The 111,750-nt window shown below is 67.8% G+C and carries 113 protein-coding genes and 4 pseudogenes (1 of these 117 running past the window's edge); 56 read left to right on the forward strand and 61 right to left on the reverse strand.

The genetic code is table 11. From position 1 onward, the window contains the following. The 7 genes from BN4348_RS40020 to BN4348_RS40050 form a co-directional block, all read right to left on the reverse strand. Nucleotides 1-454 (reverse strand): alpha/beta hydrolase (locus BN4348_RS40020; RefSeq protein ID WP_142308797.1); only part of this gene is annotated, 454 nt, incomplete at its 3' end. Nucleotide 455: 1 nt separating this feature from the next. Next, on the reverse strand, nt 456-1,328 hold the full coding sequence (locus BN4348_RS40025) for an SDR family NAD(P)-dependent oxidoreductase (protein ID WP_066912129.1): 873 nt from the start codon (nt 1,326-1,328) through the stop codon (nt 456-458). Further along, entirely contained in the window at nt 1,325-1,804 is a 480-nt protein-coding gene (locus BN4348_RS40030) for a nuclear transport factor 2 family protein (RefSeq protein WP_066912132.1), read from the reverse strand. Before BN4348_RS40030 ends, BN4348_RS40025 begins: the two co-directional genes overlap by 4 nt. A 71-nt stretch (nt 1,805-1,875) precedes the next feature. Then, the gene (locus tag BN4348_RS40035) at nt 1,876-2,901 is read right to left on the reverse strand and encodes an acyl-CoA dehydrogenase family protein (RefSeq protein ID WP_066912135.1); all 1,026 of its coding nucleotides are present in this window, start codon (nt 2,899-2,901) and stop codon (nt 1,876-1,878) included. After that, nucleotides 2,898-4,037 carry an acyl-CoA dehydrogenase family protein gene (locus tag BN4348_RS40040; protein WP_066912606.1) on the reverse strand — a complete coding sequence of 380 codons (1,140 nt, stop codon included), beginning with the start codon at nt 4,035-4,037 and terminating at the stop codon, nt 2,898-2,900. Before BN4348_RS40040 ends, BN4348_RS40035 begins: the two co-directional genes overlap by 4 nt. Then, nucleotides 4,034-4,183, reverse strand: coding sequence for a hypothetical protein (locus BN4348_RS40045; protein WP_167670449.1), 150 nt, complete (start codon nt 4,181-4,183; stop codon nt 4,034-4,036). The genes BN4348_RS40040 and BN4348_RS40045 overlap by 4 nt, the downstream gene beginning before the upstream one ends. 120 nt (nt 4,184-4,303) lie before the next feature. Further along, nucleotides 4,304-5,893, reverse strand: coding sequence for an acyl-CoA synthetase (locus tag BN4348_RS40050; RefSeq protein WP_066912608.1), 1,590 nt, complete (start codon nt 5,891-5,893; stop codon nt 4,304-4,306). A gap of 102 nt (nt 5,894-5,995) precedes the next feature. Between BN4348_RS40050 and BN4348_RS40055 the strand changes: the two genes are divergently transcribed. Together BN4348_RS40055 and BN4348_RS40060 are read left to right on the forward strand one after the other, a co-directional pair. Next, entirely contained in the window at nt 5,996-7,927 is a 1,932-nt protein-coding gene (locus tag BN4348_RS40055) for a flavin-containing monooxygenase (RefSeq protein WP_066912141.1), read from the forward strand. Further along, nucleotides 7,924-8,811: an SDR family NAD(P)-dependent oxidoreductase gene (locus BN4348_RS40060; protein WP_066912144.1), complete on the forward strand. Its 888-nt coding sequence runs from the start codon at nt 7,924-7,926 to the stop codon at nt 8,809-8,811. Before BN4348_RS40055 ends, BN4348_RS40060 begins: the two co-directional genes overlap by 4 nt. Before the next feature lie 27 nt (nt 8,812-8,838). Here the strand turns inward: BN4348_RS40060 and BN4348_RS40065 are convergent, their stop codons facing one another. The 8 genes from BN4348_RS40065 to BN4348_RS62775 all read right to left on the reverse strand — a co-directional run bounded on the left by BN4348_RS40065 (nt 8,839) and on the right by BN4348_RS62775 (nt 15,903). After that, a complete protein-coding gene (locus BN4348_RS40065) occupies nt 8,839-9,507 on the reverse strand; it encodes a Dabb family protein (protein ID WP_066912147.1) in 669 nt (222 codons plus the stop codon). Continuing rightward, nucleotides 9,500-9,856, reverse strand: coding sequence for a hypothetical protein (locus tag BN4348_RS40070; RefSeq protein WP_066912610.1), 357 nt, complete (start codon nt 9,854-9,856; stop codon nt 9,500-9,502). The genes BN4348_RS40065 and BN4348_RS40070 overlap by 8 nt, the downstream gene beginning before the upstream one ends. 125 nt (nt 9,857-9,981) lie before the next feature. Then, nucleotides 9,982-10,905: an alpha/beta hydrolase gene (locus BN4348_RS40075; RefSeq protein ID WP_066912150.1), complete on the reverse strand. Its 924-nt coding sequence runs from the start codon at nt 10,903-10,905 to the stop codon at nt 9,982-9,984. Beyond that, on the reverse strand, nt 10,902-11,768 hold the full coding sequence (locus BN4348_RS40080) for an IclR family transcriptional regulator (protein WP_066912153.1): 867 nt from the start codon (nt 11,766-11,768) through the stop codon (nt 10,902-10,904). The genes BN4348_RS40075 and BN4348_RS40080 overlap by 4 nt, the downstream gene beginning before the upstream one ends. 162 nt (nt 11,769-11,930) lie before the next feature. Then, complete coding sequence (locus BN4348_RS40085) at nt 11,931-13,397, reverse strand: FAD-dependent oxidoreductase (RefSeq protein WP_066912158.1); 1,467 nt, start codon at nt 13,395-13,397, stop codon at nt 11,931-11,933. After that, a complete protein-coding gene (bphC, locus tag BN4348_RS40090) occupies nt 13,394-14,302 on the reverse strand; it encodes a biphenyl-2,3-diol 1,2-dioxygenase (RefSeq protein ID WP_066912159.1) in 909 nt (302 codons plus the stop codon). Before bphC ends, BN4348_RS40085 begins: the two co-directional genes overlap by 4 nt. A gap of 8 nt (nt 14,303-14,310) precedes the next feature. Beyond that, entirely contained in the window at nt 14,311-15,495 is a 1,185-nt protein-coding gene (locus BN4348_RS40095) for an acyl-CoA dehydrogenase family protein (RefSeq protein WP_066912160.1), read from the reverse strand. Nucleotides 15,496-15,531: 36 nt separating this feature from the next. Then, nucleotides 15,532-15,903, reverse strand: a complete 372-nt coding sequence (locus tag BN4348_RS62775) for a 2Fe-2S iron-sulfur cluster-binding protein (RefSeq protein ID WP_372514170.1) — start codon at nt 15,901-15,903, stop codon at nt 15,532-15,534. A gap of 30 nt (nt 15,904-15,933) precedes the next feature. Here BN4348_RS62775 and BN4348_RS40105 point away from each other — a divergent pair, with 30 nt between their 5' ends. Genes BN4348_RS40105 through BN4348_RS40125 form a run of 5 tightly spaced genes read left to right on the forward strand, consistent with a single transcriptional unit; the run spans nt 15,934 to nt 20,347 of the window. Beyond that, nucleotides 15,934-17,550, forward strand: coding sequence for a flavin-containing monooxygenase (locus BN4348_RS40105; protein WP_066912163.1), 1,617 nt, complete (start codon nt 15,934-15,936; stop codon nt 17,548-17,550). Continuing rightward, complete coding sequence (locus BN4348_RS40110; protein ID WP_066912167.1) at nt 17,547-18,350, forward strand: mycofactocin-coupled SDR family oxidoreductase; 804 nt, start codon at nt 17,547-17,549, stop codon at nt 18,348-18,350. Before BN4348_RS40105 ends, BN4348_RS40110 begins: the two co-directional genes overlap by 4 nt. Next, complete coding sequence (locus tag BN4348_RS40115; protein WP_066912169.1) at nt 18,347-19,180, forward strand: mycofactocin-coupled SDR family oxidoreductase; 834 nt, start codon at nt 18,347-18,349, stop codon at nt 19,178-19,180. Before BN4348_RS40110 ends, BN4348_RS40115 begins: the two co-directional genes overlap by 4 nt. Before the next feature lie 40 nt (nt 19,181-19,220). Then, nucleotides 19,221-19,817 (forward strand): PaaI family thioesterase, encoded by a 597-nt coding sequence (locus BN4348_RS40120; protein WP_066912173.1) that lies wholly within the window; start codon nt 19,221-19,223, stop codon nt 19,815-19,817. A gap of 44 nt (nt 19,818-19,861) precedes the next feature. Next, a complete protein-coding gene (locus tag BN4348_RS40125; protein WP_066912176.1) occupies nt 19,862-20,347 on the forward strand; it encodes a nuclear transport factor 2 family protein in 486 nt (161 codons plus the stop codon). Here the strand turns inward: BN4348_RS40125 and BN4348_RS40130 are convergent. After that, nucleotides 20,344-21,213 carry an alpha/beta fold hydrolase gene (locus BN4348_RS40130; protein ID WP_066912612.1) on the reverse strand — a complete coding sequence of 290 codons (870 nt, stop codon included), beginning with the start codon at nt 21,211-21,213 and terminating at the stop codon, nt 20,344-20,346. The two genes, BN4348_RS40125 and BN4348_RS40130, sit on opposite strands and share 4 nt — an antisense overlap. 85 nt (nt 21,214-21,298) lie before the next feature. On the opposite strand from BN4348_RS40130, the gene BN4348_RS40135 reads away from it, so the two are divergent. Further along, nucleotides 21,299-21,739, forward strand: coding sequence for a cupin domain-containing protein (locus BN4348_RS40135; protein WP_066912179.1), 441 nt, complete (start codon nt 21,299-21,301; stop codon nt 21,737-21,739). On the opposite strand, the gene BN4348_RS40140 is transcribed toward BN4348_RS40135, so the two are convergent. From BN4348_RS40140 to BN4348_RS40150, 3 genes are all read right to left on the reverse strand, one after another. After that, the gene (locus BN4348_RS40140) at nt 21,731-22,174 is read right to left on the reverse strand and encodes a nuclear transport factor 2 family protein (protein ID WP_066912182.1); all 444 of its coding nucleotides are present in this window, start codon (nt 22,172-22,174) and stop codon (nt 21,731-21,733) included. The two genes, BN4348_RS40135 and BN4348_RS40140, sit on opposite strands and share 9 nt — an antisense overlap. Before the next feature lie 14 nt (nt 22,175-22,188). Next, nucleotides 22,189-23,256: an IS110 family RNA-guided transposase gene (locus BN4348_RS40145; protein ID WP_211145681.1), complete on the reverse strand. Its 1,068-nt coding sequence runs from the start codon at nt 23,254-23,256 to the stop codon at nt 22,189-22,191. A gap of 231 nt (nt 23,257-23,487) precedes the next feature. Next, a complete protein-coding gene (locus BN4348_RS40150; RefSeq protein ID WP_066912185.1) occupies nt 23,488-23,673 on the reverse strand; it encodes a hypothetical protein in 186 nt (61 codons plus the stop codon). Nucleotides 23,674-23,779: 106 nt separating this feature from the next. Between BN4348_RS40150 and BN4348_RS40155 the strand changes: the two genes are divergently transcribed. The 4 genes from BN4348_RS40155 to BN4348_RS40170 all read left to right on the forward strand — a co-directional run bounded on the left by BN4348_RS40155 (nt 23,780) and on the right by BN4348_RS40170 (nt 28,208). Then, nucleotides 23,780-24,205 (forward strand): PPOX class F420-dependent oxidoreductase, encoded by a 426-nt coding sequence (locus BN4348_RS40155; protein ID WP_066912188.1) that lies wholly within the window; start codon nt 23,780-23,782, stop codon nt 24,203-24,205. A gap of 52 nt (nt 24,206-24,257) precedes the next feature. Beyond that, entirely contained in the window at nt 24,258-26,501 is a 2,244-nt protein-coding gene (locus tag BN4348_RS40160) for a molybdopterin-dependent oxidoreductase (protein ID WP_084454123.1), read from the forward strand. Nucleotides 26,502-26,586: 85 nt separating this feature from the next. Then, a complete protein-coding gene (locus tag BN4348_RS40165; protein ID WP_084454124.1) occupies nt 26,587-27,693 on the forward strand; it encodes a type III polyketide synthase in 1,107 nt (368 codons plus the stop codon). 11 nt (nt 27,694-27,704) lie between these two features. Further along, on the forward strand, nt 27,705-28,208 hold the full coding sequence (locus BN4348_RS40170; protein ID WP_066912194.1) for an isoprenylcysteine carboxyl methyltransferase family protein: 504 nt from the start codon (nt 27,705-27,707) through the stop codon (nt 28,206-28,208). A gap of 3 nt (nt 28,209-28,211) precedes the next feature. Here BN4348_RS40170 and BN4348_RS40175 read toward each other — a convergent pair whose 3' ends face one another. Further along, a complete protein-coding gene (locus BN4348_RS40175) occupies nt 28,212-29,057 on the reverse strand; it encodes an SDR family NAD(P)-dependent oxidoreductase (protein WP_066912200.1) in 846 nt (281 codons plus the stop codon). Between the two features lie 159 nt (nt 29,058-29,216). Here BN4348_RS40175 and BN4348_RS40180 point away from each other — a divergent pair, with 159 nt between their 5' ends. Then, a complete protein-coding gene (locus tag BN4348_RS40180; RefSeq protein ID WP_096866269.1) occupies nt 29,217-30,278 on the forward strand; it encodes an alpha/beta hydrolase in 1,062 nt (353 codons plus the stop codon). Nucleotides 30,279-30,441: 163 nt separating this feature from the next. After that, the gene (locus tag BN4348_RS40185) at nt 30,442-33,150 is read left to right on the forward strand and encodes an FHA domain-containing protein (protein WP_167670466.1); all 2,709 of its coding nucleotides are present in this window, start codon (nt 30,442-30,444) and stop codon (nt 33,148-33,150) included. A gap of 140 nt (nt 33,151-33,290) precedes the next feature. Here the strand turns inward: BN4348_RS40185 and BN4348_RS60415 are convergent, their stop codons facing one another. The 4 genes from BN4348_RS60415 to BN4348_RS40200 form a co-directional block, all read right to left on the reverse strand. Continuing rightward, complete coding sequence (locus BN4348_RS60415) at nt 33,291-33,455, reverse strand: hypothetical protein (RefSeq protein WP_167670467.1); 165 nt, start codon at nt 33,453-33,455, stop codon at nt 33,291-33,293. Nucleotides 33,456-33,582: 127 nt separating this feature from the next. Then, nucleotides 33,583-34,374 carry an alpha/beta fold hydrolase gene (locus BN4348_RS40190; protein ID WP_084454125.1) on the reverse strand — a complete coding sequence of 264 codons (792 nt, stop codon included), beginning with the start codon at nt 34,372-34,374 and terminating at the stop codon, nt 33,583-33,585. Continuing rightward, a complete protein-coding gene (locus tag BN4348_RS40195; protein WP_066912209.1) occupies nt 34,371-35,357 on the reverse strand; it encodes an SMP-30/gluconolactonase/LRE family protein in 987 nt (328 codons plus the stop codon). The genes BN4348_RS40190 and BN4348_RS40195 overlap by 4 nt, the downstream gene beginning before the upstream one ends. 2 nt (nt 35,358-35,359) lie before the next feature. After that, nucleotides 35,360-35,929, reverse strand: a complete 570-nt coding sequence (locus tag BN4348_RS40200) for a carboxymuconolactone decarboxylase family protein (protein ID WP_066912215.1) — start codon at nt 35,927-35,929, stop codon at nt 35,360-35,362. A 96-nt stretch (nt 35,930-36,025) separates the two neighbouring features. Between BN4348_RS40200 and BN4348_RS40205 the strand changes: the two genes are divergently transcribed. Continuing rightward, nucleotides 36,026-36,925 carry a LysR family transcriptional regulator gene (locus BN4348_RS40205; RefSeq protein ID WP_066912618.1) on the forward strand — a complete coding sequence of 300 codons (900 nt, stop codon included), beginning with the start codon at nt 36,026-36,028 and terminating at the stop codon, nt 36,923-36,925. Here BN4348_RS40205 and BN4348_RS40210 read toward each other — a convergent pair whose 3' ends face one another. Continuing rightward, nucleotides 36,926-37,750 (reverse strand): hypothetical protein, encoded by an 825-nt coding sequence (locus tag BN4348_RS40210; RefSeq protein ID WP_066912218.1) that lies wholly within the window; start codon nt 37,748-37,750, stop codon nt 36,926-36,928. Next, entirely contained in the window at nt 37,747-38,349 is a 603-nt protein-coding gene (locus BN4348_RS40215) for a TetR/AcrR family transcriptional regulator (protein ID WP_066912221.1), read from the reverse strand. The genes BN4348_RS40210 and BN4348_RS40215 overlap by 4 nt, the downstream gene beginning before the upstream one ends. A gap of 169 nt (nt 38,350-38,518) precedes the next feature. On the opposite strand from BN4348_RS40215, the gene BN4348_RS40220 reads away from it, so the two are divergent. The 11 genes and pseudogenes from BN4348_RS40220 to fadD1 all read left to right on the forward strand — a co-directional run bounded on the left by BN4348_RS40220 (nt 38,519) and on the right by fadD1 (nt 47,323). After that, nucleotides 38,519-39,697, forward strand: coding sequence for an acyl-CoA dehydrogenase family protein (locus BN4348_RS40220; protein WP_066912224.1), 1,179 nt, complete (start codon nt 38,519-38,521; stop codon nt 39,695-39,697). Further along, the gene (locus BN4348_RS62780) at nt 39,687-39,974 is read left to right on the forward strand and encodes an acyl-CoA dehydrogenase family protein (RefSeq protein WP_407937902.1); all 288 of its coding nucleotides are present in this window, start codon (nt 39,687-39,689) and stop codon (nt 39,972-39,974) included. The genes BN4348_RS40220 and BN4348_RS62780 overlap by 11 nt, the downstream gene beginning before the upstream one ends. Nucleotides 39,975-40,049: 75 nt before the next feature. Continuing rightward, nucleotides 40,050-40,478 carry an acyl-CoA dehydrogenase family protein gene (locus BN4348_RS62785; protein WP_407937903.1) on the forward strand — a complete coding sequence of 143 codons (429 nt, stop codon included), beginning with the start codon at nt 40,050-40,052 and terminating at the stop codon, nt 40,476-40,478. Beyond that, nucleotides 40,471-40,971: a MaoC family dehydratase gene (locus BN4348_RS40230; RefSeq protein ID WP_066912227.1), complete on the forward strand. Its 501-nt coding sequence runs from the start codon at nt 40,471-40,473 to the stop codon at nt 40,969-40,971. Before BN4348_RS62785 ends, BN4348_RS40230 begins: the two co-directional genes overlap by 8 nt. 7 nt (nt 40,972-40,978) lie before the next feature. Continuing rightward, nucleotides 40,979-41,425 carry a MaoC family dehydratase gene (locus BN4348_RS40235; RefSeq protein ID WP_066912230.1) on the forward strand — a complete coding sequence of 149 codons (447 nt, stop codon included), beginning with the start codon at nt 40,979-40,981 and terminating at the stop codon, nt 41,423-41,425. Beyond that, nucleotides 41,422-42,624, forward strand: coding sequence for a thiolase family protein (locus tag BN4348_RS40240; protein ID WP_066912233.1), 1,203 nt, complete (start codon nt 41,422-41,424; stop codon nt 42,622-42,624). Before BN4348_RS40235 ends, BN4348_RS40240 begins: the two co-directional genes overlap by 4 nt. Nucleotides 42,625-42,626: 2 nt before the next feature. After that, nucleotides 42,627-42,698 (forward strand): annotated as a pseudogene (locus BN4348_RS62790) (hypothetical protein); the annotation flags it as partial. A 29-nt stretch (nt 42,699-42,727) separates the two neighbouring features. Further along, on the forward strand, nt 42,728-43,132 hold the full coding sequence (locus BN4348_RS40245) for a Zn-ribbon domain-containing OB-fold protein (RefSeq protein ID WP_066912236.1): 405 nt from the start codon (nt 42,728-42,730) through the stop codon (nt 43,130-43,132). A 29-nt stretch (nt 43,133-43,161) separates the two neighbouring features. Continuing rightward, nucleotides 43,162-44,127 carry an alpha/beta hydrolase gene (locus BN4348_RS40250; RefSeq protein WP_066912620.1) on the forward strand — a complete coding sequence of 322 codons (966 nt, stop codon included), beginning with the start codon at nt 43,162-43,164 and terminating at the stop codon, nt 44,125-44,127. Next, nucleotides 44,124-45,734, forward strand: a complete 1,611-nt coding sequence (locus BN4348_RS40255; protein WP_066912240.1) for a flavin-containing monooxygenase — start codon at nt 44,124-44,126, stop codon at nt 45,732-45,734. Before BN4348_RS40250 ends, BN4348_RS40255 begins: the two co-directional genes overlap by 4 nt. Next, nucleotides 45,731-47,323, forward strand: coding sequence for a fatty-acid--CoA ligase FadD1 (fadD1, locus tag BN4348_RS40260; RefSeq protein WP_066912243.1), 1,593 nt, complete (start codon nt 45,731-45,733; stop codon nt 47,321-47,323). Before BN4348_RS40255 ends, fadD1 begins: the two co-directional genes overlap by 4 nt. On the opposite strand, the gene BN4348_RS40265 is transcribed toward fadD1, so the two are convergent. Further along, nucleotides 47,320-48,183, reverse strand: a complete 864-nt coding sequence (locus tag BN4348_RS40265; protein WP_096866270.1) for a DMT family transporter — start codon at nt 48,181-48,183, stop codon at nt 47,320-47,322. The genes fadD1 and BN4348_RS40265 overlap by 4 nt on opposite strands. Nucleotides 48,184-48,236: 53 nt before the next feature. Here BN4348_RS40265 and BN4348_RS40270 point away from each other — a divergent pair. Beyond that, nucleotides 48,237-48,902, forward strand: a pseudogene (locus BN4348_RS40270) (SDR family oxidoreductase). On the opposite strand, the gene BN4348_RS40275 reads toward BN4348_RS40270, so the two are convergent. Both BN4348_RS40275 and BN4348_RS40280 read right to left on the reverse strand, forming a co-directional pair. Continuing rightward, on the reverse strand, nt 48,886-49,275 hold the full coding sequence (locus BN4348_RS40275; RefSeq protein WP_066912249.1) for a hypothetical protein: 390 nt from the start codon (nt 49,273-49,275) through the stop codon (nt 48,886-48,888). The pseudogene BN4348_RS40270 and the gene BN4348_RS40275 overlap by 17 nt on opposite strands. A 59-nt stretch (nt 49,276-49,334) precedes the next feature. Then, on the reverse strand, nt 49,335-49,832 hold the full coding sequence (locus BN4348_RS40280; RefSeq protein WP_066912251.1) for a hypothetical protein: 498 nt from the start codon (nt 49,830-49,832) through the stop codon (nt 49,335-49,337). Nucleotides 49,833-49,930: 98 nt separating this feature from the next. Here BN4348_RS40280 and BN4348_RS40285 point away from each other — a divergent pair, with 98 nt between their 5' ends. The 4 genes from BN4348_RS40285 to BN4348_RS40300 all read left to right on the forward strand — a co-directional run bounded on the left by BN4348_RS40285 (nt 49,931) and on the right by BN4348_RS40300 (nt 54,078). Then, nucleotides 49,931-50,245 (forward strand): hypothetical protein, encoded by a 315-nt coding sequence (locus BN4348_RS40285; protein ID WP_142308693.1) that lies wholly within the window; start codon nt 49,931-49,933, stop codon nt 50,243-50,245. Between the two features lie 49 nt (nt 50,246-50,294). Next, complete coding sequence (locus tag BN4348_RS40290) at nt 50,295-51,917, forward strand: class I adenylate-forming enzyme family protein (protein WP_066912256.1); 1,623 nt, start codon at nt 50,295-50,297, stop codon at nt 51,915-51,917. Beyond that, nucleotides 51,904-52,677 (forward strand): class II aldolase/adducin family protein, encoded by a 774-nt coding sequence (locus BN4348_RS40295; RefSeq protein WP_066912258.1) that lies wholly within the window; start codon nt 51,904-51,906, stop codon nt 52,675-52,677. The genes BN4348_RS40290 and BN4348_RS40295 overlap by 14 nt, the downstream gene beginning before the upstream one ends. A 132-nt stretch (nt 52,678-52,809) precedes the next feature. After that, a complete protein-coding gene (locus tag BN4348_RS40300) occupies nt 52,810-54,078 on the forward strand; it encodes an amidohydrolase family protein (protein ID WP_066912261.1) in 1,269 nt (422 codons plus the stop codon). 77 nt (nt 54,079-54,155) lie between these two features. Here the strand turns inward: BN4348_RS40300 and BN4348_RS40305 are convergent, their stop codons facing one another. The 3 genes from BN4348_RS40305 to BN4348_RS40315 form a co-directional block, all read right to left on the reverse strand. Then, nucleotides 54,156-54,977, reverse strand: a complete 822-nt coding sequence (locus BN4348_RS40305) for a class I SAM-dependent methyltransferase (protein WP_066912264.1) — start codon at nt 54,975-54,977, stop codon at nt 54,156-54,158. After that, complete coding sequence (locus BN4348_RS40310) at nt 54,974-55,444, reverse strand: GbsR/MarR family transcriptional regulator (RefSeq protein WP_066912267.1); 471 nt, start codon at nt 55,442-55,444, stop codon at nt 54,974-54,976. Before BN4348_RS40310 ends, BN4348_RS40305 begins: the two co-directional genes overlap by 4 nt. A gap of 90 nt (nt 55,445-55,534) precedes the next feature. Continuing rightward, a complete protein-coding gene (locus tag BN4348_RS40315) occupies nt 55,535-56,554 on the reverse strand; it encodes an NAD(P)H-dependent flavin oxidoreductase (RefSeq protein ID WP_066912270.1) in 1,020 nt (339 codons plus the stop codon). 66 nt (nt 56,555-56,620) lie between these two features. On the opposite strand from BN4348_RS40315, the gene BN4348_RS40320 reads away from it, so the two are divergent. From BN4348_RS40320 to BN4348_RS40335, 4 genes are all read left to right on the forward strand, one after another. Next, on the forward strand, nt 56,621-58,222 hold the full coding sequence (locus tag BN4348_RS40320; RefSeq protein ID WP_066912273.1) for an arylsulfatase: 1,602 nt from the start codon (nt 56,621-56,623) through the stop codon (nt 58,220-58,222). A 75-nt stretch (nt 58,223-58,297) separates the two neighbouring features. Beyond that, nucleotides 58,298-59,965: a purine-cytosine permease family protein gene (locus tag BN4348_RS40325; RefSeq protein ID WP_066912276.1), complete on the forward strand. Its 1,668-nt coding sequence runs from the start codon at nt 58,298-58,300 to the stop codon at nt 59,963-59,965. A 24-nt stretch (nt 59,966-59,989) separates the two neighbouring features. Beyond that, nucleotides 59,990-61,213: an FAD-dependent oxidoreductase gene (locus BN4348_RS40330; protein WP_084454126.1), complete on the forward strand. Its 1,224-nt coding sequence runs from the start codon at nt 59,990-59,992 to the stop codon at nt 61,211-61,213. 39 nt (nt 61,214-61,252) lie between these two features. Then, nucleotides 61,253-62,251 carry a Gfo/Idh/MocA family protein gene (locus tag BN4348_RS40335; protein ID WP_066912279.1) on the forward strand — a complete coding sequence of 333 codons (999 nt, stop codon included), beginning with the start codon at nt 61,253-61,255 and terminating at the stop codon, nt 62,249-62,251. A gap of 4 nt (nt 62,252-62,255) precedes the next feature. Here the strand turns inward: BN4348_RS40335 and BN4348_RS40340 are convergent, their stop codons facing one another. Both BN4348_RS40340 and BN4348_RS40345 read right to left on the reverse strand, forming a co-directional pair. Further along, complete coding sequence (locus BN4348_RS40340; protein WP_066912282.1) at nt 62,256-63,083, reverse strand: sugar phosphate isomerase/epimerase family protein; 828 nt, start codon at nt 63,081-63,083, stop codon at nt 62,256-62,258. A 1-nt stretch (nt 63,084) separates the two neighbouring features. After that, complete coding sequence (locus BN4348_RS40345) at nt 63,085-63,654, reverse strand: SecDF P1 head subdomain-containing protein (protein WP_066912285.1); 570 nt, start codon at nt 63,652-63,654, stop codon at nt 63,085-63,087. A 134-nt stretch (nt 63,655-63,788) separates the two neighbouring features. On the opposite strand from BN4348_RS40345, the gene BN4348_RS40350 reads away from it, so the two are divergent. The 8 genes and pseudogenes from BN4348_RS40350 (at nt 63,789) to BN4348_RS40385 (ending at nt 73,664) form a co-directional block, all read left to right on the forward strand. Further along, nucleotides 63,789-64,472 (forward strand): TetR/AcrR family transcriptional regulator, encoded by a 684-nt coding sequence (locus BN4348_RS40350; RefSeq protein WP_066912288.1) that lies wholly within the window; start codon nt 63,789-63,791, stop codon nt 64,470-64,472. Between the two features lie 178 nt (nt 64,473-64,650). Further along, nucleotides 64,651-65,856 carry a cytochrome P450 gene (locus BN4348_RS40355; RefSeq protein WP_066912290.1) on the forward strand — a complete coding sequence of 402 codons (1,206 nt, stop codon included), beginning with the start codon at nt 64,651-64,653 and terminating at the stop codon, nt 65,854-65,856. After that, nucleotides 65,853-66,689 (forward strand): mycofactocin-coupled SDR family oxidoreductase, encoded by an 837-nt coding sequence (locus BN4348_RS40360; protein ID WP_066912292.1) that lies wholly within the window; start codon nt 65,853-65,855, stop codon nt 66,687-66,689. The genes BN4348_RS40355 and BN4348_RS40360 overlap by 4 nt, the downstream gene beginning before the upstream one ends. A 20-nt stretch (nt 66,690-66,709) precedes the next feature. After that, nucleotides 66,710-67,678, forward strand: coding sequence for an enoyl-CoA hydratase/isomerase family protein (locus BN4348_RS40365; RefSeq protein ID WP_066912294.1), 969 nt, complete (start codon nt 66,710-66,712; stop codon nt 67,676-67,678). Between the two features lie 19 nt (nt 67,679-67,697). Next, on the forward strand, nt 67,698-70,040 hold the full coding sequence (locus tag BN4348_RS40370) for a CaiB/BaiF CoA transferase family protein (RefSeq protein WP_066912297.1): 2,343 nt from the start codon (nt 67,698-67,700) through the stop codon (nt 70,038-70,040). Further along, a complete protein-coding gene (locus tag BN4348_RS40375; protein ID WP_066912299.1) occupies nt 70,037-70,801 on the forward strand; it encodes an SDR family NAD(P)-dependent oxidoreductase in 765 nt (254 codons plus the stop codon). Before BN4348_RS40370 ends, BN4348_RS40375 begins: the two co-directional genes overlap by 4 nt. Beyond that, nucleotides 70,798-72,093 carry a hypothetical protein gene (locus tag BN4348_RS40380; RefSeq protein ID WP_084454133.1) on the forward strand — a complete coding sequence of 432 codons (1,296 nt, stop codon included), beginning with the start codon at nt 70,798-70,800 and terminating at the stop codon, nt 72,091-72,093. The genes BN4348_RS40375 and BN4348_RS40380 overlap by 4 nt, the downstream gene beginning before the upstream one ends. Before the next feature lie 186 nt (nt 72,094-72,279). Further along, nucleotides 72,280-73,664, forward strand: a pseudogene (locus BN4348_RS40385) (HNH endonuclease signature motif containing protein). A 2-nt stretch (nt 73,665-73,666) separates the two neighbouring features. Here BN4348_RS40385 and BN4348_RS40390 read toward each other — a convergent pair. From BN4348_RS40390 to BN4348_RS40415, 6 genes are read right to left on the reverse strand one after another with little or no spacing between them, the layout of a single operon-like run. Then, a complete protein-coding gene (locus BN4348_RS40390) occupies nt 73,667-74,776 on the reverse strand; it encodes a M24 family metallopeptidase (protein ID WP_066912303.1) in 1,110 nt (369 codons plus the stop codon). Beyond that, nucleotides 74,766-76,022 (reverse strand): M24 family metallopeptidase, encoded by a 1,257-nt coding sequence (locus tag BN4348_RS40395; protein ID WP_066912305.1) that lies wholly within the window; start codon nt 76,020-76,022, stop codon nt 74,766-74,768. Before BN4348_RS40395 ends, BN4348_RS40390 begins: the two co-directional genes overlap by 11 nt. 1 nt (nt 76,023) lies before the next feature. Then, nucleotides 76,024-77,190 (reverse strand): amidohydrolase family protein, encoded by a 1,167-nt coding sequence (locus BN4348_RS40400; protein ID WP_066912624.1) that lies wholly within the window; start codon nt 77,188-77,190, stop codon nt 76,024-76,026. Between the two features lie 10 nt (nt 77,191-77,200). Then, on the reverse strand, nt 77,201-78,148 hold the full coding sequence (locus BN4348_RS40405) for an SDR family oxidoreductase (protein WP_066912307.1): 948 nt from the start codon (nt 78,146-78,148) through the stop codon (nt 77,201-77,203). After that, a complete protein-coding gene (locus BN4348_RS40410; protein WP_066912310.1) occupies nt 78,142-79,365 on the reverse strand; it encodes a cytochrome P450 in 1,224 nt (407 codons plus the stop codon). The genes BN4348_RS40405 and BN4348_RS40410 overlap by 7 nt, the downstream gene beginning before the upstream one ends. Then, complete coding sequence (locus BN4348_RS40415; protein WP_066912313.1) at nt 79,362-80,054, reverse strand: TetR family transcriptional regulator; 693 nt, start codon at nt 80,052-80,054, stop codon at nt 79,362-79,364. Before BN4348_RS40415 ends, BN4348_RS40410 begins: the two co-directional genes overlap by 4 nt. Before the next feature lie 157 nt (nt 80,055-80,211). On the opposite strand from BN4348_RS40415, the gene BN4348_RS40420 reads away from it, so the two are divergent. After that, complete coding sequence (locus BN4348_RS40420; RefSeq protein ID WP_066912316.1) at nt 80,212-80,688, forward strand: nitroreductase family deazaflavin-dependent oxidoreductase; 477 nt, start codon at nt 80,212-80,214, stop codon at nt 80,686-80,688. 71 nt (nt 80,689-80,759) lie between these two features. On the opposite strand, the gene BN4348_RS40425 is transcribed toward BN4348_RS40420, so the two are convergent. Together BN4348_RS40425 and BN4348_RS40430 are read right to left on the reverse strand one after the other, a co-directional pair. Continuing rightward, nucleotides 80,760-81,905 carry a serine hydrolase domain-containing protein gene (locus tag BN4348_RS40425; RefSeq protein WP_066912319.1) on the reverse strand — a complete coding sequence of 382 codons (1,146 nt, stop codon included), beginning with the start codon at nt 81,903-81,905 and terminating at the stop codon, nt 80,760-80,762. Between the two features lie 90 nt (nt 81,906-81,995). Next, nucleotides 81,996-82,896 (reverse strand): annotated as a pseudogene (locus BN4348_RS40430) (LysR family transcriptional regulator). A gap of 147 nt (nt 82,897-83,043) precedes the next feature. On the opposite strand from BN4348_RS40430, the gene BN4348_RS40435 reads away from it, so the two are divergent. Continuing rightward, a complete protein-coding gene (locus tag BN4348_RS40435; protein WP_066912323.1) occupies nt 83,044-84,147 on the forward strand; it encodes a sulfite oxidase in 1,104 nt (367 codons plus the stop codon). 10 nt (nt 84,148-84,157) lie between these two features. Here BN4348_RS40435 and BN4348_RS40440 read toward each other — a convergent pair whose 3' ends face one another. The 3 genes from BN4348_RS40440 to BN4348_RS40450 form a co-directional block, all read right to left on the reverse strand. Continuing rightward, the gene (locus BN4348_RS40440; protein ID WP_066912326.1) at nt 84,158-84,649 is read right to left on the reverse strand and encodes a DUF2231 domain-containing protein; all 492 of its coding nucleotides are present in this window, start codon (nt 84,647-84,649) and stop codon (nt 84,158-84,160) included. A gap of 34 nt (nt 84,650-84,683) precedes the next feature. Then, nucleotides 84,684-85,310 (reverse strand): hypothetical protein, encoded by a 627-nt coding sequence (locus tag BN4348_RS40445; protein WP_066912626.1) that lies wholly within the window; start codon nt 85,308-85,310, stop codon nt 84,684-84,686. A 300-nt stretch (nt 85,311-85,610) separates the two neighbouring features. Further along, on the reverse strand, nt 85,611-86,420 hold the full coding sequence (locus BN4348_RS40450) for a SigB/SigF/SigG family RNA polymerase sigma factor (protein ID WP_066912329.1): 810 nt from the start codon (nt 86,418-86,420) through the stop codon (nt 85,611-85,613). 432 nt (nt 86,421-86,852) lie between these two features. Between BN4348_RS40450 and BN4348_RS40455 the strand changes: the two genes are divergently transcribed. The 4 genes from BN4348_RS40455 (at nt 86,853) to BN4348_RS40470 (ending at nt 90,739) form a co-directional block, all read left to right on the forward strand. Continuing rightward, nucleotides 86,853-87,737: an SDR family NAD(P)-dependent oxidoreductase gene (locus tag BN4348_RS40455; protein WP_167670503.1), complete on the forward strand. Its 885-nt coding sequence runs from the start codon at nt 86,853-86,855 to the stop codon at nt 87,735-87,737. A gap of 357 nt (nt 87,738-88,094) precedes the next feature. After that, a complete protein-coding gene (locus BN4348_RS40460; RefSeq protein ID WP_066912335.1) occupies nt 88,095-89,495 on the forward strand; it encodes a WS/DGAT/MGAT family O-acyltransferase in 1,401 nt (466 codons plus the stop codon). Nucleotides 89,496-89,576: 81 nt separating this feature from the next. Next, nucleotides 89,577-90,362 carry a heavy metal-binding domain-containing protein gene (locus BN4348_RS40465; protein WP_066912338.1) on the forward strand — a complete coding sequence of 262 codons (786 nt, stop codon included), beginning with the start codon at nt 89,577-89,579 and terminating at the stop codon, nt 90,360-90,362. After that, a complete protein-coding gene (locus BN4348_RS40470; RefSeq protein ID WP_066912341.1) occupies nt 90,362-90,739 on the forward strand; it encodes a DUF5073 family protein in 378 nt (125 codons plus the stop codon). The genes BN4348_RS40465 and BN4348_RS40470 overlap by 1 nt, the downstream gene beginning before the upstream one ends. Before the next feature lie 11 nt (nt 90,740-90,750). Here the strand turns inward: BN4348_RS40470 and BN4348_RS40475 are convergent, their stop codons facing one another. The 4 genes from BN4348_RS40475 to BN4348_RS40490 all read right to left on the reverse strand — a co-directional run bounded on the left by BN4348_RS40475 (nt 90,751) and on the right by BN4348_RS40490 (nt 93,232). Then, nucleotides 90,751-91,212, reverse strand: coding sequence for a nuclear transport factor 2 family protein (locus BN4348_RS40475; RefSeq protein WP_066912344.1), 462 nt, complete (start codon nt 91,210-91,212; stop codon nt 90,751-90,753). 41 nt (nt 91,213-91,253) lie between these two features. Beyond that, complete coding sequence (locus BN4348_RS40480) at nt 91,254-91,895, reverse strand: cutinase family protein (RefSeq protein WP_372514203.1); 642 nt, start codon at nt 91,893-91,895, stop codon at nt 91,254-91,256. A 138-nt stretch (nt 91,896-92,033) separates the two neighbouring features. Further along, the gene (locus BN4348_RS40485; protein ID WP_211145803.1) at nt 92,034-92,498 is read right to left on the reverse strand and encodes a hypothetical protein; all 465 of its coding nucleotides are present in this window, start codon (nt 92,496-92,498) and stop codon (nt 92,034-92,036) included. 149 nt (nt 92,499-92,647) lie between these two features. Then, nucleotides 92,648-93,232, reverse strand: a complete 585-nt coding sequence (locus BN4348_RS40490; RefSeq protein ID WP_066912347.1) for a TetR/AcrR family transcriptional regulator — start codon at nt 93,230-93,232, stop codon at nt 92,648-92,650. Between the two features lie 97 nt (nt 93,233-93,329). Here BN4348_RS40490 and BN4348_RS40495 point away from each other — a divergent pair, with 97 nt between their 5' ends. Beyond that, on the forward strand, nt 93,330-94,439 hold the full coding sequence (locus tag BN4348_RS40495) for an enoyl-CoA hydratase-related protein (RefSeq protein ID WP_142308694.1): 1,110 nt from the start codon (nt 93,330-93,332) through the stop codon (nt 94,437-94,439). A 64-nt stretch (nt 94,440-94,503) separates the two neighbouring features. Here BN4348_RS40495 and BN4348_RS40500 read toward each other — a convergent pair whose 3' ends face one another. The 10 genes from BN4348_RS40500 to BN4348_RS40545 form a co-directional block, all read right to left on the reverse strand. Then, on the reverse strand, nt 94,504-96,204 hold the full coding sequence (locus BN4348_RS40500; protein WP_066912350.1) for an FAD-binding protein: 1,701 nt from the start codon (nt 96,202-96,204) through the stop codon (nt 94,504-94,506). Then, the gene (locus BN4348_RS40505; RefSeq protein ID WP_066912353.1) at nt 96,201-97,583 is read right to left on the reverse strand and encodes an aromatic ring-hydroxylating oxygenase subunit alpha; all 1,383 of its coding nucleotides are present in this window, start codon (nt 97,581-97,583) and stop codon (nt 96,201-96,203) included. The genes BN4348_RS40500 and BN4348_RS40505 overlap by 4 nt, the downstream gene beginning before the upstream one ends. 19 nt (nt 97,584-97,602) lie before the next feature. Then, entirely contained in the window at nt 97,603-99,144 is a 1,542-nt protein-coding gene (locus tag BN4348_RS40510; protein WP_066912356.1) for an acyl-CoA synthetase, read from the reverse strand. Nucleotides 99,145-99,228: 84 nt separating this feature from the next. After that, the gene (locus BN4348_RS40515; RefSeq protein WP_066912359.1) at nt 99,229-100,422 is read right to left on the reverse strand and encodes a PPE family protein; all 1,194 of its coding nucleotides are present in this window, start codon (nt 100,420-100,422) and stop codon (nt 99,229-99,231) included. 78 nt (nt 100,423-100,500) lie between these two features. Then, the gene (locus tag BN4348_RS40520; RefSeq protein ID WP_066912361.1) at nt 100,501-101,673 is read right to left on the reverse strand and encodes a PPE family protein; all 1,173 of its coding nucleotides are present in this window, start codon (nt 101,671-101,673) and stop codon (nt 100,501-100,503) included. 254 nt (nt 101,674-101,927) lie between these two features. Beyond that, nucleotides 101,928-102,800, reverse strand: coding sequence for an enoyl-CoA hydratase-related protein (locus tag BN4348_RS40525; RefSeq protein ID WP_066912364.1), 873 nt, complete (start codon nt 102,798-102,800; stop codon nt 101,928-101,930). A 26-nt stretch (nt 102,801-102,826) separates the two neighbouring features. Then, complete coding sequence (locus tag BN4348_RS40530) at nt 102,827-103,063, reverse strand: lipoyl domain-containing protein (RefSeq protein WP_066912367.1); 237 nt, start codon at nt 103,061-103,063, stop codon at nt 102,827-102,829. After that, a complete protein-coding gene (locus BN4348_RS40535) occupies nt 103,056-104,066 on the reverse strand; it encodes an alpha-ketoacid dehydrogenase subunit beta (protein WP_066912370.1) in 1,011 nt (336 codons plus the stop codon). Before BN4348_RS40535 ends, BN4348_RS40530 begins: the two co-directional genes overlap by 8 nt. After that, nucleotides 104,063-105,001, reverse strand: coding sequence for a thiamine pyrophosphate-dependent dehydrogenase E1 component subunit alpha (locus BN4348_RS40540; protein ID WP_084454136.1), 939 nt, complete (start codon nt 104,999-105,001; stop codon nt 104,063-104,065). Before BN4348_RS40540 ends, BN4348_RS40535 begins: the two co-directional genes overlap by 4 nt. A 100-nt stretch (nt 105,002-105,101) precedes the next feature. Continuing rightward, nucleotides 105,102-105,974, reverse strand: a complete 873-nt coding sequence (locus BN4348_RS40545; RefSeq protein ID WP_066912376.1) for a mycofactocin-coupled SDR family oxidoreductase — start codon at nt 105,972-105,974, stop codon at nt 105,102-105,104. 235 nt (nt 105,975-106,209) lie between these two features. On the opposite strand from BN4348_RS40545, the gene BN4348_RS40550 reads away from it, so the two are divergent. Beyond that, nucleotides 106,210-107,430 carry a CaiB/BaiF CoA transferase family protein gene (locus BN4348_RS40550; protein WP_066912378.1) on the forward strand — a complete coding sequence of 407 codons (1,221 nt, stop codon included), beginning with the start codon at nt 106,210-106,212 and terminating at the stop codon, nt 107,428-107,430. A 28-nt stretch (nt 107,431-107,458) separates the two neighbouring features. On the opposite strand, the gene BN4348_RS40555 is transcribed toward BN4348_RS40550, so the two are convergent. After that, on the reverse strand, nt 107,459-107,833 hold the full coding sequence (locus tag BN4348_RS40555; RefSeq protein ID WP_066912380.1) for a thioredoxin family protein: 375 nt from the start codon (nt 107,831-107,833) through the stop codon (nt 107,459-107,461). Nucleotides 107,834-107,956: 123 nt separating this feature from the next. On the opposite strand from BN4348_RS40555, the gene BN4348_RS40560 reads away from it, so the two are divergent. From BN4348_RS40560 to BN4348_RS40580, 5 genes are all read left to right on the forward strand, one after another. After that, a complete protein-coding gene (locus tag BN4348_RS40560) occupies nt 107,957-108,226 on the forward strand; it encodes a metal-sensitive transcriptional regulator (RefSeq protein ID WP_066912633.1) in 270 nt (89 codons plus the stop codon). A gap of 34 nt (nt 108,227-108,260) precedes the next feature. After that, nucleotides 108,261-108,671 (forward strand): DUF302 domain-containing protein, encoded by a 411-nt coding sequence (locus BN4348_RS40565; RefSeq protein WP_066912383.1) that lies wholly within the window; start codon nt 108,261-108,263, stop codon nt 108,669-108,671. Between the two features lie 15 nt (nt 108,672-108,686). Then, nucleotides 108,687-109,055, forward strand: a complete 369-nt coding sequence (locus BN4348_RS40570; protein ID WP_066912387.1) for a carboxymuconolactone decarboxylase family protein — start codon at nt 108,687-108,689, stop codon at nt 109,053-109,055. A gap of 110 nt (nt 109,056-109,165) precedes the next feature. Next, nucleotides 109,166-110,530, forward strand: coding sequence for a wax ester/triacylglycerol synthase domain-containing protein (locus tag BN4348_RS40575; RefSeq protein WP_066912390.1), 1,365 nt, complete (start codon nt 109,166-109,168; stop codon nt 110,528-110,530). A 177-nt stretch (nt 110,531-110,707) separates the two neighbouring features. Next, nucleotides 110,708-110,998, forward strand: a complete 291-nt coding sequence (locus BN4348_RS40580; RefSeq protein WP_066912393.1) for an ANTAR domain-containing protein — start codon at nt 110,708-110,710, stop codon at nt 110,996-110,998. Between the two features lie 76 nt (nt 110,999-111,074). On the opposite strand, the gene BN4348_RS40585 is transcribed toward BN4348_RS40580, so the two are convergent. Next, nucleotides 111,075-111,750, reverse strand: the 3' portion of a protein-coding gene (locus BN4348_RS40585; RefSeq protein ID WP_066912635.1) for an IclR family transcriptional regulator. The gene runs 71 nt beyond the window's last position; only the last 676 of its 747 coding nucleotides appear in the window; its start codon lies off the right edge, out of view; it ends in the stop codon at nt 111,075-111,077.

The raw sequence follows: 111,750 nt of genomic DNA on the forward strand, positions 1-111,750 counted from the left end.
CCGCGAGCCGGTCGCCGTCGACGCCGAGATCCGCGGCGTTTCGCGTGACCCATTCGGTCGCTGCGTACGCGTCGTCGAACTGGGCGGGCGGCGCAGCCTCCGGGGCCAGCCGGTATTCGACCGCCACGACGGTGGCATCGGCCGCCAACGCCAGTTCGCGTGCCAACGGCTCGAACGAATGGTTGGAACCCATCACCAGTCCGCCCCCGTGGAAGTACACCAGTGCGGGGCCGCCAAAGGCGTTGGTGGGATTGTAAATCCGGGCGGGGAGGTCTGTGGCAGGCCCGGGGATCGCGGTGTCGGTGACGGCCGCCATCTCGGGCATTGCCTCGGGCAGCGGGGCGGATTCGAGTCCGGCGCGCACCGTGGCAAGGCCGCGCTCACGCATCGAAGGGACGCTGCCGAAGGAGGCGATCCGCGCGGCCGCGTCGGGATCCAGAGCGGGAGTCATCATGTCATCGCTTGGTGGGGCCGAAACGGCTTTCAGCGCGCAGCATCGGTCGGCTTTGTGCGGCAAGCGCATTCGCGCGCTCGGCCATCGCCGCGCCAACCGCCTCCGGTTGGGTAAGCAGATAGAAGCGACCCTCGGCGGCCTGCGCGAACAACACCTCGGCGGCCATCAGCGGATCCATGGCGGCGGCTTTGACGTCCAACATCGCCGACCGCTGCGACTCGGCGGCACCAGCGTCGGTGGCCCCCGCAGGGTCGACGCCACCGGCCGATTCGAAGATGTCGGACACCACCGCACCGGGCAGTACCACCTGCACATGGATGTGGTCGTCGTGCCGGGCCGCCTGGACCTCGAGATAGAGGCACTCGGTCAACGCGAGCACCGCATGCTTGCTCATGATGTAGGGCGCCTGCAAGGGGATCGCCATCACACCGCCGACCGACGACAGGTTCCACACCCACGCCTGCTCGTCGGTGGCCATCATCTTGGGCAGGAACGCCTTGATGCCGTAGAAGACACCGCTGACGTTGATATCGACGACGCGCTGCCAGTTGAGCACCGGCGTGTCCCATAGGTAGCCGAACTGCTCGACCCCGGCGTTGTTGACCAGCAGACGCGCTGGGCCGAGGTCCCGGTAGACCCGCTCGGCCAGTTCTTGCATGGCATCGGGGTCGCGCACGTCGCACACGATGTCCGTCGCCGCACCCCCGGCGGCACACAGTTCGTCACGCACCGCGGCGATCGCGTCGGCGTCGATGTCGGCCAGCGCCACTGTCATGCCCAACCGGCTGGCATACCGGGCCAACCCGGCCCCGATTCCGGCGCCGGCGCCGGTGATGACGGCGACGCCGTGCGAGAAGGTGTCCCGGACGCTCACGAACCGGCTGCGCTGCCGGCGCTCAGCTCCGACAACAGGACCGAGTTGGTGGTGTCGAGGATGACGTTCATCTCGGCGAATTCCAATCCGTTGGCGCCGCGCCGGACGCCGACGTCGACCACCCCGCTGGACACCGCGAACGGCACGAAGTTCGCGATCTGGTTGACGAAGATGTAGAACCGGGCGCGCGTGACATCGCCGTCGACGCCGGTGCGGTGCAGGTTGGTGGCGTGGTGCCGCAACGGGTAGGGGCTCTGTTTGCGGTGCTCGGACATCCATTCCATCACCGCGTCGCGGCCGCGCAGTTCGGGTGACATCAACTCCTCGAACGGGCTGGCGCCGGAATCGCTTCGGGTCAGGTAGTGCACGTCTTCGGCGTAGCTGACCGCGAGTTCGTCGTAATGCGCCTCGTCGTAGTCATGCCAGAACCGGGCGATGAACTCCTGAAGTTCGGGCAGGCTGATGTCGGTCGTCATGGCGCCAGTCAACTCCGGGTGTGGTCTCGCTGACACCGCGAATGCCCGGTCAGTGGAACATGGTCTGGGCCTCAGCCGGTGATCAGGCTCCACAGTCCGCCGGCGCTCGCGTACAGCGCCGCGTCGGTGACCTGTTCGTCCCAGTACTGCACCGAGCCGAACTCCGAACGCCATGCGAGTGCGGCCCGGGTGAATTCGTGCAACCGGTGCTCACGGGTGGTGCCGATGGCCCCGTGCACCTGGTGGGCGTTACGCACCACCACCGAAGTCGCGTGGCCGGCGCACGACCGCGCGACGGCGACCAGGAAACCGACATCCGGTCCCGTCCATTGACTGGACATCCCGGCGGTGAGCGCGGCCTCGGTGGTGGCCCGGGCGAGCGCGGCCTCGGTTGCGATGTCGGACACCAGGTTTTGCACAGCCTGGAATTTCGCCAGCGGGCGGCCGAACTGGGCACGTGAGGTCGCGTGGTCGACGCACAGCTGCAGGATCCGGTCCAGGGCGGCGCACACCTGGATCGACCGCACCAGCGCCGACTTCAGCCGTAGCTGGGTGATGAGGGTAAGGCTAACCGCGGTCCCTTCCAGCCCGGCCGGATCGGCGGCCACGGTGTCTCGTGGTTCGCCGATCAGGTTGACATCCGGTGTGATGGTGAGCATCTCGGGCGCGACGTCCGCGACGCGGTATTGGCCGTCGGCTCGCCACGCGACCACCACCCGGTCGGCCGACGCGGCCCACGGCACCTTTGTCGCGACGCCCCGTTTGTCGAGCACGCACACGGTCCGAACCGCGCCGTCCGCGGGTGCCCCGGCCGCGTCCAGTAACCAGCATGCCAATAAATCGTGCTCGGCCAACGGGATTCGAACGCCGTGGCGGACCGCGGCGGCCAACAATTCCGCGGCTTCGGTCCATGCGGCACCGCTGCCGCCCTGCTGCTCGTCGCCGGTCAGCCGGACCAGGCCGAGTTCGTCCAGCTGCCGCCACAAATCCGGATCCCGCCGGACCGCCGCGGCGGGCGGATGATTTTCGCGGTAACCGGCGAAAACGGCACCCATCATGTCGACGAGGGCGCCGTCAACGGAAGGCCCGGTGGTCATCGCAGGCCCAATCCCCGCGCAACCACGCCACGCAATACCTCGTTGGTACCGCCGCGCAGCGTAAAGCCGGGCCGCTGATCTAGGGCCGCACGTACCAGGCCGGCGAACACCGAATCGGGGGAGTCCTGCAGGTCGGCGAATTCGGCGATGTCGCCCTCGGTAGTGGTGCCCAACACCTTGACCACCGCCGCGGGGAGGTCCGCGGGGTCATGTCGTTCCAGCGCGCCGGCCACGGCGGTGGACATCTGATGCACGCCGGCGACGCGCGCCACCAGCCGCCCCAGATTCGGGTCGCGAGGGACGGCGTTTGACGCCATGCGATCGGCGCAAGCCGCCAACAGCACAAACGTAGACAGGAACCGTTCGGGCCCGCTGCGTTCGAAGGCGAGCTCGGAGGTCACCTGCTGCCAGCCGTTGCCAATCTCACCGAACACCATGGCGTCGGGAACGAAGGCCTTATCCAGGACCACCTCGTTGAAGTGGTGCGCGCCGTTCATCGAGACGATCGGCCGGATCTCGACGCCGGGCCCGCGCAAATGCACGATGAACTGGCTCAGCCCGGCGTGCCGATGCGCCGTGTCCACCGCCGCGGTGCGGGCCAAGACGATGAACGCGTGCGCCCGGTGGGCACCCGACGTCCAGACCTTGGTGCCGGACAGCGACCAGCCACCGTCGACGCGCTCGGCTCTGGTGCGCACGCTGGCCAGGTCGGAGCCGGAGTCGGGCTCACTCATGCCGATGCCGAAGAAGCGCTCCCCTCGCACGATCTGCGGCAGGAACTTCGACTTCTGCTGCTCCGTGCCGTACTTGAGCAACGACGGGGCAATCTGGCGGTCGGCGATCCAGTGCGCGGCGACGGGTGCACCGGCGGCCAGCAACTCCTCGGTGACGACGAAGCGTTCCAGGAACGACCGCCCGTGCCCGCCGTATTCGGACGGCACAGTCATGCCCAGCCAGCCGCGCGCGGCGAGCGCCGCGGTGAATTTCTCGTCCCAACCCGTCAGCCAGGCATCGACCGAGGGGGTGAACGCCCCGGCGGCCAGTTGGTCGGCGAGGAACTCGCGCACCTCGATGCGCAAGCCCTCGGTCGCCGCGGCGTCGACGCCGGCTGACGGCACCAGGCGGGGGAGCATCAGCGCGTCCTCCACTTCTCGATGCGCCGCCCGTGCTCGGCGGAGCGGTGGGCCGGCGGTTGCACTGCCGCGTCCACGCGGTTGACGGTGCACGTCGTCTCGGCAGCGCGCTCGTAGCCCACCTTGATCGGGATCTCGCCGGGACTCACGCGGGGCAGGCTGACTGTTTCGATTTCGAAGGGCTTTCCCGGCCTGTCGAATCGGGCGATGCGGCCTTTGTACACGGAGGTTGAATCCTATCGAGCGAGCGGGGCTTGGCGAGGCGCCGGTTAGCTGAATACGTGCTGTTCGAAACTGAAACGCTCCCGGAGTTGGCGTTTGAGCAGTTTGCCGCTGGGGTTCTTCGGAAGGGAATCGACGAGAAAGACCCGTTTGGGCGTTTTGAAGCCCGCCAGGTGTTGCCGGCAGTGGGCGACGATCTCCTCCTCGGTCGCGGTTTGGTCGTCGCGTAGCACGATCGCCGCCACCACCGCCTCGACCCAGACCGGGTGCGCCAGGCCGAACACCGCGGCCTCTTCGATTCCGCTGTGCCGGTAGAGAACCTCTTCTACCTCCCGGCTCGCGACATTTTCACCGCCGGTCTTGATGATGTCCTTCTTGCGGTCCACGACGTGCAGCAGGCCATGCTCGTCGTAGTAGCCCAGGTCACCGGAATGAAACCAGCCTCCCCTGAACGCGGCGGCGGTGCGCTCCCGGTCGTCCAGGTAGCCCAGCATCAAATGCGGGCTGCGGTGCGCGATTTCGCCGGCGACGCCGGCGGCTACGGGATTGTCTTCCTCGTCGAGGATGACCGTTTCCACGTTGGCCGCGGGGCGACCTGCCGAACCGGCGTGCGCGTCTTGTTCATCCGGCCCCAGTACCGAGGCCAGCGGCGCCATCTCGGTCTGGCCGTAGAAATTCCACAACCGCAGATTAGGCAGCCGCCGCCGCATTTCGGCGAGGATCTCGATGGGCATCGGCGAGGCACCGTAGTAACCCTTGCGCAGGCTCGACAGGTCCACTTCGTCGAACACCGGAGACCGCAGCAGGGAGATCCATACCGTCGGGGGAGCGAAGTAGCTGGTAACGCCGTGCCGGTCGATCGTGCGCAGCACCGCTTCGGGGTCGGGGCGCGGCAGGATGATGCTGGTGGCGCCGAGGTAGATGTCGGTGGCCAGAAAGTTGTCCAGCTGAGCGCAGTGATACAGCGGTAGCGAATGGATCTCGACGTCGTCGTGCGACATCTCCCCGGCGACGATCGTGCTCATGTACTGCCACATGAGGCTGCGGCTGGTGTGCATGGCCGCCTTCGGGCGGGATTCGGTTCCGCTGGTGTACATCAGGCGCACCAGCTGGTCATCCTCGATGTGCGGGCTCGGGGCTGCCGTGGCGGTGCTCAGCCACCGCGCGAAGTCGTCCCAGCCGGGCACGGGCCGGTGCCCGGCCGGAAGCAGGGCGATTTTGGTGCGGACCGCCCCGCCGCGCCGCATCGCTTCTTCGGCCGTCGGCGTCAAGGCCCCTTCGACGATGAAGCCGCTAACCCGACTGTGACCGAGGATGTAGGAGATCTCCTCTGCGGTCAGCATGAAGTTGATCGGCACCAGCACCACCCCAGCGCGCGCGGTGGCGAACGCCAGCACCGCGTACTGCCAGCAGTTGTGCGCCAACAGCGCAAGGCGCTCACCAACCCCAAAGCCGTTGTCGTACAACGCGGCCGTTGCGCGGTCCACTAGGTTTTCGAACTCGCCGAAGGTCAGCGCCACGTCGCCGTCGATGACCGCGATCTTGTCCGGCCGGCGCCGTGCCGACCGGCGGGGAATATCCCCGAGTCCATGACCGCGCGCTCGCGCGATCGCGGCGTCCAGGTCGTGAGACTGCATGTCCGCCACGGTAGGCGCGATCGCCCTGGACCGGGCCGCCGGCGTCCCGCTGAGTAGACAAGGCCCTGCCCGCGGCAACAGGTCGCCCCGATACTCGGTGACATGAGCGCTGGCGTCCCCGTGACGACTGAAGGCACCGGACGGGCGGAACTGGATCCCGACCAGTTGCGGGCCAACCTGCGGCAGGCCGACCCCGGGGTGCTGGTCGCCGTACTCGCGCAACTGCTCGGCGATCCGGCGGTGGCCGACCGGTTCGGGCCGAAGATCAGTTACGTGCCCGACCCGCCGGAGCAGGCCGGCGTGACCGACCCCGCGACCGCCGCCGAGCTGGTCGAGGCAGTGGTGGCGGCCCTGCAATCACCGCGCCCGGCCGACGCCCTGCCGGCCGACGACGCCGGCCTGTTCGCCCGGATCGCCCCGGCGGCACTCGGGGGACCCGTCGGCCCCGAGTACCTTCAGCTGCTGTTGGAACAGGGCGGATTTCAGCCCTCGCAGCCCGTTCTGCCGCGCACCGCCAAGCTGTCCCCCGATTTCCGGGTCGTCATCGTCGGCGCGGGAATCGCCGGCATGACCGCCGCACTGGCATGCGCGGACGCCGGCATCGACTACCAGATCTTCGATCGCAACGCCGAGGTCGGCGGCACTTGGTACACCACCACCTACCCGGGCATCGGTGTGGACACCCCGTCGGCGTACTACTCGCTGTCGCGCGACGTCAACGGTGACTGGTCGAGCTACTACCCCCAGGGCGCGGAATACCAGGCCTACCTGGTGTCCGTGGCGGAGAAGAACAAGCTAAGAGAGCGCACCCGGTTCGGCACCGAGGTGGAAGCGCTGTGGTGGGACGAGCAGCGGCACCGGTGGCAAATCCACGCGGCGGGTCCCGACGGCAGCCGTGACGTCAGTTACGCCAACGTGGTGATCCCCGCCGCCGGTTATCTCAACCGGCCGCGCTGGCCCGATCTGGCGGGGCGAGAGACGTTCTCGGGGGTGTCGATTCACTCTGCAGAATGGGATCCGGATCTGGACCTCACCGGCAAGCGGGTCGCCGTGATCGGCGCTGGGTGCACCGCGGTCCAGATCGTCGATGCGTGCGTGGACGAGGTGGCCCATCTCACGGTCTTCCAGCGTCAGCCGCACTGGGTGGCGCCGCGGCGGCGCCTGTCGGACGACGTGCCCGCCCACCAGCGGTGGCTGAGCACCCGGGTGCCGTTCTACGCCAATTGGGTTCGGCTGAAGTCCTATTGGGGCACCGCGGACAACAACTACCCGGTGATCCTGCACGATCCCGATTGGGCGGCCGAGCACCTGTCCATCTCACCCGCCAACGACGCCCTGTTGCGGATGTGCATGGACTACATCGACCGGGTCTTCGGTGCCGGCAGTGAACTCGCCCGCAAGGTCACGCCGGACTTCGCGCCCTACGGCAAGCGGATCATCCGCGATCCCGGCGGGTACTACGCGGCGCTGGCGCGCGAGCATGTCGACGTCGAGGCGAGCGAACCGGCCCAGGTCAACGAGGCGGGCATGGTGACGGCCGACGGCCGGCAGATCGACCTCGATGTCATCGTCTATGCGACCGGGTACTACCTGGATTTCCTCTCCAACGTGGACATTCGCGGCCGCGACGGCAAGCGGCTGGCCGACGAGTGGGGTGACATTCCACGCGCCTACCGCGGCGGTATGGTGCCGGGTTTCCCCAACCTGTTCATCTCTTCGGCGCCCAATTACAGCCCCGGACACGGTGCCGGCCATAACTTCGGCGTCGAGGTGATGGTGCACTACGTCATGGAATGCCTGCAGTTGATGGCGCTTCGCAAAGCATCCGTGATGGAGGTCAAGCGACGTGCCTACGAAGGCTACGTCGCCGACATCGACAAGACCATGGCCGGCACGGTCTGGTGCCATACCCCGTCGGCACACACCTACTACCGCTCCGGCGGGGGGCGAATCGTGACCGCGTTCCCGTACCGGCTGGTCGATTTCTGGCGTGACCATCGCGCTCCAGCCGAGCAGGATCTTGAGCTGCGATGAACCAATTGCTCTCCGGTAAAACGGCTTTGGTCACCGGTAGCAGCCGGGGGATCGGCCGCGCGATCGCCCAGCGGTTGGCCGCCGAGGGTGCCATTGTGGCGATCACCGCCCGTTCGCAGACGCCGTCCCTGTCTGCGCGCGCCGGCGCGGCCGCGACTCTGCCCGGCACGATCGCCGAGACGGTTGATTTGATCGAGTCCGGAGGTGGGCAGGCATTCGGCGTCGTGGCCGAGCTGGAGGACGCCGAGCAGCGTGACGGCCTGGTCGACGCGGTGCTCGCCCGCACCGGCCGCATCGACATCCTGGTCAACAACGCGGGGTTCGCCGACTACTCGCTGGTCGAGAACATGAGCCTGGAAACGTTCGACCGTACCGTCGAGCATTACCTGCGCGTGCCGTTCGTCCTGACGAAATCCGTTGTGCCGCATATGCGCAAGCAGGGTGGCGGCTGGATCGTCAACATCGGCTCGGTCACCGGCGTCGCCCCCGTCCGCCCGTATCGGGAATACAACAAGACCGCGGGCGACGTGATCTACGCGTCCATGAAGGCCGCGCTGCACCGGTTCACGCAAGGGGTGGCCGCCGAACTGCTCGACGCGAATATCGCGGTCAATTGCGTTGGGCCGTCGACTGCTGTCCGCACGCCCGGCGCGGCGCAACTGATCCCTGATTCGTTTCCGACCGAGCCGGTCGAGTACCTGGCCGAGACGGTGCTGGCGATGTGCCACCTGCCCGCCGCGGAGCGCACCGGCTTGGTCGCGTTCAGCCTGCACTATCCCTGGTCGCAGCAGTTGCCGGTGCACAGCCTCGACGGGAGCGAGGTGCTGCGACCCCAGGAACCGCCGCCGACTGCCAATCCGAACATCGCGCCCGCCGGATTCTGACTGAACGTCCGAGTCGCGATCGGCCGGTCACGAACCATGCGGCACCCGTTCCGGCTCTCCGCTCCCCCGGAGGACTGCCGTAGCGCTTCGACAAAAGCTGTGGCAAACGCGATCGCGCACGACGACATCGGGACACTCGGGGTCGAACCAACGGTCCACGTGGGCCCAATGAATCGGATGCATCAGATAGGGACCCATCAGCCCGTCCACGTCGGTAAAGAGCTGTTCGAACACGTGGGTCCACGCCGACGCGCCACAGGTTTGCTCCACCCGGCTCAGCTGCCAGTCAGTGATGGTACGCACGTACCGCGGCATCAGCCGCAGGTCGGCCTCGAAGCGGGCGACGGCGGCCTCGTCGGTGCCGGGAACCACAGAAAACAACAGGGTGCGGTAAACGGAGCCAGGACTGTCCGACCGATCGCTGCTGGCGGGGCTGCCCACATAGGTGGCGCCGTTGATGCGAACAACTGCCGGATCGCGCAGCAAATCGTCGAATCCCGATGCGACCGCGGCCCATTCGCCCGGATGGCCGAACCGCAGGTGCATCAGGATGTCGCCGCCGTTGCGCGATTCGGGCAGCGTCGGTGCCACCACCCAGCGCATCGGGGCGGCTGCGGCCGCGGCAGCGCGCAGCCCGGCGAGGATCCGGCCGCGTTCGGGCTCGGCGACGTCGATCAGCCTCGTGACGCTATACATCGCACAGACCGTCGACATCGTCGGCGGCCGCGGCGAAGGACCGGGACCGCTCCTGCACCAATTCGCCGATGCGAGCCCACCATTCACCCAGCGTCGCGTCCGGGCGGCCTTTCCACGTCATCGCCCACCACGCGTGCGGACTGGGCAGCGTCCAGATCGCGGTGACGGTGTTGACCTGATCGTCGGAGTCGGCGAACCAGATCGGCGGGCTGACCAGGATGTCACGCAACGCCATCCCCCGTTCGCGCGCGCCGGGAGCGTATTCGGCGAGGTAGGTGTCGACGAACCGCCGCGCGCATCCGGGTCGGGTCACCACCCGGTCGATCACGAAGACTTCGCCGTGGGGCATGAGCTGACCGTATGACATCGGCTCGGCCCACCGCGGGAGACTCCCGACCACCGGGAATCTGCCGTTGACCGCCGCCGGATCCGGGGCAGCGCTACGGCGCGACGGAGCCGTTGCGGCCCAAGGCCTTACCCTCGCAGCAGATCGGCTAGCGCCGACGATGCCTCGCTGCGGGCCCGGTGTGCGAGGTCGAGCATCGGCATCGTCATGAAGCCATGGATGCCGCCCTCGTAACGCAGGCACACTGCCGGTACGCCGGCCTGCTCCAGCGCCGCGCCGAAGGCCAATCCTTCGTCGCGCAAAGGATCGTGTCCGGCGACCACCAGGACGGCGCGCGGCAGGCCGCGTAGGTCCGCCCGCAGCGGTGAGGCATAGGGATGTCTGCGGTCGTCGTGCGACGGCACGTAGCAGTCCCAGTACCACTGCAAGGCCGGCTTCGGGTTGTAGTAGCCCCGGCCGAACAACTCATACGACTCGGTGTCGAAGTCCGCGGCGATCACCGGATAAAGCAGCAGCTGGCCGGCCAGTGCCGGGCCGCCGCGGTCCCGGGCCATGATCGAGGTCACCGCGGCCAGGTTGCCCCCGGCGCTGTCGCCGCCGACGGCAAGCCGGTGCGGGTCGCCACCGAGTGCGGCGGCGTTGTCGGCCGCCCAGCGTGTCGCGGCGAACACGTCCTCGGCGGCGGTCGGCCACGGATTCTCCGGCGCCAGCCGGTAGCCGACCGAAACGACCACGGCGGGAACGAGATTCGCCAAGGCGCGGCAAAGACCGTCGTGGCTGTCCAGGTCGCAGAACACGAATCCGCCGCCGTGGGCGTAGACCACGATGGGGAGCGGACCGGCGGCGTGGGGCCGGTAGACGCGCACCGGGATCGGGCCGCTGCGGCCGTCGAGCGAGTGCTCGGCGATCGCACCGATCGGCTCGGGCCGGGCCGGCGGCACGAACCGGGACCTGATCAGCGCCCTGGCCTCGGCGCCGGTCATCTCATGGACGGGCGGGAACCCGGCGTCGAGTTGCTCGAGGACCGGGGCGATCTGCGGGTCGAGGCTCACGCGTATTGCAGGGCCGGCCGCGGTGCCGGATGTTGGGGCCGCTGGGGGAGCAGTGGCCGCAGCGGCTGCAGGGTGGGTGCGACTCGTTGCGGACCGTCTTCGACGTTGCGCCAGATGCCCATCGCGGTCATGCGCACCGGAGCGGCGAGCCGTTGATCGAACCTCATGCGATTCATCGGGCCGCACACCGAGACTGCGGCCACCGCTTCCATGGCTTCACCGGGACTCCCGATGGGCGCCGCCACGCAGCCAAAGCCGAGCAGCGCCTCTTCGCGTTCGTACGCCACGCCGTGGGCCCGGACCTTGGCCAACTCCGCCGTCAGCTGCGGGTTGCTGGATATCGAATACCTGGTCAGGCGGGACTGCGGGTCGACGTGTATATCCCGGCGCGCCGCGTCGCCGCCATAGGCCAGGATCGCCTTGCCGACCGCGGTGCAGTGCGCGGGCTGACGGCCGCCGACCCGGGTCGGGATCGCGCTGATCATTCGGTCGCCGGTCTTTTCGAGATACACGACATCGGCGCCGTCCAGAACCGCGAGGTGGACGACGAGGCCGGTGGCGCGGTGCAATTCCGCCAGCAGCGGCCTGGCCGCCCGCACCAGGCGGTCCTGGTGCACTGCTAACGAGCCCAACTCGACGAGCCGCATTCCGAGCTCGTAGTCGCGGCCGCTGCGCCGCAGCCACCGCAGTTGGACCAGGCGCTCGAGCATCCGATGGGCCGATGAGCGCGGCAGTCCGGTGCGCCGCACGATTTGGGCCAGCGTCAGGCGACCCGGACCGTCGAACGCGTCGAGCACCAGCGAGATCCGGTCGATGACGGCGCTGGGCGTTGCTGATTCCGCGGGTACAGCGGTCGTGGCCATCGGGCGGTCCTCCAAAAACGTCGGTGTATCTGGCTGGTATATTCCTATTAGGAATATCTGTTTTTACCATATGGTGTGGCTGCTGTCACATGACACGCAACGATCGCCGCCGGACACCGTCGCGGCCCCGCGGCGGGCGTCGAACCAGTGCAGGTGGTGGGTTCAGCTGCGGGCTGCGGACAAGCCCGCGCGGCGGCCATAGAAGCTGCCGTCGCCGAGCGAGATGCCGCTGGCATATCCCCAGGCGGCCAGCCCGGCGGTCGATCGGCCGGCGGCGAAGAGCCCCGGAATGGGGTCGCCGTTGACGTGCAGCACCTGGGCCTCCAGGCTGGTGCGCAACCCGCCGAGGGTGAAACCGCCGGTGCTCTCGCGCAAGTCGATCGCGCCGAGGGGCGAGCCGATCGGTTTGAGCCACTCTGGCTTCTTGTGCAGGAGCGGGTCCTCGCCGCGAGTGGCGGCCTCGTTGTAGGCGGCGACGGTGGCCTGCAGCGAACCCGGGGCCAGGCCCATCTCGCGCTCCAGCTCGGCCACGGTGTCGGCCACCCAGGTCGCCGGCCGGAGCATGAACTTCGGCGACCACGAGGCCATCGCCTCCTGTTGCGCGTCGTCGTCGATGATCAGGTAGGCGACGTTGTCCTGCTGGTATAGCGTGAGCTGCCCGACCCGGCCCGGGTAGGTGTCCTCGGGGACGTAGCGCTGGCCGCGGCCGTTGACCAGGATGCCGCGCACCAATTGCTGGGGGTCGACGAAGATCGCGACCTCGGTGGCGTCCATGTGGGCCAGGTCGGCACCGAGCGCCTGCGCCATCCGGATCGCCTGACCGTCGTGCTGCTCGATGGACGCGGCCGGGCGTCCGGCGATCCGCGGCGCGTAGCGCGCCACCATCGCGTCGTTGTAGGCGAAGCTGCCCGTCGCGAGAACGACCCCGCGGCGCGCGCGAATGGACATGTCGGTGCCGTACCGCCGTGCGTGAATGCCGACCACCCTGCCGTCGGATTCGACGATCAGGCGCTGCACTCGCACGTCGTAGAGCGCCCGCGCGCCGGCCGCGGTGGCCGTCTCAACCAGCGGCTTCATCAGCATGTAGCCCGCGCTGGCCTCGCCCTGCTTCTTGTTCGACATCTGCGGGACGTGGCCGCGCGGGGCCGGCGTGGCAATCGTGTTGAACGGGTACGCGTTCTCGCCGCCGCTGTACATCAGGCCCTGGTCGCCCATCGGTTCCCACCCCGGTTCGGCGAAGAATTCCGCCTTGAACGGCACGCCGCAGCCGACGAGCCAGTCGAAATGCGCGACGCTGCCGTCGCAGTAGTCGGCGATCCGGTCCACGTCGGCGCCCGGTCCCATCGCGACGTTGAGGAAGGCGGCCATGTTCTCGACGGAATCGGTGAAGCCGCAAGCCTTTTGCAGCGGTGTGCCGCCGCCGAGGTAGATGAAGCCGCCGGCCATCGCCGCGGCGCCGCCCCAGGATCCGGTGCGTTCGAGCACCAGGACGTCGGCCCCGGCGCGCGCGGCTTCCACGGCCGCGGCGGCGCCGGCGACCCCGTAGCCGGCGATGACGACGTCGGCCTCGTCATCCCACGAGGCGATCGACGAGGCCGCCAGAGGCGTGACGTCAGTGTCAGGTGTCATGGCCGCATGGCCGCGGGCATCTCGCCGACCCACTGATGACCCCAGTAGCTGTCGGCGGTGATTTCCTCGGCGCTGTAATAGGTTTCGTCGACCCGCATGCCGTCGGTGCCGAACTCGATATCCCAATCCCCGGGGGTGCGGACGTAGAACGAGATCATTTTGTCGTTGGTGTGCCGACCCAGGGTGGACGACAGTTGGAAGCCCTCGGCGTTGACGCGGTCCAGTGCCTGACCCACCGCGTCGAGGGTGTCGACCTCCACCATGATATGGACGAGTCGGGGATCGCGCTGATGCATGGCGGGGACGATCGCCATGCTGTGGTGGCGTTCGTTGATGCCGAGGAAGCGGACCCGGATCGGGCCGAACTCTTTGGGCAACGGCACCCGGAACGCGCCGCGGGAACGGAAACCCAGCACCTCGGTGTAGAAGTCGAACAGGCCGTTCGGATCCATCGCGGGCACCACGACATGGCCCAGTCCCTGGTCGCCGGTGACGAACCTCGCGCCGAACGGCGTGATCACCGGGCTGTGGTCGAGCACGGCGCCGTGGAACACCTCGATCGTCGTGCCGGCCGGGTCGTCGAAGGTGATGACATCTTCCACCCTGCGGGTCTCGGCGTCCTCGGTGGACAGCTGTTTGAACGGGACCCCGGCTCCGTCGAGTGTCGCTTTGACCCGTTGCAGGGCCGGGCGGTCGCGCACCTCCCAGCCGATGGTGAGTACCCGGTCGGTATCGCCGGGAACGACGATGAGCCGTGCCGCGCGCTCGTCCATCCGCAGGTACAGCGCCGACGGGTCGGGCCCCTTGCCTTCCGCGAAACCGAGGACGCCGAAGGCGAACTGCCGCCACCGTTCGATGTGACGGGTCGAAATGGTGATGTAGCCAAGGCTTTTCAGGTCGGTCATGGCTACTCCTAAATCAGGGCCCGCAGCGGACCCTCGGGCGGATCGATTCCCAGCGAACTCAGCGCCGACGCGTGGTAGGTGGTGCCAGGAACGTGAATGGCGTGCAGATGGCCGACGTGCACGTCGCGCCAGTAGCGCTGCAGTGGCTTGTCCATTCGCGCCGCGTTGCCGCCCGAGCGGGCGAAGATCTCGTCGACCGCCGCAACCGCGCGCCACACCGCGCGAACCTGCGTGCGGCGGCCCGCCGCCCGGTCGGCGAAGGACACCTCCTTGCCCGCGGCCACCATGTCGTAGATGCGATCGGCGTTGGCCAGCAGCTCCTGGCGGGCGGCGTTGATGTCGGCCGCGGCCTCGCCGATGGCGTGCATGACGTAGGGGTCGTCCTTGATCGCGGTTCCGGTGGCGCCGACGCGCTCGCGCTGGTAGTCCAGGTGCGCGGCCAGCGCCCCCTCGGCGATGCCGATCGTGGCCGCCGAGATGCCAAGGGGGAACATCGTCGACCACGGCATCAAATACAGCGGCTCCGTCATGCCGGCCTCGCGCTGGGCGGTGCCGTCCATCACCTTCGTCGCATCCATGGTGCGGTAGGCCGGGACGAACGCGTCTTTGACGATGACGTCCTTGGAGCCGGTGCCGCGCAGCCCCACCACGTTCCACGAATCCTCGACGATCTCGTAGTCCTTGCGGGGCAGGATCATGTGCAACATCTGCGGCGGCATCAACGGGATGCCCTTGTCGTCGCCGAGCATCGCGCCCAGGATGATCCAGTCGCAATGGTCGGTGCCCGAGCTGAATTGCCAGCGGCCGTTGAAGATGTAGCCGCCATCGACGGGCCTGGCCACCCCCTGCGGCGCGTAGGGGGAGGCCATCCAGGTGTCGACGTCGTCGGCCCAGATTTCGGCGGCCACTTTCGGGTCCGCGTAGGCCAATTGGTAGGGGTGCACGCCCACCACCCCCACGATCCAGCCGGCCGCCGGGTCCAGCGCCGCGGTAGCCATGGTCGTCTCGGCGAACTCACGAGGGTGAACCTCGAACCCGTGGTATTGCTTGGTCTGCAGCATCCGGATCAGGCCCGCACCCTTCATCAGTTTGACCGTGTCGTCGGTGAGCCGGCCGATCCGTTCGGCTTCGGCGGCCTGGTCGCGCAACTGGTCGGCCATGGCCATTACCTGGTCGAGTACCCGCTCGGTCATCTCGTCGTCCTTACGTGTGGGGGGCGTAGTAATGGTCTACCGCAGTTCGTGCCTGACCCAAAGCCGTTCCCGATGAGCGGACGAAAAAGCCGTCAGAATTCGACGCGCAGGTCGGCGCTGCCCGGCCGGGACTGGCACGACAGGATCAGACCGGCGCGCACACGAACCGCGGCGCCCTTCGCGGCACGCGTGAGGCACGTCAATGCCGGCGTCGAGCATCGCGTCTACTAGGGACTGCCCGCGCGGGCCAGCGCAATTGGTATCGCCGACCGTCCAGGTCGACGTCGGCGTGTGCAACTTTCGACATCTGTCGATGGTCCTGCATCGAAACGTTGCGGCGAGTTCGCGCGCGCGATGACCGGGAACACGCGATTCGAGCGTCCGGTGACCGGGAAGGGGAGCGGGCAACCGCGACCGCGCGCCCTACCGTCTGCGGTTGTGAACGGTGTCGACGCGCAGCCCCTGGACGTCATCGTGGTCGGCGCCGGGTTCGCGGGCCTGTACGCCCTGCATAAGCTGCGGGCCCAAGGCCTGTCGGTGCGGGTCGTCGAGGCCGCACCCGACCTGGGCGGCACGTGGTACTGCAACCGGTACCCCGGCGCGCGCTGTGACGTCGAAAGCGTCGACTACTGCTACTCGTTCTCCGACGAACTCCAGCAAGAGTGGACCTGGACCGAGAAGTACGCCACCCAAGCGGAAATCCTCGCGTACCTGAACTGGGTGGCCGACAAACTCGACCTGCGCCGCGACATCGCGTTCAGCACCCGCGTCGTGTCCGCGGCGCTCGACGAAACGACGCTGCGCTGGACGGTCACCACCGACGGCGGGGCGCCGCTGTCCGCGCGATTCTGCGTGATGGCGACCGGCCCGTTGTCGGCCGCGCTGACCCCGAACTTCAGCGGCCTGGATTCGTTCGCCGGCGAGGTGTACCACACCGCCGAGTGGCCGCACGAGCCTGTGGACTTCGCCGGGAAGCGGGTGGCGGTGATCGGCACCGGATCGTCTGGCATCCAATCGATTCCGATCATCGCCGAACAAGCCCGGCATCTGTACGTCTTCCAACGCACCCCCAACTACAGCGTCCCGGCCGGCAACGAACCGCTGTCGAGCGCCGAACTGGACGGCATCAGGGCCGGCTACCGCGAACGGCGCCGCTTGTCGTGGCGCAGTGGCGGCGGATCACCACACATCACCGCTCCCAAGCCCACGATGGACTGCACGCCCGAGGAGCGCCGCGCGGCGTTTGAAAAGCGCTGGCAGCTGGGCGGCGTGCTGTTCTCGAAGACGTTCCCGGACCAGTTGACCGATCCGATGGCCAATGACGAGGCCCGCAAGTTCTACGAGGAAAAGGTTCGGGCGGTCATCGACGATCCGGCGGTGGCCGACCTGCTCATCCCCACCGACCACCCGATCGGCACGAAGCGAATCTGCACCGACAGCAACTACTTTCAGACGTTCAACAAGCCCAACGTGTCGCTGATCAGCGTGCGCGCCACCCCGATCGAATCGGTCGACCCCACTGGAATCAATACGACCGATGCACACTACGACCTCGACACGATCGTCTTCGCAACGGGCTTCGACGCGATGACCGGAGCGCTGGCAAACATCGACATCGCCGGCCGCGATGGCACCAGGCTGCGCGACGACTGGGCGCACGGGCCGCGCACCTATCTGGGGCTGGGCGTCAACGGATTCCCGAATCTGTTCTTGATCTCGGGACCGGGAGCGCCGGCGGTGCTGGCCAACATGGTGTTGCACGCCGAGGCCCAGGTGAACTGGATCGCCGACGCCGTCGCCTACCTCGACTACCACGGTTACGCCGCAATAGAAGCCACCCCCGATGCCGTGGACCAGTGGGGTGCGGAGTGCGCCCGGCGCGCCGACGCCACCCTGTTCACCAAGGCGAACTCTTGGTACATGGGCGCCAATGTGCCCGGAAAGCCAAGAGGATTCCTGCTATTCGTCGGGGGGTTCGCGACGTACAACGATATCTGCGCCGAGGTTGCCGAGGCCGGGTACAAGGGCTTCGATCTGGTTAAAATGCCGCGATGACGGGATTGGTCGGCAAGGCCGTGCTGGTGACCGGCGCCGCCCGGGGCACCGGACGCGTGCACTGTCAGCGCTTCGCCGACGAGGGCGCCGATGTGATCGCGGTCGACGGACCGGCGGCCACCGACGAGTTATGCGACACCGCAAGGGAAGTCGAGAACCGCGGCCGCCGCTGCGCAACCGGCGTGGCCGAGGTGAGCGACCTGAAGGCCGTTACCGCCGCGGTCGACGCCGGCGTCGCCGAACTGGGGCGCCTCGACGTCGTCATCGCCAATGCCGGGATCCATATCGGGGGCGCGCCGGCATGGGAACTCGACCCCCGGGACTGGCAACGCACGCTCGATGTGAACCTCACCGGCGTCTGGCACACCGTCAGGGCGGGCGTGCCGCACCTCGGGGAGCCGGGCGGCTCCATCGTCATCATCAGCTCCACCAACGGATTTCGCGGTACACCCAACACCGCGCACTACACCGCGAGCAAGCATGCGGTGGTGGGCCTGGCGCGCACGCTCGCCAACGAACTGGGGCCGCGCAGCATTCGGGTCAACACCGTGCACCCCGGACCGGTCGCCACCCCGATGGTGCTCAACGAGCAGACTTTCCGGCGCCTGCGCCCCGACCTGGACAACCCCACGGCTGCCGACGCCGCCGAGGTGCTGCAGGCGCGCAACCTGCTGCCGGTGCCGTGGGTGGAACCCGTCGACGTGGCCAACGCCGTGGTGTTCCTGGCCTCCGATCAGGCGCGCTACATCACCGGGACCCAGCTCGTCATCGACGCTGGCCTGACCCAGAAGACGACGTGAGTGGGCGGCTGCAGGGCAAAGTCGCATTGATCACGGGTGCGGCACGCGGGATCGGGCGTGCGCAGGCCGTCCGGTTCGCGCAGGAGGGCGCGGACATCGTGGCGCTGGACGTCTGCGGTCCGGTGGAGACGGTGATCATCCCGCCCAGTAGCCCCGCCGACCTCGACCAGACGGCCGCGTTGGTCACGGAGGCCGGCACTCGCGCGCACATCGAAATCGTAGACGTGCGTGACCTCGCCGGCGTGCAGGCCGCCACCGACAGGGGGGTCGAGCGGTTCGGCGGGCTGGACGTGGTGTGCGCGACCGCGGGGATCACCTCGCGCGGGGCGGCGCTCGAGCTCGACGAAGACGCCTGGCGCACCATGCTGGAGGTGAACCTCACCGGGGTGTGGCACACCTGCCGGGCGGGCGCGCCGCACCTGATAGCGCGTGGCGGTGGTGCGATGGTGCTGACGAACTCCATCGCGGGATTGCGCGGGCTGGTCGGCGTTGCGCATTACGCCGCCGCCAAACACGGCGTGGTCGGCCTGATGCGCAGCCTTGCCAATGAGCTTGCGCCGCATAATGTCCGCGTGAATTGCGTTCACCCCACCAACGTCGACACCCCGATGATCCAGAACGACGCCGTCAGGTGCGCGTTCCGTCCCGACCTGAACCGGGCGCCGACCCGTACCGAATTCGCCGAGGCGGCGCGCAACATGAACATGCTTGCGGTGCCGTGGATCGACGCGGTGGACGTGGCCAACGCCGCGCTATTCCTGGCCTCTGACGAAGCGCGGTACATCACCGCGGCGACCCTCCCGATCGACGCGGGCGCCACCCAACTGTGAGCAGCAGGACGGCGACGGCGAGTGGGAGGAATGGTGCAGGGTGACTGAGAACGCCGACGAAGATGGACCGAAATACGGACAACTCGCCGAATCCGTGCGCCGTCTCATCGACGTCACCATCCGAACGGAAGCGGGGGCGAGCTCCGTCGCGGCGGCCAAAGCCAACGTAGATCGCGCGGTCGAGCAGCTGAGCGAAGTCCTGATGCCGAGCTCGTTCGGTGTCCGTCCGGTTGTCGACGGACAACCCGTCGCGTCCGGCAACGTGCTGATCGGCGTCCGCAATCCCGTCGCGCCGCCGCTCACCGTGCACCGGAACCCGGCTGGTGCAGTGTGGACCGATGTCACGCTGGGCGCTGCCTACGAGGGGCCTCCCGGTCATGTCCACGGCGGCGTGTGCGCCATGATCCTCGACCACGTCCTGGGCGCGACCGCCCATCAGCCCGGACGCCCGGCGTACACCGGCACCCTCACGGTGCGCTATGTGCGGGGAACGCCTCTTGGCCCGGTGCGCGCAGAGGCACGGGTTGTTCGGATCGACGGAGTAAAGACCTTCGCCACGGGACACATCGCCGACAGCCGGGGAGTCACAGTGGAGGCAGAAGGCGTCTTCATCACGCCCGCCAAGGCACCGAGGTGAATCCAGTCGACTCGGGCACCAACCACCGACAAGGAGCACCACCGATGACCGATATTGACGACTTGGCGGCGCGGCTGCGCCGACTCGAGGACGACCGCGACATCCGGCAGTTGATCGCCTCCTACGGCCCGGCGGTGGACGCCGGGGATGCGGATGCGGCGGCGCGGCTGTGGGCGGCCGACGGCGTCTATGACGTCGACGGTTGGCGCATGAACAGCCGGGCGGAAGTCCACGCGATGATCAGCTCGCAGGCCCATCAGAAGCTGGTGGCCAACGGGTGCTGTCACTTCCTCGGGCCGTGCGTCGTCACGCTCGCCGGCGACGTGGCGGTGGCGGTTTGCGAATCGCTGGTGCTCGTCCGCGAGGGCCCTGAAAAGGGGGCTTATCGCGTGTGGCGGGCGACCGCCCACCATTTCGTGTTGAAAAGGATCGACGACCGCTGGCAGATCACCACCCGCACCAGCCGGGTCCTCGACGGCAATCCGGACGCGCACGCGCTCTTGACGAAGGGCCTCGCCGGGTCGGTTTAGCGGGTCAGAAAGGCCAGCACGGTGCTTTCGAACGCCTCCTTGGCCTCGATCATGGCCCAGTGCCCGGAGTTGGGGAAGATGTGCAGTTCGGCGTTCGGGATGGTGCGCATCGGGATGAGCGCCATGTCGGGCGGGCTCACCCGGTCGTCGCGGCCCCAGGTCAGCAGGGTCGGCGCCGCCAGCTTGTGCATGACCGCCCACGGCTGCGGCCGGTCGGAGGCGGCCATCGCGGCGTTCATCCCGGCGAAGGCGGCCTTGCCGTACATGCGGCGCGCGGCGGCCAGGGTCTCCGGGTCGGTCGCCAGCTGCCAGCGTTCCTCGATGAGTTCGTCGGTGACCAAAGACTGGTCGTACACCATCGACTTGAGCCAGTCGACGAGGCGCTGGCGCGTCGGGTCTTCGACGAACTCCTGCAGCAGCCGGATGCCCTCGCTGGGGCTGGGGCTGAAGATGTTGGTGCCGATGCCGCCGATCGTCACCAGCCGGCCCACGCGGTCCGGATTGCGGATGGCGAAGTTGATGCCGACGCCGCCGCCCATCGAGTTGCCGACGATGTGCGCCTTGTCGACGCCCAGCGCCTCCAACAACGGCGACACGGCGCCGAACGCGTCGACCATCGGGTGGCCCCCGAAGTCGTCGCTGACCCCGAAGCCCGGAAATTCCAGGACCAGGCAGCGGAAGTGCTCGGCGAACGTCGGCAGGAGCCCGCGAAAGTTGCGCCAACCGGTGACCCCGGGACCGGAGCCGTGCAGAAAGAGCAACACCGGCCCGGAATTCGGGCCGCAGTCGTAGTAGCGCAACGCGCCCTTCGGGGTGCTGATTTCGCGCAGGTCTTGCTCGACGGTCGTCTGAGAGGTGTTGGCCACGAATGCCACCCTGCCATGCCGCCGAGTCGAACGGGAGCGGTGTTCCGCCTACCGGCCGGCCGGCCCTCGTCTACAGTCTTGCTGCATGCGCTTGCTGGTCACCGGCGTCGACGAATCCGGGCGGTCGTGCGCGGCGCAGGACGGGCCCGTCGAGATGCACGGCGACGCCGGTCTCGGCGGCGTCCTTTTTTCGGTGCTCTACGCGGCGCCGGCCCTGCCGTCGATTTCGACCGGGGGCGGGCGGGTCTCGGACCTTCTCGACCTCGTCGTGGCGCCCGGCGCGCTGCGCTGGACGGCGATCGAGTACGCGCCGGGTGCCGAGGTTTCCATGCATCACACGGACACCGTCGATTTCGACGTGGTGCTTTCGGGCGCGGTGGACTTGATCCTGGACGACGGGGCCCACCCGTTGGCGGTCGGCGACAGCGTCGTGGTCACTGGCGTCGACCACGCCTGGCTCGCCGGTCCGCAGGGCTGCCGGCTCAGCGTCCTGACGATCGGGGCGTCGCCGCCCGATTCACTCTGAGGGACGGGCCATCGTCGAGTTCGGAGCCACCCAGTCGGTGGACACCTTGCGATGCCTGATCCGCCAGGCGCCACCGTCGGGCACCAGGATGTCGCGATAGCGGCCGAAATGGTCGAGCCCGATCTGGGTGACCACGGTGAAGTAGGACGACACCTCGGCCCGGTCGGGCGTGAGGCCGGCGAACAGCACGTTGGCGACGTTGTGCCGGACGACGGGCCTCGCGCCGGCGTGGGCGGCGACGTTCCCGGTGATACCGCTGAGGAACGACGCGATCTCGGTGCGCCCGCGCAGCCGCTCCGCGCCGCGGATCTCGAGCACGCCGTCCGCGCAGAACGTTTCGGCAAGGCCGTCGGGCCGGCCCGAATCGCCCGACCAGTTGTACCGCGCCAGGGTGTCGCGGATCTGCTCGCGGGCGACCAATTCCCACATCTCCACGGGTTTCTCCTATGTCAAGCCGCTGCCGTTTGGCAAGGCTTTGTTCGGTTGTTGTGGTCGGTGTTTAGGTGGCCGAAGACGACGCGGGCCAGGCGTCGTTTGAGGCAGCGCAGGGCTTCGGGGTTGGAGTCACCGCAGCCTTGGCGGTGGCGGTAGTAGATCTGTCCGGCTCCTTGCAGGCGGATTTGGGTGACGGCGATGCGATGCAGGGCAGCGTTGAGTTGGCGATTGCCTGAGCGCGTCATGCGCACCCGGCCTGCGGTGTTGCCCGACCACACCGGGATGGGCGCCACTCCGGCGTGACGGGCAAAAGCCGCCTCGCTTTTGAACCGGGGGACCCCGGCGGCCTCGCCGACGAGTTTGGCCGCGGTCAGCTCCCCGCACCCGGGCATCGCCAGCAAGGCCGGGGCCACCACACGCACGCGTTCGCCGATCCGCTTGGCCAACGTGTCGATCGCGTCTGTCAGCCGGGTGATGTCGGCCAGTTCATCGCGGGCCAACTCAGCGACCAGACCGGGCAGGGTCGCCAGCCAGGCGCCCAACAACTCGCAATGTTTGGCACGATCCAGCGACGCTGGGACAGGGGCACGCTCGGGGTCGAGTTCATGGACCCGCCAACGCAACCGGTTGATCGTTGCAGTCCGTTGTGCCACAAGAACTTCCCGGCGATCCACCAACAGCTTGAGCTCGCGCGACACCTCGTCATGCGAGGCCACGGGCAAGTCAGGTTCTCGCAAGTACCCTCGCGCCACGGCCAGTGCGTCGATCGGGTCGGACTTGCCCTTAGTACGTGCTGAGGCACGAGCCTGAGCCATCAGCTTCGGCGGCACCCGCACCACCTTCTGGCCAAAACCCATCAGGTCGCGTTCCAACCTTGCCGACAGATGCCGGCAATCCTCGATCGCCCACACCACCTGGGCCCCGAACCGTTCCCGCACCCACATCACCGCCTCGGCATGCCCAGCGGTAATGGCTTTGACGGTCTTCTCCCCGAGCTTGCGACCCGCTTCGTCGACGGCGACGAAGGTATGCGTGCGCTTGTGCACATCGGCTCCAACAACAACCATGGTGGTTGCCTCCATTCACTGTGAGGTGACGGTTGGGCCGGTCGGCGGACAAACCTCAGTGGGGGCGGTGCCACGCTCCTATCAAGTCACGCCGGCCGGTCCTTCACACCTGATGCCGACAAAACCCATGGACGCCAACCCAACGGCGGCACACAGCCTAAGAGCCAGACACCAGGTGATCAGGATCCAACCACCGCAACATGCGGCATCTCACCCTGACACTGACGCGAGCCTAACCGCGGCGCGTCACCTGACGAGGTAAGGGCGGAAACCGCGCTGTGCCGGCGCCGGCGTGACCCCGTTCAGGTCGAAGACGGCGATGAGGGCCCGCAAGAGGGCGGGGGACCAGTCGTCGAACGGTTGGGCGTCCATCCGATCGAGCACTTCACTGCGGAGGTATTCGATGCCGGTCGGCGGCCGATGCTCGGTCATGTCGGATACGACGCTAGGAGCGGACGGCCGAAGCCGTACAGCCAACTGGTCATATTCAAATCTAATTCCAGGGAATGAATCGCGGCGTGCGGCGGTAGAACAACGCATGAAGCTCAACGACGTCGCGCGGGAACTCATCGGCAAGGGGGCCGACGCCACCCTGGTAACCGTCAACCCCGACGGCAGCCCCCAGGTGAGCCTGGTCTGGGTCGCGCTGCAGGCAACGCCCGAGGGAGACGAACTCGTCACCGCACACCTCGCCGAACACAAGAAGGTGCGCAACATCCGCAAGGATCCGCGCGTCGCCGTCACCATCGTGTCGCTGAACGGGCCCAGCCCGGGGATGCGCCCGTACCTCTCGATCACGGGAACGGCACGAATCGTCGAGGGCGGGGCCCCCGAGCTGCTGAGGGAGCTCAACCCGATCCTGGGCGACCCGAACATGAAGTTCCCCCCGGACGACGCCCCGCCGGGGCTGCTCACCCGCATCCGCATCGACAAGGTCGGCGGCATCGGCCCCTGGGCCTCCTGACCACAGACATTTGCCACTTCCGCTACTTGGCGTAGCGGAATACAGTGGGTGGGTGGCGACCGGCGAGGACGGCAGGCATCTGCGCACCTGCCCATTGTGTGAAGCCATGTGCGGCTTGGAGATTCAGGTCGAGGGCGGCAAAGTCACCAGCATCCGCGGCAACCGCGACGACGTCTGGAGCAGGGGACACCTGTGCCCCAAGGGCGTATCGCTGGCCCAGGTGCACGACGACCCGGACCGCATCCGCCGCCCGCTGATCAAGGTGGACGGGCAATGGCACGAGGTCAGCTGGGACGCGGCATTTCGCCGCTGCACCGAGCTGCTGACGCCGGTGATCGAGAAGTACGGGATCGGCGCGGTCACCGCCTACACCGGTAACCCACTGGCGCACTCGTTTTCGCTTGCCCGGTACGCGGGTGTGCTGATGGGCATGTCCGGGATGCCGATCACCTATTCGCCGGGCACGGTCGACCAGTGGCCGAAGAACCTGTCGTCGCACCTGATGTACGGCCTGTGGTGGAACTTTCCCGTGCCCGATATCGAACGCACCGACCTGCTGGTCATCATGGGCGCCAACCCCGCCGCTTCGCAGGGTTCATTGCTGGCCGCGCCCGACGTGATGGGGTTGATCGCCAAGATTCGCAAGCGCGGCAAGGTGATCGTGATCGACCCGGTGCGCACGCAGACCGCCGCCCAGGCCGACGAGTGGCTTCCGATCGTGCCGGGCACCGACGCGGCGCTGCTGCTGGCCGTGGCCCACACCCTCTTTGACGAGGGGCTGGTCAACGCGGGGCCGCACGTCGAGGGCCTGGAGACGATGCGCCGCGTCGCCGCGGAGTGGCCGCCGGAGCGGGTGAGCACCGTGACCGGCATCGACGAGGACCGCGTCCGCGAGCTGGCGCGCGAACTCGCCGGCACCGAGAAGTCGGTGGTATACGGCCGAATTGGCCTGTGCAATCAGGAGTTTGGCAGCTTGGCGAGTTGGCTGGTCGACGTGATCAACATTTTGACCGGCCATTTCGACACCCCCGGCGGCGCCATGTTCCCCAAGCCGGCTGCCTGGTCGATCACGACGCAGCCGTTGCCGGGTCTGGAGGGCGGCCTTGCCGAGTTCGGCCGCTGGCATACTCGGGTGCGCGGCGCGAAGGAGGTCCTCGGGCAGGCGCCGGTGTCGTGCATGGCCGAGGAGATCGCCACACCCGGTGAGGGACAACTCAAGGCGTTGATCACGGTCGCCGGCAACCCGGTGCTTTCCACCCCCGGGGGCGACAAGCTCGACGAGGTGCTCCCGATGCTGGAAGCGATGATCTCCGTTGACCTTTGGCTCAACGAGACGACGCGGCACGCCGATGTGATCCTGCCCGGGCTGTCCCCGCTCGAGCAGCCGCACCACGACGACCTGATCCTGCTGTTCGCGATCCGCAGCATCGCGAATTACTCCGCGCCCGTTTTCGATCCGGGTGACCGCCCGCACGAATGGGAGATCTTGATCCGGTTGACCGGCCTGTGCACCGGCACGCCGGCCGAAGAGGTGGACGTCGCCGCGATCGACGACGGGTTCTTCGATTACCTGGCCTTCACCCGCGGCGTCGACGGTGCGGAGATCCGCAAGCTCTACGAGCACGGCGGCCCGGAGCGGATGCTCGACCTGACCCTGCGCACCGGGCCCTTTGGCGACCAGTACGGCAAGAACCCGGGCGGGCTCACCCTGGACATGTTGAAGGCAAACCCGAACGGAATCGACTTCGGGCCGATGGTGCCGCAGCTGCCCGACATCCTGGGCACCCTCGACAAGAAGATCCACCTCGCGCCGCAATACCTGCTCGACGACCTGCCGCGGCTGGCGGCGCGAATGGAGCGGCCGGCCGAGCCGCTGGTCCTGGTCAGCCGCAGGCACCTGCGATCGAACAACACCTGGCTGCACAACGTGCCGGCGCTGATGAAGGGCAAGGACCGGTGCACGCTGCTGATGCACCCCGAGGACGCCGCCCGCTGGGGCGTCGCGGACGCCGACGTCGTCACCGTGAAGTCGGAGGCCGGCGAGATCAGGGTGCCCGTCGAGGTCACCGACGCGATCAAGCCCGGCGTGGTATCGATGCCGCACGGCTGGGGACATGGCAAGCCGGGCACCCGCATGTCGGTGGCCAACGGCTCGCCGGGGGCTAACACCAACGCGCTGTCGCCGCCGACGTTCCTCGACGAGCCATCCGGCAACGGCGCCCTCAACGGCATCCCGGTGACGATCATCGACGAGCAGGCGCGGTTCGGGGCCACCGGCCCGGCCCAGTACGCATAAGTTCACTGCTGGGCCAACATGTAATTTAGTTCACCTTCCGCGCGATCCGATGAACCCACGGCGGGGCCGTACTCGTCGGCTGTGCATGACTGCAACAACGTATTCACCTTCCACACACCGGCCTGACGGCCATGCCGGGCGGGCCCCGCGCATCGCCGGCACGGCGGTGGCCTTCACCCCGCACCGCTACGACCAGGACGAGGTGGCGCGCGAGCTCACCGAATTCGCGGAACCGGGCTTCATGCGCTTCGCGCACACCGCGGGCGTCGACCAGCGCAGCCTCGCACTGCCGCTGTCGCGCTACCCGACGCTGTCCGGATTCACCGAAGCGAACGACGCCTACCTCGAGGTCGCCGTCGACCTGGGCGAGCGGGCGGTGCGCTCGGCGCTGGAGGCCGCGAATATCCAACCCGATGAGGTCGACACCATCGTGATGGTCTCCAGCACCGGAATCGCGGTGCCGACCATCGACGCGCGATTGATGTCGCGAGTCGGGCTGCGGCCCAACATCAAACGCGTCCCGCTGTTCGGGCTCGGCTGCGTGGCGGGGGCCGCGGGCATGGCACGGGTCTACGACTACCTGCACGGCTACCCGGGGGATGTGGCCGTGCTGCTGTCGGTCGAGCTGTGCTCGCTCACGCTGCAGCGCACCGACACCTCGATACCGGCCCTGATCGGAGTGTCGCTGTTCGGAGACGGTGCCGCGGCGGTGGTGGCCACCGGCGCCGACCGAATCGTGCAGGGAGGCAGCCTAAGTCGCGCTCCGCAAGTCATGGCGACGCGCAGCCGCGTCGTCGCCGAGACCGTCGACGTCATGGGCTGGAACGTCAGCTCCAGCGGGTTCCAGCTGGTGATGTCGCGGGACGTGCCGAAGATGGCCGATGATTATCTGCGCGACGAGGTCGACGAATTCCTGGCCGAGCACGGCTTGTCGATCGCCGATATCTCGACCTGGGTCTGCCATCCCGGCGGTCCGAAGGTGCTCGACGCGATCGAGAACGCGCTGGCGCTGCCGGCCCAAGCGCTGGCGCATAGCCGAGACTCCATGCGCGAGAACGGAAACATCTCCTCGGCGTCGGTGCTGGACGTGCTGCGCCGAACGGTGGCAAACCCGCTGCCGGCGGGGTCCTTCGGCGTGATGCTCGCGATGGGGCCGGGGTTCAGCTTCGAGCTGTTACTCCTGCAGTTTTGAGGTACGAGGCCATGTATTACTACCTGTTCATCCTCGCCATCGGTGCGGAGCGGCTGGTCGAACTTGCGGTTGCCCAGCGAAACGCCAAGTGGTCATTTGCGCACGGGGCCAAGGAGTTCGGTCGCGATCATTACCCCGCGATGGTCAGCATGCATGCGCTGCTGCTGGTCTCGTGCATCGTGGAAGTGTGGTCGCTCGGTCGGCCGTTCATCGGTTGGCTCGGCTGGCCGATGCTTGCCGTGGTGGCGCTCAGCACCGTCGTCCGGTGGCGATGTGTCGCCGTACTCGGAAAGCGCTGGAACCCGCGGCTCATCGTGATTCCGGGTGCGCCGGTGGTGCGCAACGGTTTGTACCGATGGGTGCGTCACCCCAACTACACAGCGGTGGCCGCGGAGGTGGCGGCGCTGCCGCTCGTGCACTCGGCGTGGCTGACGGCGCTTGTGTTCAGCGTGGCCAACGCCGCGGTGCTGGGTGTGCGAATCCGCGCGGAGAACGCCGCGTTGGGTTACGCCTAGCGATCAGGGTGCGAGGGGGCGATTGGTCCACTCCCGACCGGGCCGGCGCGACGAGCGGAACCATCCGCCCGCCGCGCCGGTGCCGCCGTCGGTGGGGATGGTGTGCCCGGTGACGAACGCCGACAGGTCCGAGGCCAGGAACAGGATCACGCGGGCCTGGTCCTCGGGTAGCCCCATCCGTCCGACCGGGACCCAGTTCGGCCATTGCGTCTGCTCCTCGGCCGACAGCCACTGCGAGTAGGGCACCTGAAGCGATTCGGTGACGTCGGGGCCGATCGCATTGACCCGCACCCCGTCGCGGCCCACTTGCACGGCCAGGCTGCGGGTGAAATGGATGACGGCGGCTTTGAAGGCGGCGTAGACGGGATCCTCGGGGTAACCGCGTAGCCCCTCGACCGACGAGACGTTGACGATCGCGCCGGCCCCACGTTCGATCATCGCGGGCAGGAACGCGTGGCTGACCAGGAAAACGTGGTGCAGGTTGATGCGGTACAGCTCGTCCCACAGCTGGGGGTCGGTGTCGACGAAGTTGCCCGGATGGCGCAGCCAGTGGCCCACGTTGTTGACCAGCACGTCGATCCGGCCGTAGCGATTCAGCACCGATCGCGCGAGGTCGGCGACCTGGTCCGCGTCGCGGACGTCGGTCGTGACCGCCAGGGCGGAGCCAGCCGACGCGGTGATCCCGTCGGCGGTGCGTCGGGCCAGCTCGTCGTCGATATCGGCGATCACCACCTGCGCGCCATGCCGGGCGAACAGCCGCGCGGTTGCCGCGCCGATGCCCCCACCGCCTCCGGTCACCACGGCGACCCGATCGGCCAGCAGCGCGGCCCCGGGCGTTGCCTCGTCCATGCCCAATATCTTGGGCCACCGGCGGGATCGATCCCGTTACCCACGCTGTTAGCGCCTCAAACAGTGATAAAGCCGACATTTGCCAGGGATTAACCCGCCGTTTTTCCCAGACGGCGGCGGGTATCCGATCGACCGCTACGGAGGTGAATGCGAATGGCGATGCGGCCGAACCCTTGTCACATATTGCCAAGCCAGGCAATGAACCGGCGCGTTCACCATCGGCACAGCCCGCAGTCTTTTGCTGTGTCGCTGGCGAGCCGGTTGCTGGTGAAAAATGTGGTGCGGGCTTGGGCCATTCAGCCGAATCTGCACTGGCCCTTCCAATATGTGGACGGTTTGGCGGGCTTGATGCCGCATTTCACCCACTCGGCACGGATCGAACCGGTCCGGCTGGAGAATTGCGCCGCCGAATGGGTGCAAGCGCATGGTGTGTCTGCCAAGCGCGCAATCCTTTACCTGCATGGCGGCGCGTTCCTTACCTGCGGCCTCAACACACACCGGTCCCTGGTGACTCGGCTGTCGAAGGCGGCCGACGCCGGCGTGCTGACCGTCGGATACCGAAAGTTGCCGACACATCAGATCGCCGACGCGATCGAAGACGGAATGAACGGCCTGCGCTGGCTGGCAGAGCGCGGCTACGACGGGGACCAGGTCGTCGTGGCGGGCGACTCGGCCGGGGGATACCTGGCTTTCATGATCACGCTGGCGGCCATGCGCACCGGTGTCATGCGGCCCGCCGGCATCGCGACGATCTCGCCCTTCACCGACGCCGACCCGGCCCGCAAACTGCGCCACCGCAACGCACGCAGGTGCTCCATGTTCACCCGGGCGGCGTTGTCAATGTTTGCCCAGTATCTCGGCGAGGTGCGGCTTCCGCACGACGGGGGAATGGCCGCGCGCGTCGAATCACCGGTGGACGCGGATCTCTCCTCGCTGCCCCCGGTGGCCATCCACGCAAGTTCCGACGAGTTGCTACTCCCGGACGCCGAGCTCATGGCTGAACGGTTGCAATTCAGCGGAGTTCGCTGCGATTTGCACCTGTGGGACCGCCAAATTCACGACTTCCCGATAGCAGCCGACATCCTGCCGGAGGGAAGGCGGGCCATTCGCTACATCGGCGACTTCATCAAAGAGGTCACCGGCGCAGCGGACGGTTTGCCCAACGGCCGCCAACACTGGGTCGGTCGGCAACAGGCCGATTTCGCCGCGGCAGCGGGATAACGGATCTCCGACGCGAATTCCATCCGGGGTCATTCGTGTTGCTCGGGCTACCCCACGTCGGGGTCGGTGAAAACGGCCCGCATCGTGCGCGCCTTGCGGGTGGGCCGACGGCCGCGAACCGCGTCGACGACTTGGGGCGCAATCGGCGCCGCTGCCGATACAGTTGGTCCTCGTGAGCCCACCAGTCCCACCTGTGCTGACCGTGCGGTACGAGGGATCCGAGCGCACCTTCGCAGCAGGCACCGACGTCGTCATCGGGCGTGATCTCCGCGCCGACGTCCGCGTCGCACACCCGCTGATCTCCCGGACGCACCTCATCGTGCGATTCGACCAGGGCAGATGGATTGCCATCGACAACGGCAGCCTCAACGGGCTCTACGTCCAGAATCGTCGGGTGCCCGTCGTCGACATTCAGGACGGCACGCGGGTCAACATCGGCAACCCCGACGGCCCGGCGCTGACGTTCGAGGTCGGCCGCCACCAGGGTTCGGCCGGGCGGCCGCCCTTGACGACGTCGATACCGATCTTCAACCCCGCCGGCGGACCGAGCGCCGGGGCGCCGCACGGCCAGCCGCAGCAGGCCGGCCAGCACTGGCCCGGTCAGCCGCCGCAGCCGTCGGGACCGGTCCGCCAGCAACCGCATCCACCCGGGCTGAGGCCGATCCATCCGCCCAGCGGGCCTGAGCCGATTCACCCGCCCTCCGGGCCGCAACCGGTTCATCCGCCCAGCGGACTGAAGCCCATCCAACCCGGCAGCGGACCCCAGCCGGCGCCGAAGATCTTCCGCCCACAAACCGGGCAGGTGCCGCAGGCCCCCACGGGGGAGCCGGAAACCGGCCGCGTCGCGGAGCCGGCGGCCTACGAGACGGGCCGCGTCGGCGATGCCACCAACATCGCGACGTCGATGATGAAGATCCTGCGGCCCGGCCGCACGTCGGTGGAATCCATGCCCGGCGCGATCAAGATCGGCCGCGCCAACGACAACGACATCGTCATTCCCGAGGTGTTGGCCTCTCGCCACCACGCCACGCTCGTTCCCACGCCGCACGGCACCGAAATCCGCGACAACCGCAGCATCAACGGCACGTTCGTCAACGGCGCCCGCGTCGAATCCGCCGTGCTGCACGACGGCGACGTCGTCACGATCGGCAACATCGACCTCGTCTTCGCCGGCGGCACGCTGGCCCGCCGCGACGAGACCGCGACCGCGACCCGCACCGGCGGCCTCGATGTGCGCGGCGTGACGTGGACGATCGAGAACAACAAGGTCCTGCTGGACGACATCTCGCTGGGCGCACAGCCCGGGACGCTGACGGCCGTCATCGGCCCGTCGGGTGCGGGGAAGTCGACATTCGCCAGGCTGGTGGCCGGCTACACGCACCCGAGCAAGGGCACGGTTTCCTTCGAGGGGCACAACGTTCACGCCGAATACGCCTCCCTGCGCAGCAGGATCGGGATGGTGCCGCAGGACGACGTGGTGCACGGTCAGCTGACCGTGCAGCAGGCGCTGATGTACGCCGCCGAACTGCGGCTGCCGCCCGACACCACCAAGGACGACCGCGCCCAGGTGGTGGCCCGGGTCCTCGAGGAACTCGAGATGACCCAGCACCTGCACACCCGGGTCGACAAGCTGTCGGGCGGCCAGCGCAAGCGGGCCTCGGTGGCGCTGGAGCTGCTGACCGGGCCGTCGCTGCTGATCCTGGACGAGCCGACGTCGGGCCTGGACCCGGCGCTGGACCGGCAGGTCATGACCATGCTGCGGCAGTTGGCCGACGCCGGCCGTGTGGTGCTCGTCGTCACCCACTCGCTGACCTACCTGGACGTGTGCGATCAGGTGCTGTTGCTGGCGCCCGGCGGCAAGACCGCGTTCTGCGGGCCGCCCAACCAGATCGGTTCGGCGATGGGCACGACGAACTGGGCCGACATCTTCAGTACGGTCGCGGGCGACCCCGACGGCGCCAAGGCGCGCTACCTGGCGCGCACCGGCCCGCCCCCACCGCCACCGCCCGCCGAGCAACCCGCCGAAATCGGCGATCCGTCGCACACCAGCCTGCTTCGGCAGTTCTCCACGATCGCGCGGCGCCAGGTGCGGTTGATCGTCTCCGACCGCGGCTACTTCGTCTTTTTGGCGCTGCTGCCGTTCATCATGGGGTCGCTGTCGATGTCGGTGCCCGGCGACGTCGGCTTCGGCAAGCCCAACCCGATGGGCGCCGCGCCCACCGAGCCCGGACAGATCCTGGTGCTGCTCAACGTCGGTGCGGTCTTCATGGGGACCGCGCTGACGATTCGGGATCTGATCGGTGAGCGCGCGATCTTCCTGCGCGAGCAGGCGGTCGGCCTGTCCACGTCGGCCTACCTGCTGGCGAAGGTGTTCGTCTACACGGTGTTCGCGGTCATTCAGTCCGCGATCGTCACCGTCATCGCGATCATCGGCAAGGGCGGCCCGACGCAGGGTGCCGTGGCGTTGGGAATTCCGAACTTGGAGCTGTTCGTCGACGTCGCGATGACCACCGTCGCCTCGGCGATGCTCGGGTTGGTCTTGTCGTCGATCGCCAAGTCCAACGAGCAGATCATGCCGTTGCTCGTCGTCGCGGTCATGTCGCAGCTGGTGTTCTCCGGTGGCATGATTCCGGTCACCGATCGCCTCGGGCTGGACCAAATGTCTTGGGCCACACCGGCCAGGTGGGGCTTCGCGGCGTCGGCCTCCACCGTCGACCTGCTCACACTGCAGCAGGCGGTGCCGTCGGTGCCGCACGACTCGCATTGGCGTCACACGCTCGGCGCGTGGTGGTTCGACATGGGCATGCTGGTGCTGCTCAGCGTCGTCTACCTGGGCTTCGTGCGCTGGAAGATTCGGCTCAGGGCCGGCTGAGGGCTCCGCCGCGCGGCGGGTGCGCCCGCGGCTTTCGGTGTGCGGTGACGGCTTTCGGTGTGCGGTGACGGCGCCCGGCGCGCACACTCGCCACCCTGGGCTCACACCCGAGGCGCTGGGGCTCACACTCGCCCGCCGCGCTAGGCTCCCTTTCGGACCGCCTGCTCGGCGGCGGCCCGCATCCGGTCCGAGAGCTGCAGCAGGGCGTGTTCGCCGACCCCGTTAGGCACCGTGTAGGCAAGCTGCCGTAACTCAAGGGCGCAGTCGCGCAACTCCTGGCGGAGGCGTGTCTCAAGGGTGGGCATGAGTTCTTCCTGTAACGACGGGCCGGGCGAAACTCCGTGCAAGAGAATTTTTGCAGCCAGAGACCTCATCCGCGACGGTGGCGAAGCGTGTTTACGGGAGTTTGACAGGGTTTTTACAGACGGGGAGCTATCTGATGGCGCCGCCGTGAACCCGCAGATAGCCCTCGATCGCCCTGGCGACCCGCTCGGGCTGTTCGGGGAACAGGGCGTGGCTGGCGTCCTCGATCACGGTCGAGGTGATGCGCTCGCCGTAGCGGGTGCGCAGGTCGGCCCATTCCGCCCGCTGGTGGAAGGGGTCCAGGGCGGCGATGATCTCGAGCACGGGCGCGTCGCCCGCACCCCGGTAACGATCCACGTCGGCCTCGCGGGCGCACTCGACCTGCATGGCGAGGGTTTCGGGGTACCAGCCGTCGAGCCAGATCGACGGGTCGTGGCCGGGCGCGAAGAACGCCAGGCGCAGCGCGGCCAGCCGCTCGGCCTCGGGCAGGGACAGGTCACCGGCGCGCATCGGGGCCGAGTTGACCTCCGGTGCAACGGTTTTCCCGGCCGCCGCGGCGAGGACCACCGCGGCGACCTTGTCGCGATGGTGCACCGCGGTGGCGCGGGCGACGAAGTTCCCGAAGGCGTGGCCGACAACGACCGCGGGTTGCTCGGCGAGGGTCTCGATCACCGCCGCGATGTCGTCGGCCATGTCGTCGAAGCCCACGTCGCTCATCGGGCCAACCGAGCGCCCGATGCCGCGCGGTTGTGGGCGCAGCACACGGTAGCCGGCATTGACGAGTGTCGCTGTGAGCGAGTCGAAGTCCTTGGCGCCGTCCCGGCCGTAGGACGGGATGATGACCACCGCCGGACCGCGTCCATCGACATAGGTCTCGATCGATGCAGCGCCGGCGGTGACCATCTCGCTGCGACGCCTCATGGCCGGTCCGCGTAACGCAGCTCGACGCGCAGCAGCGCGGCTTGACGGACGATGCCTTCCGGGGGAGCCGTGGTCCCGCCGTCGGTCGTGACGTAGGCGACGCGGCCATGGTCGCCGGGGCCGCGGCCCCAGGCGGCGCTGGACGGTCCGACCAGCGTTGCGTCGAACGGGTGGCCGGCGATGTGGCGCACCTCGCTGCCGTGCCGGGGCGCCAGCGGCACCCGGTCGAGGGTGTTGGCGCGATGCCTGGTGACATAGGCGAATCCGGCATCCTCGTCGAGGCAGAAGTCGTCGGCGTTGTCGATGGCGGCGACGAACTGCGCCGGCCCGGCCGGGTCGAGGGTGGCCGGATCCACGGGGACGCGCATGAACACCCGCTGCGCGGTCGAGGTGTAGTACAGGTGACCGGTGCGCGCGCCGTACCGGACGCCGTTCACGCCGGGCTGCGGCGGGGGAGGCACGCCGCTGTCGGGGTCGTCGCCCATGGTGTCGTCGGCCAGCCACACCCGGGCCGTGGCGCTGCGCGCGTCGTCGGCGAGGTCGACGCGCCAGATGAGCCCGGCGAAGCAGTCGGCGATCGCCAACACGTCCGGACCCAGCACGCAGCTGCCGTTAGGGGCGCGGACACGGTCGTCGAAGGTGTAGATCAGCTCCGGCGACACCGCCGCGCCCGGTGCCCAGCCGGTGAAATCGATTCTCGCCAAGTGCGATTCATGCGTGGTGTAGCCCTCGGTGAGACAGACGATGAACACGTCGGGCGCCACCTCCGCGATCCCGGTGACCGGGTGATCGAAGGTGTGCACCAGGACCGGTTCGACTACCGCCGCATGATCTGCCCGCGGCACCCACCACAGCTCTTTGTGCATGACGTCGGTGACGAGGATCGACTGATCGGCGCGCACCGCGAGGTTTTCCGGGAAATACCACTGCGGGAAGAATGCGACGGGTGTCAGCGTGACGGTGGGCAACGGGGACAGGGCCATGGCTACTGCTCCAACCCGTCGGCGTCGGCCGGAACGTCGAACGCGCCCAGCGTCATACACACCATGGTGAACCAGCCCAGCAGCACCGCGACGTCCACGATGCCGGCGTCACCGAGCAACTCCTTGGCGCGCCGGTACATCCCCAGAGGTACGACGCGCGGGGCGACCAGCGCCGACGCGAGCTCATAGACGACTTGTTGGCGCGGGTCCTCGAACGACGTGGGTAGCCCGGCGATCAGGGCCTCGACCCGGCGCGGGTCGAGGTGTCCGGCGCGCTCTCCGATGATCTCGTGCTCATAGTTGGCGTAGGGCGAACGCCAGCGGCCGTTGACGATGTTGGTGGCGATCTCGATCTCCGCCTTCGTCAACGTGGATTGGCGTTGGAAGTAGGCGCCGGTCGGCACGATCGTCCTGGCCAGGGCGGGGTTGGCGAGCCAGATCTTGTGCGGGCCGGGCACCAGTCCGCGCAGTTCGCGGGTGAAGTCGTAGGCCGCCTTCATTTCCGGCGGCATCTCGGCCACCGGCGTCTCGACGAACCGGCCGAATGTGCCGAAATCGGATGTGTCACTCATGGATCCGCCCCTCCCTTTTCCGCGTGCTTCCAGTCAACGACGCCGAGGCGATATCGTCCAATACGTTCTTATCCCGGACTCCATATGCTGTCGGATATGGAATTGAGCCAACGGCTTCTCGAGCAGTTCCTCGCGGTGGCCGACGAGCGCAACATCGGCCGCGCGGCGCGGCGCCTGTCGATGACCCAGCCGCCGCTGACCCAGGCGATCCAGCGACTCGAACGGGCAATGGGCGTCACGTTGTTCGACCGCACCCCGCGAGGTGTCGAGCTGACCGCCGCCGGACGGTCGTTTCGTGAGGATGCGGAGCGCCTGAGCGCCGCGCACGAAGCGGCCATCAGGCGCACCCGGCGGGTCGCGACCGGCCTGGAGGGCGTCGTCCACATCGGCTTCGCGGTCAGCCTGGCCTACCGGTTCGTGCCCGGGCTGCTCCGCGCGAGCGCGGACGCGCTGCCCGAGCTGACGTTGCACCTGGTTCTGGCGCGAACCGCGCACATGTCCGACGCGGTTCGGTCCGGCCAACTCGATGTGGCCTTCACTCGCGGTCCTGTCGAGGGCGGCGATGGACTGGTCGTCGGCGAAATCGGCCGCGAGAGAACGGTGGTCGTCCTGCCGAAGCAGCACCGGCTGGCCGGGAAACGCGCGGTGGCGCTGGCCGACCTGCGCGACGAGCCGGTGGTGCTGCCGTCGCGGCAGTCGCTCCCCGGAGTCGCCACCCAGCTGCTCAGCGCATTTCGCGAGGCCGGCGTCAGTCCCCACGTCGCGGCGTACACCGACGAATTGTCGGCAATGATGGCGTACCCCATCGCCGGGCTTGCCGCCTGCCTCGTGCCCGAGCAGATGCTGGCGATGCGGCACCCCCAGATCGTGTATCGAAGGCTTTGCGACGACCTGCCTAGCCTCGTCACCCGGATCGTCGCCGTGCGCCGGACACGGGCCGACGACGCGGTCGTCCGGCTGCTGGAGCTGGCCGCCGGCAGCTGGCGGGGCCGGTAGTCAGGGCCGCGCGGCGACGAACGTTTCGTTCGACACCCCGGCGGCCAGGCCTTCGACGTCGAATGGCGCATCGAGGCGCGCGTGCAGCGTGCCGGGATCGGTGAGCAGCCGGATCTCGGCGGTCTGGCGGGCAAAGAGCCGCCCGAAAAGCGGGTAGAGCCGACGCATCAACGCGCGCTCGGCGGGCGAGCAACGCGCCGCGCAGTAGCCGACGTGGCCCAACTCGTCGGTGAGGATCTCGGCGTAGAGCCGGTCGATCCGTGCGGCCACCTCCGGTTCGTCGGCAAACAGTTCGACGCCGACGCGGCGCAACTCGTCGAACATGATGCAGCCCGCCATTTCCGCGGCGCCCACGAACGGGAACCCGAAGCGCTCGGGCAGGAACACTTCCATCTTCACGAACTGGCGCATCACAAAGGGCGGCACCACCACGTGGAACGGCAGGCCGAACACGTCGAGCACGTAAGCCAACAGGCGGGTGTGATAGTGCTCCTCGAGCGCGAGGTAGACGCCCTCGGGCGGCTTGTCCTCACCGCCGATGCGCCCGTACGTATCGCCCAGGTCCACGCCGAATCGCTCCGCCTGGTTGAGTTTCGCGGTGGCGAGGAGGAACAGCATCTCGCGCGGGAGCGCGGGCTCGGGCCGGCGGCGCCGCAGGTTGCGCAGGAACACCTGCCGATCGATCGGCCGGTGAGAGCGAACCGGGTCGGCCTCCAGCGATGCGAAAAAGTCCTCGCGGTTGGCGAGCCGGCGATGCAGCAGATCGGCGTCGCCGTCCCGATGCGCGAGGTACTCCCGGTAGCCCTCGATACCTGTGCCGGTCATGCTGCCTCCATTCCGTGGACGATGGTCTTCACGTAGCGGTCCAAGAGCGCCGCGCGATCCCCGGGCGCCGTTCCGCCGGTGGCCAGCAACGCGAACAGCCCGGTCAGGAAAATCACGCCGAGCTCGCGCGCGTCCGCATCCCGGGGCAGCCGCCGCGCGCCTTGGGCTTGGGTGAGGGCGGCGATGACGAACTCGGCCAGTGGATGCTCGTCGAGCTGATCGCCGACCGGGCGGGTGGCGGAGAAGTGCAGCGCCAGCATGTCCCTGAAGACGACGGGGCCCAGCCGCTGCTCGGCGGCGAGCACCTGGCGCACCAGCGAGGTGAGCATCGACATCAGGTCGCCGTGGTGGTCCGTCCGGTCGGCGAGCTGCGCCACGATCTTGGCTTCCTCGCTGCGCTCCAGCTCGACCAGGACGTGCTCCTTGGTCGGGAAATGGAAATAGAACGTGCCCCGCGCGACGCCCACGGCCGCGGCGATGGCGGCGACGTCCGTGCCCGCCAGCCCGGTCCGGCCGATCTCGGCGACCGCGGCGTCGAAGAGGCGGGCCCGGGGTTGCAACCGCTGCGCCTCCCGGGCATTGAGAACCTGCGAGCCCACGACGGCGAACCTATCGCGACTCGCTGGCGCCTGTCAATGACGGGTGTCAACGAAGTGGGTCTGCCGATACGAAAGGCACGCCGGGCGTAACGTCAGGCCGAAATGGCGCACGGAATTTCGCCGTGGCGTTAGGCTGACGCCGCCTGAGGGAAGGGTGAGGTGGGCCGGCATGGATTTCGAACTCGACGCCGGGCAACGCGCTTGGCTGGCCGAGGTTCGGGATTTCCTCCGCGAGAACGTCACCGCCGGATTGCGCGCCGAACTCGGGCAGCATGATCTGGAGCTGCCCGACGGCGAGGTGGCACGGTTTCGGCGCAAGATCGGCGAGAAGGGTTGGTTCGGGCTGAACTGGCCGCGCGAGTACGGGGGGCTCGGGTTGGGCGCCGTTCATCAGCACCTGCTGATGAGCGAGTTCGAGTATTGGGGTGTGCCCGGACCCGACCTCACGGTCACCTCGGTGGCGCCGATGATCATGCGCCACGGCACCGAGCGAAACAAGAACGACTGGCTGCCGTTGATCGCCAAAGGCGAAATGATCTGCGCCGTGGGCTATTCCGAACCCGACGCGGGAACCGATTTGGCGAACCTGCGCACCCGGGCGACGCTCGACGGCCAGGAATGGGTGATCAACGGCACCAAGATCTGGAACAGCGGGGCGCAGCGCGCCACCCACGAATGGCTTTGTGTGCGAACCGATCCCGATGCGGTGCGGCACAGGGGGATTTCGGTCATCATCGTGCCGATCGGCAGCCCGGGTGTCCAGATCCGTCCGCTCTACGCCTGGTCGGGCTATCGCACCAACGAGGTGCACTTCCGCGACGTGCGGGTCCCGGTCACCAATCTGATCGGCGAAGTCAATCGGGGGTGGACATACATCACCGGCGCGCTCGATCTGGAGCGCGGCGCGCTGACCAACGCAGGCGACCTGCGCCGCGCCGTCGACGACTTGCATCGGCTGGCGCGAAGCCCACGGCGTGACGGCACGGTGCCCGCGCACGACCCGGCGCTGCGGCGTCGCCTGGCGCTCGCCGAGGCCGACGTGGAGGTGGCCACGCTGATGGGCTACGAGGCCGCATCGATCCTGGACGGCGGCGTCATCCCCACCGTGGAGGTCAGCGTGGAGAAGGTCTTCACCAGCGAACTCCGCCAGCGCATCGCCGACCTGGCGCTCGACCTGCTGGGGCCCGACGGCCTGCTCACGCATCGCGGCCAGGACGCGCCGCTGTCCGGCAAGTTCGAACGGCTGTACCGCGCCGCCCCGTTGATGCGTTTCGGTGGCGGCACCAACGAGGTCCTGCGCGACATCATCGCCCAGCGCGGCCACGGAATGCCCTCGTATGGACGTTAGGCCCAGCGCCGAGCGGCGCGAGTTCGCCTCGATGTTGCGCGCGCTGCTGGCCGCGGAGAGCACCGTCGGGCTGGTGCGCGGGCTGCACGAACCCGACGCCGACCGAACCACGCCGGCATTGTGGAAGGCGTTGTCCGACGCGGGAATTTTCGGGTTGGCCATTGCCGAGCAATACGGCGGTTTCGGTGGGTCGCTGGAGGGGCTGGCCGTCTTCTTTACGGAGGCCTGTGGCGCGCTCGGTCTCTCCCGTGTCTTTTTCTCCACTAGATCTGTATAAGATGCATGGANCGACGCCGGCGCGCTGCTCGGACACGCCGACCGGCCGCTGCTGCGCCGCGTCGCGAACACCTCGGTGGCGCTGGGCTCGGTCGACCTGGTGGGCGTCGGAGAGGCGGTGCTGGACCGCACCGTCGACTACACCAAGCTGCGTCACCAGTTCGGCCGCCCGATCGCGTCCTTCCAGGCGGCGCAGCACCTGATCGCCAACATGCGCATCGCCCTGGCCGCCGCGCGACTGACCGCGCATTCGGCGGTCTTCTGGCTGGGACGCGGTCACCTTGCGAGCAGGGCAACCGCGATCGCACGCATGCGCGCCGCCGCCGCCGCGCGGCTGATCACCCAGGACGCCCACCAACTGCACGGCGGGATGGGCTACGTCACCGAGACCGACCTGCACCTGTGGAGCGAACGGGCGCGGCTGGGTGCGACGCTCGGCGGCGGAGCCGACGTCGCCGCGGCATGGCTGGAAGAGACGATCGACGAAGGGAGCGCCGGTGAGTGAGGACACCCTGATCGACGCCGAATCGGCGTCGCGGGTGGGCACCGTCGCCGCATCGGCCACGGGGGAGGTGAACCGGCGCGATTGGCAGCGCTGGGCGGCGGCCGTCGGTGACCACAACCCGCTCTGGTTCGACCCGGAATATGCCTGTGCCAACGGGTTTCGCGACATCATCTGTCCCCCTTTGTTCCTGCAATACGCCGTACTGGGCGTCACGCACCTCGAGGCGCTGCGGCCCGACGGATCCTCCGGCGCGGTCTCCGGCGGCCTCGCGTTTCCCCGCGCCCCCAAGCGGATGGCCGGTGGTGAGAGCTTCGCCTTCCACCTGCCGGCCTACCACCGCGACGAGATCGAGATGACCCGCACCATCGAGTCCATCGTCGAAAAGCAGGGCCGCTCGGGCAGATTCGTCCTGGTCACCTGGCACACGGTGTACCGCAACCAGCACCGCGAACTGCTCGCCGAAGCCTCGACCTCGATGATCGCCCGTCCCTAGGAGCACGATGACCGACCCACAGGTGTTCTATGACGACATCGCCGTCGGCGACCACATGCCAACGCTGACCGTCACCGTCGACGAGACGCAGCTCTTTTTCTTCAGCGCCGCCACCTACAACGGCCACCGCATCCACTACGACAAGGAATGGGCCCGCATGGTGGAAGGCTACGACGACGTGTTGGTCCAGGGCCCGCTGCAGGCGGCGCTGCTGGCCCGCGCGATCGGCGACTGGATCGGTGGGCGCGGCCGCCTGGTGTCCTTCTCGGTGCAGAACCGGGCGGTCGCGTATCCCGGCCAGCCGCTCAGCTTCGGTGGCGAGGTCACCGGCAAGCGCCTCGGCGAAAGCGGCGCGGGGCTGGTCGATCTCGAGATCTCCGGCCGCCGCGACACCACCGTGCTGATGCCCGGAACCGCGACGGTCGAGCTGCCCCGGCGCGGAACGCCGTCATGACGGGACTGCGTGGCGAGGCGGCCGTCATCGGCATCGCCGAGCTGCCCGCCGAACGGCGCCCCACCGGCCCCCCGCGGTTCACCCTCGACCAGTACGCGCTCCTTTCGAAGCTGGTCATCGAGGACGCCGGCGTCGACGCCGCGTGTGTCAACGGCCTGCTCACCCACGGCGTCGCCGAATCCGCGATGTTCGCGCCCGCCACCCTGTGCGAATACCTGGGCCTGGCCCTGGATTTCGGGGAACGCGTCGACCTGGGCGGGGCGACCTCGGCGGGAATGGTCTGGCGGGCGGCGGCCGCCGTGGAGCTCGGCATCTGCGACGCGGTGCTGGCGGTGGTCCCCGGTTCGGCCGCGCAGCCGCAATCCGAAAGGAGGCCGCCACCGGCCCCGAATTGGTATGGGGCATCGTCGAACAACTATGGGTCACCCCAGGCCGAATTCGAGATCCCGTACGGCAACGTGGGCCAAAACGCGCCGTACGCCCAAATCGCCCAGCGCTATGCCGCCGAGTTCGGCTACGATCCCGCCGCCGTCGCCAAGATCGCGGTCGACCAGCGCACCAACGCATGTGCGCATCCCGGCGCGGTTTTCCACGGCTCCCCGATCACGGTCGACCACGTTCTCGCCAGCCCCATGATCGCCGATCCGATCCACATGCTCGAGACGGTGATGCGGGTGCACGGGGGAGCCGGGGTGTTGATCGCCAGCGCCGACATCGCGCGGCGAAGCCGCCATCGCCCGGTGTGGATCAAGGGCTTCGGTGAGCACATCGCGTTCAAGACCCCCACCTACGCGGCGGACCTGTTACGCACGCCGATCGCCCGCGCCGCCGACAGGGCGTTCGCGATGGCCGGGCTGAGCCGCACCGACGTCGATGTCGCGTCGATCTACGACTGCTACACCATCACGGTGTTGATGAGCCTGGAAGACGCCGGCTTCTGCGCCAAAGGCGATGGCATGTCCTGGGTTACCGAACACGACCTGACCCACCGCGGCGACTTCCCGCTCAACACCGCAGGCGGCCAACTGTCCTTCGGGCAGGCCGGGATGGCCGGCGGCATGCACCACGTGGTCGACGCGGCGCGCCAGATCATGGGGCGCGCCGGCGACGCGCAGGTGCGCGACTGCCACACCGGGTTCGTCACCGGCAACGGCGGGATCATGAGCGAGCAGGTCGCGCTGCTGATGCGGGGGGATTAGCGGTGACCCGCGCCGGCGACGATGCAGAGGGGGTACCTCCCGCTTGCGGGGGACGAAGCGATGTGGGGGTACCTCCCGCTCGCGGGGGAGAGGAGCGGCGCAAGTGACCGCCGAATATCCCGTTCCCGAGCCCACCCCGGTCTCCCGGCCCTTTTGGGACGGCCTGGCGCGGCACCGCATCGTCGTGCAGTATTCGCCTTCGCTGGGGCGCTACGTCTTCTATCCCCGGACCCTCGCGCCGGGTTCGCTCGCCGACGACCTTCAGTGGCGCGAAATCGACGGCGCGGGAACGTTGTACACCTACACCGTGGCCCGCAGACCCACCGGCCCGCCCTGGGCGGACGCGGTGCCGCAGCTGCTCGCGGTGGTGCAGTGGGATGCCGGGCCACGGATCAGCACCGAATTGGTGGAGGTCGACACGGCCGACATTCGAATCGGAATGCGGGTACGGCCGGTGTTCTACGATCTTGACAGCGGAATCACCTTGCTGAAGTACCGGCCGGCTTGACCGGCGCAACCGTGCGGGCGGAGGCGCACATGGACCATGGCAACGATGCCATCGACGACACGGTGCAGGCGATGTTGCGCGAGTTGAACGCCGGATTCCCCCGTGTCGAGTCGATGACCGGTGCGCAGGCGCGGGCCGCCGTCGCCGCGCGGCGGGTGCCGGCCAACAACATCGACGACGTCCGCAACACCATCGACCACTCCGCCCCGGGCCCCGCGGGCGCCATCCCCGTGCGGATCTACCACCCGCACGGCGAACTCGGACACCGCCCCGGCATCGTGTTCTACCACGGCGGCGGATTCGTCTTCTGCGACATCGAATCCCACGACGGCTTCTGCCGATCCCTGGCGCGCGGCAGCCAAGCCGTCGTCGTCTCCGTCGGGTATCGGCTGGCGCCGGAGCACCCCGCACCCGCGGCGGCGCTGGACGCTTTCGCCGCGTTCCGCTGGGTGATCGAACACGCGGACGGCCTCGGCATCGACGCGACGCGGACCGCGGTCGCCGGCGACAGCGCCGGCGGAAACCTGGCCGCGGTCACCGCGATCCTGTGTCGCGAACGAGGCGTCGCCCGGCCCGCCGCCCAGCTGTTGCTCTACCCGGCCGTCGATCCGTCGTTCGACACGGACAGCTACCACCGCTACGGCGCGGGGTGTTTCAACACGCGGGCCACGATGCAGTGGTATTGGCGTCAATACCTGGGCGATGAGCGGCTTTTCGACCCGCCCTGGCTGGTTGCGCCGGCGCGCGCGGATAGTTTCGCGGACCTGCCGCCCGCGGTGGTCGTGACCGCCGGCCTGGATCCGTTGCACAGCGAGGGATGCGATTACGCGCGCCGCCTGCGCAACGCGGGCGTGCGAGTCGTGCACCGTGATTTCCCCGGATTGTTCCACGGCTTCATGACGATTCAGTCCTTCCCGCCGGCCACCGCGGCGCGCGAGCTGGTGTGCGGCGACCTGCGGGAGTTGCTGGACCGAGCTCGATGCGGATCGAAATGACCGAGACCGACGTCATCGTCATCGGCGCGGGATTCGCCGGACTTTACGCCGTGCGCCGGGCCGTCTCGGCGGGCCTGTCGGTGATCGGCATCGAGGCGGCACCCGACGTGGGTGGCACCTGGTATTGGAACCGGTACCCGGGCGCGCGGTGCGACGTCGAAAGCGTCGACTACTCCTACTCATTCGACGATGCGCTGCAGCAGAGCTGGACGTGGAGCGAGCGTTTCGCCGCGCAGCCGGAGATCCTGGCCTATCTGCGCCACGTGGCCGACCGCTTCGACCTACGCCGCCACTACCGGTTCGGCGTCGATGTGATCGGGGCGGAATTCGACGGGGAGGCGGGAGGCTGGCGCGTCCGCACCCGTGATGTTTCGGAGGGCGGCGAGACGCACGCGGCGCAGTTTCTCGTGTGCGCGACGGGCTGTCTGTCGGCGGTGAACCGCCCCGATATCCCCGGCGTCGACGATTTCGCCGGCGAGGTGTACTTCACGGCCGCGTGGCCCCGCGAGGATCCCGACCTGCGCGGCAAGCGGGTCGGGCTGATCGGCACGGGTTCGTCCGGCATTCAAGCGGTTCCGGTCATCGCCGGCCAGGCCGAGCGGCTGGTGGTGTTCCAGCGATCGGCGAATTACAGCATCCCGATGCCCAACCGTCCGTGGTCGGCGGAAGAACAGCTACGGATCCGGGAGGAGTACCCCGAGCGGCGCCGGATGTCGGCCTACGCGTCGGCGGGCACGCCGCATGGCACCTACCACAAAAAGGCGCTCGAAGCCGAACCGCACGAGCGGATCGAAGCCCTGTGGCGTCGCTGGCGCGAGGGTGGCGTGCTGTTCGCCAAGACCTTCCCAGACCAGAATTCCGACCCGGCCGCCAACGACATCGCGCGGGAGTTCGCGGAGGAGCGCATCCGCGAGATCGTCAACGATCCCGTCGTCGCCGCGGACTTGATCCCGGACGATCACCCGATCGGGACGAAGCGGATCTGCACCGACGCCGGCTATTACGCGACCTTCAACCGCGACAACGTCCGGCTGGTGAACCTGCGCCGCGAGCCCATCGACGCGATCGTCCCTGAGGGAGTGCGAACCGGTGCAGCGACCTATCCCTGCGACGTCTTGGTCTTTGCGACCGGATTCGACGCGCTGACCGGCGCGCTGACCCGCATCGACCCGAGTGGGCCCAGGGGCGACCGGTTGCGCGACATCTGGGCCGACGGCCCCGTGACTTTTCTCGGCCTCATGGTCCCCGGCCTGCCGAACCTGTTCACTATCAGCGGGCCCGGCAGCCCGTCCGTGCTGGCCAACATGGTGCTGCACGCGGAGGTTCAGGTCGACTGGGTCATCGAGCTGATGTTGGCGGCCCGCCGCCTCGGCGTGCACGAGGTCGAACCCCGCCGCGACGCCGCCGACGCCTGGACCGACCATGTCGCGAAAGCCGCCGAGCAGACGCTGTTTCCGAAAGCGTCGTCCTCGTGGTACCTGGGCGCCAATATCGAGGGCAAGAAGCGGATCTTCATGCCCTACGCCGGGGGATTCGGCACCTACCGCCGGCACTGCGAAGCGGTGGCCGATCAGAACTACGCCGGATTGGTCCTGACCACCCGATGAGCCAACCGGGACCCGAGACGGTTCAGCAGCTGCTGCGGCGGCGGCGAAACGACGACACCGCCGCGATCGCACACGGCGACCGGACCTGGACGTGGCGGCAACACCTGACCGAGGCCGAGGCCGAGGCCGCCGCCCTGATCCGCCTCGCCGACCCCGCCCGTCCGCTGCACGTCGGGGCCCTGCTCACCAACTCGCCGGCGATGCTGCGCGCCATGGCGGCCGCCGCGCTGGGCGGCTACGTGTTGTGCGGCATCAACACCACCCGCCGCGGCGCCGCACTGCTCGCCGACATCCGGCGATCCGACTGCCAGATCCTCCTCGCCGACGCCGAACACCTGCCGCTGCTGGATGGCCTGGATCTCAACGGAATTCAGGTCATCGACGTCGGGGCGCAGCGCTACGCGGACATGGTGGCCGCGGCGCCGCCGCTGGTGGCCCACCGCGAGGTCACCGCCGCCGACACCCTGATGATGATCTTCACCTCCGGCACCAGCGGCGACCCCAAGGCCGTCCGGTTCGCGCACGGGATGGCGATCATGTGCGGGGCCAGCCTGATCTTCCAGTACGACGTCACTCCCGACGACGTCTGCTACCTGGCGATGCCGCTGTTTCACTCCAACGGCATCGCCGCCGGGTGGGCCGTCGCCATCGGCAGTGGCGCCACCATGGTGCCGGCCAAGTTCTCGCCGTCGCGCTTCATCGACGACGTGCGCCGCCACAACGTGACCTACCTGAACTACGTCGGCAAGCCTCTCGCGTTGATCCTCGCCACCCCCGAACGTCCTGACGACGCCGACACGACGCTGCGTATCGCGTTCGGCAACGAGGCCACCGATCGCGACATCGACGAATTCGCAAGGCGTTTCGGATGCCGGGTCATCGACAGCTTCGGCTCCAGCGAATTCGCGGTGATCGTCGTCCGCGAGGACGGCGCCCCGCCGGGGTCGATCGGCAAGCCATACCCCGGGGTCGGCATTTACAACCCGCGCACCCTGACCGAGTGCGGGGTCGCGAAGTTCGACGAACACGGCGCCCTGACCAACTTCGACGACGCGGTCGGCGAACTCGTCAACACCCAGGGCGCGGGCCCGTTCACCGGCTACTACAACGATCCGTCCGCGACGGCGCAGCGCATGCGGCACGGCATGTACTGGTCGGGCGACCTGGCCTACCGCGACGCCGACGGCTGGATCTATCTGGCCGGTCGCACGGCGGATTGGATGCGAGTCGACGGCGAAAACCTGGCCGCGGCGCCCATCGAGCGGATCCTGGAGCGGTTGCCGCAAATCAGCCAGGTCGTGGTCTACGCCGTGCCCGACGAGCGTGTCGGCGATCAGGTGATGGCGGCCTTCGTGCTGCGCGACGGGACAGACTTCCAGCCCGAGGATTTGGAGAAATTCCTTGCCGCACAACCCGATCTGTCGCCGAAGGCGTGGCCGCGCTATGTGCGGATCAACGACGACCTGCCGGCGACGGCCACCAACAAAATCCTCAAACGGGAGTTGATCGCCGCCGGCATCGACGCGCAGGGCGGCGTGCTGTGGACGCGCAGGCCGCGCGGCACCACCTATGCCGCCGAGGCGCCCTAATCGGCTTCGGCGGGAGTGGGGGCTTCGCCGAATCGGGCCAGCACCAGCGTTGCCGACACCGCCACCACGAATCCGAGGACGACCAACCAGCCGAGACCGTCGCGGGCACTGTCGCCCAGCCACACCACTCCCACGAGCGCGGGGGCGATCGTTTCGCCGACAACCATGGCGGCCACCGTCGTGGTTACCGATCCGCGATGCAAGGCGGAGGTGAGCAAAAGGAACCCCGCGGCACCGCCTCCGGCCGCCGCGTACAGGGCCGGATTGGTGTAGAAGGCGGCCTTGGTCGGATCGATCACGTCGATGAGGCGCACGCCGACCTCGACGACACCGAAGCCGCTTCCGGCGCCGAACCCAAGGGCAAGCGCGCGCTCGCGATCGTGTAACCGGCCCGCGGCGGCACCGGCGACGAAAATCGCGGCGACCACGCCGATGAGCGCCCAGCCGAGCCCGGCCGGCGCATGACGAAAGTGTCCCGGCCCCGCCGCGCAGGCGAGCGCGGCCAGGCTCATGCAGACCACCCCGACGGCCGTCCACTCGGCCCGTGACAGCCGCGCCGACAGCACCCACGCCGACACGATGCCGGTGACCGCGATGGAGGCGGCCAGCGCCGCGGCGACGACATAGATTGGCACCAAACGCAACGCCAACACCTGGAGCAGGAACCCGAGGCCGTCGAGACCGATGCCGGCGACGTAGCGCCATTGCCGGACGGCGCGCATCAGCAGCACGGCGTCGACGCCCGATTTGCTTGAGGCTTCCACCGACCGCGTCGCGACAGCCTGCAGAACGGAGGCCGTGCCGTAACACACCGAGCAACCCAGCGCGAGCAGGAACCCGATCAGCACAGAGGAGACAATACGAGACATCAACGGATTTGCCCCGCCGTTGGGGTGTACGAGGGGATTCTCCGGTGAACAACGTCGAGGGGAAGGTCGTCGCGATCACCGGCGCGACCAGCGGGATCGGCGAGGCGACCGCGCGGCTGCTGGCCGCGCGGGGCGGCAGCGTGGGCCTTGGCCTGTATCTTGTACACCTCTAGCTGNTCGAGCGGCTGATCGCGGCCGCCACCGAGCAATTCGGTTGCGTCGACGTCCTGGTCAGCAACGCCGGGATCAGCAAGATCGGTCCCATGGCGGACCTGGACGCCGAAGGCTGGTCGGCGATGATCGACGTGAATCTGCGCGGGGTGCTGCACGGCATCGCCGCGGCCCTACCGGTTTTCCGCAGCCAGGGACGCGGCCACTTCGTGACGACCGTGTCGACGGCCGGGCTGAAGATCGTGCCCACCATGGCGGTGTACGCGGCCACGAAGAATGCCGTCCGGACCGTCATGGAAGGCCTGCGTCAAGAGTCGACCGACGGCGTTATCCGAACGACTTCTATATCGCCGGGATTCGTTGACACGGAACTCGACAGGTCGATCGACGACACCGCGCTGCGTGACCAAATCCGACGCAGCATGAGCGCCGTCGGGCTGCCACCGGCGGCGGTCGCGCGGGCGATCGCTTTCGCGATCGAGCAACCCGACGATGTCGAGATCGGCGAGATCGTCATCCGCCCTACGGTTCAGGGTTAGGGGCCATCTTCGCCGGCGGGCCCGTCACAGCTCGCCCATGATGCGCAGCCGCCGCGCGGAGTACTCGGCCTCGGAGATGGCGGCGGCTTTCGCGCAGCGCCTCGAGTTCCCTGAAGCGCTCGGAAACCGGCACCGGCGGTTCCGGATACGAAAGCGGTATCGGACGCGCGGGGTGCCTCATGTTCCCGGCGTCCCATCCCGCGCCGAGGTTGATGAGCCGCAGCGCGAACAGCACGCCGGCCGCGGTGATCGGCAGCCCGAGATAAAGCATCCAACCCAGCGGCAGGCCGGCTCGACTCAACGCGACATAGCGCGACAGCAGCAACAGAGCGACCAGCGCCCCGGACAGCAGGACTGCGGCCTTGGTCTTCATTCGCGGGTTCCTCCTTGCGATCGCAGAGTTCCTATCGCAAGTGGACGACGCGCGTGGCGCTACCGATCCCAATTCCGGTAGAAGTAGTGCAGCACCAGCGCGGTGACCAACCCGTATCCCAGGTGCGGGATCAGATCGCTGATCCACCCGACGACTCCCCAGGTGCGCGGATCGGTCACCCCGAGCACGGTCATCGGCCCGTTGGTGCCGATCAGGGCGATCACGGTCGCGACCAGCGTGGCCACCAGCAGGCCCGGGCGCCACCCCAGTGCATACGCCAGCCCGAGAATCAAGCCGATCCCGATGCCCGCGGCATATCCGGTCAACGCGCCGAGGCCGAGGAGCCGGTTGGCCAACACATCACCGGTCCCGGGCACCGTCAGGCCAAACAGCCTCGACATCGCTTCGACGGTTCGTTCGGGCGTCGTGCTCGTCGGCCGGCCCCGCACCGCGATGTCCAGGTAGGTGATCACGTCGAGCGCGGTGGTGCCGGCCGCCGCGGCGGCGGCGCCGCAAAGCAGCCCCGGCCAAAGCCGGTCAATCCGGGTGGTCCTCACCGGCCACCGCCTCCTATGCTGGCAGCTTGCGTCGGGTTTGACTAAAGCATCCTGTGTCGCTGTACGCATCCGGCGACCGCCAACTACAGTTGGTAACCATGACGAATCGCAAAGCCAGGGCGGCCGCGGTGTGCAGCGGCGCCGCAGTGTTCTTTGCGGTCGGGTTGGGCCTCGCCGGCGTGCAGGGCGGTGCCGGTGAGCCGCTGACCAGCGCACCGAGCTCTTCGTCCGGCGTGGCGCCCACCGGCGGCGACGGGGGCGGCGCCATCACCGTGCAGCCGGTCGGCGGGGGCGCCTGCATCATCGGCCTCAACTGTGGCTGCCTTCCGCGCCGCACCTGTCCGACGCCGCACCCTCGTCCGGGCACCGCCGGCGCCGAGCAGCACAACGCTCCGGCCCCGCAGAATCCTTAGCGGCCGGACTTCCTGACTAAACGGCGAGCGGTTTCCCTATCATTTGGGGATGAGCGCCGGTGGGCTGGATACCGTTGGCTCGCCGGCATTCGCCGACGAGGATGCGGGCCTGTTTCGCGCCGCCGGCTGGTGGTCGGACTCGACCCTGTCGGACGCGGTGCGTCGCAACGCCGAATCCGCACCGGATCGCCGCGCCTATGTCGACGATCTCGGCGCATCGCTGAGTTGGCGTGAATTCGGCCATGCGGCAAGCAAACTGGCGGAGGAACTGGCCGGAATCGGTGTGCGCCGCGGCGATCGGATCGCGGTGTGGCACGGCGATTCCACCGCCATCCACGTGCTTTTCGTCGCGATCGAACGGTGCGGCGCCGTCGTGGTCGGCATCGGCGCGCGCGCCGGGACCCGCGAGGTGGCTGCGATACTACGGAATTCGCAACCAAAGATCCTGATCAGCGACCCGGAGCGCGGCGCGGCCGCTGCGCAGGCGGCCGGGAAGGCCTCGGTGTCCACCCTGGTCATGGACGGTGGTCCCGGTGCGCTGCGGTTCGACGCGTGCGCGCAGCCCAGGGCGTTGGAGGTGGACGCACAACTGGGACCCGATGACGTCTTCCTCATCAATTCCACGTCCGGGACGACCGGCCTGCCCAAATGCGTGGTGCACACACAAAACCGTTGGCACTACTTCCACCAGAAGGCCGTCGCCAACGGATTGCTGACGCCGGATGACGTCTTCTTGCCGGTCATACCCACGCCGTTCGGCTTCGGCGTCTGGACCAGCCACACCACCCCGATCTATCTCGGTGCCACCGCGGTGATCCTGCAGCGGTTCACCGCGCGTGCGGCGTGTGAGGCGATCGCGCGCCACGGGGTGACCGTGTTGTGTTGTGTCAGCACGCAATTGACGATGCTGATGGCGGACCCGGCGTGCCGCGAGCATGACCTGAGTTCACTGCGCGTCGTTTTCGCCGGCGGCGAGGCGTTGCCGTACCGGCCGGCCGCCGAATTCGAGGAACTCACCGGCGCGAAGATCCTGCAATTCTACGGCTCCAACGAGACCGGGTTGCTCAGCGCCACCACGGTCGATGACCCACGCGAACGCCGACTCCGCACGGGCGGCCGGATCGTTCCCGAAATGGCGGTCCGGCTCTTCGACGGAGATCGGGACGTCACCGCGACCGGGCGCGGCCAGCCCGCCTGCCGGGGCCCGGCGACCAGCCTCGGGTACCTCGGCGGCGCCGACCACGACAAGCTGTTCACCGCCGACGGGTGGATGCGCATGGGCGACCTCTGCGAGATCGACGCGGAGGGCTACCTGACCGTGACCGGACGCACCTCCGACTTCATCCTGCGCGGCGGCAAAAACATCAGCGCGACCCAGGTCGAGGACGCCGTGACGACCCACCCCGCGGTCGCCGTGGCGGCGGCCGTCGCGATGCCCGATCCGGTGTTCGGCGAAAAGGTCTGTGTCTACACCGAACTCGTCAACGCTCAGACCATCGACCTGCCCTGCCTCGTCGACCATTTGTTGGCCCTGGGCGTCTCCAAGGAGCTGTTGCCCGAGCGGCTCATCGTGGTCGACGAACTTCCCCGATCGTCCGGAGGCAAGGTCGCCAAAGGTCTGCTCCGCGAGGATATTCGAACCAGGATGGAGGCCGATCATGAACGCTCCTGACGCACGGCGGGGTGGCCTCGAGGTCTGGGCACCATCGGTGGTGCCTCCGATCGGCGTCGAGCTGTCCCATGAACAGGCCCTCGCCATCGCGTTCCGCCACCTGGCCGCCATCGGATTCGCGGAGAACATGGCCGGGCACATCACCTGGCAGCTCGACGGCCAAACGGACATGTTGGTCAACCCGTGGGGGCTGTGGTGGCAGGAGCTCACCGCCTCGGACATCTGCGTGGTGGACAGTGACGCGCGGGTGGTTCGCGGTCGCTGGGATGTCACCCCGGCCATCCACATTCACACGGAACTGCACCGAGTCCGCGGCGACGCCCGGGTGGTCATTCACAACCACCCCTATTACGCGTGCGTGCTGGCCGCGCTGGGCAGGCTCCCCGAACTGGTGCACCAGACCGGCTCGCTGTACCTCGACGACCTGTGCCTCGTCGACACGTACGACGGCGAAATCGACAGCCCCGCCCGAGCCGCGGACCTCGCCGCGCGCATCGGCGGTGCCAACCTCACGATCCTGGCCAACCACGGCGTGATCGCGACGGGCCGCAACCTGCCGGAAGCCGTGTACCGGGCGGCGTCGATCGAGCGGGTATGCAAGCTGGCTTACGACGTCATGCTCACCGGCAAGGACCCGGTGAAGATGAATTGGTCCGACATGGCGGGCATGCAGCGGTCGCTGATCGAACGCGCCGCCGACGTGTATTGGGCGGGGGCTGCTCGGATGACCATCAGGGCGGACACCGATGTGCTCACGTGAGGAGGTGCCGATTGTGCAGCCACGGCGTCGAGTGTGCGCACAGGGTGCAATTCGGCCGTGGTTCCCGCCCTGGCCGCACAGTCAGAACCACCATCGCACATTCAAGCGCCTGCCCCGCAAGGAGATTGACAAGTGAAATCGATCGATGAGCTGGCCGGTGACCTGAACTTCACCACGGCCAAGACGGGCGAGCAACGCTCCGTCACGTTCCTGCCGGATCCGCCCCGGGCGTCCCGCCGCTACACGGTGATCTCGGTCGACGACCACATCGTCGAACCGCCGGACACCTTCGCGGGGCGGTTGCCGCGAAAGTTTGCCGATCGCGCCCCCAGGGTCGTTGAGACCGGTGACGGGGGACAGACGTGGGTCTACGACGGCCGGGAATTGCCCAACGTCGGATTCAACGCCGTGGTCGGGCGGCCGGTCGCAGAGTACGGATTCGAGCCGGTCCGCTTCGACGAGATGCGCAGGGGCGCATGGGATATTCACGAGCGCGTCAAGGACATGGATCTGAATGGCATCTATGCGTCGCTGAACTTCCCCTCCTTTCTTCCGGGGTTCGCCGGCCAGCGGCTGCAGCAGGTGACCACGGATCGGGACCTGGCGCTGGCCGCCGTGCGCGCCTGGAACGACTGGCACCTCGAGGTCTGGGCGGGGTCATACCCCGACCGCATCATCGCCTGCCAGTTGCCCTGGCTGCTGGACCCCGAACTCGGCGCGAAGATGATCTACGAAAACGCCGAACGCGGCTTTCGCGCCGTCACTTTCAGCGAAAACCCGGCGATGCTCGGTCTGCCGAGCATCCACTCCGGCCACTGGGACCCGCTGATCGCGGCGTGCGCCGAGACGGGCACCGTCGTGAACCTGCACATCGGCTCCTCGGGGTCGTCGCCGTCCACCACCGACGATGCCCCACCGGATGTGCAGGGCGTGCTGTTCTTCGCCTATGCCATCTCGGCCGCGGTCGACTGGTTGTACTCCGGCCTGCCCAGCAGATTCCCGGACCTGAAAATCTGCTTGTCGGAAGGCGGGATCGGTTGGGTGGCCGGGTTGCTCGACCGTCTCGATCACATGCTCAGCTATCACGCGATGTACGGCACCTGGCAGGCGCTGGGCGAAAGCCTCACTCCCGCGGAGGTGTTCACCCGGAACTTCTGGTTCTGCGCGGTGGAGGACAAGTCGTCGTTCGTGCAGCGTGACCGGATCGGGGTGGACAACATCATGTTGGAGGCCGACTATCCGCATTGCGACTCCACCTGGCCGCACACCCAGCAGACCATTCACGAACAAATCGGTGACTTACCGCCGGACGTGATCCGGAAATTCAGCTGGGAGAACGCTTCTCGCCTGTATCGCCACCCGGTGCCGGTCGAGGTTCAACGGGATCCCGAGGCATTCTGACGTCGTCGTCGCGGCCCGGGGCCGCAGGATGGCGCACCCACCCAGTCCGTGAACTGCCATACGGCCGGTGCCGGGCGTCAGAATGCGAAGCGATTGAGCACGTCGTAGTTCCGCATCGGGGTGGCGTTCACCACCCGCCAGATCAGCCGCACCGGCGCCGAAGGGATGCGGTCGCAGAGCGCGCCCACGGAGGACTGCTCGAGGAGGCGCAGCCGCGGGTTCCATTGCTCGAGTTCGCGCGCGTCGCGGATGCCCCACCTGGTGATGCCCTTGGTGAAGATCTTGGACAGCCGCGGCCCCGTCGGCGACACCGTGTCGAAGGCGAACTCGCCGCCGCCGAATCGATCCGTGATGGAGTGCAGGAGCGCCCGCACCTGGGGTCCGGTGAGATACATGACGAGCCCTTCGGCGACCATCAGCGTCGGGCGATCGGTGGGTACCTCATCCAGCCACGTTTCATCGGTCACCGACGAGCCGATCATCCGGTAGCCGTCGCGGTCCTCGTAGAGCTTGCGGCGCAACGCGATCACGTCCGGCTGGTCGACGTCGAACCACTGCACGGTTTTCGGCGGAGCCAGGCGCATGGCCCTGGTGTCCATGCCGCACCCGAGGTGCAGCACGGTGGCGTTCGGATGGCGGCGCAGGAAGCCGGCGGTCCAGTCGTCGAGCTGTTTGGCGCGCATCGCCACCAGGTATTGGTTGGATCCGGGCCGCATGGCGCGTCGCATGCGGGCCCAGTCGTAATCGATGCGGTCCACCGCCTCGGCGGCCGCCGCGTCGCCCAGAATCGGTGCCGGCGAACCGCTTTCGTACGCCCGCAGGTACAGCGTGCACAGATTCGTCCATTCCACCGATCCCCACGCCACGCCGCTGAAGTCGACTTTGTCCGTCGTCGTCATGGTTGTCTTCTTCCCTCCCGATATTCGGTCCACATCCGCATCAGCTGGTCGCGATAGTCCCGGGTACAGAACTCGCAGAAATCGCGGAAGTCCTCGACGCGCTGCCGCTGCTCGGCGCGGTCCTCGCCCAGCACGGACAGGGCGAACTCGGCGGGCTCGATGCCCAGCCGCATCAGCGACAGCTGCGTTTCCAGGACGCTGGTGAACCCGCCCGGCGTGACCCGGTAGAGGTGTTGACGGTTCGGGCTCGGCAGGCGCTCCACCATGCCGCCCTCGAGCAGCTGGCGCGCGACGGTGCTGATCGACGCCTTGCTCACCGACAGTGCGTCGGCCAGCTGGGTCAACGACTGCTGCGGCGGATCGCAGATCAGCAGCCACCCGTATACCCGGCCCATGGTGCGGGTGGCGCCGAGGAGCTCGAAGAACAGCCCGAGGCGGTCGACGAACTCAGTCTCGTCCGGTGACATGGCCCTCGATTAGTTCGTTCAGTACATACTAAACGAAGGCTACAACAAGGGCCGCGTCATGGGAAGCCAACCCGGAATGAGAGCGACCTATCAGAGTTTGGATGCCAGCCGCCGCAGGATGTCGGTCGCGGGCTCGGCGGTGGCGTGCCGGTACCCGGTGCCCGCCCACAGGTGGATGTAGTCGGGCTTGCCCGCCGCGGCGGCCGCTTTGCGCATCCCGGTGGTCAGGTGGTGAATCGCCGGATAGCCCAGCGGCGCCTGCGCTTCGTGGGCGTCGATGAACGCGTTGCGCAGGCCGCGCGCCGGGCGGCCGGTGAAGGCCCGGGTGATCACCGTCTCGGTGTACGCGGGATCGGTCAGGGCCGCCCGGTGGGTGGCCGACGCACCGCTCTCGGTGGCGCGCAGCAGCACGGTTCCGACGACCGCCGCCATGGCGCCCGCGCGGATCACCTCGGCCACGGCGGCGGGGGTGGCGAGCCCGCCGGCGGCCATGATCGGCAACGGAACCCTCGCCGCGACTTGCTTGACGAGGTCGACGATCGGCACCGGCGTTAACGGCCGGTGGGGCGACAGCGTGCCCGAATGCCCGCCGGCGGCGGCCGCTTGCACGGCGAGCATGTCGACCCCGGCTTCGTGGGCCAGCGCCGCCTCGTCGGGAGTTGTCACCGTCTGGACCACGATGGTGTCGGCGCGTCGCAAGGCCGCGATGACATCGCGCGACGGTATCCCGAAGGTGAACGACACCATCGGGACCGGCTTGTCGAGCAACAGCGCGATTTTCTCGTCGAACCTGTCGGTGTCCTCGATCGGCTCCATCGGCAGGGTCAGGCCAAACTGGTCGGCGTCCTGCTGCACGATTGCCGCGTAGGCCCGGTAGCTGTCGGGATCGACCGGCAGCGGATTCGGCGCAAACAGGTTGATGCCGAACGGGATCCCCGCGGCGCGGACCTTCTCGAGCTCCGCTTCGACGGCCGCCACGGTTTTGTAGCCCGCCGCCAGCATGCCCAGGGCACCGGCCCGGGTCGCGGCCGACACCATGGCTGGGGTGGTGGGACCGCCCGACATCGGGGCGGCGACCAGCGGAATGGACATCCCGAACTGTGCCAGCATCCAACGACAATATCCGTGCCACCGCAGCGTTCCCTCCGGGCGCCGGACCTGACAGGATGCTTCAGCGTGAAGCGACCCAACTTTTTAGTGATCGTGGCGGACGACCTCGGATTTTCCGATATCGGCGCATTCGGCGGCGAGATCAACACGCCCAACCTGGACCGGCTGGCTTACGCCGGCGTGCGGTTCACCGATTTTCACTCCGCGCCGGCGTGCTCGCCCACCCGGGCGATGCTGTTGACCGGCACCGACCATCACATCGCCGGCATCGGCACGATGCTCGAGGTCGCGATGCCCGGGTTTGAGGGCGCGCCCGGCTACGAGGGCTACCTGAACGACCGGGTCGTGGCCTTGCCCGAGCTGCTGCGTGACGCCGGGTATCTGACGCTGATGTCGGGCAAGTGGCACCTCGGTGGCACCATCGAGACCTCCCCGTGGGCCCGCGGCTTCGAGCGGTCGTTTGCGTTGCTGCCTGCCGGCGCCAGCCACTACGGCCCGGGCGCCGGCGGCGGGTTCTCGCCGGTGGCAACGCTTTACACCGAGGACGACCGGTTCGTCACCGTTGGCGACGACTTCTACTCCTCCGACTCCTACGCCGACACCCTGCTGCGCTACCTTCGCGAGCGTCCCCCGGAGGACGACCGGCCGTTTTTCGCCTACCTGCCCTTTCAGGCGCCGCACTGGCCCTTGCAAGCGCCGGACGAATCCATTGCGCCGTATCACGGCGGCTACGACGACGGCCCGGACGCATTGCGCGAGGCCCGCCTCGAGGCGCTCAAGAAGCTCGGCCTGTGCCCGCCCGACGTGGTGGCGCATCCCGTCGTGGCCGACGGCGCTCCCGAGTGGGACGCCATGACCGACGACGAGCGCGCGCGTTCGGCCCGCAGCATGGAGGTCTACGCCGCGATGGTCGACCGGATGGATCACAACATCGGGCGGGTGATCGACTACCTGGCCGGCACGGGCGAGCTGGACGACACCGTGGTGATCTTCTTGTCCGACAACGGCGCGGAGGGCGCGATGGTCGAGGCGATGCCGCTTCGCGGCGCCGAGATCGTCGCGCAGATCGAAAAGTATTGCGACAACAGCCTCGACAACCTCGGCGGACCCACCTCGTTCATCTGGTACGGCCCGCGCTGGGCGCAGGCCGCAACGGCGCCGTCGCGCCTGCACAAGGCGTTCACCACCGAGGGCGGGATTCGGGTGGTGGGCTTTATCACGTGGCCCGGCTTTGCGAGGCAGGCCGAGATCGGCACGGCGTTCAGCACGGTCATGGACATCGCCCCGACCGTGCTCGAGCTCGCGGGTGTCACACATCCCGGCACCGCCTACCGGGGCCGTGAGATCGAACCCATGCGGGGCCGCTCGCTGCTGCCATATCTGTCGGGGGACAGCGAGAAGGTCCATGGCGACGAAACCGGCACCGGCTGGGAGTTGTTCGGCCGCCGCGCGATTCGACAGGGCGATTGGAAGGCCGTGTATCTGCCCGCGCCGTACGGTCCGGGAGCCTGGCAGCTCTACGATCTCTCCGGCGACCCCGGCGAGATCGACGACCTCGCCGCCGCGCGGCCCGACAAGCTGGCCGAGCTGCTGGCGCTGTGGGACCGCTACGTTGAGGAGACGGGCGTGCTACTCGGCCCCGTCTCGGTGTTCGACGCCGACTTGTAGGCGTAAGACCGCTCCCAGGAAACCGCAAGATACGTCGGCTATGTTCTGCTCGTATTTGCGACGCGGAGGGGTGGGATGACGCCGGAGATCGAGACTGACGTCGAGAATCAAACATCGACGCCGGCCGCCGACCTCGATACCCTGACCGCGGCCAGGGAGACGCTCGAGGACTACACACTGCGGTTCGCGCCGCGCAGCTACCGGCGGTGGTCCACGGCGGTGGTGGGTATCTCGGCGCTTGGCGGTATCGCCTATCTCGCCGACTTCGCGATCGGCGCGAACATCGGCATCTCCTATGGCACCGCAAACGCCTTGTGCGGCATCGGAATCTTCGCCGTCGTGATCTTCCTGACGGGATTGCCGCTGGCCTATTACGCCGCGCGCTACAACGTCGACCTGGATCTCATCACCCGCGGTAGCGGCTTCGGCTACTACGGCTCGGTGGTCACCAACGTCATCTTCGCGACGTTTACGTTCATCTTCTTCGCGCTCGAGGGTTCCATCATGGCCCAGGGCCTCCAGCTGGGCCTGCACCTGCCGCTGTGGTTGGGCTATGCCTGCTCAACGCTGCTCATCTTCCCGCTCGTGATCTACGGCATGAAAGTCCTCTCCCAGCTGCAGGTTTGGACCACCCCGCTCTGGCTGATCCTGATGGTGGTGCCATTCGTCTACCTCCTGGTCGGGCACCCGGACTCGATCGGCCAGTTCTTCGCCTACGGCGGCCGCGTGGGTAACGGCCAAATGAACATCGGCTCAACATTGTTGGCCGCCGGCGTCTGTCTGTCGCTGATCGCCCAGATCGCCGAACAGATCGATTACCTTCGCTTCATGCCGCCCCGGACGCCGGCCAACGCCCGGAGCTGGTGGACCTGGATGCTGCTGGCCGGCCCCGGCTGGGTGGTGTTCGGGGCGATCAAGCAAGTCATCGGCCTGTTTCTCGCCGTCTATCTGATCTCCAACGTCGCCGGCTCCACGCCGATCGCCAACCAGCCGGTCCACCAGTTCCTGCTGATCTACCGCAATTTCATGCCCGACTGGCTGGCGCTGACGCTCGCCGTGGTTCTGGTGGTGATCAGCCAGATAAAGATCAACGTGACGAACGCCTATTCGGGCTCACTGGCGTGGACCAATTCGTTCACCCGCGTCACGAAGCACTACCCGGGACGTGTGGTGTTCCTCGGCGTGAACCTCGTCATCGCGTTGATCCTGATGGAAGCCAACATGTTCGACTTTCTCAACACCATCCTGGGTTTCTACGCCAACTGCGGCATGGCGTGGGTGGTGGCGGTCGCCTCCGACATCGTCTTCAACAAATACCTGTTGAAGCTGTCACCCAAGGCACCCGAGTTCCGCCGCGGGATGTTGTATGCCATCAACCCCGTTGGTTTCGGTTCGCTGCTCGTGGCGGCGGGGCTGTCAATCATCGCGTTCTTCGGTGGCCTGGGCGCGGCGCTTCGGCCCTTCTCGCCGCTGGTCGCGATCGTCCTGGCGCTGGTGATGCCCCCCATCCTCGCTGCCGCGACGAAGGGCAAGTACTACCTGCGGCGCAGCCACGACGGCATCGACTTGTCCATGTACGACGACCACGGCAACCCCTCGGCCGAACAGTTGAAGTGCCATGTCTGCCATCACGACTACGAGCGGCCCGACATGCTGACGTGTCACACGCACGGCGCGTACGTCTGCTCGCTGTGTTTGTCCACCGACCGGGTGGGCGACCACGTGCTGCCCGCGCTTGGTTGAACGCCGCCGTATGCTTGAGCGCTGATGGTTGAGACAACCACGTGCGCCGTCGTCGGCGGCGGCCCCGCCGGAATGGTGCTCGGGCTGCTCCTGGCGCGGGCCGGTGTGGAGGTCACCCTGCTCGAGAAGCACGGTGATTTCCTGCGCGACTTTCGGGGCGACACGGTGCATCCGACCACCATGCGGTTGCTCGACGAGCTGGGCCTGTGGGAGCGCTTCACGAGGTTGCACTACAGCGAGGTTCGCAAGGCGAAATTCGAAGCGAATGGGCACTCGGTCACCTACATCGACTTCGAGCGGCTCGGGCGTCTCGGGCAGCCCCACCCTTACATCGCGATGGTGCCGCAGTGGGATCTGCTGAACCTGCTCGCCGAGGCCGCCAAAGTCGAGCCCAGCTTCACCCTGCGGATGCGGACCGAGGCCACCGGGCTGCTGCGCGAGGGCGGCCGGGTCACTGGAGTGCGTTTCCTGGCACCCGACGGGCCCGGTGAATTGCGGGCCGAGTTGACGATTGCCTGCGACGGCCGTTGGTCGATCGCCCGAAGCGAGGCCGGACTGAAGACGCGCGAGTTCCCGGTGAACTTCGACGTGTGGTGGTTCAGGTTGCCGCGCGAAGGCGATGAGGAATTCTCCTTCCTGCCCCGCTTCGCGCCGGGCAAGGGTCTCGGCGTGATCCCGCGCGAGGGCTACAACCAGATCGCGTATCTCGGACCCAAAGGCACGGACGCCCAGCTGCGCGCGCGAGGCATCGAGGAGTTCCGTCGCGACGTGAGCGCGCTGATACCGGAAGCGGGCGCGTCCGTGGCGACGCTGAATTCCATGGACGACGTCAAGCATCTCGACGTCCACGTGAATCGGTTGCGCCGCTGGCACGTTGACGGGCTGCTGTGCATCGGCGATGCGGCGCACGCGATGTCCCCGCTGGGCGGCGTCGGCATCAACCTGGCGGTCCAAGACGCCGTGGCGGCCGCGACCATCTTGGCTGAGCCGCTCCGGCGGCACCGCGTCACCGATCGCGACCTGGCGGCCGTCCGCCGACGCCGTGTGGTTCCCACCGCGGTGACCCAGGCGGTGCAACGGGTATTGGCCAACAGGCTGCTCGGGCCGCTCCTTCGCGGCGCCGACCCCACCCCGCCGGCGGCGGTGTTCGGCCTGGTGGAGCGGCTCCCGTGGCTGTCGGTGGTGCCCGCGTATTTCATCGGCGTCGGGGTTCGTCCCGAGCACGCACCGGCTTTCGCCCGTCGCTGAGCGCCGAAGCGGGCGCGACCGGATGCTAGCGTCAGCTCCGTGTCTGGCCACGGAAAGCCCATCCGGTTCGGGATCCTGGGTGCAGCCAACATCGCGCCCCAGGCGCTCGTCAACCCGGCGAAGCACCACGGCGAGGTCGAGGTGGCCGCCGTCGCGGCGCGGGATGCCGCGCGTGGGCAGGCCTTCGCCAACAAACACGGCATCGCCCGCGTGCACGACAGCTACGACGCACTGATCGCCGACCCCAACCTCGACGCGATCTACATTCCGCTGCCGAACGGGCTGCATGGCAGGTGGACCCGGGCCGCGGTGGCCGCCGGCAAGCATGTCTTGTGCGAAAAGCCCTTCACCGCCAACGCCGCCGAGGCGCGCGAAATCGCCGAACTGGCCGCGAATTCCGATCGGGTGGTGATGGAGGCATTTCACTATCGCTATCACCCGCTGAGCCGGCGCGTCGAGGAGATCATCGCCTCCGGCGAGCTCGGCGAGCTCAAGCGGGTCCAGGCCGCGTTGTGCTTCCCGCTGCCGAAATTCTCCGACATCCGCTACAACTACTCGTTGGCCGGCGGGGCGACGATGGACGCCGGGTGCTACGCCGTCCACATGGTCCGCACTTTTGGCGGTTCCACCCCGGAAGTCGTGTCGGCACAGGCGAAATTGCGAGACCCGCGGGTCGACCGGGCCATGACGGCCGAGGTGAAGTTCGCGGGCGGGCACACCGGCCGGGTGCGCTGCTCGATGTGGTCGTCGCGGTTGCTGCAGATCAGCGCCCGCGTGGTCGGCGAACACGGCGAGGTGCGGGTGTTGAACCCAGTGCTGCCCCACCTCATCAATCGGCTGAGCGTCCGAACGCCCGCCGGCAAACGCGTGGAGCGGTTCCCGCGCCGCACCTCCTACGCCTATCAGCTGGACGCTTTCGCCGCGGCGGTGCTACGCGGCGTACCGTTCGAGACGACCCCCGAGGACGCGATCGAGAACATGACCGTCATCGACGCGATCTATGGCGCCGCCGGCCTTCCCCTGCGCGAACCGAGCTGAGGCGCTAACCCGTTGGCCCGGATCCCGATTCGGACAACAAGCGCCGCGCCGCCTCGACACACGGCCGGAGGCGATCAATCGGGCTGACCCCCTCCAGCGCCAGCGACCGTCGTGGCACTTCGATCTCGATCACGATGTCGTGCGGAAGCGCGACAAGGATGTCGCGCAGCGGCAATTCGCCTTCGCCGGGAACCATCCGCTCGAACATGGCCTCCTCCATGTAGTTGTCGGCACGCGGCCGCAGCGTCGTGTCGTTCAGCTGGGCATATCCGATGTGGCCGGGATCGATGGCCGCGACCTCAACTGCACCGGAACCGGATCGCACCAGGTGCATGGTGTCGATCAACAAACGGAAGTCGGGCCGGCCAACGTGCTGCCGCGCGGCCAGCGCGGTCGGCACGTCGCCGACGGTCAGGCCCGGTACCGGTTCGACGACGGTCTGGATGCCGCGTTGTGCGGCCAGTTCGGTCAGCATCGCGAACCGGTCGAAGGTGCGGCCGAGGTCGGGGTCGAGGCTGACGACGTTGATCCGGGGAACGGCGAGTTCGGCAAGCGCGTCGAGATCGGTTGCGAACGTGTGCATCTGCGTGTCGGGCATGATCAGGAATCCGTCGCCGAGCGAGATCGCCACGCCGCGGTGATCCATGGCGGCGAGCACCTCTCGCCGCAGGCTCGCGTCCTTCAAAGAGAAGGGCGGGTATCCGAGCTGCACCAACGGCAGCCCCCGCACCACCGCCGACATGTACCGGCAGCCGAGGTCCGCGGTGAGGTCGACGAATTCCACTGGCGGAAGGCCGAATCCGCACAGGAAGCCGATGCCGAGCCGGTCCACGTCAGGCACCCCGACCCGCCAGCCGGGCCAACTGGTCGGCGGCCTGGGCGGTTTGGGTGGTCAGCGCGACCTTGCCGGACGTCACCTGTTCTTCGATGATCGGCGCTTCCAAAACGATGTCATCGCGAATGAAGGCCACATGGTCTTTCAGGTGCGCGGCGGTGTATGCGGCCCACGCCGCCGCCGACGGAGGGTCCATCGTCAGACTCACCTCATAGAAACCCGACGTCAGCGACGTGGGCTGGTCGACGCGGGTAAGCGTAAGACGCATCGTCTCCGGACCCAACGTATACACGGTGGTTTTGGCGAGGTCGCAGGCGACCAGAATGCTGGCCGGCGCGGCGGGCGCGACCGGATCCGTCGCGGGGCACTTGGTGGGCGATGCCGGCTGGGACTTCTGCACCGGTCGAACCGGTAACGGCTGGATGTTCACCGCGGGCGCCGCCGACGGGGTCGTCGTGGGCGACGCGCTGGTGGTCGACGTGCTGGGCGGGGGCCGATGTTGCGTTGAGTGGCAGCCACACATCACCGCGCCGAGCAAAAGGACGCTCGAGAGCCTGCGGGTGCCCATCTGGCCATTCCACCACACATTTACCGCAGAAAAGGTTGACCCCAGCGCGATTCGCGGCCAGTGCCGGGTCACACGCGGTCACCCCTTTACGGGCACTACAAATATAGAGTACCCTCACCGTCCGAGAAGACGCGATGGACAAACGACGAAAGCCTAATCCCACCGAGCGCCGCCGCGACCTGTGTGATGCGGCGATTCACCTGTTGGCCCAAGACGGCGCCAAGGGGCTGAGCCATCTCAAGGTCGATCGCCGGGCCGGTGTTCCGGACGGCACCACCTCGTTCTACTTCCGGACCCGCTCGGCGCTGCTGCGTGCGGCGGCCGAGCGGCTGGCCGAGCTGGACCTGGCGACCCTCCAATCGGTCGCCGACGACGGCTCCACCGCCCGCCCACACCCATCGCCGTCGCGGTTGTCGCAGGTGGTGATCCAAGCCGGCACCGAGCCGCAATTGTCGCGGACGAAGGCCCGCTACGAGCTGACGATGCAGGCCACCCGCGATCCAGCGCTGGCCGCGATCCTGCAGCAGGCCACGGACGCCTTCACCAAGCTGCACCGGGAGATCCTGGTGCAGCTCATGCCGCGCGGTGGGGAACTGGAGCCGGCCGTGGTCGAGGACCTGAGCAACATCACGCTCACCCTCATCAACGGCCTGCTGCTGCGGTTCGCCCACGGCGACCGCATCATCGACAGTCCCGAGCAACTCGACGGGATCCTGACGGCAATCGCAACCGGCGTTCTGAAGAGTTCGGGCAAGGGGCGGCTCACCCGGACCGGCGACGCCCCGGCGGGCCGCCGGCGGGCGGTCGCCTCGGGTTGAGCGCGCCAACGATGTTTCGCCCCGCCGGCTCTTGCCAGGGCACCCGCCGTATGGTTCTCTACGAGAATAGAGAGGGTTTAGGGCCAATCGCTCGCGAACCTGTTAGAGCGACGCAATTAAGCGGAATGTACAAATCGTCCGGACCGATTTCGGAAATGGCAGCGGCAGGAGAGATTTCGTGACGACGAGCACCGACAGCGATGTTCACTTCGACCCGTACGACGTCGACCTGATCGCCGACCCGTACCCGATGTTCGCCCGCCTGCGGGATGAGGCGCCGCTGTACTACAACGCCGAGTACGACTTCTTCGCGTTGAGTCGATACGCGGATATCACCAAGGCGCTGGTCGACCACGCCACCTTCAGCTCGGCCCGGGGCGTGATCCTCGAATTGATCAAGGCGAACCTCGAGATCCCTTCGGGCATGCTGATTTTCGAAGACCCCCCGATCCACGACGTGCATCGCAAGCTGTTGTCACGCATGTTCACCCCCCGCAAGATCAACGCGCTGGAACCGATGATCCGGGATTTCTGCGCTCAACTCCTTGATCCACTGGTGGGGTCGGGGCGGTTCGACTTCGTCACCGACCTGGGCGCAATCATGCCGATGAAGGTCATCAGCATGCTGCTCGGGATTCCCGAAGAAGACCAGGAGTACATCCGCGATCGCGGCAACGCCCAACTACGCACCGAGCCCGGCAAGCCGATGAGCGCCGCCGAGCACGGCCTGTCGGTGGGCGAGCAGTTCGCGGCCTACATCGACTGGCGTGCGGATAATCCGTCCGACGACATCATGACCGAACTGCTCAATGTCGAGTTCGTCGACGAGAAGGGCTCCAACCGGCGCCTCACCCGCGAGGAAATCCTCGTGTACCTCAACGTCGTCGCCGGGGCGGGGAACGAAACCACGACGCGGCTGATCGGTTGGGCGGGCAAGGTGCTCGCGGAGCACCCCGATCAGCGTCGTGAGCTTGTCGAGAACCCCGCACTCATCCCGCAGGCGATCGAGGAGCTGCTGCGCTACGAGCCGCCCGCCCCGCACATGGCGCGGTACGTGACCCGCGACGTCAGCCTGTATGACCGGACGGTGCCCGAGGGGAGCGTGATGATGATGCTCCTCGGGTCGGCGTGCCGCGATGAACGCCATTTCGGGCCCGACGCCGGCCAATTCGACATTTACCGCGACCCCCGGCCGCACCTCACGTTCAGTGTGGGCACCCACTTCTGCCTGGGCTCGGCGCTGGCGCGGCTGGAAGGCCGGGTCGCCCTGGAAGAAATCCTCAAGCGATTCCCGGAGTGGGAGCCCGATCTGGCGAACGCCACGCTCAGCCCGACGTCGTCGGTGCGGGGCTGGGAAACCCTGCCCACCGCGGTGCCCGGATGACCGGCCGGGTCGCGGGCAAGGTCGCCTTCATCAGCGGCGCGGCCCGGGGGCAGGGCCGCAGTCACGCGGTGCACCTGGCGCAGGAGGGCGCCGACATCATCGCGATCGACGTCTGCGGGCCGATCGACAACCTGGCCTACCCGCATTCGACCCCCGAGGATCTCGCCGAAACCGCCGACCTGGTGAAGGGTCACAACCGGCGCATCGTGACCGCGCAAGTCGACGTGCGTGACTACGAAGCGCTCAAAGCCGCGGTGGACGGCGGCGTCGACCAACTCGGTCGCCTCGACATCATCGTCGCGAACGCGGGTATCGGCACGTTCGGCAACAAGCTGCACAAGATTCGCGAGAACGTCTGGCAGGACATGATCGACGTCAACCTCTCCGGCGTCTGGCATACCGTGAAAGCCGGTGTGCCGCACATCATCGCGGGCGGGCGCGGCGGTTCCATCGTCCTGACCGGATCAGTCGGGTCGCACAAGGCGATGGCTTACACCGGCCACTACATCGCCGCCAAGCACGGGGTGATCGGGCTGATGCGCGCCTTCGCCGTCGAACTGGGGCAGCACATGATCCGGGTGAACTCGGTCCATCCCAGCCAGGTCAACACGCCGATGACCATGAACGACGTGACGTTCCGGCTGTTTCGGCCGGACCTGGAGAATCCCGGACCCGACGACTTCGCCCCGTTCTCACAGATGACGCACACGCTGCCGGTGCCCTGGGTGGAAGCCGCCGACATCAGCAACGCCGTCCTGTTCCTCGCCTCTGACGAATCCCGTTATGTCACCGGCGTTTCCTTGCCCGTCGATGCGGGTGCTTTGCTCAAATAACAGAAGTGGAGAAAGACCCTATGCCTGAATACGACTACGAAGAATTGAAGAAGGAAGCCGAGCAGTACATCAGATTCGAGAAGGACAAGAAAAACCGGATTGCCTACATCACCTTCGACCGTCCCGATGCGCAGAACGCCACCACGTTGGGGATGCGGCAGAACTACGCCGACCTGATCCATAAATGCAACGTCGACGACGACGTCAAGGTCGTGGTGATCCGGGGCGAGGGCGAGGATTTCGGTAGCGGCGGGGACCTGCCCGAACAGCGGCCGATGCTGGAGAACCCGGGCCTGCCGCTGCTGCACGAGCTCGCGATCAACGACGACGACGTCAAGTACCCGCCGGGCGGCTCCTACCGCTACCTGTCGACGGTTACGGACTTCTACGCCAAGGCCCGCGCGGGAAACCGCCCCCTGCAGGAGCTTCGGAAGATCAGCATCATCGAGGCCAAGGGCTACTGCTACGGGTGGCACTTTTATCAGGCCGGCGACGCGGACCTGGTGGTGTCCTCCGACGACGCTCTGTTCGGGCATCCGGCCTTCCGCTACGTGGGCTGGGGACCGCGGCTGTGGTGGTGGGCCGAGACGATGGGCCTGCGGAAGTTCTCCGAAATGCTTTTCACCGGGCGGCCGTTCAGCGCCAAGGAGATGTACGAGTGCGGCTTCGTCAACAGTGTGGTGCCCCGCGAAAAGTTGGAGGAAGAGACGCTGAAGTATGCGATGGCCTGTTCACGCTCCCGCCCAACGGATACGGTCGCGGTCCAGAAGACCTTCCTCGAGCTGTACAAACAGCACAAGGGCGAATACTTCGGCAGCCTGCTCACCGGCATGGTCGAGGGCATGCTGCCGCTGATCCAGAACGACGCGCAAGAGGTCGACCTCACCGAGGGCACCTTCGAGAAGGGGCTCAACAACGTGGTCAAGGACAACGACCTGAACTTCCCGCCGGAGTGGCGCCTTAGCCGCTCGGGCCGAAAGAAGCCCTGACCGTTTTGAGAGGGCGCCCATGCCGGCACTGACGGGCATCCGGGTCCTCGAGTTGGCCGAGACCGTCGCGGGGGAGTACTGCGGCAAGCTGCTGGCAGATTTCGGCGCCGAGGTGATCAAGGTCGAGGCGCCGGAAAACGGAAGCCCCACCCGCGCCATGGCGCCCGTCCTCGCCGCGGGACGCGAAGGCAGCGCGCTGTTCGCCTACCTCAACACGAACAAGCGCTCCGTCGTGCTGGACGATGCCGATCGCCTGCAGAACCTGATCGGCACCGCGGACGCGGTGATTGAGGACCGTGCGACCGGATGGTCCGAACGGCACCCGGGCGTGGTGTTCTGCTCGATCACGCCTTTCGGCCAGGGCGCGCCGGCGGATTTCGACAATGCGAAGAGCATCAACGTCTTCCAGGCCAGCGGCTGGGGGTATCACACGCCCAGTCACGCCGATCCCGACAGACCCCCGCTGCAGGGGCCGGGCAGGTTCCTGGTCGATTACGAGGCGGGGCTCGACGCGGCCCTGTGTGTCGCGTCATCGCTGTTCCGGCGCCTGCACACCGGCGAGGGCGAATTCATCGACGTGTCGCAGCACGCCGTGCTGGTATCCCGCGCCGACTGCATCCTGGGCCGATTCCTCGCCGGCGAGGTTCCCGCCGAGGGCCTCCGCGGCGACTACGACCAGGCCGGCCCCGCGGCGTTTTTCGCCTGCGCCGACGGGTTCGTCTATCTCTACATGACCAGCCGCGCCCACTGGGTCGGCGTGCGGGAACTCATGGGCCGTCCGGAGTGGCTGACCGCCTTCGAGGACGACTGGCTGGAGTTCTCCGTCACGGCGGAGAAGGTCGCCACGTTTCAGCGGGGATTCGCCGCATGGGTTCGGAACTTGGACAAGCAGTCCGCCGCCGACCGGGCCCAGCGGCTGGGGGTGCCGCTGGTCCCCGTCAACGATGCCGCCGATCTGCACCACTCGCCGCAGTACCGCCACCGCGGCTTCTTCCAGCGCGTGAGCCACCCCGTGCTGGGGGACGCGGCGTACGCCACCGTGCCGTATGCGCTTAGCGCGTCGCCGGCCCGAATCCACTGCGCCGCGCCCGCTCTCGGCCAGCACACCGCCTTGATCCTGGACCGGGCCGAGGGGCCGCGCACGCCACCGTCGGTCAAGACGCCGCAACTCAGGCCGCCCAAAAGACCGCGGGGCGGCCCGCTGGAAGGCGTGCGCGTCGTCGAACTCACCAAGGTATGGGCCGGGCCGTACGCGGGCAAGCTGCTGGCGATGTTGGGCGCCGAAGTGATCAAGATCGAGACGGCAACCGCCCCGGAGGAGATGCGGGCCTACGGCGGCACCGACATCAACCACGCTCCCTACTTCCTCAGCATCAACCCCGAAATCCTCAGCGTGGACCTCGATATCAAGTCGGCCGAAGGCATGGCGCGGCTGCGCGAGCTGATCGCCCGCAGCGACATCGTCGTCAACAATTTGCGTCCGGGCGCCATGGAGCGCCAGGGCTTGGGCTATGAACAACTGGCGGCCATCAAGCCGGACATCATTTCGGTGTCGATCAAGATGTGGGGCAATGACGGACCGCTCGGCCATCAGACCGGCTATGCGCCATGCTTCGCCGCGCTGGCGGGGCTCGCCTCGCTGGTCGGCTACCCGGGCGGCCCGCCACTCGGGACGAGCATGCGCTATGGGGATTCCACGGTCGGCGCGGCAGCCGCCTACGCGGCCGTGGTGGCGTTGCTGCACCGGGAGCTCAGCGGCGAGGGACAATTCGTCGACGTGTCGGCGGTGGAGACCCTCTCGTCGATGATCGGGGATTGCCTGCTGGAGCAAAGCCTCACCGGGAAGCGCCTGGGCCCCAACGGCAACCGGCACCCCGACCTGTGCCCGCACGGCTGCTACCCCTGCTTGAACGATTGCTGGGTCACGGTGGCCGTGGCCAACGACGCCGAATGGCGGGGTTTGTGCGGCGCGCTGGGCGCCGCGGCGCTGTCTGACGACGCACGGTACGCGACCATGGACCAGCGACACCGTCACGCCGCCGCGCTCGACGCCGAGCTCGCGCGGCTCACCCGCAACCACGATGCCGAGGAGCTCGCGTACCGGCTGCGCGCGGCGGGAGTGCCATCGAGCAAGAGCGCCACCGCACCCGATGTGATTGCCGATCAACGATTGTGGGAGCGCGAGTTGTATCGCTTCGTCTCCGATCACCGGGAGGGCCAGCGCCCGATACTGGGGCCGTCCTGGCGGATGTTGCGCGTTCCAGCGCGGATCGAGCGCGGCGCACCGGATCTGGGTGAGGACACCGAGTACGTTCTGCGGGAGATCCTGGGCACCGGAACACTGGCGGGAGGCCAACCATGACGGAGACACTGGCGGGCGCGGTGGCGCTGGTGACCGGTGCCAGCAGCGGCATCGGAGCCGCAACGGCGAAAGCGCTGGCCGCCGAAGGCGCGGCGGTGGCCCTGCTCGCGCGCCGCGCCGACCGACTGGCCGAGCTGAAAAGCGAGATCGAATCCGACGGGGGCACAGCGCTGGCAGTGACCACCGATGTCACCGACGCCGGAGAGGTGGCGGCGGCGGTGCAACGGGTCGTCGCCGAGCTGGGCCGGCTGGACGCCGTGGTGAACAATGCCGGGCTGATGCGCTCGGGGCCCGCGGCCGAGGCCAGCCTGCAGGACTGGGATGACATGGTCGCGGTCAACGTGCGCGGGGTGCTCTATGTCGCCCGCGCGGCGCTCCCGCACCTGATTGACGCGGCCGCCGATTCCCCGCGCGGCGTCGCCGACCTGGTCACCATCGGATCCACCGGCGGCTGGGTGGCGCGACCGAACACCGCGGTCTATTCGCTGACGAAATTCGGCGTGAATGCCTTCAGCGAGGGCATCCGCCAGGAGATGCTGGGCATGCGGGTGCGCGTCGGTGTCGTCAGCCCCGGCACCGTCGACACCGAAATCTTTGCCCATCTGGCCGAACCCGCGCGTGCGGCGGTGGAGCGACAGACGGCCGGCATGGTCAAGTTGCGTCCGGAAGACATCGCCGACGCCGTGCTCTACATGGTGACGCGGGACCGCCGGGTGGCGGTCAACCACATGCTGGTGCGCGCGGCCGAGCAGACATGGTGACCGGCGACCAGTTCGGCCTTCCCATCCCGGCCGACCCGGCGGCGCTGCGCGGCGGCGGGGAGCGATTTCTCACCGAGGCGTTCCGGGCGTCTGGCGTGCTCTCGGTCGACAACGCCGTCACGAGCATTACCGCGTTCCGCGAGGTCGCCGGCGGCAGCACCGGACGCAAGGTCATCTTGTCGGTCGAATACGCCAGCCCGCAGCCCGGCTTGCACACCGACCTGTTCGTCAAGTTCTCCCGCGACCTCGACGATCCGGTACGCGACAGGGGCAAGACCCAGATGGAGCCGGAGATCCGGTTCGCCACGCTGTCGCGCGTGCCCGGATTCCCCATCGCGGTACCCGTCGTGCAATTCGCCGACTACCATCGGCCAAGCGGCACCGGCATCCTGATCACCGAACGAATCCCGTTCGGCAGCAACGGGATCGAGCGGCAATATCACAAATGCCTCGACTACGAGATGCCCGATCCCGTCGAGCACTACCGTGCGCTGCTGACCGCGCTGGGCCGCCTCGCGGGCAGCTACGGATCGGCGTCCCCGCCGGGCCGGCTGGCCGCGCACTTCCCGCTCAACGTACAGGGCGCAACCGTGGGAGAACGAGCACCGCACGACGCCGCGAAATTGGACCGGCGGCTGGCCCAGCTCCTTCACTTCGTCGAAACCTCGCCCGGGCTGGTGCCCACCAACGTCCGCTCGGCAGAGTTCTTGGGGCGCTTACGCGAAGACCTCCCGCGCACGGCACGCCACGAGCACACGGTCATGCGACAGCTGGCCGCCGACTCCGACTACGTCGCGCTGTGCCACTGGAACGCCAACATCGACAACGCCTGGTTTTGGCGGGATGCCGACGGCGCCCTGCGCTGCGGCCTGCTGGACTGGGGGTGCGTCGGGCAGCTGAACATGGGCATGGCGCTCTGGGGAGCCATGTCCGGCGCCGAAACCGACTTGTGGAACCGGCATTTCGGCGAATTGCTGGAACTGTTCGTCGCGGAAGCGCAGCAGTGCGGCGGTCCGCGGCTCGACCCCGACCGATTGCGCCGGCACACGCTGCTCTATGCGGCGGTGATGGGCGTCGCCTGGTTGCTGGACGTGCCGGCGTTGATTCACAAGCGATTCGGAGCCGCCCCGCCCGAAAACCGCACCGATCCGCGGGTCAGGAACGACGAAGGCGTGCGCGCGCCGCTGCAGATGCTGTCCAACCTGCTGAACCTCTGGGAGCGGCACGACGTCGGCGAGCTGCTCGATGTGGCCCTGGCCGAGGACGGCTCCGTCAGCCCGCCGGCGGCTTGAGCACGAATCGGTGGGCGTCATCCCCTCCCAGGGGAGGCTGGGTGTCTATCAGGGGCGGCGCCTCCCGCAGGTCGTTGCAGGTGTCCAACCCGGCAGCCGAGTATCTCCGTAATCCCTTGCGTCACAGTTGTTTCAGTGGTCCCAACACGGCCGATTTTGTCAGTGGGTGTTCGTAGAGTTTGGGCCATGGGTGCGAGCAGTCGTGAGGAGATCGTCGAGGTCTTCGACGCGCTGCGCGCGGAGCTGGACCGCTTGTGCGGCTTGTCCTTTGACGTGTTCACCACCCCGGAGCGGTTGCGGGCCCTGGAGCGCCTCGAGTGCGAGGCGCGCCGGCTGCGGTCCGCCCAACACGGCTTGATCAATCAGATCGGGGCGCAGGCCAGCAAGGCAGAGCTGGGTGGCACGCTGCGTTCGGCGTTGGCCGACCGGCTGCGGATCACCAAGGCCGAGGCGGGCCGGCGCGTCGACGAGGCCGGGGATTTGGGCGAGCGTCGGGCGCTGACCGGTGAGCCGTTGGCGCCGCAGCTAGCCGCGACCGCGGCCGGCCAACGCCAGGGGCTGATCGGTGAGGGTCATATCAAGATCATCCGCAGCTTTTTTGCCCATCTGCCCGCCGAGGTCGACGTGTTCACCCGGGCGGCCGCCGAAGCCGACCTGGCCGGCAAGGCCCGCGGGTTTCGCCCCGACGAGTTGGCCACATACAGCCACCGACTCATGGGTGTGCTGCATCCCGATGGGGACTTCAGCGACGCCGAGCGGGCCCGCCAGCGCGGCATCATCTTGGGCGCCCAGCAATGCGACGGCATGTCGCGCATCAGCGGGCTCATCACCCCAGAGCTGCGGGCCGCCATCGAGGCCTTGGTGGCCAAGCTGGCCGCCCCCGGGGCCTGCAACCCCGACGACGACATCCCGGTCGTCGATGCCACCCCCGACGACGACGCGGCACGGCGCGATCACCGCTCCCAGCCCCAGCGCAACCACGACGCCTTCCTGGCCGGGCTGCGCGCCCTGTTCGCCTCCGGGGACCTGGGCCAACACAACGGCTTGCCGGTGTCGATCGTGGTGACCACCACGCTCAAGGAGCTGGAGGCCGCGGCCGGCAAGGCCCTCACCGCCGGCGGCACCCTGGTCCCCATCTCCGATGTGATCCGCTGGGCCGGCCACGCCCACCACTACCTGGCCATTTTCGACAAGGCGCGGTCGCTGGCGCTGCATCACACCAAGCGGCTGGCCTCTCCCGCGCAGCGCATTGTGCTCTACGCCAGGGATCGCGGCTGCACCAAGCCCGGCTGCGACGCGCCGGCCTACCACAGCCAGGTCCACCACGTCCGGGGCTGGGCGGCCACCCGCCGCACCGACATCGACGACCTAACCCTGGCGTGCGGTCCCGACAACCGACTCGCCGAACAAGGCTGGATGACCCGCACCAACGCCCGAGGCGAAACCGAATGGATACCCCACCCCACCTGGACCGCGGTCAACCCCGAACCAACACCTTCCATCACCCCGAAAAACTCCTCCACCACGAAGACAACGACGAGGACGGCGAGGGAGAGCGGTCAGCGTCCTAGGGTCAGCTGGGATCGCCGGTCAGCAGTTCGGCGCCGCCATCGGTGATGTGGACGGTGTCGCGGCGGAACACGCCGCCGATGCCCTCCTGCCAGACGTGGCCGCTGATCGCCAGCACCATTCCGGCTTCGAGCCGGTCGAGTTCGCCCGCGGCCGAAAGTGTTTCGGACACGACGGGTGGGTCGAAACCAAGTCCCAAGCCGTGCGCAATGGGAATGGGCGGCAGCGGCTCGCCGGCCGCCTCATAGGCGGAAAGCAGCGCGGTAGTGGGAGCACCGGGCCGACAGGCGGCGATCATCTTGTCGAACAGCGCCTCCGAGCGTGAGAAGACCTTGCGGGTGAAGCCGTTCACGGCGTCGCCGGCCTGGAAGGTCCTGCCCACCTCGGCGACATACCCGTCGGCCAGCGCACCCGCCGCGAAGGCGACAAGATCGCCCGGCTGCACCACGCTACGACGGCGTTGCCACGGGTCTTCCCGCGAAGTCACCCAGGCGACATCCTGGGTGGCCGGCGTGCTCACCCCGCCGGCGGCCATGGCCTCTAGCGCGGCACCGGCCAGCGTCTGCTCGGACACGCCCGGCCGCAACTCCGCCAAGGCGGCGGCGAGCCCCTTTTCCGCCACGCGGAGCGCCGGGCCCATGGCCGCGATCTCATCGGGTGTCTTGACGCGGCGCGCGGTTCGCATGGCCGGCTCGCCGTCGACGAGTTCGGCGTTGGGGAAAGCCTCGGGCAGCAACGCCGCGAAAGTCGGTGTGATGGCATCCGTTCCGACCCGGCGCGCCGTCGCCGCACCGTCGATGTGCTTGAGCACCTCGATGAGTGTCATCGGGTTCCACGCCAGCCCGTACAGGTGATCGCGACCGATCTCGTCGGGGACTCCCTCGTCGTCGGTGCTGTTGAGGTATATCGCCCCGGTGGCCCGCACCACGACGCACATCGGGCCGAACGGCCGCGTCCCGGCGATCCACAGCTGCGGGGCGCCGGTGACGTAACGTATGTTGGCTTGCCGCCCTAGCACCAGGATGTCGAGGTCGTGCGCCTTCATTTGCGCCAGCGCCCGCTCGCGACGCCCTGTGCGCAACGAGAGGGGATCGGGCGAAACTTCAGTCGTCATAGGGGGAGCCATAGGGGGAGTACGGGTAGTCGGTGATCGGCGTGTAGCCGTCTTCGGTGATCACCACGATCTCCTCACTGCGGTAGCCGCCGGTTCCGTCCTCCCACACCACCGGTTCGAGCACCAGCACCATGCCGGGTGGGAAGACGAAGTTGTCGTCGAATTCCTCGCCGAGATCCGTTCCGATCATCGGTGCTTCGGCGGGGTAGGTGCCGATGCCGTGTCCGAGATAAAAGTGCGGCAGCCACGGCTTGCGACCGCCGTTGGCAGCGATCGCCGCCCGCGCCAGATCCCCCGACGTGACACCGGCTTTGGTCACGGCGAGCACCTCGTCGAGGATGGCTCGCCACCGGCGGAACTGGTCCTGTTGCCGCGGCGAGGGCGTGTCGCCGACCAGCCAGGTTCGCCCGAAGTCCGAGCAGTAGCCGGCGTAGCTGATGCTGATGTCCGTCCACAGCACGTCGCCGGCGGCCAGCTCCCGGGCGGTGGGGAGCAGGGGCAACGCGAGATCACCGTGGGTGGTCCACACCCCGGTTTCCCGCGAGCTGGGCATCACCTGCCAGATGGCCTCGAGCATGTTGGTGGTGGCGCCCAGCTCGAAGGCGCGCCGAACCAGCCTGGCCGACAGGTCGATCTGCCGAACGCCGGGTGCCAGTGCCTCCTGTACATCGGCCATGGCCCGTTCGGTGATGCGACACGCGCGGCGAAGGCAGGAGATCTCGTCTGGCGTCTTGACCAACTGCGCCGCGCCGACCACGATCGCCGCATCCGACGGCGGGCCGGAGGGAAACAGTGCGTCGCCCGCCCGCCGCATCGCGCCCGTGAGCTCGTCCACGGCCACCGCCGCGCCCGGCGGGATCAGCTCGGCCAGCTCTCGCGCGAACTCCGTCACGCCCTGGTCGAATTCGAGATACACCGGCCCGTGCAGATGATCCTCGGGAACCGGTCGACCGGAGGATTCCGGGAACGCCCCGCCACCCAAAGGCATGAACAGGTGTGGGTGTTCGTCGTCGGCCAGCACGACGGCCACCGGGCGCTCGACGTGCGAGAGGCCCGCATCGAGCAGCCGCCAGCTGGTACCCGTCGCGTATCCGACGTAGCCGTTCATCAGCAGGATGAGCGCGTCGATGCCGTGGTCCGCCATCGCGGCCCGCAGGCGGGCGCCGGTCTCGGCGCGCATGCGCCCCCAGTTCGGCTCGTCGGGAATGTCGAACACCGAGCCGCGGGCGGTGAGTGAGTTCGTCATCCTAAACGCCCAGGAACGCCTTGATGTTGCCGCTGACGACGCGGACGGCGTCCTCGGGGCCGACGGCGTCGACCACCGCGGCCAGCGACCGCTCCGAGTAGCCGAAAGTGCTCTCGTTGTGCGGGTAATCCGATGACCACATCACCTTGTCGATTCCGATCTCCTCGATTTGGCCGAGCCCCAGCCCGTCGACCATGAACGACGCGCACATGTGCTGGTCCCAGTAGTGGCGGACGTCGTGCTCGGGGTGGCCTTTGAGCATGTGCCGGTAGGAGGCCAGCACGTGTTCGGCGTCCTGCAGAGCCGGCGGCACCCAGGCGATTCCGCCTTCGAACCAGCCGACCCGCAGCCCGGGATGCCGGTCGAGGATGCCGCCGAAGATGTACTTGGAGAACATCTCCCGGAAGGAGTCGATGTTGACCATCATGGCGACCGCCACGCTGTTGACCTCGCTCGGGCACTTGGGCTGGCTTTCGCCGATGTGGTGGGTGACCGGCAGGCCGGCCTCCTCGATCTCGTCCCACACCGCGCTCATCGCTGCGCTCGAGTAGTCGATGACGTGTCCGTTGTCGTCGTTGCCGGGGTTCAGCGGCATCAGAAAAGTCTTGAGCCCCAGCGACTTCAGCTGGGCTAGCGTGCGGCGGGCGCCGCGCGGGTCCCACCAGTTGACCAGGCCGACGCCATAGCAGTGTCCGTTCGAGCGCTCCTGCACCGCGGCGATGTGTTCGTTGTAGATGCGCAGAATCCGTTCGCGCAGATCCTTGTCGGGGTAGTGGAACAGGGCCAGCACCGCGTTGGGGAACACCAGTTCCTTGTCGACCCCGTCTTCGGCGAGTTCGCGGACGCGGGCGTCGATGTTGTTGGAGACCGCGCCGGCCAGGTCGTCGTATTGCATGAGCACCGCGCTGAAATCGCCGACCACCATGGACTGTCCCGGATGGCCGAGCAGGTAGGCGCCGTCCTCGTACCAGATGCGCGGCGCGTAGTCCTTCAGGTCGTCCGGGAAGTGCTCGTAGAAGATGTCGTCGGCTACCGAGATGTGGTTATCGGCCGAGAACACCTCCGTGCCGGCGGGAAGGCCCGTGACGGATTCTGCTGCGTGACCGCGGCGGTGCTTGGGCGCACCGATCACCCCCTCCGGGTACAGGGTGCGGGCCGGACCTGACATCATCGTCCCTTCATTGCGGATACCTGACCCCGGTGAACTGTTCGGAAACCTGCCACAGCCGATCCATGTCCGCCTCGCCGCGCGCCAAGCCGGGCACCGCGGCGAAGGTGACTCCGCCCCCGGCGGTTTCGTAGAAGCCGCGCGGCCCGTAATACCTGCCACCTTCGGCGCCGTGCGAAACCGCCGCGTACAGCGACGGCTTGATGCCCTCGTCGACGTCCAGCCACATGAAGGGCAGCAGGCGCCAGGTCAGCCTGGTGAGCCGCGCCTGCAGCGTCGGCTTGTCGCGGCCGTAGGACGCGCCGCTGAGGAGGTTGGTCTTGCTCAACCCCGGGTGGGCGGCATTGGACATCACCCCCCAGCCGCCGAGGCGGCTGCGCCGATCCAATTCGATTGCGAACATGAGTTGCGCCAGCTTGGCCATTCCGTAGGAGCGCATGGGTTTGTAGCCATGTTGCGCGTTGGGGTCGTTGAAGTCGAGGCCGCGCTGCGTCGCGGCGATGCTGCTGACCGTGACCACGCGTGCGGAGGTCGCCGCGCCCAGCAGGGGCAGGAGGTGCCCGGTCAGCGCGAAATGGCCCAGATGATTTGTGCCGAACTGCAATTCAAAGCCGTCCTGCGTTTTCCGGCGCTGTGGCGGTGTCATGACGCCGGCGTTGTTGATCAGGATGTCGATCGGGCGGCCCTCGCCCGCCAGTTCCTCACCGAACGCCGCCACGCTCTTCAGGGACGACAGGTCCAGATGCCTGATGGCCAGCTTGGCCGCCGGTGCCTGCCGGCGGATCTCCGCGATCGCGGCTTCGCCCTTCGTCCGGCAGCGGATGGCCAGGACGACGTCGGCGCCCGCGGTCGCCAACCGTTTCGCCAGACCCAGGCCCAGACCGCTATTGGCCCCGGTAACCACCGCGAACCTCCCGGACAGGTCCGGGACTTCGAGGCGCAGGTCCGGCTTCACCATGTCACGGGAAGCTCGTAGACGCCGTACGCCAACGAGTCGTGTTTGAACGGCAGGTCCTCGAGCGGGACCGCCAGGTGCAGCGTCGGGATGCGGCGCAGCAGGGTGGGCAGCACGATCTGCAGTTCCATTCGGGCCAGCTGCTGACCCACGCATTGGTGGCGGCCGTAGCCGAAACCGACGTGCGCGCCGTCCTCGCGGCCCAAATCCAGCCGGTCCGGGTCGGGGAATTGGCGGGGGTCCCAGTTCGCCGGCGCCACGTCGAGGATGATGCCCTCGCCGGCCCGGATGGTCTCCCCGCCAACCTCGATGTCCTCGACGGCGATGCGACGCTGGCCGGTCTGGATGATGCTCAGGTAGCGCATCAATTCCTCGACCGCGGTGGCGATCGTCTTCGGGTCGTCGGCGTCACGCAGCACTGCTCGCTGATCGGGGTGCTCGAGCAGCGCCGCCACACTCAGGCTGAGCATGTTTGCGGTGGTTTCGTGCCCGGCGATCAGCACGCCGAGGGCCAGTTGGGTGGCCTCGCGCACGCTGAGCTCTTCGGCGTTGACCCGCTCCGCCAGATCGGAAACCAAATCCTCCGAGGGGTCTTCCATCTTGGCGCGGATCAGCTTGGCGATGTATTTCGCCAACGAGGCGGCGCCCTGGGCCGTGTCCTCCTCGGTCGCGTAGCGCCCGGTGCCGCGTTGCGCTTGCTCCTGAAAGAAATCCGCGTCCTCGTAGGGCACACCCAGCAATTGGCTGATGACGAGCGAGGGGACGGGCAGCGCAACGGTGCTCACGACGTCGCCGGGGTTAGGGCCGGCCAACAGGGCGTCGATGCGATCGTCGGCGATCTTCTGCACCGCCGGCCGCAGGCCCTCGACGCGCTTGAAGGTGAACGGCTTGGACAGCATCCGGCGGAATCGGGTGTGCTCTTCGGCGTCGGACGTGAACACCGAGCGGGGCCTTTTGTGGACGGTCGCCAGCATTCCTTCGTTCCAGTGCGGATAGCCCGGCAGGCGGTCGTCGACGCTGGTGCGCGAGTCGGTGAACAACGCGCGTATCGCGTCGTAGCCGTGGACCAGCCAGGGCGTGCTGCCGTCCCAGATGCGCACCCGGCTCAGCTGCTTGTCGGCGTTGAGCGCCAACGCCTCCGGCGGCGGCGCGAAGGGGCAACCCGGCGCCCGCGTCATCGGAAAGTCGGGAATATCGGTGGCGGTCGAGATCTCGGTCATCGTCCTCCTCGGTTCTCATCTGCCGCGCCGACATGCACCGGCGCGCGCCACAGACCGACGATCGCGTCGATCAGCCCCTCTCCGGCAACGGGCCAGCTCGACCGCGACCGTGGCCCGTGCTCGGCCAGGGCGCCCTCGTGCTCGGCGCAGGTATGCATCAGGAGGTTGCGGACCATCACGATTCGCTCGAAGCGCACGCGCTTGGGCAGCTCGGGCAGGCAGCGGGTGATCCCGTCGATCGTCTGCACCAGTCGCGGCGAAGTGAGCGCGTCCTTGGTGACGACCTGTCGATAGGTGGGGTCGGCCATCGCCTGGGCGGCGAACCGTGCGTACCAACTCGGGGTGCCCAGGGCGGCCAGGTGGTCGGTGAGTGGACGCACCAAGGTGCCCACCCAGTCCCGTAGCTCGGTCGAATCGCCCACGTCGGCGAGCATTTGCGCGCGCAGTTCCTCGATCGGCTCGCGATGCTTGCTCTCGATGGTCCGGAGCAGGTCGGTCCTCGTCCCGAAGTGGTAGCAAGCCGCGGCGTTGTTACCCTGCCCTGCCGCCTCGCTGATCTGCCGGTTGGACACCGCGTACATGCCCCGCTCGGCGAACAGCACTTCGGCGGCCGACAAGATCGCCTCTCGGGTGCCCGTCGACCTCTCGGAGCGAGCCATCCGCTCGGCGGTCATCGCCTCAGTGAACACCGCCCGCAAGATTAAATCAAACCATTTATTTAATGGCGGCCTCGCGCACCTCCCGCGGGCCCGGCCCGGACGCGCCGTCGTACGCGAAATCCGCGGTGGCCGGGAGCATTACGCGGTCGGGATGCCCGACCGGACCGGTCGGGAATAGAGTACGGCTGTGAATCCGCTGCAGCGGGTGGCGCGCAACCCGACCGCCTACCGCTGGTTGGTGCTTCGGGGGCGACCGGTAGCCCAAGGGGCCGAAGCGGTGATCCGCTTCGCAAGCAACGGGCGCCTCGGTGTCCTGGACCTGATCGGGGTGCCGAACGTGCAAGTCACCACGTCGGGGCGCAAAACCGGTCTTGCCCGCACCGCCACGGTGCAATGTGTGCCCACCGAGGACGGGCTGCTGGTCGTCGGCTCCAACTGGGGTCTGCCCCGCCATCCGTCGTGGTCGGCGAATCTCAAAGCGACAGAACGGGTCACCGTTCGCAGGCGTGGCCACCGATTCACCGCGAAGGTGCGCCTGCTCACCGGAGAAGAACGCGCCAGGGCATGGGCCACCGTGCTCACGCACTGGCCCAATTATCAGATCGCCCAAGACCGCGCCGGCGGCCGCCCGTTTCGGCTGTTCCTTCTCACGCCGAATTCGTAGCCGCTCAGCCGGCAAGGCCGCCCTCGGCGAACAGCAGCACGGCGCCCGGCTGACCGGCAGCGAATATGCCGTCAGGCCGCCGATCCGAGCGCGTCGAAGATCAGTTCTCCGTAGGTCGCCATCCGGTCCGAACCGAGGATCCCGGGCCCCATCTTGTTCATCACGTAGGAGACGGTGGTTTGGCGGTCGGGCCACGCCAACACCATCGATCCGCCCCAGCCACCCCAGAAGCAGATCTTCTCGTCGGGGACGTAGGGGAGCGCCTCCTGCTGCGGAAGCCCGTATCCCAGACCCCAGCGCAGCGGCGCGGGCAGCACCAGGTCGACGCCGCTTGCCTGCTCATCGAAGATCCTCTCGACCGTCTCGGGCTTGAGCAGTCGAACTCCACGGGCCGTGCCGCCCAACGAAATCACCGACAGGATCGCCGCCAGGGAACGCGCGTTGCCGTGGCCGTTCAGGGCGCCCATGTCGGCGTCGCGCCAGGCCGGCGTGTTCGCGGCGTCGGCGTTGGGCGGTGGACCGCTGAAGGTTTTGCGCATCGGGCTGTCCTCGGGAAGCTGGTCGAGCGGCAACTCGAGGGGAGGCGGCGGGACGATTTCGGCGATGCGCTCGTAATCGGCCGGCACCGCGCCGATTTGGAAGTCGGCGCCGAGCGGCCGCGCGATTTCGTCGCGGACAAAGTCCTTGAGCGAATGCCCGGTGACGCGGCGTATCACCTCGCCGATGAGGTGGCCCTGATTGTGGGCGTGATAGCCCGATGCGGTTCCCGGTTCCCACCATGGTGCCTGGGCCGCCAGGGCTGCCGTGGCCCTGTCCCAGTCATACATGTCCTCGGTGGCGAAGGGTAAGTCCCAGCCGGACACGCCGGACGTATGCGACAAAATGTGGCGAATCTCGATGTCCTGCTTGCCATTAGCGGCGAATTCGGGCCAGTAAGCGGCAACCGGCGCGGTGGGTTCGACCAGACCGCGGTCGATGAGCATCAGGGCGGCCAGGCTGGTGACTGTCTTCGTGGACGACCACACGTTGACGATGGTGTCCTCGACCCAGGGCCTGGTGCGTGCGGCGTCCGCGTGCCCGCCCCAGATGTCGACGACGCTTTCGCCGCCGATGTCGATGGCGATGCACGCGCCAACCTCTTCGCCGGAGGCGATGTTGGCGGCCAGCGCCGCTCGGACCTCGTCGAAACGCGCGTCGCAGTGTCCAATGACGTCCATCTGATCAGCTCCGTTTCGCCGTGCGCCCCGATGTGACGTCCGTCACCACGAACGGAACATAGGGGACGAACGGGGCAGTGGGCAAGGGAGCTAACGAGCCACGTGGCCGGCGATGTGCGTGAGCAGGTCCCGCGCGACTCCGGCGGACGGTGCGCGCCCACCCACCCAGACGGCCCGCAGTTGGCGTCTCAGGTCCAATTGGGCGATCGGCACCGTCCGCAGCCGCCCGATCGCCAGGTCGTCGGCGACCGCCAGCCTGCTCATCACCGCGGGCCCCGCGCCGGCCNACCGGATGCGCTTGCGGGGCGTACTCGCCCAGCGCTCGGCGCAGTGCGGCGGTGAGCGCATCGCGCGTCCCCGATCCCGGTTCGCGAGTCACCAGCGGCGTCCGACTCAGTTCCGCCGCGGTTATCGATCGCTGGCGCGCCGCCCATTTGTGGTCGGGGGGCACGATCAGCACGAGCTCGTCGTGCGCGACCACCTTGCTGCGTAACTCTTTTGGCAGGTGGGGCGTCTCGATGAAGCCGAGATCGGCTTTCCCGTCGCGCACGGCGGTGATCGCCTGGTCACTGTTGGTGGCGGTCATGATGACCTCGGGAGTGGTGGCGCCGAGCCGGCTTGCAGCGAGCTGCAGGGATACCAGCCAGCGCGGCATGAGTTGTTCGGCGATCGTGAGGCTGGCCGCCACCTTCACGCGCTTGCGCCTTTCGGCTCGCAATGACGCCAACCCGGCATCCACGTACTGGGCGACGTCGAGCAAGCGGTCCGCCCACTCCGCGACGACGACTCCCGCGGGTGTGAGTTGCGAACCGCGTGGTGTCCGAATGACCAGCGGGATACCGGTCTGGGCCTCGATCGAGGCCAGCCGCGCCGAAACCGCTTGCTGCGTCAGCCCGTATTCCCGGCCCGCGGCGGCGAGGCTGCCGGTCCGGGCGATGGCCAAGAAAATCTCGAACGCGGACAGCTGCGGTATGTGACTGCTCAGCGGCATGACGATCCTTTGGGTACAAGGCGGCTTTGGGGGTACCCACAAGTAAAACTTGTGCCCCCACAAAACTCACCCCCCTAGCGCTAGCCGCGTAGCGGAGGAACGATTGCTGATATCGCCGGCAGAGGAGGAAGCGTGACAATAAGCGCCATGACGCCGACCACGGCAGTGTGGGGTAAACGCGACGACATGATCGTGCGTGCGCACTTTCCCTACAACGCCGAACCGCCGCCCGGAGTCCTGGCCGGCGGCGGCATCACCCCGATCGACGCTTTCTACGCCCGCAATCACGGCCGGTTCCCCAACACGGCGCCGCAGTACTGGCGACTGGCAGTGAACGGACGGGTGGCAAGGCCGCTCACCTTGACGTATGCGCAGCTGACCACCGAGTTCGATCAACACGATGTGGTGGCGACGCTGGCATGCGCAGGCAATCGGCGCGCCGAGCTGCTGCGGGTGCGGCCTATACCCGGGAAAGAGCACTGGGCGCACGGGGCGATCTCCACCGCCCAGTGGCGGGGCGTCCGGCTGGCCGACGTCCTGGCGGCCGCGGGAGCGCATCACGACGACGGGCTGCACGTCGCCTTCGAGGCATCGGACATCGCCGAGGAGGCGACGCCATTGCAGCCTTACGGGGGCTCCATCCCGCTGAGCAAGGCCATGTCGCCCGAAGTGCTGCTCGCGTGGCAGATGAACTGCGAACCCCTCCCGCGCGCCCACGGCGGTCCGGTGCGGGTGGTGGTGCCCGGATACGTCGGTGCGCGCAGCGTCAAGTGGATCTCTGCCATCACCGTGCAGACGGGCCCTTCGGAGAACTACTTCCAGTCACGCGACTACCGCATCCTGCCGGCGGACGCCGACCCCGACGCCGCCGCCGCCGGGGAGGGCATTTCGCTGTCGTCGCTGGCGCTCAACTGCGACATCCTCGACCCCACCGACGACGACCGGGTGCCACGCGGTCAGTTGACCATCCGCGGCTACGGCATCGCCGGCGACGGCCGCAGCGTCGAGCGCGTCGACGTGTCGCTCGATGACGGGCTCACCTGGCGGCAAGCCGATTTGCATCCGGCCCCCGGTAAATGGTCGTGGCGACCGTGGTCGCTGGACGTCGACGTCCCGCCGGGACCGTTGCGCATCACCGCCCGTGCCTGGGACGAGGCCGGTGCCACACAGCCGGAATCCGCGGCGTCGCTGTGGAACCCGCGGGGCTACGGCAACAACGCGTGGGCGCGCGTCGCATTGAACGTGCACTGACGCGAGTTGGCTAGGTCCCGTTGGACTTCTCGAGGCGCGCGATCTCGCCTCCCCATACCGATTGGGCGCCTGCATCACCGGTGCGGTAGACCTGCACCATCGACGAGACGCTCACGGCGAGAACGATAATCGCCACGACGACCTGGCTGATCACCCGCCGCTTCTCGGATCGGCGTTCGATGAAGCGCAGCGCGACCAGCCCGATCGCGACCACCAGCAGGGCGGCGGCGAAGTACACCATCGTGCTGCCGCGTTCGGCGTGTTCTTGCAGGATGGGGCTGGGCTTTTTCCTCAGGTCGTAGAGCCATTCGCCGGCGTTGACCGTGATGGGCGTTATCACCATTGTGGCGGTGGCCAGCAACAGCGTGAGCCACAGCAGCTGGCCCCGCCGGGCGGCCGGCCACAGGCCGCAGACGATTTCCAGCACGGCCGTGAGCGGCACGAACACCACCACTAGATGCAGCAGTAGCGCATGGGCCGGCAGGCCGTTGACGACGTTCATAAATCCCCTCGCCTGCTCGCGTCAGGCGCTCGGCTCAACCGCCGAGCCCCTTCTTCACGGCCGCGTCCTGCTTCTGCGCCACGTCGGTGACGAAGTCCTGCGGCGGGAGCGAGTCGACCGGTCCGTCGAACTCCAGCGTGACGAACGCCCGGCCCTCGGTGAACATCAATATCAGGACGCCCTTGGAGTTGTCCGGCGAGTTGCCGGTCAGCGTCGTTCCGCCCGTTCCGACGTTGAATGGTTCGGTTTTCGGATTCTTGACGTTATTGCCCTGATTGCCCTTCGCCGCATTCAGCGCGTTCGTGGCAGCCGCCGGGTCCGGGAGGACCTGGATCGTGTCCTTGATGACGTGGCTGTTGTCCTGGGTGCTGAACGTCGTCGCGACGCCCGGCTGGCCGTTGGGGTTATTCGTCGGCGGGCTGCCCGTGAACTGGATCGGTGCGTCGATGTCGGTGGCCTGGATCAACAGCGAGGCGTAGTCGCCGGCTTGCGGTGGCGCCGACGATTTCGTCGCCGGGCTGCTGCTGTTGGTGGCGGGGCTGGATGACGACTGCGATGTCTGCGAGGTCGAGGGGGCCGGCTTACCGCCGCAACCGGCCACCGATGCCGTCAGCGCCGTCGCCGCCGCGAGGCCCGCGATCACAGTCCGAGAAACCCTCATCGCATCGCGCTCCTTCCAGGCTGACTCCGGCGACACCGTCGACTCGTTTCCGAATCGCACAGTACATCGCCTGGACGCGCCGAAGGTGCTGCCAGGCCGTGGCGAACCGCAACCACGGCTACGCAGCGCTTGCGATCGCCACGTCCTATGGTGGCGACCCGCAGCGCCCGGCTACGCCGCGCTTGCGATCGCCACGTCCTATGGTGGCGACCCGCAGCGCCCGGCTACGCCGCGCTTGCGATCGCCACGTCCTATGGTGGCGACCCGCAGCGCCCGGCTACGCCGCGCTTGCGATCGCCACTACTCCAGCTGGTCGCGCAGGCAGCGCAGGGTGTTGGCCAGGATGCGAGAGACTTGCATCTGCGACACGCCGATTCGCTCGGCGATCTGGCTTTGGGTCATCGATTCGAAGAACCGCATGTACAGCACCTGGCGTTCGCGCTCGGGGAGCGCGCCCACCAGGGCGTGGACTGCCTCGCGGTTGGTGATGTGCTCGATTTGCGGATCGATGCCGCCCACCGCGTCGGCCACCAGTCGGGGTTTGCCCGAGTCGTCGGCCCCGAGGGGCGCGTCGAGCGAGTCGAGACGATAGGCGTCGCCCGCGACGAGGCATTCGACGATTTCCTCCCGCGGGACTTCCAGCACCTGAGCCAGCTCGCCGGCGGTGGGCGCGCGGCCCAGCTTCTGCGCCAAATCACCTGTCGTCCGGCTGATTTGGACGTGCAACTCGCGTAGCCGGCGCGGCACGCGCATGCCCCAGCTGTAGTCGCGGAAGTAGCGCCGAACCTCACCCATCATGGTGGGAACCGCGAACCCGATGAAGCTGGGCCCTTTGTCGGGGTCGAACCGGTTGATGGCGTTCATCAGCCCCAGGCGGGCGACCTGAATCAGGTCGTCTAGACCTTCGCCGCGACGGGCGAAGTGGCTGGCCACATGGTCCGCCAGGGGCAGGCATCGCGCGACGATTCGTTCGCGCTGCCGCCAGTACTCGTGGGATTCGCCCGGCATCTGGCGCAGCGCGACGAACATCTCGACAACGTCGTCGTAGGAATCGTTCGATTGTGCGCTGGCAGACCGGGTAGGACGGGGTGGTGTCGCGACGTTGCTCATAGGCTCGAGCGCGTCTTGCTGACCAAACTCGCAGTGAAACGATAAGTGCACGAACAGGTTTGCATTTTGGCCCACTCCCTATGGGTCACGTGCGTGGAGGCACCGCAGCTATGCGCACAGCCGCCTCCACCGCACCTTTATCCGTGGACGAGTCGATGATCAGCGCACATAGCAACAACGGGAGGGATGACGGTGCGGGTATCGCCGGACGTCAAGCCCAAACAACCGTGCGGGCTGATTGACCGCTTTGAGCTAAACGGCGACATGTCCAGAACGGACTTCACTGGCAACTCTACGCCCCGTCGCGGGAAACCGCGATCCCGCTCGCATAACAGCACGAAAGCGGACGGTTGGCTGCGGCATGGCGTTCTCGTTCCGGTGTCGCCCTGGGTACTGTTCGCCAGATGGGTGTGACCACCGCGACACATGCCGATGCGTAGCCCGCACCTGCTGGGTGGCCGCGGCGTGGTGGTATGCGGTGGCAGCCGCGGCATCGGGCGGGCGGTCACCGAACTGATGTGCGATCTCGGCGCCGGCGTGGTCGTCAACGGGCGCGACGCCGACGCCGTGCAGGAGACCGTCGCGGCGATCACCGGATCGGGGGGCCGCGCCACGCCGGTGATCGGCGCCGCGGACGACGAACGTGTAGCCGGGGCGCTCATCGACGAATGCATGCGTTCCTTCGGGCGGTTAGACGCCCTGGTCAACTGCGCCGGGATCGCCGAGCCTGCCGACTCGTCGATCCTGAATGTCTCGCCGGCAGAATTCGACCGCCTGATCGGCGCGCATCTCGGTACGACGTTTCATACCTGCCGGGCGGCCGCGGGTGTCATGGCCGCGCAAGGGCACGGGGCGATCGTCAACACCGGCTCGGTGGCGTTTCTCGGGGACTACGGCGGAACCGGCTACCCCGCGGGCAAGGGCGCCGTCAACGCGCTGACCATGGCCATCGCGGCGGAACTGAAGCCCCATGGTGTGCGGGCCAACGTGGTGTGTCCCGGCGCGCGGACGCGGCTCTCCACGGGCGCCGAGTACGAGCGACACATCGCGGACCTCCATCGCCGCGGCATGCTCGACGAGATGACGATGCGAGCCTCCCTCGACAGCGCTCCGGCGGCGTTTGTGGCCCCACTCTATGCCTATCTCGCCAGCGACTTGTCGCACGACGTGACCGGTCAGATCTTCGTCGCCGCGGGCGGGTTCGTCGGCAGCTTCGATCGCCCGACGCCGCGCGTGCTGGCGTATCGCGACCACCACGGGGCCGAACCCTGGTCGGTCGAGGACCTGCACAAGATGGTCGGCTCGCCGCCTACCTGACCCGCGCGCCGCGTGAACCGATCAACCGACCGCTGGTTATCGCGGAGGGGGTCGTCGCGACCCCCCTGGCGTGGAAGCCGAATTCGAAGACGGCGGCGCGGCCCGGGGCGACGCGGTGATCGGCGCCGAATGTTTATCTGTCGCGGCGTTCGGGGAACCCGTCGGTCTTCATCGGGGCGCGCGCCGCACCCGGGGATTGCTGCGTCCCGCTTCGGAGCGGGACCGTTGAAATCACGCCGCGGTCATCAACAATTAACGCGAAAAGTTTTGTAATGCAGTGGCTTTCCACATTTGCGCTACCTAAACTCTGTGGGGTTAGGTCGGGGGATTTAGCGGTCACTAGTCGGGCGGGCGGTTATGGAACGACTAAGCGGACTTGACGCATTCTTTCTCTATTTGGAGACTCCGACGCAGCCATTGAACGTGTGTTGCATTTTGGAGTTGGACACCTCGACGATGCCGGGCGGCTATACCTACGGCCGCTTTCGAGCCGCGGTGGCCAAGCGCGTGGCCGCGATGCCGGAATTTCGGATGAAGCTCGCCGACACGCAGCTGAACCTGGATCACCCGGTGTGGGTGGATGACGAAGACTTCCAGTTGCGGCGACATTTGCGCCGCCTCGGGGTGCCGGCGCCCGGGGGGCGCCGCGAACTGGCCGACATCTGTGGCTATGTCGCGGGGCTTCCGCTGGACCGCGATCGACCGCTGTGGGAGATGTGGGTGCTCGAGGGCGGCGCCCGCGCGGGCGCGGTGACGGCGCTGCTCAAGGTCCACCACGCCGTGGTCGACGGAGTGGCCGGCGCGAACCTGCTCGCCCAGCTTTGCACCCTGGATCCCGACGCGCCGCCACCGCGGCCGACGCGCGGCGCGGGTCGCGGCAACGCGCTGCAGATTGCCGCGAGCGGACTTCTCGGGTTCGCCCTGCGGCCAGTGCGGCTTGCAACCGTGCTGCCGGCGACCATGCTGACGTTGGCGCAGACGGCGCTTCGCGCGCGCGACGGGCGCACCATGGCCGCGCCGTTTTCGGCGCCGCCCACCCCCTTCAATGGCGCCGTCAGCCGGCTCCGCAATATCGCCTACTCCCAGCTGGACATGCGCGATGTCAAGCGGGTCAAGGACCGGTTCGGGGTGACGATCAACGACGTCGTGGTGGCGCTGTGCGCGGGGGTGCTGCGGCGGTTCCTGCTCGACCGCGGCGAGCTGCCCGACCAGCCACTGGTGGCGACCGTGCCGGTGTCGGTGCACGACAAGTCCGACCGGCCCGGCCGCAACCAAACCACCTGGATGTTTTGCCGGGTGGAAAGCCAAATCGGCGATCCGGCCGAACGCATCCGCAGCATCGCGGCGGGCAATGCGGCCGCGAAGGACCACACCGCGGCCATCGGCCCCACGCTGCTGCACGACTGGACGCAGTTCGGCGGACCCACGATGTTCGGCGCGGCCATGCGGATTCTGCCGCGCATCCCGATATCGCACAGCCCCGCATACAACCTGATCCTGTCGAACGTGCCCGGCCCGCAGGCCCAGTTGTATTTCCTGGGCTGCCACGTCGACACCATGTATCCGATGGGACCGATCATCGGCAGCGCGGGGCTGAACATCACCGTGATGTCGCTCAACGGGGAACTCGGCATCGGCATCATCGGCTGCCCCGACCTGCTGCCGGACTTGTGGGACATCGCCGACGCGTTCCCCGACGCGCTCAAGGAGCTGCTGGAGTGCGGCGACGATCAGCCGGAAGGTAGCTGTCCGCGATAGTTCTCGCGAGGCGTAGCCATCCGGTGATCGCCGCCCGGCGGGCTACGCTGTCCTTCCGGACCTCAGGAGGGCCTGCAGCCGATGCAACCGAACCCGCTCGACCCAGTTGCCAGCGAACGACTGTCGCACGCCGGCAAGGTCTTCACCTCCGACCTGTCGATCAACGAATTCGCCCTGCTCCATGGGGCCGGGTTCGAACCGATCGAACTGGTCATGGGCGTGTCGGTCTATCACGTGGGTTACCAGTTCACCGGCATCAGGCAGCAATCCGAGCTGCCGGTGCTCACCGAGGCGACCTACCGCGCGCGGTGGAACGCGATGTCGCGGATGCAGGCCGAGGCCGATTCGCTCGGCGCCGACGGAGTGGTCGGCGTCCGCCTCGAATGGCGTCATCAGGGGGAGGGCGAGCACCTCGAGTTCATTGCTGTCGGCACCGCGGTGCGGTACACCGCGAAACCCGGGGCATACCGGCGCCCCAACGGGCAGGCGTTCACCAGCCACCTGTCCGGCCAGGACCTGACGACCCTGCTGCGGTCCGGCTACACCCCGGTCGCGTTCGTGATGGGCAACTGCGTGTTCCACGTCGCCGTGCAGGGGTTTTTGACGATGCTGAAGCAGGCGGGACGCAACACGGAGATGCCCCAATGGACACAGGGCAGCTACCAGGCCCGGGAGCTGGCGATGTCGCGCATGCAGAGCGAGGCCGAGCGTGACGGCGGAAACGGCGTCGTCGGTGTGCATTTCGCCATCTCGAACTATGCGTGGGGACACCACACGGTGGAGTTCTACGTGGCGGGTACGGCCGTCCGTCGCGGCGGCGAGGCGCAAATTCTGACGCCGTCGTTCGTCCTGCCGATGAGTGATTGATGACGGCCTTCGATCACGAACGGGTCACTCACGCCGTCGGGTCGGCCCTGGCCGGGCCCGGGGGAGTCGCGTTGGTCGTCAAGGTGTTCTGTGGTGTTCCCGGGGTGGTCCTGGTCCCGCCACGGCGGGGCTTTTTCCGCTCACAGCCCGAGCGGATCCAAATCGGCGACTGGCGCTATGAACTCACCGCCGACGGCCGGCTCCGCGCCGCCCACGTGGTGAACGGCATCGTGCTGGCCGAGGAGGTGCTGGCCGCCGGCGCCGTGGGTCCGCACGTCGCCCGGGCGCTGGGACAATTGGTGAGCGGTTACGGCCCGACGATCGTTCCGAACATCGATGCGGCCCTCGAAGTTCTCGAGAGCGCGCCCCGTTTCTGAGTTACCCGGGCTCACTCGCCGGGTTGAGCCTGATCGATCGCCACCACCCACCGGCTGAGCCGCCACGCGCCGCCCTGTTTGGATGCCGTGAACTCGTAACGGCCGGTCAGATCGGGAACGGGCGGGCCGCCGTCTCTGACGGCGAAAACCTGGACGTAACAGTGCCCCGTCGCCTCGGTGTCGCCCTGGCTGGAGAACCAAAACGAATTGAGCGCGTGGCGCCGCTGGTTGTTTTCGGCCTTGAACCCCGCCTTCCGGACCGCGAGCAGGCTCATGACCGTATCGATGTCCGCCGACAGCGGGCGGCCCTCGTGCCACAGGACGAGCTCGGGTGCCTCGGTGAACAAGGCACGAAAGTCGTCGAGCAGGTTCTCGTCATAGGTGTAGGCGTAGGCGCCGAACAAGTTGATGATGGCCAGCCGGTCGGCGACGTCGAAGGCGGCGCTCCCGACATGCTCGAGCGGACCGTTCATCCCCACTCGATCTCCCCGGTCACGATCGCCCGTTCGCGCGCCTACAGGCGGCTCGCGGCGAAATCGGCCGCCTGATCGACCATCCCGGCGTCGACGTACTGCCGGTGCGCGGCCGGGAATCCCGATCCCGAACAGACCGGATCGTTGGGAACGCACAGGTCGATCGTTTTGGGCGCATATAGCGGGCCGACCGTGACCGGCGGCTCGTTGATGATGCTCATGAACTGGCCCGAGGGCTTGCCGAAGAGGGCGACCGCGGCGACGTGGTTGGCGACGTCGGGAGGCATCGGCTGGGGTGGTTGCGCGAGGTTTGCTCCGTCCGGCACCTTGTTCGCGGTGACGAAACCCATCACGGCCGCGCCCTGGGAATATCCACCCAGCACCATCTTGGTTTTGGGACAGCTCGCCGCCATGGACTCGACGTGGTGGCCGGCGTCGTTGATGCCGTCAATGGCGGTGGGGAAGTCCGTGGTGGCCGGGTAGTTGACCGGATACACGCCCAGCGATTTGCCGCCAACTCGCGAGCGCAGCGTATCGACGAAATTCTGGCCGATGCCGCCGACGCCGGGAGGCTCGCTGGTGCCCCGGGCGAAGACCACCTCGACATCGGGGCACGGCTCGGCCGATGCCGAGGGAACGGGCGCGATCACCAACAGCCAAATCGGCGCCGGCGCAGCACAAATCAGTTTGAGAAGGGCAGGGAACTTCACGTCAAAATTTTGGCATAACGCGGGGGCGAATGCTCGGCGAGCATCCCGGCCCAGAATCGACCCGTCCCCCCGCGGCCGGCAAAATCGCAGTTCAGGGGCGTAACGGCGGGGCTACTTCGCGGTGTCCCGGCCGCGCAGGAGGGAGGTGGCGGCGCGCAGGACACCCCGAAACGCGTACGCCGCGGTCACCACCGACAGCAGGATCAGCAGGATGAACATCGGCAGCCAGTTGCCGCGGCTGTGATCGACCTCCCACCAGATGATGGTGAACAACACCACGCAGAGCAACAGCACCACATCCCGCCAATTGCCCCGGTACGACAGCGTGGCCTTGCGCAGCGCGCGATTCCTGTCGGCGACGTCGACCAGGTCGTCGATGCGGTCATCGATGGTGCGTTGCAGCTCGGCACGCCGCGCGATGGCCTCCGGCGGGAGACGATCCAGCAAATCCATGTCCTGTTTGATCAGCTCGCGGTAGTTCGGACCCCTGAATTGGCCGGCCGCAACGGCCAGCATCACACCACCGAACACGGGTGCGCTGTTGAGCGCGACTTGTCCCAGACCCACCACGTCCACTCCTCTGCCGGTCGTCAACGTCGGTTCGTTGAGGATCGCCGAACTCGCCGAACGGATCAACCACCCGGGCAATTGCAGATAGGCGACCGCGGGCCCGCCTCATCGAAACCCTAACGCCACATGACTGAATCCCGTTCCACCGCAACGAGTTACGCGTGCGATGCGCCCAGTATCAGCTCGACGGCCTCGTCCAGCCGCCCCGCGATCTCCTGGTAGCTGACGAACCGTGCCGTCAGGAGCGCCCCGGCGAACGTCATCTGCAGCGCGGATTTCACCGCCCGCGGCCACCCCGGGCCCAGCGCGGCACCGATCCGCCTCGACACCTCGGCGCCGATCTCCTCGCGCAGCGGTTTGACCGCGGGATCGTCGGCCATCAGCGCGGCGCCGCAGGCCGTCATCAACTCGGGCTCGTCGGCCACCATCAGCGCCATGTCGCGCAGCGTCGCACCGACCCGGGCCGGGGTGGTGTCGTTGACGTCGGTGTGCAGTGGGAGGTCGCGCAGAAAGCGGAGGTACACCGCCGCCACCAACGCGCTCTTCGACGGAAAGTATGTGTATGCGCTGGCCGGGGAGACCCCGGCGCGGGTTGCCACCGCCCGCATCGTCAGGTTCGCGTACGACGATTTGCGCAGCTCTTCCAGCCCGGCGTCGAGGACTTTGCGGATCGTCTGCGCCGGCCGACGGTCCGAGCGGCGGGGCGTGGTGGCGGCCGGAGAAACCGCTTCCCTAGACACCGGACCAGTGTAGAAACGACCGGCGCGGCCTGCTCCGACGGTCGCGCCCCGCAGCGCCCGGCTACGCCGCGCTTGCGAGCGCTCTAGGGTGGCGGCTATGGCCGAGGCCGACCGGCGCCGCTGGGACGAGCGATACGCCGCCCAGGGACCGCCGCCGGTGAGCGCGGTGGACCCGCCCGACCTGCTGACGCGCCACGCGAACGAGTTTCCGGCGGCGGGGCTTGCCCTCGACCTGGCCTGCGGCCAGGGGTTCGGTGCGGTGTGGCTGGCCCGGCGCGGCCTGGACGTCCGGGGGTTCGACGTCTCCGCAGTCGCCATCGACCGGGCCCGCGAGGTGGCNTCGCAACCCGGTAATGTCACGAAGATGGAGCGGCGCGTGCTCGAAGCGATCATCTATGAACGCGAACCGCCGATTGCGCGGATCATCCTGAATCGGGTCGACAAGGCCAACACCAAGGACGCGGTGTTGGTCACCGAAGTCGACAACTGTCTGCATGAGGCCGACCGCGACAAAGAGATCAAGGTCGTGATCCTCAAGGCCAACGGCAACGGCTTCTGCGGCGGACACGTGGCGCGCTGGGGCCCCGACGAAAACCCCTACCCCGACTTCGGAAACACCTTCGAGGAGCTCTACAAAGGGACCGCCGACCTGTTTCTGTGGCCCACCCTGTATCTCTGGGAATTTCCCAAGCCGACGATCTCGCAGATTCACGGCTACTGCATGGGCGGCGGCATCTATCTGGGCCTGCTGACCGACTTCTGCGTGGCATCCGAGGACGCGTATTTCCAGATGCCACTTGCTCAAAGCCTCGGGGAACCCGGCGGGCACACCATGATCGAACCCTGGTTGTTGATGAACTGGCACCGCACCATGGATTGGCTGCTGCTGGCGCCGACCCTGTCCGCGCAGCAAGCGCTCGACTGGGGGCTGCTGAACAGGGTTGTGCCGCGCGAAGAACTGGAAGACACCGTCGAGGAAATGGCCCGCAAGATCGCCCAGATCCCGCTGACGACGCTGATGGCGGTGAAGAACAACGTGAAGCGCGCCTGGGAACTGATGGGCATGCGGGTCCACCTCCAGGTCAGCCACATCCTGACCAATATGGTGGGCGCCGCCTCCGATGTTCAGGCGCGACGGGCCGAACTCATCCAATCGGGGATGAAGCCAAGGGATTTCGTCGACCAATCGGATCTGCCGCCAGCGTGACGCTGCGGTCACATTCGAAGCCGAGCGTGACGGCAGCGTCACGCTCGGCGACAGGGAGCGGGCCCTAGCGGGTGCGCTCGCCGGCGATTCTGCGCCCGGCGGCGTGCCGCGCGGCGACATATCCGAACACCATCGAGCTGGCGATGCTCGCGCCGGCGCCCGGATAGGTGCGGCCCATCACCGTCGCGGTGGTATTTCCGGTGGCGTACAGGCCGTCGATCACCAGGTCCTGCTCGTCCAGGACCTGCGCGTGCTCGTTGGTGACGACGCCCCCGCACGTCCCGACGTCCGCCGGCAGGACCCGTGTGGCGTAGTAGGGCGCCCGGTCGAGCGGGCCGATGGCGGCGTTCGGCCGGTAGCCGGGATCGCCGAGGCAGTCGTTGTACGCCGACTGACCGCGCCCGAAGTCCGGGTCCAGGCCCTTGGCGGCGAACCGGTTGAACCGCTGGATCGTCCGCGCCAATTCGTCTGCGGGAAGGTCGATCTGGCCGGCGAGGTCGGCGATGGTGTCGCCGCGTTTGACCGCGCCGCTCTCGATGAGCTCCGGTGGCAGGTGCTGGTTTCGCTTGAACGGGTTGCTGCTGGTGACGTATCGGCGCACATAGCCCTCGTCGTAGATCATCCAGCAGGGCACCGCCTTATTGGCGTACATCGCCTTGCCGACCTCGACGTAGGAGTTCGACTCGTTGCAGAATCGCCGGCCGGTCGAGTCGACGTAGATGGCCCCGGGCCGCTGGCGGCCCGAGCCGAGCGAGGCCGCCACCGCACCGCCGTTTGCGATGAAAACGGAAGGCAGCCACCAGGCTTCGTCCAGCAGATCGGTTTTGGCCCCCAGCCGCATCGCCGCCTGCAGTACCTCGCCGGTGTCCCCGGCGTTGGCGATCGACCACTGTGCCTCATTGGGCTGATCACCGCTGTACTGGCGGCGCATCTCCTTGTTGTGGCCGAACCCCCCCGCCGCTAGCAGTACGCCCCGCCGGGCCTCCACGTTCAGCGATTCCGTGCCCCGGGAGACGCGTGCGCCGACCACGCGGCCGTCCTCGACGATGAGATCGTCCATCGCCGCATTCGTCCAGAGCGGCGGCTGCCCGTCACTGAGGTCGATGAGCGCCTTGAGCATCTGAGCGATGAGCGACGCTCCGTTGGTGAGGATCTGGCGGCGGCGCGCCCGCGCGGCCGCTGTGCGCAGGAACACTCGGGTCGCCACGGCGAACGCGCGCGGCGAACGGTTGTAGTACTGAACCGAGCGCAGTTCGTTGGTCAAGACCACGAAGCCGTAGTTCTTGGCCAGCGCAGGCTGCACTTTGCCGCTCCAGGCGCCCAGCTCCGCGGCGTCGAAGGGAATGCCCTCGATCGCGCGCCCGGACTCGTTGCCGCCCTTGTGGTTCGGGTAGTAGTCGCTCCATCCGGCGCACCGGATCAACCGAACACCCTTGCGCACGAGGAAATTGACCATTTCGTAGCCGGCGGTCAGGAACATCTCGCGGCGGGCGGGCGACGACGGCGCGCCGATGTCGCCGACCACGTCGGCCAGGTACGCCAGGCCGTCCTCGTGCGAGTCCGCGACGCCCTCGGCGCGCAGCAGGGGGTTGTTGGGCAGCCAGACGATGCCGCCCGACAGCCCCGTCGACCCTCCGACCAGCGCCTGCTTCTCGATGATCAGCGGCTCCAGCCCGCAGTCGAGTGCGGCCAGCCCGGCCACCATGCCGCCGCCGCCGCTGCCCGCGATGAGCAGGTCGACCGAGCGGTCCCACTGGGTGGTCATCGCGGCCCCTCCCCGAGTCCCAGGTCGGCGACCGGCACGTCGATGGTGGTGTTGGCCTTCTGGATCGCGGGGACCAGCGCGTCGTACGGCAGGCCGGCCAGGAACCCGTCGACGACGCGCTCGAAGTTGGAGATCAGCCCCTCGATCTGGTCCGACAGCCGCATGAACTCAAACCCCTTGGAGTGCAGGCCTTTCTGCTGTCGCGGCAGGTTGGAGAAATCCTGGGCGGGGATGGGCGGCCAGCGCGGGTCGTCGGGCGCCATCGGCTCCGGCGGCTGTGGCTTTCCCGCGGAGATGTCCGAGGGAAACCGGGTCAGCGACCAGATCTCGAACAGTGTTTCCTCGGGTCCCAGCGGGCGAATCCGGTATGACGAGGCGCTGCTGTAGGTGGGCAGGATGAAGTGGTGCGGGAAGCAGAATCCGATCGCGTCGGTGATCCCGCGGCGCACCAGGTCGTTGAGGTCGGGCATGGTGCTGCCGCGGGCCCGATGCCAGCCGACCACCGCGTCGTTGAGGGCGCTGCGCCAGGCCACCATCGCCTCGGCCGGGTTGGCCGGCAGCGCGATGGTCTGCAGACCCTCGGCGACGCGGATGTCGTTCTCGTGGGTCATGCCGCCCATGCCTTCTCCGAGCGTGCGCATGAAGTACAAGCTGCTCGCGACGACGGGATGCACGGCTTCCGACGGGCCGCCGGTCTGCGCGCTCGGCAGCAGCTGGGGATGGGTTTGGGGGACGTGATACCCCTCCATGAACGCCGCGGTGGCCAGCTTCCAGTTCACCGGAAGCCGGCACGACTGCCACCACTCGGTGCGCAACGCTTCGACGTTCCACGCGTCATAGATCGACGCGAACGGTTCGATGCAGTCCCGCAACGCGGGCGCGCCGTCGTCGAGGTTGATCCACGCGCAGCCGCCCCACAGCTCGCACCGGACCGCGACGAGCTGCAGATCGTCCGGGCGCAGGTTGTCCTCGGCGAACGCCTCGGGTCGCAGCACAAAGGTATTGCGCCCGTCGACGCCCCAGCACCACCCGTGGAACGGGCACACGAAGGTACGCCGATTCCCGTTGCCCTCCACCAGCTTTACCCCGCGATGGCGACAGGCGTTGTGGTAGGCCCGCACCGTCTGACTGTCGACTCGAACGACGATGATCGACTCGTCGAGGATCTCGTACTCCACGAAGTCGCCGGCCTTGGGGATCTCCTCGAGGCGGCAGGCCATCTGCCACACCCGTGGCCAGAACATCTCTTTCTCGCGGGCGTAGAACTCCGCGTCGTAATACCGCTGCTTGGGGATGCGATCGGGCGTCTGGACCGCCCATGGCACCGGTAGGGGCGTCCAATTGACGCCGGTTCTCGTCGAACCCGTCTCTACAGCCATCTCACTATCCCTTGTCAGCTCATACGATCCGAGAGGCCCGTCCCTGCCAGTAACGTTCACGAATGCGCCGCTTGTAAAGCTTTCCGTTCGGGTCGCGCGGCAGCTCCGGTGCGAACTCGACCGTGCGTGGGCACTTATAGCCGGCCAGTTGAGCCCGGCAGTACGCGATGAGCTCTGCCTCCAGGTCGGGACCGGGCGCCACGCCATCGACCGGTTGCACGACGGCCTTGACCTCCTCGCCGAACTCGTCGTTGGGGACGCCGAACACGGCCGCGTCCACGAGCTTGGGGTGCATCACCAGCAGGTTCTCCGCCTCCTGCGGATAGATGTTCACCCCGCCCGAGACGATCATGAACGTCGACCGGTCGGTGAGGTAGAGGTATCCGTCCTCGTCGACGTAGCCCATGTCGCCCAGTGACCGCCAACCCCGGTGATTGGAGACCGACGCGGTCTTGGCCGGGTCATTGAAGTACTCGAAATCGGGTCCGCCTTCGAAGAACAGCTCGCCGGACTCGCCCACCGGGAGCTCGACCCCGTCGTCTCCAAGCACGTGAACAGGGCTGAACGGCTTGCCGACCGAACCCGGATGGGCGAGCCATTCCTCGGGTCCGATCGTGGTGCCCGCGAATCCCTCTGTGCCGCCGTAATACTCGTGGATGATGGGACCGAACCACTCCATCATCCGGTGCTTGACGTCCACCGGACACGGGGCTGCCGCATGGAGCACGCATTGCAGGCTGGAAACGTCGTATTTCCGCCGGACCGCCTCGGGCAACTTGAGCATCCGCACGAACATGGTGGGGACGAACTGGGCGTGGGTGACGCGATGCGTCTCGATCAACCGCAGCACGGCCTCGGCGTCGAACTTGCGCATCAGGATCGAGGCGGCGCCGACGCGGTGCACCGCCATGGTGTAGTTCACCCCGGCCGCGTGATACAGCGGTGCGGGGGAGAGGTACACGCTGGACCGGTCCATCCCGTACTTGTGGATCAGCGCCATCTCCAGAACCGCCTGGGCCCACGACCCGTTGCCGTCGGCCGGCAGCGACCGCCGCACCGCCTTGGGCCGTCCCGTGGTGCCCGATGAATAGAGCATCTCCGAGCCGTCCGACAGCGGCGGCGCGTCGCCCGCGGCCGCCAGCGCTCCTTCGTACGAGCGCCAGCCGGGCAGCGCGCCCCCCAGGGCCAGGTGGACGGCCACGCCCGCGTTGGCCGCGCGCACGTGCCCGGCGAGTTGCGCCGCGGACGCCTCTGAAGCGTCGACGAAGACCGCCTTCGCCTCGGAGTCGTCGATGACGTAGGCGACCTCGTCGGGCGTGAAATGGGTGTTCACGGCGGTGTAGTACAGCCCGGAAAGCTGGCAGCCCCAGGTAATTTCGAAGAACTCGGGTCGGTTCGGCAGCACCAGCGCCACGCCGTCGCCGCGCCGCAGCCCGGCGGCGTGCAGCAGGGCGGCGACGCGTTGGCTCCTGGCATGCAGCTCGCCGAACGATATCGGGCCGCCATCGGTAATCAAGGCGGGCGAGTCCGCGGCTGTGCTCGCATGGTCGGCGATGTTCACCCGCGCTCCCCTTTGAGCCGTCAGTGTTCTAACTAGCCGTCGGTGGACTCCCTGTCGTGACGATACCGGGTCAGCGCGGGTCGGCTATCCACCGAGGGGCGGGCGGGCCATGACGGTCGGCCGGAAGCCGTATCGCGGTCCGGCGCCGCCGGCGGAACCCGAACCCGTGCCCGCCAACGGCATGCCGCCGAGCAGGTTCCCGGGTCCGGCGCCGACCTCCGCATTCGGCCGGATCGCGCTGACCAGCTCGGTCCCGGCATGCTGTACCGCCGGGGCGGCCGCCGCCCACGTCGCCGGTACCGACAGCTTGCCGATCGACGTCGCGCTGCCCAGATGCGCCGCCGCGCCGGCGCCACCGCCGAGCAGCCCGCCCAGTCCGGGCAGGCCCTTGGGCACGGTAGCGATACCCGGTCCTGCCGCCCCGCCGATCCAGCCCAGCGTCTTGGAGATCTGAACACCGAAGTTGCCCATGCCGACACTGAAGTAGGGCAGGCCCTCGGTGTTGTAGAAGAAGCTCGTATAGGGGGCGATGCCGTTCAGGAACGTCCCGAGGTTGGTCGGCAGGATGGTCTGCCCGGTCAATAAGAACCACAGCTCGGTCAGCACCGGCATCGACGCGGCGGCTGACGCCGCCGAGGTTGGCGACGCCAGGCCCTGCAGCTGGCTCGGCAGGTTGGCAATCAGCCGTGCCAGCGTGGACTGCGCGCCACCCGCTGCGCCCGTGGCCGCCTGTGCGGCTTGGGCGGCCGGGTTGGCGATCTTCGGTGCCGCGGTGAACTGCGCGACCTTCGTGGCGCTTGCCGAGGAACCCGCGTAGTTGTACATGGCCGCGGCGTCTTGGGCCCAAAATTCGGCGTATTGCGCTTCCAGTTGCGCGATGATCGCGTTGTTTTGACCCAGCACGTTGGTCGCGGTCGCCTCCGCGAGCTCGGCGCGGTTGGTCGCGATCAACGGCGGGGGCACCACCGCGGCGAGTGCCGCCTCGTAAGCTGCCGCGGCCGTTCGAGCCCGCGCGGCCGCTTGTTCGGCTTGCGCCGCAGTCGTGTTCATCCACTCCACGTACGGCTGCACCGCCGCCGCCATGGACGCCGAGGCCGGCCCCAGCCATTCCTCGCCGGACAGCGTGGTGACCACCTTGTCATAACCCGCCGCAGCCGAATTCAACTCGGCGGCAAGCCCGTTCCAGGCCGACGCCGCTGCTATCAACGATGACGAGCCGGGACCCGCATAGATCCGCGCAGAATTGATCTCCGGGGGCAATGCGCCAAAATCAATCATCGTGACTCCTTGGTCGGCCTGGCCGGGTGGGTCTGGGGTTGCGTCGTCTCGACTGACATCCGATCTCCTTGGTGGGCGTTATCCGGCCGATGGCGGGCGTACAACCACGCTGTGGCGAGCCCCGTAGACGTTGGTGTGTCCGTAGGCGGCAGTGCGCCGGCCCGCGGCCCCGGTTGGTATTCCCCGCAGCAGGGCATTACCCGTTCCGCTTGCGGCGCCGGGTGCGGCGGCGCTCTCGTCCACCACAGCGGCGGCAAGTGTCACTTCCGATGTCGGTGTCGTCCAATTCGCCGGCACGGACAACAGCCCGACCTTGCCGGCCTGGCCCGCGCTCGCCGACGTCGCTCCGGCGGTGTGGGCAGCTACGCCGCCCACACCCTCGAAGTGCAGGCCGAAAAATTGAGGCGTCGGGTACCAGGCGCCGCCCGAACCGGCCGTGGTTCCGGAGCCGAACGTCAACTGCTGCCCGATGCTGTAAGCGAAGTTTGCGACGCCCACCCCGAAATACGCCTGCAAGGTTTGCTTGAATACCGTGATGTAGTTAGGCGGGGTAAGCCCTAGCCAGTTGTTGGTCGGAGTGGGTAGCCCATACTTGAGGAAGCCTTGGATCGTGTTCCAAATGAGCCCCTGCGCGGCCGACGCCGTCGGCGACGAAAGTTGTTGCAGCGCTTCAGGAGCGGCGGCTTGGGAAGCCGTGGCGTCCTGCCGGGCCGCGGCGTCGGGGGTGGCGATGCTCGGCGGTGATTGGTATGGGGTCAGCTGGGCGGCCGTCGCCGAGGAAGCCGTATAGCCATACATGGCGGTCGCATCCTGGGCCCACATCTCCGCGTACTGGGCTTCGGTGGCGGCGATCGCCGGCGTGTTCTGCCCGAAGAAATTGGTGGCAATCAGCGTCATCAGCAACAGCCGGTTGGCCACGATCACGGGCGGCGGCACCGTCATCACGAAAGCTGTCTCGAAGGCGGCCGCGGCCGCGCGGGCCTGGCTCGCGGTCTGCTCGGCCTGGGCGGCCGCCGCGCCGAGCCAGCTCACATAAGGGGCGACGGCGGACACCATGGCGGCCGACGAGGGCCCCACCCAGGGGGAGCTGGTCAGCTCCGTGATCACCGAGCTGTAGCCGCTCGCCGCCGTGCCCAATTCCGCCGCCAACTCGTCCCAGGCCGTCGCGGCGGCCATCATCGGCTCCGAACCCGGGCCCGAATACATTCGACCGGAATTGATTTCGGGTGGCAGCACCCCGAAATCCAGCACCTCACTACCCCTTAGCCGACCGGGATCCGATGGTCGATCCTCGGCCGGTGTCGGTGGACACACGCGAATCGTAATTCGGCCGGCGTCGATTGCCTTGAATTAGAAGCGCTACGGCGCGTCTATTTACTTCGGCCGGGGGCTCTTTGGCCGTCATCTGGAGCAGCGTCGGTCAGCACGGCCCAGCGCCACCAGGGCCGAACGTCGCCTGTGTATGTGGCTAACGTCCCGTCAAGCTGTGCAGAGCCGCGACATTGTCACGCCGGCGAAGCGCCGTCCTTCGCGGCGGCCGCGGCGGCCTGGCGCCGGGCCTGTTCGGAGGGCAGCACCTTGTCCTTGAACACCGTCTGGATCAGTTCCTGCACATCTTTGCTGATCGACGCGAGCGCGACCAGGTCGTTGGAACTCTGCCAGTGCACCCGCATGCCCATCAGCTCCCAGGCTCGCTTGAGATTGGCCTTGGTCGCCAACAGGGTCGTCATCGGCGCCTGGGCGATGTGGCGGGCGATGGCGTCGGCGCGCGCCTCCAGTTGGTCGCGCGGCACCACCTCGTTGACCAGACCGACCTCCAGCGCCTTCTTCGCGTCGATGACCTCGGCCAGGTAGAGGTAATACGCCGCGCGCCGCCAGTTCATGAAAACCCACGGCTCGATCGAGCATTCACCCGACGGCATCCCGAATCCCTGCAAGGGCGGATAGGAGAAGTACGCATCCTCGGCGGCGATCACGATGTCGGTCGTCAGCCCGTAATGGGTGCCCCCGCCGACGCAATAGCCGTGCACGGCCGCGATGGTCGGCTTGGAGAACTCCCACAGGTTCAGAATCGGCTTGACGAACAGGTCGGTCTGGGGCTTCCACGGCGTGCCCATCACCTTGGCGCCCTCGACGAATGCCGGATAGTCGACCGCGTTGTTGCCGATGGCATGCCCGGAGCAGAAGCCCTTGCCGTTGGCCTTGAGGATCAGCACCTTGATGTCGTAGTCACGATCCGCGTCGAGCAGCGCGGCGTCGACTTCCTCGGCCAGCTTCTGGTCCTGGGCGTTCGCCTTCTCCGGCCAGTTGAGTGTGACCCGGGCGATCGGACCTTCCTTTTCGTAGACGATTCTCTCGCGGGTCTCGTTGAGATCCATGTAGTCTTACCTTTCACTGTTTCGAATTATGCTGTAATGATGCCGATTTCGGCGCCGATGTCGTAGGTCGTCCCGACCTGTCCGGTCCATTGCACGACGCCCGACGCGCCGGCTTCGATTTCCTGTTCCACCTTCTCGGTGGCGATCACATAGATTGGTGTGCCCGCCTCGACATGCTCACCCGCATCCACGAGAAGATCGGTAAGCTCGGCCTCCGAGACGGCCACCGACACGCGTGGGATGCGGATGATGAAGTCAGCCATGCACTTTGGCCTTCCCCGCGCTTTCCAAAGCACGCCGGGCGGCCGCAACGATGCGCTGCGGCGACGAGTACATCTGCGCCTCGAGCGCGGCCGCGGCCGGGTTGGGGACGAACCTGGCACCCACCCGTTCGACGGGTGCTGCCAGCTCGCCGAACAGTTCGAACTGCAGGATCGCGGCGATTTCCGCTCCGGGGCCGGCGAATTGGACCGCGTCGTGCGCGATCACGACCCGTCTGGTGCGGCGGGCCGATTCGACGATGGTCTCGACATCGAGCGGCACCAGAGTGCGCAGATCCACCACTTCGGCGCTGACTCCCTGTTCGGCCAGCGTGTCGGCCGCCGCGAGCGCGTCGTGCACGGGGCGACCGTATGCGATCAGCGTCACGTCGGTGCCACGCCGCTTGATGTCGGCCTGTCCCAGGGGGATTGAGAATCCGGGTTCGACGGGGACGGGCCCCTTCTTGCCCTGCAGCCGGATCGTTTCGATGAATAGGCAGGGGTCCGGATCGAAGATCGCCGCTGTCAGAAGGCCTTTGCCGTCGCGCGGGGTGGACGGCACGATGACCTTCATCCCCGGGATGTGCATGAACCACGCTTCCAGGCTTTGCGAGTGCGTGGCCCCGGTGGCCAGCCCGGCATAGACCTGGGTGCGGATGGTGATCGGCGCCGTCGTCCGGCCCGCCGTCATGAACCGCAACTTGGCGGCGTTGTTGATGAGCTGGTCGGCGGCGATGCCGATGAAGTCCATGATCATGATCTCGGCGACGGGCAGCATCCCGTCGATCGCGGCACCGATCGCGGCACCCACGATCGCGGCCTCCGAGATGGGCGTGTCCAAGACCAGGTCGTGGCCGTACTTGGTGGACAACCCCGCCGTGGGCCCCGAGGCGCCGGGATCGGCGATGTCCTCACCGAGCAGGAACACTCGTTCGTCGGCGCCCAGCGCCTCGTCGAGCGCGAGGTTCAGCGCCTCGCGCATCGTCATCTCTTTTTCCTGCGTCATACCGGAAACCCGATCGGGGTCGCGTACACGTCGTGGTCAAGCTCGTCCCTCGAGGGCGACTGCGCACCCATGACCGTCGCCAGGGCGTCCTCCACCCTGGCAAGCGCCGCGGCGTCGATACGGTCGAGTTCGTCGGAGCCGCAGATTCCGGCCTGCGCGAGGCGATCACGAAACCGCGGCACCGGGTCGGCCGCCATGGCCGCGGCCAGTTGCTCCTTGGGGATGTAGGGCATCCGGTCACCGAAGTAGTGGCCGCGGAAGCGGAACGTCACGCACTCGATGAGCGTGGGGCCCTGGCCGGCGCGGGCGCGGCGCAAGGCGTCGTCGAGCGCGGATTTCACCGCCAGCGGGTCATTGCCGTCGACGCGCACGCCCGGCATGCCGTAGCCGGCCGCCCGTTGGGCGACGTGCTCGAGCTTCATCGTGTCCGACGTCGGCGTCATCTCGGCGAACAGATTGTTCTGGCAGACAAACACTAGCGGCAGGTCCCACAGCGCGGCCATGTTGGCCGCTTCGTGGAACGAGCCGGTGTTCGTCGCCCCGTCGCCAAAGCTGACCACCGTGACCCGGTCGAGGCCCTTGCGCTTGCCGGCCATCGCCAACCCGACGGCCACCGGAGGTCCGGCCCCGACGATGCCGGTCGAGAGCATGACGCCCACGTCGGGCTTGGCGATGTGCATGGTGCCGCCCTTGCCCCGGCTCGCGCCGACGGTACGACCCATCATCTCGCCGTAGATCTCCTCGAGCGGGACGCCCTTGCCGATCAGATCGTGCAACCCGCGGTAGGTCGTCACCAACTGGTCGTCGGGCCGCAGCGCCACCCCCATCGCCGCGGCGATCGCCTCCTGACCACGCGAAGGCCAATACACGCACATGAATTCGCCGGTGCCGATGCCCTTGGACAGCCGGTCGTCGGCGGCCTTCATCAGGATCATCAATTCGTAGAGGTGACGTTCGACGTCCGCTGCGGCCTGACCGTCGCTCACCTATACCCTCCAGTCATTCTGCACCCCAACACGATTGGCGACGCCGTCGTCAGCCGCCCGACCACGGCTTGACCTTGAGGAAGCCGCCCCCGTCCACGCGGAGCTGCTGTCCGGTGATGTAGCGCGCCGCGTCGGACGCCAAAAACAGCACGGCCTCGCTGATGTCCTCGGGTTCGACGTAGGGGATGGGCATCGCCTGAACCACCGGAAAGACCGGTTCGGCGTCCTCGCGGGTCGGCTCCTTCAGGTCGGGCCGGAACGCGCGGTACATCGGTGCGCTGTGCAGCATGTCGGTGTTGACGTTCGTCGGATGCACCGCGTTCATCCGGATGGAGAACTTGGCCAGTGCCAATGCGAAGTCGTTGACGTAGTGCGCGGCAGCGAGTTTCGCGAACGCGTAGCCGGCGCCGCCGGGGCCACCGACCCCACTCTCAGCGCCGGAGGTGCTCAAGGACGACATGAACGCCGCGTTCGACCCGATCACGATGATCGACGCGCCGGCGCGCAGATGCTTCAGGCTCGCGTGCACCAGATTGAGCACGCCGACCAGGTCGACATCGACCGCGTCGGCGAACGCCTGCGGCGGAAGGCCCGCGGTGAGCGGGCAGATGCCGGCGTTGGCCACCACGATGTCGAGGTGGCCGAACTCGGCCACACCCTGGTCGATCGCGGCGGCCAAGGCCACCCGGTCGCGGACGTCGGCGATCGCCGTGTACGCGCGCTGCCCCTCCTTCTCCACCAGCCGCGCCGTCTCGTCGAGATCCTCGGGACGCGCCAGCGGGTACTCGTTCGTCTCGATGTCCGCGCACAGGTCCACCGCGATGATGTCGGCACCCTCCGCGGCCAGCAGGCGCGCATGGGAACGGCCCTGGCCGCGCGCCGCCCCGCTGATCACGGCCACCTTGCCCGTCACCCTGCCCATGTTCCGTCCTTCGCCCCGGTGCCTACACCAGCGACCCGCGTTGGGGCCCAACGCTATTCGGCGCCAAAGAGCCGGGAATCCGCGCACTCACCGCACCGCGCAGGCGGAGCGACCCTATGGTCGGCTCCTTCACATGTCTGCCACGAAAACTGCGCGTGGCCACAGCCGGGCTCTCGATATCCCTTAGAGTAGCTAGAATACCTAAAATAGCAAGAAAGACGAGCGAGGGGTTGCCTTGTCCAGCGTGCTGAGCGGTGTCCGGGTGGTCGAGTTGGCGTCGTGGACCTACGTGCCCTCGGCCGGCGCCGCCCTCGCCGACTGGGGCGCGGACGTGATCAAGGTGGAAGGCGTCGCCGCGGGGGACCCCGGGCGCGCGCTCGTCGTCGGCGGCTTCACCCGCGAAGCGGCCCGCCCCGACGCCGATTTCATCCTCGAATTGGGCAACCGCGGCAAGCGCAGCATCGCTATCGACATCAAGTCCGAGCTGGGCCGCGAGCTTTTTGGCCGCCTGTTGGCCAGTGCGGATGTGTTCCTGACCAATTGGCTGCCCGGCGCGCTGGAGCGGGCTCGGCTGACCGTCGACGACGTCCGCGGGTTCAACCCGAAGATCATCATCGCCCGGGGCACCGGGCTGGGGGTCCGGGGCCCGGACCGCAATCGCGGCGGGTTCGACGCCGCCACGTACCTGGCGCGCGGTGGGGTGGCGTACACGCTCACGCCGTTCGGCACCGACACGCCCGCGGTCCAGGGGCCCGCGTTCGGGGACCTGCAAGGCGGCGCAACGCTGGCCGGCGGCGTGTGCGCGGCGTTGTTCCACCGGGAACGAACCGGCGAGCCGACGATCGTGGACTCGTCGCTGCTGGCACAAGCGATGTGGGCGATCGCTCCGTCGATTTCGGCGGCCGATTTCTTCGATATCGACGGCATTCCCGGTGCGCCGCCCGGGCTGGCCATCAACCCCCTGGTGAACCGGTACAAAACCAAGGACGGCAGGTGGATTCAGCTGGTTTTCCTGCAGCCCGACAAGTTCTGGGCCGGCTTCTGTGCGCGGATGGGGCTGGGGGAGTTGGCCACCGACGAGCGGTTTGTGCCGTCGAGCAACCTGATCGCCAACGCCGCCGCCGCGACCGAGCTCGTGGCGAACGCCTTTGCCCGCCATGACCTTGCGCACTGGCAACGGGTTCTCGCGGACGAACCCGGCGTGTGGGGCGCGCTGGCGACGCCACGCGAAACCCTCAACGACCCTCAGGTCGAACCCAACGGGTACGTGGTGACCAACGTCGACGACCACGGGGAGGAGTACCGCATCGTCGCGGCGCCCGTTCAGTTCGACGAAACCCCACCCGCGCCCGCTCGCGCCCCGGAGCACGGGCAGCACACGGAGGAGATTCTGCTGGAGCTCGGCGTCGACTGGGACGACATCGCCGGCGCGAAGGATCGCCGCGCGATCCTCTGAGGCGGCCCCGCGTCGCCGCGTCTCCGGATCAGCCGGCCACCGCGGCCTTGCGGGCGGCGATCTTGGCGCGCACCGCGTTCATGTCGAGCGATTTCACCTGGCTGATCAGGTCCTCCAGCACGGCGGGCGGCATCGCGCCGGGTTGGCTGTAGACCAGGACGCCGTCACGAAACGCCATGATGGTCGGGACGGAGCGGATGCCCAGCGCGGCGGCCAGCTCCGGCTCGGCCTGAGTGTCGACCTTGGCGTGCACGACGTCGGGGTGTGCCTGTGCCGAACGGTCATAAACGGGCGCGAAGGCCTGACAGGGACGGCAGTACGCGGCCCAAAAGTCAACCAGCACAAGCGGGTTGTCGACGATGGTCGATTCGAACGTCTGGCGGGTGAGGGCGGTGGTTGTCATGCTGCTTCCTTTCTTCACATGCTTACCCGTGACAACTGATACCCTATGGGGTATATTCCACTGTGGATCAGTTGATACCCCGGCGGGTACCCTGTGGGTAGCAACAACGAGACGGAGGATCCAGTGATTGGTGATCAAGACAGCATCGCCGCGGTGCTCAACCGGCTGCGGCGGGCCCAGGGCCAGCTTGCCGGGGTGATCTCGATGATCGAACAGGGCCGCGACTGCAAGGACGTCGTCACCCAGCTCGCGGCGGTTTCGCGCGCCCTCGACCGCGCCGGGTTCAAGATCGTCGCGACCGGGTTGAAGGAATGTGTCTCGGGAACCACCGCGGACGGCGGGACTCCGCTGAGCGAGGCCGAGCTGGAGAAGCTGTTCTTAGCGCTCGCCTGAGCGCCGGGGCGGTGAACAAACGAAAGGAAGCACGATGAATCTCGCCATTTCGACACCGCTGCAGACCTCGTTCGAGGACGCGGTCGCCAAGACCCGCGAGGCGCTCGCGGAGCAGGGCTTCGGTGTGCTCACCGAGATCGACGTGAAGGCCACGCTGAAGGCGAAACTCGGCCATGACATGGAGGATTACCTGATCCTGGGCGCCTGCAACCCACCGCTGGCGCACCGGGCCCTGGACGCGCGACGCCAGATCGGCCTGCTGCTGCCGTGCAATGTCGTCGTGCGGGCCGACCCCGACCACGCCGGCACGGTGCTCGTCGAGGCCATGAATCCCGGGCTGCTGGTCGAGGTCACCGGCGAGCCGGAACTGCGTCCGGTCGCCGAGGAGGTCACCGACAAGCTCCAGGCGGCCATCGACTCCCTCAAGCCCGCAGTTCACCACTGAGAGGGGGGCCGGGCAATGTCGGATCACCAGCATCATCACGAAGTACTGCAGGACCTGCTGCCGCAGCACCGCGCGCTTCGCAAGCAAATCCCCGAGGTTTACCAAGGATTCGCGGCCCTCAGCGGCGCCGCCCTGACCGATGGTGCGCTGAGCCGCAAGGTCAAGGAGCTCATGGCGCTGGCGATCGGGGTCGTCGAGGGCTGCGACGGCTGCATCGCCTCGCACGCGCAGGGCGCCGCGCGCGCCGGCGCCACCCGGGAGGAAGCCGCCGAGGCCATCGGCGTCACCTTCCTCATGCACGGCGGCCCGGCGACCATTTACGGCGCGCGCGCCTACACGGCCTTCTGCGAATTCGCCGACGCCGAGGCCGCCAAGCCGTCCTAGCCGCGGCGCCGCTGACGAAGGACCCGACGTCGAAGGACCAAAGTCATTGGCTGCCAAGGATCTGCTGACCTTTGCCGCCCCGCGTCGTAGGTTGGTGCCCGGAGCATGCGATGACCGGATTCCTGCGCAACAGCGACGCCTTCACCTGGGCGATGGAAAGCGATCCACGGCTGAGATCAACCGTGGTCAGCGTGGTGTTGCTGGAGCGCTCGCCCGACTGGGACGAAGTGCGCCAGCGCTTCGACCTGATCAGCCGCAAACTTCCGATGTTTCGGCAACGGGTGGTGCCGTCACCGCAGCCGGCCCCGCCGCACTGGGAGTACGCCCCGGACTTCGACCTCGACTACCACGTCCGGCGGGCCGCCACCCCGGGGGCCGGCACGCTCGATGACATCCTCGAGCTGTCCCGGCTGGCCGAGATGCAGGACTTCGACAGGGCCCGGCCGCTGTGGGAGACGAGCCTCATCGACGGCCTGGAAGACGGTGGCGCGGCAGTGATTTGCAAGTTCCATCATGCCCTCACCGACGGGATCGGCGGCGTGCAGATCGCGATGCATCTGTTCAACCTCTCCGAGGAGTCGTGCCGGCGCGAACCGCTGCCGCCCGAGCCGGAGGTATCGACGCCTTCGTGGCTAGGTGGCTATCGGGATACCTGGCGCTACGACGCCGGGCTGCTGGCGACCACCGTCGGCAGAGCGGTCAAAGCGGCTCCGCGACTGCTCTACGGCGGCGTGCGCCGGCCCCTCGCGACGGCCCGCTCGGCGGCGGCGACCGCGGCCTCGTTCTATCGGACCGTTCGGCCGATAAGTCGCACCGGTTCTCCGCTGCTGACCGAACGCGGCCTGATCCGTCGCCTGATGGTGCACCAGGTGCCGCTGCAGCAACTGCGCGAGGCGGCGCACCGCTCCGGCGGGGCCCTCAACGATGCGTTCGTCGCCGGGGTCGCCGGCGGCCTGCGCCGCTACCACGAAAAGCACGGCGTCGAAGTTGGCGACCTACACCTCACGATGCCCATCAGCCTGCGGACCGAGTCCGATGAGATGGGCGGCAACCGGATCACGCTGATGCGGTTCGACGTTCCCGCGGGTGAGACCGAGCCGACGGCACGAATTCAGGCCATCCACGAGCGCGCCGCCGCGGTGCGCTCCGAGCGCTCCCTGCCGTACACCCAACTGATTGCCGGCGCTTTGAACTTGATGCCGCGCTGGTACATCGGTTCCGTGCTGCGCCACGTCGATTTCCTCGCCAGCGACGTGCCCGGCGTGCCGGTGCCGGTATTCCTGGGCGGCGCGCCGGTGCGCGCGCAGTACGCGTTCGGCCCCACGATCGGGTCGGCGGTCAACGTCACACTGCTCACCTACGTCGACACATGCGCCCTGGGCATCGACGTCGATACCGCCGCCATACCCGACTATGACATCTTCTATGAAGCCCTGGTCGCCGGCTTCGGCGAAGTACTAGCGCTTGCAGGCTGATTCGCTCGATCCCGAAACGGTCACAAGCGCATATCGATACGGGCGGCGGTCTGGCACAAACTCGTTCGATCCGCAAATCATTGCACAGGGCGCCTTTCGAGAATCACCGGCGCGACGATGCGTACCGAACGCGCGCGTAGCGCATCTCGTTCGGGCGCAACAGGAGGTATCGACAGCATGATCGCGAACTGGGTCCCCGCCCAGACTTCGTATGGCCCGAATTCCGGCCGCATTCTCGACACCGCGCGAGGCATCCTCATCGGCCTTCGCCGCTGCCCCTCGCAAGCGGCTTTGGATGAATTGCACAGCGCGGCACTACGTCACAAGGTTCCGGTGTTCGCCATGGCCTGGGCGCTTGTCCACCTGGCCGGCGAAGGGGAGAAGACGCCCAGCTTCGTCGACGCGCAGTCGGCGGCTCGCCGGGAGTGGGGTTCGCTGTTCGCCAGGTCGGCCGCGGTGAGCTGCTGAGGAAAGGTTAGGACTTGGCGCGGCCGGGGTCCTGGGGGGTACCGCGGCCGTCGCCAGCAACCACCGAGCCGCTACTTCAACGCGTCCAGGCCGGCGAGTCGGCCGCCGCGCGCAACGCGTCGATGATGCGCCCCTCCTTCTCGCGAAAGCGCTCGGTGGGAGCCGGAACCGAGATCGCGACCACGTTGTCGCCCACCGCGCGCCGCGCGATCGCGGCGGCCGAGATCCCACGGGTGTGTTCGTCGCGGTCGAAGGCGATCCCGGTGCGCCTGATCTCGGCGACCTCGGCGCGCAGCGGGTCGGCGACTTCGGGGCCGAATCGAGCGAGGGCGGCCTCCGCCTCGGCCATATCGAGCGCGGCGAGGGCGGCCTTTCCGTTGGCGGTCGACTCGAGCGGGAAGCGCACGCCGACGGCCGAGACCGCCCGAAGGCGGTGCGACGATTCGATCTGGTCGACGAACCACATCCGCTGCCCCCGCAGTACCGACAGGTCGACGGTCTCGTCGTCGGTCGCACGCGCCACTCGCTCGATCGTCGGGCGGAAGATCGTGGCGATCTGCGCCCCGTCGGCCCTGCCGTACCCCAGCAAGCGCTCTCCTAGGGAAAAGCGGCCCTGCGCGTCGACCTGGGCCAACCCGACCTCAACCAAGCCCACCAGCAGGCGGCGAGCCGTCGACTTGGCCAGCCCGAGCCGCTCGCCGAGGTCGACGAGGCGGAGGCGTCCCGGCTCGGCGCCGATCTCGTCCAGCGCG

The sequence above is a fragment of the Mycobacterium interjectum genome (assembly GCF_900078675.2).
GTDB classification, from domain to species: domain Bacteria; phylum Actinomycetota; class Actinomycetes; order Mycobacteriales; family Mycobacteriaceae; genus Mycobacterium; species Mycobacterium interjectum.

What these genes read in the sequence shown, in the direction of transcription:
- BN4348_RS40030 (WP_066912132.1), bottom strand. Translation starts at nt 1,804, where the DNA reads ATGACGACCGACATCAGCCTGCCCGAACTTCAGGAGTTCATCGCCCGG.
- BN4348_RS40035 (WP_066912135.1), bottom strand. Translation starts at nt 2,901, where the DNA reads ATGACCACCGGGCCTTCCGTTGACGGCGCCCTCGTCGACATGATGGGT.
- BN4348_RS40050 (WP_066912608.1), bottom strand. Translation starts at nt 5,893, where the DNA reads ATGCAGTCTCACGACCTGGACGCCGCGATCGCGCGAGCGCGCGGTCAT.
- BN4348_RS40055 (WP_066912141.1), top strand. Translation starts at nt 5,996, where the DNA reads ATGAGCGCTGGCGTCCCCGTGACGACTGAAGGCACCGGACGGGCGGAA.
- BN4348_RS40060 (WP_066912144.1), top strand. Translation starts at nt 7,924, where the DNA reads ATGAACCAATTGCTCTCCGGTAAAACGGCTTTGGTCACCGGTAGCAGC.
- BN4348_RS40065 (WP_066912147.1), bottom strand. Translation starts at nt 9,507, where the DNA reads ATGTATAGCGTCACGAGGCTGATCGACGTCGCCGAGCCCGAACGCGGC.
- BN4348_RS40070 (WP_066912610.1), bottom strand. Translation starts at nt 9,856, where the DNA reads ATGCCCCACGGCGAAGTCTTCGTGATCGACCGGGTGGTGACCCGACCC.
- BN4348_RS40080 (WP_066912153.1), bottom strand. Translation starts at nt 11,768, where the DNA reads ATGGCCACGACCGCTGTACCCGCGGAATCAGCAACGCCCAGCGCCGTC.
- BN4348_RS40085 (WP_066912158.1), bottom strand. Translation starts at nt 13,397, where the DNA reads ATGACACCTGACACTGACGTCACGCCTCTGGCGGCCTCGTCGATCGCC.
- bphC (WP_066912159.1), bottom strand. Translation starts at nt 14,302, where the DNA reads ATGACCGACCTGAAAAGCCTTGGCTACATCACCATTTCGACCCGTCAC.
- BN4348_RS40095 (WP_066912160.1), bottom strand. Translation starts at nt 15,495, where the DNA reads ATGACCGAGCGGGTACTCGACCAGGTAATGGCCATGGCCGACCAGTTG.
- BN4348_RS40110 (WP_066912167.1), top strand. Translation starts at nt 17,547, where the DNA reads ATGACGGGATTGGTCGGCAAGGCCGTGCTGGTGACCGGCGCCGCCCGG.
- BN4348_RS40125 (WP_066912176.1), top strand. Translation starts at nt 19,862, where the DNA reads ATGACCGATATTGACGACTTGGCGGCGCGGCTGCGCCGACTCGAGGAC.
- BN4348_RS40135 (WP_066912179.1), top strand. Translation starts at nt 21,299, where the DNA reads ATGCGCTTGCTGGTCACCGGCGTCGACGAATCCGGGCGGTCGTGCGCG.
- BN4348_RS40145 (WP_211145681.1), bottom strand. Translation starts at nt 23,256, where the DNA reads ATGGAGGCAACCACCATGGTTGTTGTTGGAGCCGATGTGCACAAGCGC.
- BN4348_RS40150 (WP_066912185.1), bottom strand. Translation starts at nt 23,673, where the DNA reads ATGACCGAGCATCGGCCGCCGACCGGCATCGAATACCTCCGCAGTGAA.
- BN4348_RS40155 (WP_066912188.1), top strand. Translation starts at nt 23,780, where the DNA reads ATGAAGCTCAACGACGTCGCGCGGGAACTCATCGGCAAGGGGGCCGAC.
- BN4348_RS40165 (WP_084454124.1), top strand. Translation starts at nt 26,587, where the DNA reads ATGACTGCAACAACGTATTCACCTTCCACACACCGGCCTGACGGCCAT.
- BN4348_RS40170 (WP_066912194.1), top strand. Translation starts at nt 27,705, where the DNA reads ATGTATTACTACCTGTTCATCCTCGCCATCGGTGCGGAGCGGCTGGTC.
- BN4348_RS40175 (WP_066912200.1), bottom strand. Translation starts at nt 29,057, where the DNA reads ATGGACGAGGCAACGCCCGGGGCCGCGCTGCTGGCCGATCGGGTCGCC.
- BN4348_RS40180 (WP_096866269.1), top strand. Translation starts at nt 29,217, where the DNA reads ATGCGGCCGAACCCTTGTCACATATTGCCAAGCCAGGCAATGAACCGG.
- BN4348_RS60415 (WP_167670467.1), bottom strand. Translation starts at nt 33,455, where the DNA reads ATGCCCACCCTTGAGACACGCCTCCGCCAGGAGTTGCGCGACTGCGCC.
- BN4348_RS40190 (WP_084454125.1), bottom strand. Translation starts at nt 34,374, where the DNA reads ATGAGGCGTCGCAGCGAGATGGTCACCGCCGGCGCTGCATCGATCGAG.
- BN4348_RS40195 (WP_066912209.1), bottom strand. Translation starts at nt 35,357, where the DNA reads ATGGCCCTGTCCCCGTTGCCCACCGTCACGCTGACACCCGTCGCATTC.
- BN4348_RS40200 (WP_066912215.1), bottom strand. Translation starts at nt 35,929, where the DNA reads ATGAGTGACACATCCGATTTCGGCACATTCGGCCGGTTCGTCGAGACG.
- BN4348_RS40205 (WP_066912618.1), top strand. Translation starts at nt 36,026, where the DNA reads ATGGAATTGAGCCAACGGCTTCTCGAGCAGTTCCTCGCGGTGGCCGAC.
- BN4348_RS40210 (WP_066912218.1), bottom strand. Translation starts at nt 37,750, where the DNA reads ATGACCGGCACAGGTATCGAGGGCTACCGGGAGTACCTCGCGCATCGG.
- BN4348_RS40220 (WP_066912224.1), top strand. Translation starts at nt 38,519, where the DNA reads ATGGATTTCGAACTCGACGCCGGGCAACGCGCTTGGCTGGCCGAGGTT.
- BN4348_RS62780 (WP_407937902.1), top strand. Translation starts at nt 39,687, where the DNA reads ATGGACGTTAGGCCCAGCGCCGAGCGGCGCGAGTTCGCCTCGATGTTG.
- BN4348_RS40235 (WP_066912230.1), top strand. Translation starts at nt 40,979, where the DNA reads ATGACCGACCCACAGGTGTTCTATGACGACATCGCCGTCGGCGACCAC.
- BN4348_RS40240 (WP_066912233.1), top strand. Translation starts at nt 41,422, where the DNA reads ATGACGGGACTGCGTGGCGAGGCGGCCGTCATCGGCATCGCCGAGCTG.
- BN4348_RS40250 (WP_066912620.1), top strand. Translation starts at nt 43,162, where the DNA reads ATGGACCATGGCAACGATGCCATCGACGACACGGTGCAGGCGATGTTG.
- BN4348_RS40255 (WP_066912240.1), top strand. Translation starts at nt 44,124, where the DNA reads ATGACCGAGACCGACGTCATCGTCATCGGCGCGGGATTCGCCGGACTT.
- fadD1 (WP_066912243.1), top strand. Translation starts at nt 45,731, where the DNA reads ATGAGCCAACCGGGACCCGAGACGGTTCAGCAGCTGCTGCGGCGGCGG.
- BN4348_RS40275 (WP_066912249.1), bottom strand. Translation starts at nt 49,275, where the DNA reads ATGAAGACCAAGGCCGCAGTCCTGCTGTCCGGGGCGCTGGTCGCTCTG.
- BN4348_RS40285 (WP_142308693.1), top strand. Translation starts at nt 49,931, where the DNA reads ATGACGAATCGCAAAGCCAGGGCGGCCGCGGTGTGCAGCGGCGCCGCA.
- BN4348_RS40290 (WP_066912256.1), top strand. Translation starts at nt 50,295, where the DNA reads ATGAGCGCCGGTGGGCTGGATACCGTTGGCTCGCCGGCATTCGCCGAC.
- BN4348_RS40295 (WP_066912258.1), top strand. Translation starts at nt 51,904, where the DNA reads ATGAACGCTCCTGACGCACGGCGGGGTGGCCTCGAGGTCTGGGCACCA.
- BN4348_RS40305 (WP_066912264.1), bottom strand. Translation starts at nt 54,977, where the DNA reads ATGACGACGACGGACAAAGTCGACTTCAGCGGCGTGGCGTGGGGATCG.
- BN4348_RS40310 (WP_066912267.1), bottom strand. Translation starts at nt 55,444, where the DNA reads ATGTCACCGGACGAGACTGAGTTCGTCGACCGCCTCGGGCTGTTCTTC.
- BN4348_RS40315 (WP_066912270.1), bottom strand. Translation starts at nt 56,554, where the DNA reads ATGCTGGCACAGTTCGGGATGTCCATTCCGCTGGTCGCCGCCCCGATG.
- BN4348_RS40325 (WP_066912276.1), top strand. Translation starts at nt 58,298, where the DNA reads ATGACGCCGGAGATCGAGACTGACGTCGAGAATCAAACATCGACGCCG.
- BN4348_RS40330 (WP_084454126.1), top strand. Translation starts at nt 59,990, where the DNA reads ATGGTTGAGACAACCACGTGCGCCGTCGTCGGCGGCGGCCCCGCCGGA.
- BN4348_RS40345 (WP_066912285.1), bottom strand. Translation starts at nt 63,654, where the DNA reads ATGGGCACCCGCAGGCTCTCGAGCGTCCTTTTGCTCGGCGCGGTGATG.
- BN4348_RS40350 (WP_066912288.1), top strand. Translation starts at nt 63,789, where the DNA reads ATGGACAAACGACGAAAGCCTAATCCCACCGAGCGCCGCCGCGACCTG.
- BN4348_RS40360 (WP_066912292.1), top strand. Translation starts at nt 65,853, where the DNA reads ATGACCGGCCGGGTCGCGGGCAAGGTCGCCTTCATCAGCGGCGCGGCC.
- BN4348_RS40365 (WP_066912294.1), top strand. Translation starts at nt 66,710, where the DNA reads ATGCCTGAATACGACTACGAAGAATTGAAGAAGGAAGCCGAGCAGTAC.
- BN4348_RS40370 (WP_066912297.1), top strand. Translation starts at nt 67,698, where the DNA reads ATGCCGGCACTGACGGGCATCCGGGTCCTCGAGTTGGCCGAGACCGTC.
- BN4348_RS40375 (WP_066912299.1), top strand. Translation starts at nt 70,037, where the DNA reads ATGACGGAGACACTGGCGGGCGCGGTGGCGCTGGTGACCGGTGCCAGC.
- BN4348_RS40390 (WP_066912303.1), bottom strand. Translation starts at nt 74,776, where the DNA reads ATGACGACTGAAGTTTCGCCCGATCCCCTCTCGTTGCGCACAGGGCGT.
- BN4348_RS40395 (WP_066912305.1), bottom strand. Translation starts at nt 76,022, where the DNA reads ATGACGAACTCACTCACCGCCCGCGGCTCGGTGTTCGACATTCCCGAC.
- BN4348_RS40400 (WP_066912624.1), bottom strand. Translation starts at nt 77,190, where the DNA reads ATGTCAGGTCCGGCCCGCACCCTGTACCCGGAGGGGGTGATCGGTGCG.
- BN4348_RS40405 (WP_066912307.1), bottom strand. Translation starts at nt 78,148, where the DNA reads ATGGTGAAGCCGGACCTGCGCCTCGAAGTCCCGGACCTGTCCGGGAGG.
- BN4348_RS40410 (WP_066912310.1), bottom strand. Translation starts at nt 79,365, where the DNA reads ATGACCGAGATCTCGACCGCCACCGATATTCCCGACTTTCCGATGACG.
- BN4348_RS40425 (WP_066912319.1), bottom strand. Translation starts at nt 81,905, where the DNA reads ATGGACGTCATTGGACACTGCGACGCGCGTTTCGACGAGGTCCGAGCG.
- BN4348_RS40435 (WP_066912323.1), top strand. Translation starts at nt 83,044, where the DNA reads ATGACGCCGACCACGGCAGTGTGGGGTAAACGCGACGACATGATCGTG.
- BN4348_RS40440 (WP_066912326.1), bottom strand. Translation starts at nt 84,649, where the DNA reads ATGAACGTCGTCAACGGCCTGCCGGCCCATGCGCTACTGCTGCATCTA.
- BN4348_RS40445 (WP_066912626.1), bottom strand. Translation starts at nt 85,310, where the DNA reads ATGAGGGTTTCTCGGACTGTGATCGCGGGCCTCGCGGCGGCGACGGCG.
- BN4348_RS40450 (WP_066912329.1), bottom strand. Translation starts at nt 86,420, where the DNA reads ATGAGCAACGTCGCGACACCACCCCGTCCTACCCGGTCTGCCAGCGCA.
- BN4348_RS40455 (WP_167670503.1), top strand. Translation starts at nt 86,853, where the DNA reads ATGCGTAGCCCGCACCTGCTGGGTGGCCGCGGCGTGGTGGTATGCGGT.
- BN4348_RS40460 (WP_066912335.1), top strand. Translation starts at nt 88,095, where the DNA reads ATGGAACGACTAAGCGGACTTGACGCATTCTTTCTCTATTTGGAGACT.
- BN4348_RS40465 (WP_066912338.1), top strand. Translation starts at nt 89,577, where the DNA reads ATGCAACCGAACCCGCTCGACCCAGTTGCCAGCGAACGACTGTCGCAC.
- BN4348_RS40470 (WP_066912341.1), top strand. Translation starts at nt 90,362, where the DNA reads ATGACGGCCTTCGATCACGAACGGGTCACTCACGCCGTCGGGTCGGCC.
- BN4348_RS40475 (WP_066912344.1), bottom strand. Translation starts at nt 91,212, where the DNA reads ATGAACGGTCCGCTCGAGCATGTCGGGAGCGCCGCCTTCGACGTCGCC.
- BN4348_RS40500 (WP_066912350.1), bottom strand. Translation starts at nt 96,204, where the DNA reads ATGACCACCCAGTGGGACCGCTCGGTCGACCTGCTCATCGCGGGCAGC.
- BN4348_RS40505 (WP_066912353.1), bottom strand. Translation starts at nt 97,583, where the DNA reads ATGGCTGTAGAGACGGGTTCGACGAGAACCGGCGTCAATTGGACGCCC.
- BN4348_RS40515 (WP_066912359.1), bottom strand. Translation starts at nt 100,422, where the DNA reads ATGATTGATTTTGGCGCATTGCCCCCGGAGATCAATTCTGCGCGGATC.
- BN4348_RS40525 (WP_066912364.1), bottom strand. Translation starts at nt 102,800, where the DNA reads ATGGATCTCAACGAGACCCGCGAGAGAATCGTCTACGAAAAGGAAGGT.
- BN4348_RS40530 (WP_066912367.1), bottom strand. Translation starts at nt 103,063, where the DNA reads ATGGCTGACTTCATCATCCGCATCCCACGCGTGTCGGTGGCCGTCTCG.
- BN4348_RS40535 (WP_066912370.1), bottom strand. Translation starts at nt 104,066, where the DNA reads ATGACGCAGGAAAAAGAGATGACGATGCGCGAGGCGCTGAACCTCGCG.
- BN4348_RS40540 (WP_084454136.1), bottom strand. Translation starts at nt 105,001, where the DNA reads ATGATCCTGATGAAGGCCGCCGACGACCGGCTGTCCAAGGGCATCGGC.
- BN4348_RS40545 (WP_066912376.1), bottom strand. Translation starts at nt 105,974, where the DNA reads ATGGGCAGGGTGACGGGCAAGGTGGCCGTGATCAGCGGGGCGGCGCGC.
- BN4348_RS40555 (WP_066912380.1), bottom strand. Translation starts at nt 107,833, where the DNA reads ATGACAACCACCGCCCTCACCCGCCAGACGTTCGAATCGACCATCGTC.
- BN4348_RS40565 (WP_066912383.1), top strand. Translation starts at nt 108,261, where the DNA reads ATGAATCTCGCCATTTCGACACCGCTGCAGACCTCGTTCGAGGACGCG.
- BN4348_RS40570 (WP_066912387.1), top strand. Translation starts at nt 108,687, where the DNA reads ATGTCGGATCACCAGCATCATCACGAAGTACTGCAGGACCTGCTGCCG.
- BN4348_RS40575 (WP_066912390.1), top strand. Translation starts at nt 109,166, where the DNA reads ATGACCGGATTCCTGCGCAACAGCGACGCCTTCACCTGGGCGATGGAA.
- BN4348_RS40580 (WP_066912393.1), top strand. Translation starts at nt 110,708, where the DNA reads ATGATCGCGAACTGGGTCCCCGCCCAGACTTCGTATGGCCCGAATTCC.